The sequence below is a fragment of the Pseudomonas sp. TZ252 genome, assembly GCF_056110345.1.
In genome coordinates, this window is sequence record NZ_CM148566.1 from 3,958,140 (window position 1) to 4,071,170 (window position 113,031).

The window sequence follows — 113,031 nt, forward strand, 5'->3', positions numbered from 1 at the left end:
TGTGCCTGCTTGCGCCACTGGGCGCCGACGTCAGCGCCGCAGCGCGGCGGTTCGCCGTCGATCCGACGCGCAGCCTGGCCATCGACGTGCTGTCGGACCTGGAGCGACACCGCTGCCTGATGGCCTGCCCGGCGACCCGAGCGGAGCTGCAGCAGGCGGCTCGCACCCTGTTCGCACGGGACGGCGTGGGCGTCACGCTGATTCGCGACAGCGCCGGGTTCATCGTCCAGCGCACCCTCGCCTCGATCGTCAATCTCGCCTGCGACATCGCCCAGCAGGGTATCGCTTCGGTGGAGCACATCGACCTGGCGGTGCGCCTCGGTCTCGGCTATCCGCTGGGGCCGCTGGAGTGGGGCGACCGAATGGGTGCCGGGCGCGTGCTGCGCATCCTCGAACGCCTGCATGCGCTCAGCGGCGACCCGCGCTATCGCCCCAGCCCCTGGCTGCGCCGGCGCGCCCAACTGGGCCTTTCCCTGCGCCAGCCGGACAGCCCGTTGGCCTCCTGATCCCTTCGCGGAGAAACACACCATGCTCGATGCCTATATCTACGCCGGCCTGCGTACGCCTTTCGGCCGGCATGCCGGCGCACTCTCGACGGTGCGTCCGGACGACCTGGCCGGCCTGCTGCTGGCGCGTCTCGCGGAAACCTCCGGGTTCGCCGTCGACGACCTGGAGGATGTGATCCTCGGTTGCACCAACCAGGCCGGCGAAGACAGCCGCAACCTGGCGCGCAACGCGCTGCTCGCAGCCGGCCTGCCGGCGCGGCTGCCCGGACAGACGGTCAACCGCTTGTGTGCCAGCGGACTGTCGGCGGTGATCGACGCGGCGCGCGCGATCAGTTGCGGTGAGGGCCGGCTGTACCTGGCCGGCGGCGCCGAAAGCATGTCCCGGGCGCCGTTCGTCATGGCCAAGGCGGAGAGCGCCTTCAGCCGCACGCTGGAGGTCTTCGACAGCACCATCGGCGCGCGCTTCGCCAACCCCAGGCTGGTCGAGCGCTATGGCAACGACAGCATGCCGGAGACCGGCGACAACGTGGCCCGCGCCTTCGGCATCGCCCGCGAAGACGCCGACCGTTTCGCCGCTTCTTCCCAGGCGCGCTACCAGGCTGCGCTGGAGGAGGGCTTTTTCCTCGGCGAGATCCTTCCGGTGGAGGTGCGCGCCGGACGCAAGGGCGAGACGCGGCTGGTGGAGCGCGACGAGCATCCGCGACCGCAGGCCGACCTGGCGGCCCTGGCACGCTTGCCGGCGTTGTTCGCCGGTGGGGTAGTGACCGCCGGTAATGCGTCGGGGATCAACGACGGGGCGGCGGTAGTGCTGCTGGGCGATCGCGCGATCGGCGAGCGCGAGGGCATCCGGCCGCTGGCGCGGATCCTCGCCAGCGCCAGCGTCGGCGTGGAGCCCCGGTTGATGGGCATCGGCCCGCAGCAGGCGATCCTCCGCGCGCTGCAACGCGCCGGCATCGACCTGGACGAGGTCGGCCTGATCGAGATCAACGAAGCCTTCGCGCCGCAGGTCCTGGCCTGCCTGAAGTTGCTCGGCCTGGACTACGAGGACCCGCGGGTCAATCCCCATGGCGGCGCCATTGCCCTCGGCCATCCGCTCGGCGCCTCCGGTGCGCGCCTGGTGCTCACCGCCGCCCGCGGGCTGCAACGCATCGAGCGGCGCTACGCGGTGGTCAGCCTGTGCGTCGGGCTCGGCCAGGGCGTGGCGATGGTGATCGAGCGCTGCCGATGAGACACCGTTCCCCCTAGAAAAAGAGGCGCCCAGGCGCCCGTTCGGAGTGCGTATGAACAACAACAAGAAATGCGCGTTTTTCCTGCTGCCGATCCTTGCCGGCGATAGCGTTCCCGCCTTGGCCGAGGGCTTCCTCGAAGACTCGCGGGCCAGCCTGGCCTTGCGCAACTTCTACATGAACCGCGACTTCCGCGATGGCGCGGGGCGTGCGAAAAGCGAGGAGTGGGCCCAGGGCTTTCTCTTCGACTACCGCTCGGGCTATACCGAGGGCACCCTCGGCGTGGGTCTCGACCTGCTGGGCAAGCTCGGCGTCCGGCTCGATTCCGGCGCGGGGCGTAGCGGCACCGGCCTGCTTCCGCTTCGCGACGATGGCAGCGCGGCGGGCGACTACGCGCGGCTGGACGCGACCGCCAAGCTGCGCCTGTCGCGCAGCGAACTGAAGGTCGGCGGCCTGGTACCGAAGCTACCGACCATCCAGCCCAACTACGGGCGGCTATTCCCCCAGGTGTTCCAGGGCGCGCTGCTGACTTCCGGTGAACTGAGCGGACTGAGCCTGAACCTGGGACGGCTGACCGAGGTCAGCCAGCGCAACGAGGCGGGCACCAGCGACCTGGCGCTGTTCAACCGCAACCGGCGTTTCGCCGGCGCGGCGCAGGCGGACCGTTTCGACCTGGCCGGCCTGGACTACCGTATCGCCCCGGACTGGACCGGCAGCTACCACTATGGCGAACTGGAGCAGGTCTACGCCCAGCATTTCCTCGGTCTCAAGGGGCGCATCGGCATCGCTGCGGACAGCCTGGAGAGCGACTTGCGCCTGGCGCTCAGCCGGGATACCGGCGGCGCTCGCGGCGGGCGCATCGACAACCGTTCCTTCAGCGGGTCGCTCACCTACCGCCTGCGCAACGGCCAGGCCTTCGGCCTGGGCTACCAGCGGATGAGCGGCGACCACGGTTTCCCCTACCTGGAGGGGACCGATCCGTACCTGGTCAATTTCGGCCAGTACAACGACTTCGCCGAGGCTGGCGAATCCTCCTGGCAACTGCGCTACGACTGCGACTTCGCGCCGCTCGGGGTGCCCGGCCTGAGCCTGATGACGCGCTATTTCAGCGGCCACGGCGCGAAACCGAAGGGCGCCGACGGCAGTCGCGAGTGGGAACGCGACAGCGACCTGCGCTACGTGTTGCAGGGCGGTGCGCTGAAGGGACTGGGGCTGGTCTGGCGCAACGCTACCTACCGTTCGGCCTTCAGTCGCGACATCGACGAGAACCGCCTGTACCTGACCTATGAGCTGCCGCTGTTCTGAGCCGCTCAGCCCTTGGCGGCGCTGACCCCTTCGAGGGTGGCGAAGGAGGTGTCCTTGGCGGTGAGCAGGAAGTCGCGCATGAATGGCGCATCGAACATGTCCGTGCGGATGGCGGCGAAGAGCGTGCAGTACAGGCCCTTTTCACCGAGGCGCCGGGCCGTCACGTAGCCGCGCGAGCTGTACTCGTGCAGGGCCCAGTTCGGCAGGCAGCAGACGCCGCGACCGGAGGCCACCAGCTGCATCATCATCACGGTCAGCTCGGCTATGCGCACCTGCGCCGGCTCCACGTCGGCGGGGTCGAGGAAGCGGGTGAAGACGTCGAGACGATCGCGTTCCACCGGATAGGTGATCAGGGTTTCCCGCTCCAGGTCCTCCGGGACGACGTACGGTCGACCAGCCAGGGCATGCTGGTTGGCCACCGCCAGCAGCGCTTCGTAGGTGAACAGTGGCACGTAGGTGATGCCGGGCAACTCGATCGGGTCGGCGGTCACCACCAGGTCGAGGTCGCCGCGGGCCAGGGCCGGCAGCGGCGCGAAGGAGAAGCCCGAGGCCAGGTCCAGTTCGACTTCCGGCCAGGCGTCGCGGAACTGGTCGATGGTCGGCATCAGCCACTGGAAGCAACTGTGGCATTCGATGGCCATGTGCAGGCGTCCGGCGGTACCGCCGGCGAGCCGCGCCAGGTCGCGCTCGGCGGTGCGCAGCTGGGGCAGCAGCGAGTCGGCCAGTTGCAGCAGGCGCAGCCCGGCGCTGGTGAAGCGTACCGGCTTGGTCTTGCGCACGAACAACTGCATGCCCAGGCGCTCTTCCAGTTCCTTGAACTGGTGCGACAGCGCCGACTGGGTAAGGTGCAGGCGCTCGGCGGCTTCCACCAGGCTGTCGGCTTCGCGCAGCGCGTGCAGGGTCTTGAGGTGGCGAAGTTCGAGCATGGCGGCCTCTGTATGAGCAAAACTTGATAGCGGTGCGGATTCGTTGAGTTTGTCTCATACGCCAGGGGCTGTCGACAAGCGATGGCCTCGATCCCGCAGAGCGTGCGATCGTGGAGCGACGGGGAGAAGAGCCCGGCACACGGGACGGCGGCACGGAGCAGCGGCGCAACGCCGCAGAGCCACAACGCCACGACCGCCTGGCGGCATTCATCAAACTGTCACGCTACTGTGGCAGCGCGCTGGACGAAATTTAATCAGAATCGCGCTCCATTGGGGTTTTGCGTTCTGGGTTTTCTTCATGCGTGCTTTCATCTTCCTGGCCGCCTTGTTGTGCAGCCTCTCCTCCTTTGCGGCGGCGCGTTGCGACGCACGCGTACCTACCGAGACGGTCGAACTGGGCGACGTGCGCCTGGCCTACCAGAGCATCGGCCGCGACAGCGATCCGGCCCTGCTGCTGGTGATGGGCCTGGGCGGGCAACTGATCCACTGGCCGGACGAGGTGGTCAGCGCCCTGTGCGAGCAAGGCTTCCGGGTGATCCGCTACGACAACCGCGACGTCGGCCTGTCGGCCTGGAACGTGCCGGTGCCCAGTTCGCGGCTGACCTACGAAGTGGTGCGTTATCGCCTCGGCCTGCCGGTCAGCGCGCCCTATACCCTCACCGACATGGCCGGCGATGCCCTGCATCTGCTCGACGCGCTGGATATTCCCCAGGCCCATGTGCTCGGCGCCAGCATGGGCGGGATGATCGCCCAGCACATCGCCGACATGGCGCCGCAGCGCCTGCTCAGCCTGACCCTGGTGATGACCAGCTCCGGCGCCGAAGGCCTGCCGGCGCCCAGCGAGTCGCTGCTGCGCCTGCTGGCGCGGCGCGAGGCGGCCAGCCGCGAGCAGGCGGTCGAGCAGCAGGCCGACCTGCTGGCGGCGCTGGGCAGCCCGGAAGTGCGCGACGATCGCCAGCAGCTCCTGTTGCAGGCCGCACGTTCCTACGACCGCGCGTTCAACCCGGAAGGCGTGCAGCGGCAATTGCTGGCGATCCTCGCCGAACCCAGCCGGGTGCCGCTGCTGAACCGTCTGCAGGTGCCGACCCTGGTGATCCATGGCACCGCCGATCCGCTGCTGCCGGTGATGCACGGCGTGCACGTGGCGGCGCATATCCGTGGCTCGGAGCTGAAGCTGATCCCCGGTCTCGCCCATCGCTTCCAGGAAGCCTTCAAGGAGCCGTTGCTGGCGGCGGTGGTGCCTTACCTGAAGGCTCATCGGCAGGCCAGCGTCGTCCAGCTCTGAAGCCGCGCTCGCGGTCTCAGGCGTGCAGGCGTACCCAGAGGCCCACCAGCACGCTTGCCGCCACCAGCCAGGCCAGCGCCGCCAGGGCCAGCGAGGTCTCCAGGCGGAAGCGCTCGACCAGCAGGTAGAGCGCGGCGAGATAGACGAAGTAGGGGATGATCGACCACATGCCGAAGACGATGGTGGTCTTCAGGTCGTCCAGCGAACGGCCCTTGCCGACGATGTAGTGGGCAATCAGGGCGAAGGTGGGAAACAGCGGCACCAGGCCGGCGATGTAGTAGTTGCGGGTCTTCGACAGGACGGCGAGGAGCACGACCACGGCGGCGCCGATCAGCGCCTTGAACATCAGGTCCACGGGATTCTCGACTGCGGCGGCGCCACCGGTTTGGTGGCGTCGCGCATTATGCCCGGATCGTCCCGTACCCTTCCATAACGAACGAGGCCCGCAAAAGCGGGCCTCGACGTTTCTGGCTGGCGATCAGGCCGCATGCACCCGCGGGCGATGCGGATGCTCGCTCTGCAGGTACTGGCCGAGGCGCACCTGCTGGCTCGGCGAGAGGAACAGGCCGAGCTTGCTGCGGCGCCAGAGGATGTCCTCGGCGTCCTGGGCCCACTCGTGCTTGCACAGGTAGTCCACTTCGCGAGCATACAGGCCGCCGCCCAGGTGCTCGCCGAGATCGGCTTCGCCATTGACCCCGTCCAGCAGGCGCCATACCCGGGTGCCGTAGGTGCGCGCCCAGCGCAGCGCCAGTTCGCGGTCGAGCCAGGCGTAGCGGTTGGCCAGTTGCTCGGTGAGCGCCTCGACGCTCTGCATCTGCTCGCCGCCCGGCAGCGGTGCCTTGGCGGTCCAGGCCGGGCCGAGATTGGCGAAGAACGGCTGGAGCTGCGTCAGCGCCGATTCGGCCAGCTTGCGGTAGGTGGTCAGCTTGCCGCCGAACACCGAGAGCAGCGGCGGCTCGCCGTTGCCGGCGGAGAGCGACAGGGTGTAGTCGCGGGTGATCGCCGAAGGCTCGTCGGACTCGTCGTCGCACAGCGGACGCACGCCGGCGAAGCTGTGCAGGATGTCGGCGGCCGCGAGTTGCTGCTTGAAATGGGCGTTCACCACTTGCAGCAGGTAGGCGGTTTCCTCTTCGCTGATCGCCACCTTGGCCGGGTCGCCCTGGTACTCGCGATCGGTGGTGCCGATCATGGTGAAACGGTCCAGATAGGGGATGGCGAAGACGATGCGGCGGTCTTCGTTCTGCAGGATGTAGGCGTGCTCGCCTTCGTACAGCTTCGGCACGATGATGTGGCTGCCCTGGATCAGGCGGATACCGTAGGGCGACTTCTGTTTCAGGTCGTCCTGGATGAAGCGCGCCACCCAGGGGCCGGCGGCGTTCACCAGGGCGCGGGCGCGGATCGAATACAGGCTGCCGTCGCTGCGTTCCAGGTGCAGGTGCCAGAGTCCCTTGCTGCGACGGGCGCTGACGCAGCGGGTGCGGGTATGGACGTGGGCGCCGTGCTCGCGGGCGGAGATTGCGTTGAGCACCACCAGGCGCGCATCGTCCACCGCGCAGTCGGAGTACTCGAAGCCACGGCGGATCTCGGCCTTCAGCGGGCTGCTGCCGGTGAAGCGCAGGCCGCGCGAGGCGGGCAGCTTCTCGCGCTTGCCGAGGTGATCGTAGAGGAACAGGCCGGCACGGATCATCCAGGCCGGGCGCAGGTGCGGACGGTGCGGCAGGACGAAGCGCAGCGGCTTGACGATGTGCGGCGCCTTGGCCAGCAAGACCTCGCGCTCGGCCAGGGCTTCGCGGACCAGGCGGAATTCGTAGTGTTCGAGGTAGCGCAGGCCGCCGTGGATCAGCTTGCTGCTGGCCGAGGAGGTGTGCTGGGCCAGGTCATGCTGTTCGCAAAGGAACACGGACAGGCCGCGCCCGGCTGCGTCGGCGGCGATCCCTACACCGTTGATGCCACCGCCGACCACGGCGACATCGTAGACTTCGGCGAGTGGAGCGGAGGGGGGGTGCGCTTGACTCATGTGAAAGGCCCTGAAGTCGAAAGTGAACGTAGTTTTGTTCGAATTCGAAAATAGCTTAGTCGATTGCGCAGTTATTGACCAGCCCGATGCATCAGGCTTTTTCAATTTCGAAGGGTTGCCCGGGCGCTACCGGTTTGCCCGTCCGCGCGGGAACAGCCCCTCTTCCGCATGCGGGAAAGCGGCCGCCGAGGGTCGTGGCGCATGGGCAGGGGGCGGCAGGTGGCTTTTCTGAAACGAACATTCACGGCGCCGAACGGCGCCGTGGCAGGGGAAATGCCTCAGACCAGGTCCAGGTGAACCTTGTGCTGTGCCATCAGGCGGGCGATGGCGGCGGGCGGCGGGCTGTCGCTGATGACCCGGTTGACCAGCGAGATCGGTCCCAGGCGGACCACCGCGTTGCGCCCGAACTTGCTCGAGTCGGCGGCCAGGAACACTTGCCGCGCGTTGTCGATGATCGCCTGGGATACGCGCACTTCCTGGTAGTCGAAGTCGAGCAGGCTGCCATCCTCGTCGATGCCGCTGATGCCGACCAGGGCGAAGTCGACGCGGAACTGCTGGATGAAATCCACCGCGGCCTGGCCGACGATGCCGCCGTCGCTGCGTACGGTGCCGCCGGCGACCAGCACTTCGAAGTCTTCCTTGGCGCTGAGGGTGGCGGCCACGTGCAGGTTGTTGGTGATGATCTTCAGATTGCGGTGGTTGAGCAGGGCGCGGGCGATGGCCTCGGTGGTGGTGCCGATGTTGATGAACAGCGAGGCGTTGTCCGGCACCAGGCTGGCCACGGCTTCGGCGATGCGCTGCTTCTCGTCACGCATCTGGTCGGCGCGCATGGTGTAGGCGGTGTTCTCGATGCTCGAATCGTAGGCCGCACCGCCGTGGTAGCGGCGCAGCAGTCCCTGTTCGGCGAGCTGGTTGATGTCGCGGCGGATGGTCTGCGGGGTGACCGCGAACATCTGCGCCATCTCCTCGATGCTCAGGTAACCGCGCTCGCGGACCTCCTCGATGATGCTTTGCTGTCGGGGGGGCAGGTTCATGGGTTGTTCTCGTGCTGCCGGGCCGGGACCCTGGAAAGTCGCCAAGAATGCCGCACGCGGGGGGCCGTTGTCAGCCGTGCATGAGTCGTAGAGGGCGCCGCGGCGGCACCCGGCCGCCGCGCGCAAACGTTACCCAGGGCATGCCAGAGCGGCGCCCGGGAACACGCCATTCGCCGCATTGCGGCGGACGAATGGCGCCAGCTCGTCACAGTTCGCCGTCGTCCCAGCCGCGAGTGCGCTCCACCGCTTTCTTCCAGCCGGCATAGAGCTTTTCGCGCCGGGGCTCGTCGCACTCCGGCTCGAACACCCGCTCGATCACCGCCTTGCTCTTCAGCTCGTCGAGGCTGCTCCAGAAGCCGCAAGCCAGGCCGGCCAGGTAGGCGGCGCCGAGGGCGGTGGTCTCGCGCATCACCGGACGTTCCACGCGGGTGCCGAGGATGTCGGCCTGGAACTGCATGAGGAAGTTGTTGGCCACCGCCCCGCCGTCGACGCGCAGGGCGCGCAGGCGTTCGCCGGCATCGCGCTGCATGGCGTCGAGCACGTCGCGGGTCTGGTAGGCGATGGATTCCAGGGTAGCGCGGATCAGGTGGTCGGCCTTGACTCCACGGGTCAGGCCGAACACCGCGCCGCGCGCATAGGGGTCCCAATAGGGCGCGCCGAGTCCGGTGAAGGCCGGTACCAGGTAGACGCCGTTGCTGTCCTTGACCTTGGTGGCGAAGTATTCGGAATCGAAGGAGTCGTTGATCACCTTCAGTTCGTCGCGCAACCACTGCACCGTGGAGCCGCCGTTGAACACCGCGCCCTCCAGGGCGTAGCCGACCTCGCCGCGCGGGCCGCAGGCGATGGTGGTGAGCAGGCCATGGGTGGATTTCACCGCCTTGTCGCCGGTGTGCATCAGCAGGAAGCAGCCGGTGCCGTAGGTGTTCTTCGCCTGGCCCGGTTCCACGCACATCTGGCCGAACAGGGCGGCCTGCTGGTCGCCGGCGATCCCGGCGATCGGCAGCTCGCCGCCGCCGACCCCGCCGATCCGGGCGTTGCCGTAGACCTCCGAAGAGTTGCGCACCTCGGGCAGCATCGAGCGGGGAATGTCGAGCACCTCGAGCATCCGTGCGTCCCAGTCGAGGCTGTGGATGTTGAACAGCATGGTCCGCGAGGCATTGGTGTAGTCGGTGACGTGGACCTTGCCTTCGGTGAGCTTCCAGATCAGCCAGGTGTCGATGGTGCCGAACAACAGGTCGCCGTTGCGCGCGCGTTCGCGGGCGCCTTCGACGTTGTCGAGGATCCACTTCAGCTTGGTCCCGGAGAAGTACGGATCGGTGACCAGCCCGGTGGTTTCGCGGATGTAGTCTTCCAGCCCGTCGCGCTTGAGCTGCGCGCAGATCGCCGCGCTGCGCCGGCACTGCCAGACGATGGCGTTGTGGATCGGCCGACCGCTGTGACGGTCCCAGACCACCGTGGTCTCGCGCTGGTTGGTGATACCGATGGCGGCCACCTGGTCGTGCTCGATGCTGGCCTGGGCGAGGGCCTCGACCAGGGTCGAACTCTGCGTGGCCCAGATTTCCATCGGGTCGTGCTCGACCCAGCCGGCCTGCGGATAGAACTGGGCGAACTCGCGCTGGGCCTGGCTGACCACGTTGGCATCGCGGTCGAAGACGATGGCGCGGGAGCTGGTGGTGCCCTGGTCCAGGGCGACGACGTATTTCTTGTTGTGCTTGTCGGTCATGGCTGTGGCCTTGTGGCTATGGCAGGAAAGAGCGGGCGGTCAGGAAGCGCGAACCTTCTCCGGCTCGGCTTCGGCGGGCGCCGCGGCGCTCGGCAGATGGCGCGCGATCAGTACACGATAGCCGCCGGCGCCGAGGCAGGCACCGAGGATCGGGGCGAAGATCGGCACCAGGAAATAGGGAATCTCGCGGCCGCCGGTGAAGGCGATGGGCCCCCAGCCGGCCAGGTAGGTCATCAGCTTGGGGCCGAAGTCGCGCGCCGGGTTCATCGCGAAACCGGTCAGCGGGCCCATGGCGCTACCGATCACGGCGATCAGCAGGCCGATCAGCAGCGGCGCCAACGGACCGCGCGGCAGGCCGTTGCCGTCGTCGGTAAGGGCCATGATCACCGCCATGAGGATGGCCGTGATCACCACTTCGACGAGAAACGCCTGGCCGACCGACAGCGCCGGGTGCGGATAGGTGGAGAACACCGAGGCCAGGGCCAGGCTGTCCTGGCTGCCGCGGACGATGTTCTGCGCCTGTTCGAACTCGATGAACAGGCTGCTGTAGAGGGTGTAGACCAGCGCTGCGGCGCAGAACGCACCGGCCACCTGGGCGGTGATATAGAACGGCAGCTTGCGCCCCTCGAAGCCGGCGAACAGCCATAGCGCGATGCTCACCGCCGGGTTCAGGTGGGCGCCGGAGACGCCGGCGCTGAGGTAGATCGCCATGCTCACGCCGACCCCCCAGATGATGCTGATCTCCCACAGGCCGAAGCTGGCGCCGGCGACCTTCAGGGCCGCGACGCAACCGGTGCCGAAGAAGATGAGGAGGGCAGTGCCGAGGAACTCGGCCAGGCATTGGCCGAACAGGGACGGGGTCGGGGCGGCGGTGGTCATGGGGCCTCTCTTGTCTGTTCTTGTAATTATGGCGGGCAGCCGTGAAAATTGTTCAGTTTCGAAAAAATATATTCACAAAGGAATGCTGTCAAAGCGCGAAGATGAACGTTTGTCCGAAAAACGACCCTCCGGTTTCGTTTTCGCGGCCAATCGAATATCGCTACCGAGGCACGCGGGCCGCGGCATCGGCGCCCGTGCAGCAGGGGCGGCGATGGCTTAAGGTAGGCGCCGGTTTTCAGCCAACGTTCTTCTCCGGGAGTGACCATGACCCCTGCCATCGACCTGCTGAAAAAGGCCCGCGCCGAGCACAAGGTGCTCAGCTACAGCCACGACCCCAAGGCACCTTCCTATGGCCTGGAGGCCGCGGAAAAGCTCGGTCTGGACCCGCAGCGGGTGTTCAAGACGCTGCTCGCCGCCACGGAGAAGGGCGAGCTGCTGGTGGCGGTGGTACCGGTGATCGGCAGTCTCGACCTGAAGGCCCTGGCCCATGCGGCGGGGGCGAAGAAGGCCGACATGGCCGATCCGCAGGCGGCGCAGCGGGCCACCGGCTACCTGGTGGGCGGGATCAGCCCGCTGGGGCAGAAGAAGCGCCTGCGTACCTTCATCGATGAAAGCGCGCGGCAGTACCCGAGCATCCATGTCAGCGCAGGACGGCGCGGGCTGGAAGTGGAGCTGGCGGCCGAGGTGCTGGCCCAGCTGACCCAGGGTTCGTTCGCCGCCATCGGCCGCGAATGAGCCGCTAATCCCGCCGGCCTAGCGGTCGGCATTCGTCTTACTTTTCAATCTGTCAGGTTTTCCATGTCCCACTATCTCCTCGCCATCGACCAGGGCACCACCAGCTCCCGCGCCATCGTGTTCAGTGCCCAGGGCTTGCCGGTGGCGAGCTGCCAGCAGGAATTCAAGCAGTACTTCCCGAAGGACGGCTGGGTGGAGCACGACGGCGAGGAAATCTGGCTGACCACCCTCCAGGTCTGTCGCGACGCGCTCGCCCGCAAGGGCTTGCGCGCGGCCGACATCGCCGCCATCGGCATCACCAACCAGCGCGAGACCACGCTGGTCTGGGACGCCGCCAGCGGCGACCTGATCCACCCGGCCATCGTCTGGCAGGATCGTCGTACCGCCGACTACTGTGCCGAACTCAAGGCCGCCGGCCACGAGGCGAACGTCAGCGCGCGTACCGGGCTGCTGATCGATCCGTATTTCTCCGCCACCAAGCTGCGCTGGATCCTCGACAACGTGCCCGGCGCCCGCCAGCGCGCCGAACGCGGCGAGCTGCGCTTCGGCACCGTCGACTGCTTCCTGCTCTGGCGCCTGACCGGCGGCCGCTCCCATCGCACCGACGCGACCAACGCTTCGCGCACCCTGCTGTTCAACATCCACAGCCAGGACTGGGACGAGGAATTGCTGGCGCTGTTCGAGATCCCGCGCAGCCTGCTGCCGGAGGTGCTCGACTGCGCGGCGGAGTTCGGCGTCAGCGAGCCGTCGCTGCTTGGCGCGGCGATCCCGGTGCTGGGCATGGCCGGCGACCAGCAGGCCGCGCTGATCGGCCAGGCCTGCTTCCAGCCGGGCATGGTGAAGAGCACCTACGGCACCGGCTGCTTCATGATCCAGAACACCGGCGAGCAGCCGGTGACCTCGAAGAACCGCCTGCTTACCACGGTCGGCTACCGCCTGGACGGCAAGGTCAGCTATGCGGTGGAGGGCAGCATCTTCGTCGCCGGCGCCGCAGTGCAATGGCTGCGCGACGGCATCAAGCTGATCGACCACGCCCACGAGAGCGAAGCCCTGGCGATCCAGGCCGGCGACTCCAACGGCGTTTACCTGGTGCCGGCCTTCACCGGCCTCGGCGCGCCCTACTGGGACCCGAAGGCGCGCGGCGCGATCTTCGGCCTGACCCGCGACACCGGAATCAAGGAGATCGTCACCGCCGGGCTGCAATCGGTCTGCTACCAGACCCGCGACCTGCTCGAAGCGATGCGCCAGGACGGCACGCCGCCCAGCGCGCTGCGGGTGGACGGCGGGATGGTGGTGAACAACTGGGTGATGCAATTCCTCACCGACATCCTTGGTGTCACCGTGGAGCGCCCGGAAGTCACCGAGACCACCGCCCTCGGCGTGGCCTACATGGCCGGGCTGAAGGCCGGCTTCTATCGCGACCTGGACGACATCGCCAGCCACTGGCACCTGCAGCGCCGCTTCGCCGCGCACATGGCCGAGGAGCGCCGCGGCGAACTCTACGCCGGCTGGCAGAACGCGGTGCGACGGGTGCGCAGCGAGGCCTGAGCGGCGTTTCGCGGAAAAAGGCGGCGTTTTTGCCGGCGGCTTCACAACGCCGGCAGGTCGCCGCAAACGCCCGCTCGGGCAATGGGTCGAAGGCAGGGCGAAGTCCCACTGTTACGATCGGAAAAGATCGCACTGTATCGCCCATCCCGGAGCCTGCGGCGGCATGCTGTGGCGATCGTTCCCAGGAGGTCTGCCATGCAGCTCGAGTTCCACCAGGTCGACGCGTTTTCTTCCCGCCCGTTCAGTGGCAATCCCGCCGTGGTCTATCGCCTCGATGCCTGGCTGGCGGACGAGCTGATGCAGATGATCGCGACCGAGCACAACCTCTCCGAGACCGCCTTCGTCGTTCGCGAAGGAGAGGCCTGGCGGATCCGCTGGTTCACCCCGAGCGTCGAGGTGGCGCTCTGCGGCCACGCCACACTGGCTGCGGCCCACGTACTGTTCGAGGTCTACGACGAGCCGGGCGAGCGCCTGGAATTCATCTCGCGCTCCGGTGCGCTGCGGGTCAACCGCGAGGACGAGCGGCTGGTCCTGGATTTCCCCGCGCAGTATCCGAGCGAGGTCGGTAGCACCGTCGAGCTGGAGCAGGCCCTGGGCCTGCCGCCGGTGGACGTGCTGGGCTCCACCGACAAGCTGCTGGTGCTGCTCGAGTCCGAAGAGGCGGTGCGCGCCTGTCGCCCCGACTTCGCGGCCCTGGCGCGGCTGCCCTGGCGTGGAGTGATCGTCACCGCGCGGGGCCTGCAGAAGGATTTCGTCTCGCGCTTCTTCGCCCCGGCGATGGGCGTCGATGAAGACCCGGTCACCGGCTCCGCGCATTGCAGCCTGATTCCCTACTGGGCCCAGCGCTTGAACAAACTGTCGCTGACCGCCCAGCAGTGCTCGGCGCGCGGCGGCGAGCTGTGGTGCCGGTTGGAGGGCGAGCGGGTGAGTATCGCCGGGCATGCGGTGCTGGTGGCGAGCGGAAGGATTCGATTGGGCTGAGGGGCGCTTCAGGAGGGGGATGACCTCGTGCATGCCAGACTTCCACATACTGAAGCCCTGATCCGTAGGGTGAATAACCGCTCGCGGTTATCCGCCGCTTATCCGGGGTATCGGCGGATACCGCCTGTGGCGGTATTCGCCCTACAGGCCCTAGAAACGCCGGACAGCTCCCCCGGACATTTCCGCAGGCTCTCTCAGAAGCCCGGGAATTGGATAAAAACCCAGTAGGAGGATGATGGAGGGGCCGGCAAATCCATCCCGCAGGGACAGGACGAACGGCACTGCCCTCTGTTTTTGAGGGCGGAAGGACGCGGGCCGCAGGTGGTGGAACACCTACGACCCGCTAACCACAACCCAGCTTACTAAGGAGCTGACCCATGGCTAAGCCGAATGATACGTCCAACCCCGAGGTAACAGAATCGTCCCCCCGCTTCGTCCCACTGCTACCCACCTCCCAGGCCGACATGTGTCCGCGTAGCGCCACCCTGTACGTGGACACCCATGCACTCCCCACGCACTTGTTCGACAACGCGAAAGTGCGCTTGAGGTCGGCAATCAACATCCTGGCCATGACCCGTTTGCTCGATGAGAAAGAAGAGCCCGGTGGCACCCTGGCCTACATCAACGGTGCGTTGCTGTCGCTGCTCAGCGATGCCTTGTCCGAAATCGAGGCGGGCCACCCGAGCCTGTAGCGCCGCTCCCCGGCGCGACGCCCCCGGCCTGGCCGGGGGCTTTGTTGCATCGCCCATCACAAGACCTTTCGCGCTCGAACGGCGAGGCTCACCGCCCGTCCCGGTCCTCGCGAAACGGCCGCCAATTGCCCGAAGCTTCCGACCCTTTTTTCGGACGATTTCTTACGCCCTTATAAATCAGCAAGTTACGAGACCTCGAAAAAAGAGGGTTTCTGGCAGGAAAAACTCGGTATTTCCTTTTCCTTCAAATGGTTATAGGTTTTCGGGGCTAGTTCACTGCCGTACAGGCAGCTAAGAAATTATCGATTACCCACATTTTCTCCCAGCCCACGTTCACTGCCGTACAGGCAGCTAAGAAATGGGCCGGCGCCTACGCGGCGCATCAGCCGGTGTTCACTGCCGTACAGGCAGCTAAGAAAATGCAGCCAGGGCTTACTCCGCTGCTGCTGGACGTTCACTGCCGTACAGGCAGCTAAGAAATTGAGCTTGTCGTTGTACTCGTCGAGGCTCATGTTCACTGCCGTATAGGCAGCTAAGAAAATACTGACTCAGCCAGGGAAAAGTCACTTGGAGTTCACTGCCGTATAGGCAGCTAAGAAAAGCGTGCCATGGCGGCGGTAAGTCAAACCGTTGTTCACTGCCGTATAGGCAGCTAAGAAACTCAAGAAAGAGCAGAACGGCCAGCCTGCGCCGTTCATTGCCGTGTAGTCCCGTAGGGCGAATGCCGCCATAGGCGGTATCCGCCCTACGGATCGGGTTCCTGGCATCCACGAAGTGAGGCTTGCCCTCCGAGTGGTGGGGCGGCAAACCCGCCCCGTCAGGAGGCCGAGCGGAATCGTTGCGGAGGGGGACGAGTGGCAGGATGCCGCGAGAGCCGCCTCGGTCCACGAAGGACCGTGGCGGCGTGCCGCCGGGAGCAACGATGCAGCGAGGGCACCCCAGCCGAGAAGCGGCTGGGGCCGGATGCCGGGGCGAGTCTTTTGGTTCCTTTTGGACGCTTGCAAAAGGAACTCGCCTGGGAAGGCGAAACAAGAGACCAAGGCAGGCACAGAAAACAGCTTGAGCAGCAAACATGAAGCCCGCTCGAACGTCCCGTAGGGCGAATACCGCCACAGGCGGTATCCGCCGATGCCCTGGAGAGCCGGCGGATAACCGCAAGCGGTTATTCGCCCTACGGATCGGGCTCCTGGCATGCCCTCCGAGGGGCAGGGCGAGTCTTTTGGACGCTTGCAGAAGGAACTCGCCTGGAAAGGCGAAACAAGAGGCCAAGGCAAGCACGACAAGCAGCTTGACCGGCAACCATGACGCCCGCTCAAGCGCTAAGCAGCAGCTTGCCCCTTACTGCCGTGCAGGCAGCGACGGGAGCTGGGGGCCAGTGCACGCATTCACGGCCCGCCAGGCAGTCCCCGTGCACCCGGTGCCGAAACGCCACCTTCGTGCCCTGAGTCATGGCCAATGCTCCACGGCAAGTCGCTACCCCTCAGTACCCATCCGCCACCGGTGCCAGGTAGAGCCCGCCCGCACCGAGGGTAATGCGCAGGTTGCGGATCTCTCCGGCGCGCAGGGTCAGGGTCTGTCCGGCGAGGATGGTCATGCCGTTCCGGCAGGCGTCGCCAGGACCGTTCGGCGCAAGACGCACGTCCACCGCGCCGGGTTGCAGGTTCAGGGCCAGGCTGGCGCCCGGTTGCAGGTTGCCGACCAGTTCGTCGTGGACGTACAGGCCGATATCGCAGGCAGTGCCGGACTCGACCCGCTCGCGGGAAACGTTCAGCACCGCATAGCCGATCGGCGCCGGGTCGGGTTGCGCCCAGCCGCCGCTGGCCGGTTGCGGGTCCGCGGCGAGCGCCGGGAGGGCGCAGGCCAGGGCAGCGGTATGGAGCAGCGGGCGAAGGATGGGGAACATGGCGGGCCTCGGCGGCGGGGGCGTAGGGAAAAGCTTGGCCGAAGCCGGGGCCCGGGACAAGTCGGGACGGGCATCCGCGTGCCCGTCCGTCGCTGGGGTCAGGCGCCGCGTTGCGGCAGCATGGCGCGCAGTACGTCGTCCTTCTGCACGCGGTGGTGCCAGATGGCCGCGGCGGCGTGGCCGAGGATCAGCGCGAAAAGCAGGTACTGGACGGTGACGTGGGTGCCGCCGGCGAACGCCTTGAAGGCTTCCGGCAGGTCGAACGGGCCGATCTGCACCAGCCAGAACAGGTCCAGCGGACGCTTGCCGGCGAGCATGCCGGAGAGCGGCATGACGATCAGCACCGCGTACAGCAGGAAATGCCCGGCCTTGGCGGCCGCGCGCTGCCAGTCCGGGTTCCCCTCCAGGGTATCCGGGACACCCTGGACGCGGCGCAGCGCCAGGCGTGTCAGGGTCAGCAGGAGTACCGCCACGCCCAGCGACTTGTGCAGGGTGAAGACGTTGCCCTTGCCGCCGAGCAGGCCGGCGAAGAAGTCGGCGCCGTAGGGCAGGGCGATGATCAGCAGGACCGCGACGGCGCTGAGCCAGTGCAGGGCGATCTGTGACGGGGAATAGCGGCGGATGGACATGGTTCTACCTCGTGAAGAACAAGGTGAACATGTTAACCATGTGCTTTGTAGGGTTTAAGCCTCTTTACTCCGCCTTTACCCGTTCTTGACGCTTTGTCGGTTACCGGATATTTCGAGGATTGACCTTGACACCATGTCAAGGTCGAAAATCGCCCCATCGATGACCAACAGGAGGCAATACCATGCAAGTCTTCAAGGTTCAGGGCATGACCTGCGGCCACTGCGTACGGGCGATCACCCATGCGGTGCAGGCGAAGGATTCGGCGGCGGACGTCCAGGTGGATCTTGGCGCCGGCGAAGTCCGGGTCGCCAGCCGGCTCGACAGCACCCAGGTACTCGAGGCGATCCGCGAGGAGGGCTACGGCGCCGAGCTGGCCTGACCCCAGTCGCGCACCAGGCCACGGAACATCGGCTCCAGCAGGTGTTCCGCGTCCGTATCCGGATCGAACAGGCGCGGGTCGCGCAACCAGTCGTTGAACAGGCCCAGGATCAGCGCGTGCAAGGCGCGCGAGGCGATCCTCGGGGTCATGCCCGGATGCAGCCGCACACGGCATTCGTCGCGGGCGAACAACTGCTCGCAGAGTTCGATGAACATCTGCACGAAGGCGTTGTTGCGTTCCTGCGCCTCGCGCAGTTCCTCGGTGAATTCGCAACGTTGCATCAGGATGGTCAGGATGCGGCGCTTCTTCTCCTGCGTCAGCAACGATTGCACGGCCTCCAGGCAGAGGTCGTAGAGCGAGCGCAGCGGGTCGCTGCCATCGCAGCCGGACAGGCGCTCGGTGAGTTGCTCCGGCGGCAGGCGTACCTGGTTGAGCATCTCGTTGAACAGGTGGGCCTTGTTCTGGAAGTGCCAGTAGACGGCGCCACGGGTCACCCCAGCGGCCCTGGCGATCTGTTCCAGGCTGGTATGGGACACGCCCTTTTCCAGGAACAGTTCCTCGGCGGCCAGGAGGATGGCCGTACGGGTTTTTTCAGAATCTTCCTTTGTGCGTCGCATGCTGTGCTGGGTAGTCGAATCGGTCTCGGCAACGGGGCGGGGAGTGTACCGATTTTAGCCGCGCTCGGGCGGACTCGAAGTATTTCGACACCACCTTTGTCTAATGCTGCTCATTCATGAGTCGTGGATTCCGCGGTTCCACGGTCTCCGGCCATGATCGGCGGGCGTCTTCGGTGTTATGCTGCGCGCTGCTTTTTCGGCGACTCCCCGGCTGTCCGTAGCATCTTCCCGCCAGTACCGGCCTTCAGGCCTGGAGCCGCCCGCCCTCACAGACGATTCAATGATAGGCGTCGTCGTCCCGCTTGCCGGGAGCCGCGCAGGGAAGTGCCTTGCCTGCCACCGACGCGCCCCGTGCCGAGCGATCCATGAACCTGCGCATCCTGCTGATACTGGGAGCCCTGAGCGCCTTCGGGCCACTGGCCATCGATTTCTACCTGCCGAGCTTCCCGACCCTGGCCAAGGCCTTCGCCACCGACGTCGAGCACGTCCAGCTGAGCCTGGCCGCCTACTTCGCCGGCCTGTCCATCGGCCAGTTGCTCTATGGCCCGGTGGCCGACCGCTATGGCCGGCGCCTGCCGCTGCTGGTGGGGGTGAGTATCTTCACCCTGGCCTCGGCCGCCTGCGCCCTGGCGCCGAGCCTGGAGTGGCTGATCGCCGCGCGCTTCGTCCAGGCCCTCGGCGGCTGCGCCGGGATGGTCATCTCGCGGGCAGTGGTGCGTGACCTGTGCGATCCGATCGGCGCCGCCAAGGCGTTTTCCCAGTTGATGCTGGTGATGGGCCTGGCGCCGATCCTCGCCCCCGTGGCCGGCGGCCTGCTGCTGGACTGGCAGGGCTGGCAATCGATCTTCGTCTGCCTGACCCTGTTCGCCGCCCTGGCCGGCCTCGGCGTGGCGTTGTGGCTGCCGGAAACCATCCCGGCCGACGGCGAGCGACCGCCGCTGTCCGGCGCGCTGGGGCAGTACCGGCGGCTGTTCGCCGACCGCCTGTTTCTCGCCTATGGCCTTTCCGGCGGGGTGGCGATGGCCGGGATGTTCGCCTACATCGCCGGTTCGCCCTACGTGTTCATCCAGCTCTACGGGATTCCCGCCGAGCACTATGGCTGGCTGTTCGGCAGCAATGCCGCGGGCTTCATCGTCATGGCACAGGTCAACGCGCGGCTGCTGCGCTATCGCGGGCCGGCGTACTGGCTGCGGCGGATCATCTGGGGCTACCTGGTGTGCGGCCTGGCCCTGCTGGGCATCGCTTCGCTGCAACCGGCCACGCTGTGGCCGCTGCTGGTTCCGCTGTTCGGATGCGTGGCCAGCCTCGGCTGCATCATTCCCAACGCTTCCGCCTGCGCCATGGCCGGACAGGGACAGCACGCCGGCAGCGCCTCGGCGCTGATGGGCAGCCTGCAGTTCAGCGTGGCGGCGGGCGCTTCGGCGCTGGTCGGCGTGCTCCACGACGGCACGGCGATCCCCATGACTCTGGTGATCGCCGTCTGCGGCGCGGTCGCGACCCTGCTCGCCTGGCAGACCGGGCGCCTGGAGCGCCAGGCCGCCTGAGCGCGGATCAGGCCGTTCGCTGTTTCAGTTCGGGCAGCACATGGGGCGCGCGCAGGCGCGCCTCGAGGCGGTCGACGAAACGCCGGGCCTCGCTTTCGCTACGGAAGTTGACGGCCTGCTGGTCGAGGCAGACTTGCCAGCATTGGCCTTTCGGGGTTTGCGACGGGCGGACGAGGATGTTCATGGCGATTCATCCATCGGGGCTGGAAAGGGAGCTTCAGTCTAGTCCTGTCGGCCCGGAAAACACTGACCGGGATCAGTTTGCCGACAACTGGTCGCCGCTTCGTTTACAGCCCCGCCGCAGAGCGCTTCAGGCTCCTCCCTCGCCCTGCCTTACCCGCTGCCGGTAGGCGCTCGGCGACAAACCCATGACCTTGCTGAACAGGCGCGAGAAGTAGTAGCTGTCGTCGTAGCCGACCGCCTGGCCGACCCGGGCCACGCTCTGGTCGCTGCTGTCCAGCAACTGGCAGGCGTACTCGATCTTCAGGTGCAGGAAGTGCTGGATAGGCGTACGGCCGGTGATCGCCTTGTAGCGACTGACGAAATGGAACTTCGACAGGTTGCAGAAGGCCGCCAGGCGTTCCAGTTCGAGGCGCGCATGCAGGTGTTCGCGCATGTAGGCGTGCAGCCCGTCGAGGTCCAGGCTGCCCTCGCGCAGCGGGCGCAGCAGCGGTAGCTGGCAGAGCAGGCTGCGCAGGCGGCTGGCGGCGAGCAGGAAGTGCTGGAAGCGGTAGCCGCTGTGGCGCACCTCCAGCAGTTGCTCGAAGCCGCCGAGCAGGGCGTGTTGCAGGCCCCAATGGCGCAGCGGGGTGTCGCGGTAGCCGGCGCTGTGTTGCAGCCAGGTGGCGCTGTCGCCGCGCAGGTGGGTCCAAAAGATGGTCCAGGGTTGGCGGTCGTCGGCGGCGTAGTCGTGGGCCATGCCCGGCGGCAGCCAGAGCAGGTCGCCGCTGCCGACCCGGTATTCGCGCCAGGCGTCGCCCTCACGCACGCGCAACAGGCCCTGGCCTTCGCTGCAATAGATCAGCAGGTGCTCGTCATGGCGCTCGCGGCTCATGCGGTGGTCGCGGGCGCGCCGGTAGTGGCCCAGGGAGGTGGGGTAGAGGTCGCGGCTGAGCGGGTGGACCGCCAGTTTCTCCAGCAGCGCCGCCGGGATCGGCAAGCGCAGGCTGTCGGCCGGCAGGGGCCAGTCGGAGGTGTGCGACATGTCGGTAGCCGGCTCCGCAATATAGTCCATGAACAACACAATTTAGTCGATCTCGCGACCTTCCGCCCAGTGATAGCTTCTTGGCCGAAGCGAGGTCCGAATCGACCTCGTACCAGTCCGCCACAACAATAAAAGCCGGCCTGGCCGGTGCAGGAGGGTTCATGTCAGTCCCAGTCCGCCACCTCATCGCGGGAGCCTTCGTCGAAGGTCTCGGCGCCCAGCGCATCCCGGTCAGCAATCCCCTCGACAACAGCACCCTGGCGGAGATCGCCTGCGCCAGCGCGGAGCAGATCGAGCAGGCGGTGGCCAGTGCCCGCGAAACCTTCGCCAGTTGGAAGGAAACCCCGGTTTCCGAGCGCGCGCGGGTGATGCTGCGTTACCAGGCGTTGCTCAAGGAACACCACGACGAACTGGCGAAGATCGTCTCCAGCGAGCTGGGCAAGACTTTCGAGGACGCCAAGGGCGACGTCTGGCGCGGTATCGAGGTGGTCGAGCACGCCTGCAACGTGCCCTCGCTGCTGATGGGCGAGACGGTGGAGAACGTCGCCCGCAACATCGACACCTACAGCATCACCCAGCCGCTGGGCGTGTGCGTTGGCATCACCCCGTTCAACTTCCCGGCGATGATCCCGCTGTGGATGTTCCCGCTGGCCATCGCCTGCGGCAACGCCTTCATCCTCAAGCCTTCCGAGCAGGTGCCGCTGACCAGCGTGCGGCTCGCCGAGCTGTTCCTCGAGGCCGGTGCGCCGAAGGGCGTGCTGCAGGTGGTGCATGGCGGCAAGGAACAGGTCGACCAGTTGCTCAAGCACCCGCAGGTGAAGGCGGTGTCCTTCGTCGGCTCGGTCGCCGTCGGCCAGTACGTCTACCACACCGGCACCGCGCACAATAAGCGCGTGCAGAGCTTCGCCGGGGCGAAGAACCACATGGTGATCATGCCCGACGCGGACAAGGCACAGGTCATCAGCAACCTGGTCGGTGCCTCGGTGGGCGCGGCCGGGCAGCGCTGCATGGCGATCTCGGTGGCGGTGCTGGTGGGGGCCGCCCGCGAGTGGATTCCGGAAATCCGCGACGCGCTGGCCAAGGTCCGCCCCGGCCCATGGGACGACAGCGGCGCCAGCTACGGCCCGGTGATCAACCCGCAGGCCAAGGCGCGCATCGAGCGCCTGATCGGCCAGGGCGTGGAGGAGGGCGCGCAACTGCTGCTGGATGGCCGCGGCTACAAGGTCGAGGGATACCCGGACGGCAACTGGGTCGGCCCGACGCTGTTCGCCGGGGTGCGCCCGGACATGGCGATCTACCGCGAAGAGGTGTTCGGCCCGGTGCTCTGCCTGGCCGAGGTCGACAGCCTGGAGCAGGCGATCCGCCTGATCAACGAAAGCCCCTACGGCAACGGCACCTCGATCTTCACCAGCTCCGGCGCCGCGGCGCGGACCTTCCAGCACCACATCGAGGTCGGCCAGGTGGGCATCAACATCCCGATCCCGGTACCGCTGCCGTTCTTCTCCTTCACCGGTTGGAAGGGCTCGTTCTACGGCGACCTGCACGCCTACGGCAAGCAGGGCGTGCGCTTCTACACCGAGACCAAGACCGTGACCGCGCGCTGGTTCGACAGCGATAGCGTGGCCGGGACCAACTTCTCGATCCAGATGCGCTGAAAGGGAGACGGACCGATGACCGACATCGCATTCCTCGGCCTGGGCAACATGGGTGGGCCGATGGCCGCCAACCTGCTCAAGGCTGGCCACCGGGTGAATGTCTTCGACTTGCAGCCCAAGGCCGTGCTGAGCCTGGTCGAGCAGGGCGCGCAGGGCGCCGATAGCGCCTTGCAGTGCTGCGAAGGCGCCGAAGTGGTGATCAGCATGCTGCCGGCCGGGCAGCACGTGGAAAGCCTGTATCTCGGCGACGACGGCCTGCTCGCGCGGGTCGCCGCCAAGCCCCTGCTGATCGACTGCTCGACCATCGCCCCGGAGACCGCGCGCAAGGTCGCCGAGGCCGCCGCGGCGAAGGGCCTGACCCTGCTCGACGCGCCGGTTTCCGGCGGCGTCGGCGGCGCCCGCGCCGGAACCCTGAGCTTCATCGTCGGCGGCCCCGCCGAAGGCTTCGCGCGGGCCCGGCCGATCCTCGAGAACATGGGCCGGAACATCTTCCACGCCGGCGATCACGGCGCCGGCCAGGTGGCGAAGATCTGCAACAACATGCTCCTCGGCATCCTCATGGCCGGCACCGCCGAGGCCCTGGCGCTGGGGGTGAAGAACGGCCTCGACCCGGCGGTGCTGTCCGAGGTGATGAAGCAGAGTTCCGGTGGCAACTGGGCGCTGAACCTCTACAACCCCTGGCCCGGGGTGATGCCGCAGGCGCCGGCGAGCAACGGCTATGCCGGCGGTTTCCAGGTGCGCCTGATGAACAAGGACCTCGGCCTGGCGCTGGCCAACGCCCAGGCGGTGCAGGCCTCGACGCCGCTCGGCGCGCTGGCGCGCAACCTGTTCAGCCTGCACGCCCAGGCCGATGCCGAGCACGAGGGGCTGGACTTCTCCAGCATCCAGAAGCTCTACCGCGGCAAGGACTGACCTCTACGACCAAAGGTTGATGGCGGGTGCCCGGCGCCCGCCCATACTCCAAGGCTCACTCACTGCTTCATCCCTAATAAGAACAATCAGAGGGCTGGAACATGACGTACCTGCAGCAGCACGCCCGCTCGATCGCCGAGCCGGCCGCGTTCTGGGCCGAACAGGCCCGTTCCCTGGCCTGGTACCAGGCGCCCGCGAACATCCTCGAAAGCCTGCCCGACGGCACCCATCGCTGGTTCGCCGATGGCCGTCTGAACAGCGCCTACCTGGCCCTCGACCGGCAGATCGAGGAGGGGCGCGGCGAACAGACCGCGCTGATCTACGACTCGCCGGTGACCGGTACCCAGGACCGCTACAGCTACCTGCGGCTGCGCGACGAAGTGGCGCGCCTGGCCGGCGCCCTGCGGGCCCTCGGGGTCGGCAAGGGCGACCGGGTGATCATCTACATGCCGATGGTGCCGCAGGCGGCCATGGCGATGCTCGCCTGCGCGCGCCTGGGCGCGGTGCATTCGGTGGTGTTCGGTGGCTTCGCTCCCTACGAGCTGGCCCTGCGCATCGACGACGCCACGCCGAAGCTGGTGCTCACCGCTTCCTGCGGGCTGGAGTTCGATCGGGTGATCGAATACAAGCCGCTGGTGGACAAGGCCCTCGAACTGGCGATCCACCAGCCTGCCCACGTCATGGTCTGGCAACGCCCGCAGGCGCCCGCGCGCCTGCACCCGGGCCGCGACCTGGACTGGCAGGACTGCCTCGCCGCCGCCGAGCCGGCCGATCCGCTGCCGGTGGCCAGCGGCGATCCGCTGTACATCATGTACACCTCGGGCACCACCGGTAAGCCCAAGGGTATCGTCCGCGACAACGGTGGCCACGCGGTCGCGGTGCGCTACGCGGTCCGCACTATCTACGGCATGCAGGCCGGCGACGTCTGGTGGGGGATCTCCGACGTCGGCTGGGTGGTCGGCCACTCGCTGATCGTCTACGGCCCGCTGATGTGCGGCTGTACCACGGTGTTCTACGAAGGCAAGCCGGTGCGCACGCCGGACGCCGGCGCCTACTGGCGGGTGATCGAAGAGCACAGGGTGAACAGCCTGTTCTGCGCGCCGACGGCGATCCGCGCGATCCGCAAGGAAGACCCGCATGGCGAACGGGTGAAGCGCTACGACCTGGGTTCGCTGCGCCACCTGTTCCTGGCCGGCGAGAAGCTCGACAGCAGCACCCAGCACTGGCTGGAGGAGCACACCGGGCGGCCGGTCCACGACCATTGGTGGCAGACCGAGACCGGCTGGCCGGTGACCGCGCCCTGCATCGGGATCGCCGGCCACGACCTGCGGGCCGGCTCGACCAACCGCGCGGTGCCCGGCTACCACGTGCAGGTGCTGGACGACGAAGGCCGGCCGCTGGGTGCGAACCGCCAGGGCGCGATCGTCATCGCCCTGCCGTTGCCGCCGGGCTGCGCGCAGACCCTCTGGGGCGACCACCCGCGCTACCTGCAGGCCTACCTGGGCAACTATCCCGGCTACTACCACACCGGCGACGGCGGTTATCTCGACGAGGACGGCTTCGTCTACATCATGGGGCGCACCGACGACGTGATAAACGTTTCCGGGCATCGCCTCTCCACCGGCGAGATGGAGGAACGCGTGGCGCAGCACCAGGCGGTTGCCGAGTGCGCGGTGATCGGCGTGCGGGACGAACTCAAGGGCCACGTGCCGCTGGGCCTGGTGGTGCTCAAGGACGATGCCGGGATCGCCGCCGAGCAACTGCAGCGCGAGCTGGTGGCGCTGGTCCGCGAACAGATCGGCGCGCTGGCCTGCTTCCAGCGGGTGGTGGTGGTCAAGCGGCTGCCGAAGACCCGCTCCGGGAAGATCCTCCGCGCGGTGCTGCGCAAGATCGCCGATGGCGAGGACTACGCGGCGCCATCGACCATCGACGACCCGACGATCCTTGGCGAGATCGAGGCTGCGCTGAGGGTGCGCAAGGCGGGATAGCAAAGGCCAGGGGCACGGCGGTAGGGTGGAAAACGCCGCGCCCCGTGGTCCTGCCGTTCAGAACCCTTCGAGAACGATCTTGCCCTTGGCCCGGCCGCTCTCCAGCAGCGCGTGGGCGCGGCGCAGGTTGGCCGCGTCGATGCGGCCGAAATGCTCGCCGACGGTGGTCTTCAACACGCCTTCGTCGATCAGCCCGGCGACCCGCTCCAGCAGCCGGTGCTGCTCGATCATGTCGTCGGTCTGGAACATCGAGCGGGTGTACATGAACTCCCAGTGCAGCGACAGGCTCTTCTGCTTCAGCTTGCCGATGTCCAGCGACGCCGGGTCGTCGATCAGCGCCAGGCGGCCTTGCGGGCGCAGCGCGGCGACGATCTGTTCGAGGTGCTGGTCGGTGTGGGTCAGGCTGGCGACGTGGCTGACCTCGGCGACACCGATCCGCTTCAGCTCTTCGGCCAGCGGCTTGCCGTGGTCGATCACATGGTGCGCGCCGAGGTCGCGGACCCAGGCCTGGGTCTCTGCGCGCGAAGCGGTGCCGATCACGTTCAGGCCGGTCAGTTGCCGGGCCAGTTGGACCAGGATCGAACCGACCCCGCCGGCGGCACCGACCACCAGCAGGCTCTGGCCCTGGTCGGCCTTGCCTTCGGCGATCTGCAAGCGCTCGAAGAGCAGTTCCCAGGCAGTGATGGTGGACAGCGGCAGGGCCGCGGCCTGGGCGAAGTCGAGGCTTTTCGGCAGGTGCCCGGCAATGCGCTCGTCGACCCGATGCAGCTCGCTGTTGCTACCGGGGCGGGTGATGTCCCCGGCGTACCAGACCCGATCGCCAGGACGGAACAGGCTGACCTCGCTGCCGACCGCGCGCACCACGCCCGCCGCGTCCCAGCCCAGCACCTTGGCCTGGCCGGCTTCCGGCTGGGCGCGCTGGCGGACCTTGGTATCCACCGGGTTGACCGAGATGGCGCGGACCTCCACCAGCAGGTCGCGCGGGCCCGGCGTGGGCTCGGGCAGTTCGAGGTCGAGCAGGGCGTCGGGATGGTCGATGGGCAGGGATTGGTAGTAACCGACAGCTTTCATGGGAACTCCGGGAAACGGGCCTCAGGCGAGGCGATAGAGTTGGTCGATCTTCACGTTCTGCAGCAGGGCTTCGTTGCCGCGGCTGAAGCGCAGGAAGTGTTCGGTGTTCTGGTGCCGCTCCAGGGCGGCGTCGTCGCGCCACTGCTCGATCATGTAGAACAGGTGGGAGTCGTGGCGGTCCTGGTGCAGGTCGTACTGCAGGCAACCAGCCTCGGCGCGCGACGGGGCGACCAGGGCGCGCAATTCGCGTTCCAGGGCCTCGGCGTGGCCGGGGGCGGCGGTGATGGTGGCGATCAGGGTGAGGGGTGTGCTCATGGTGGGTTCCTTCGATGGGGCGGAGTCAGGATGGGCTATTTCAAATCGCTGAAAAACAGGCTATCAGGGAAGACTCTTTCAAAGGAATCTTGAAAATGCTGCGTTACGACGACCTCCAGGTGTTCGTCCACACCAGCGACAGCGGCTCGTTGTCCGCCGCCGCGCGCCAGTTGGAGATTTCCCCGGCGGTGGCCAGCGCGGCGCTGAAGCGCCTGGAAAGCGAGCTGGAGGTACGCCTGTTCGCCCGCTCCACCCGCAGCCTGCGCCTGACTCCCGAGGGCGACGCGTTCCTCCTGCATGCCCGCGCCTCGTTGCGCAGCCTGGAGGAGGGGCGCCGGTTGCTGCAGGGCGGCAAGGACCAGATCGCCGGGGTACTGCAGCTTTCCGCGCCCTCCGACTTCGGCCGCAACCTGCTGCTGCCATGGCTCGACGAGTTCCAGGCGCGCTATCCGCAACTGAGCCTGCGCCTGCTGCTCGGCGACCGGGTGACCGATCTCTACCGGCAACCGGTGGACGTGGCGATCCGCTACGGCGCACCGGCCGACTCCAGCCTGGTCGCCCTGCCGCTGGCGCCGGACAACCGGCGAGTGCTCTGCGCCGCGCCGGGCTACCTGGCGGAGCGCGGCGAGCCGCGCCAGCCGGACGACCTGCGCGAGCACAATTGCCTGCTCTACCAACTCGGCGGCCGGGTACACGACCGCTGGGCGTTCCAGCGGGGCCGCCGCAGCCTGACCCTGACGGTCGCCGGCGACCGGGTCTGCGACGACGCCGACGTGGTGCGGCGCTGGGCCCTGGCCGGCAAGGGGCTGGTCTACAAGTCCTGGCTGGACGTGGCCGAGGACGTGCGCGCCGGGCGCCTGCGCCTGCTGCTGCCGGAGTGGCAGGGCGAGGCGACGCCGATGAACCTCTTGTGTACCCACCGCGCCCAGTTGACCCGCCCGGTGACCCTCTTGCGCGCGTTCGTGCGCGAGCGTTGCGACGCATTGCTGGCGGAGGCTCCATGGACGAGGAACTGAACCGGGCGGCGAGCCTGGCCATCGAGCTGGCGGACGTGGACAGCGCCGCGCGCTTGCACGAGGGGAAACCGCAGAATTCGGAAAAATCCTACGCTAAGGTTTCTGTGAGCCTGAGAATATGCTCTTCAATGAGTCAGCCTGGGGCGCAAGCCGAAACCGCCGAAAACTCTGCAAGCCAATTAAATGGACTCGTCAGGGCTAGAGTCAGTAGCGTCCAGAAAAATAAGGAAAGTCTCTCAAAAAACAAGCCCCGTCGGAACGGGGCTTGTTGGTGGCTAATTAGCCAGCCTTGAAGCCAGGGAGGCCGTTGGCGGCACGCCACTCTTTGACTTCTTTCACTATGCCTTCGGGCGTTTCAAAGCCAGGTTTCGGATGGAAAATTACACCACTCTTTCGTGGGTGAGAAGTAACTTCCTCGAAGTGCTTGACCAGTTTATCCATTCTCTTTTCTAGCTCACTACCCTTTAGTCCTGATTTGTTCTTGAAGAACTCTTCAATGATCTCCAGGAACTCACTTTCAGTATAATCGGCAAGGTTATTTTTAATATCCATTATTATTTCTCCTTACGTTTAAATTTCAGTTCTTTATGAATTTCGCTGTGGCGTTTCGGAGTGACGATAACAAGATTGTCTGTATTGTAAAGAGCGCCGCCGCTTTCCAGAGGGACTACATGGTGAATCTCAAACTTTTCTTTGCTACCCAGATGCTCCTCTGGCACAGCATAAGGAGCAAGGCCCTGACTGACAAAGTACCTATTACTGGGGGAGAGGTTTTCGAGAACTGATGGGTCTTTGCTAACGGCCATCCAAAACTGCTCCCGAAAGTCTCGCCAACTCTTGAATTCCTTGCCGCGCAACTGATCGGCGATTTGGCTCGGAATCGGTACTCCGTTACCCTGTGAGGCGCCGGCCAGCCAGTTCCCAGTGACCGGCTGGCCATTACCGGTAGCAACGCCGGGCTCATCCCGCGGATCCCGATAAACAATATAGAGTGGCGGAATACCGCTGTCTTCCGGGTAGACGTAGATCCCGTCGTTGAACTCCCGTTGTTCGAGTTCTGGATAGGACTCGATCTGCGGTTCCTTCGGAATCAGCAGTGTGCCGGGCATGATCAGCGGGCCATGGGGCACTGCGGGTGTCGAAGACGACGGATCGATCTGGCCAGGTGGAGTATCCGGGGTGACTAGGATGGTGCCGCCGCCAGGGCCGGTAGTCGTGTATTTGTAGGTCCCCGAGGCGGAGTCCAGAGTCAGCGCCCTGACGGGGACCGCCGCACTACCCGGCTCGGTGGGTACGGCGATGATTTGAATCGACCCATCGACATTGAGGGTTTTCAGCCGGTAAGGTAGGTCCACCGTTCCTTTGGCGGCGGCAATGGCTTGCCAGTCAACCGCCAGGGGCGGAGACAGTTCCGCAACCGGAATGGCAAAGGAGGCCTGCCGTTCACCATTGTTCAGTTTCGGCCAGAAGGAACTGACCGCCATAGTGGCGATGACAGCGGCTACCTGACCCAACATTGCACCAGGGGGCTTGCGAGCCACCGAAAGCAAATCCACTGCGGTCTTGAGAGTCCTGGAAACGCTGGCGGCACCACCCCCTGCCGGGGCCAGAGGTTTGGGCGCTACCGGTACGCCGACGCCTGGAAAACTAGGGAAGGTGGGGAAGTCGGGAAAAGTAGGAACCAACGCGCCAAGATCCCTCCTTGGCTGGTCGGGAATTTTCGGGTCACGCCGGTCAGGGATTGAAACACTGCTGACATCGACCGGGCGCGCCGTGATGCCTCCTTGTCCAGTACCCGTATCAACATCCCGACCGGAACCGCCCGTTGCTCCAGTTTCTCCTCCAGAGGTCACACGGGTTCCGGTATGGGTGAGTGCGTCATCGACCCGAGAGCCGGCATCGACTGCGGGAGGTGTAGTGACGGTGGGGTTGCTGATTTTGTCCTGTTCTTCCAGACGCTTGTAGATTTCCTCGATGCGCTTGGCTTCACTTTCCGATACGACAATGGCCTGAAGCCGCGCATTGATTTCGTCTTGACGCTTTTTCTCCGCCTCTGCGACTCGCTTGGCCTCTGCTTCGGCCAAGCGTTGCAGTTCGGCTTGTTGCTGAGCCTCGGCCTGGCGACGAGCCTCTTCGGCCTGCCGTCGGGCTTCAGCTTGACGTTGCTCTTGCGCTAAGCGCTCCGCTTCCGTCTGCCGGGCGGCCTCTGCGGCGCGCTGTGCGTCCTCCAGCCGCTGAAGCCGGGTCAGTTCGGCGACCTTGCCATCCAGGGCGGAGGAGCGGCTATTGAGGACGCTGATTTCCGCTTCGATCAAGCGGATCTTTTGTGCGGCTGAATAAGACTTCGACCAGTTGTCGAAACTAAAATCTTTATCTTCGCGGCGGCCGTAGATTTCATTCATTACATTGACATAATTGACCGTGAGAGGGTCATAGCCAAAGAATGCATTTGCAATGGTTCGTGCGTCAGCCAGTTCCTTCTGTTTGGACGCAAGCAGTTCCAGCGCCGCGGCCTTTTCAGCAGTGGCCATCTGCAAGGGTGTCGCCCCGGTAGGATTTAATTTTTCCTTTTTCTGGCTAGCAAGATACGCCAGTTCGCCATCGACAATCGATCCCACATTGGCCAAGGCAGTGTTCGTGGATTTTTTGATCTCTTCCTGTACACCACGAATCATGATCGCAGCGGGGACTTGAGACCTTTCATATTGGTATCGCTTGATAAGATCCTTGATTTTCGCCCCTTCAGGAAGATCAAATTTATTTATGCCGGGACGGGCGATATAGGTAAGGTATGGGATAGGGGTGGGTGGCGGAGGTGTGTAGAAAGAGTACTGACCAGTAGCGGTTGCTACTGTGGTCATGCTTCCAAGGTCAAAAACGTCGCTCATGATATTTTCCTTAAGAATCCCCGTAAAGAGAACTTGCTTTTACTACCTGCCTGGTAGGCAATTGGGATTCTTCGGGTTTGCTGCGGAGCATTAAAGATAGTGACCATGAATAAGCTTTAATGCACGAGCGATACACGAAAATAAACTACAATATCTCCTCTTGCTGTCGCAGTAGCCGTGTATTCGCTTTCATCGTTACCGAGTTAGCTTGGCGCTGCCGCATCCTAAGTTCTCGCGATGTCAAATTGGGCTACGCCCTAACTGGGCGTCAGAGCGGCTGGGCAATGTCAGGGTAGGGTTTATCCATGCATTTTCTGACGCCTCGCCTGCTACCTCTAGGGCCTCACTGGCAGGCTGCACGCTTAGCGTACGATCTTGTCTTTGCTAGCTATCGTCCCCCACGAGCGCCTGTGCGAGGCCCTGGCGCTGCAGCAATGGTAAGGGCGCAACTGGGATGTTTAACTCCTGCGCGACGCTTGATCAGTCCCAGCCGAACAGCTCGGCGGCGTTGCGGCTGCTGCTCGCCGCCAGTTCCTCGGCGTCGACCCCGCGCAGCTCGGCGAGGGCGCGGCAGATGTCCGGCAGGTGCTCCGGACTGTTGCGCTGGCCGGGATGCATCGATGGCGCCATGTCCGGCGCATCGGTTTCCAGCACGATGGCCTCGGCCGGCAGCTCCGCCGCCACTTTGCGCAGGCGGTTGGCCTGCGGCCAGGTCGGCGCGCCGCCGAGGCCGAGGCGGAAGCCGAGCTTGAGGTACTCGCGGGCTTCCTCGCGGCTGCCGGCGAAGGCATGGATGATGCCACGGCGCTCCAGGCGGATGCGCTTGAGGGTGGCGATGGTCGCCGCGTGGGCGCGGCGCACGTGGATCAGCGCCGGCAGGCGGAATTCCGCGGCCAGCCGCAGTTGGGCCTCGAACAGCGCCTGCTGGGCGTCGCGGTCGAGGTGTTCCAGGTAGTAGTCCAGGCCGATCTCGCCGACCGCGCAGAGCTTCGTCTCGCCGCGCAGGCGTTGCAGCCACTGGCGCAGGTCGTCCAGGTGCTGCGGGCGGTGCCGCGCCAGGTAGACGGGGTGCAGGCCGAGCGCCGCGTACAGGCCATCCTCGGCCTGCGCCAGGTCCCAGACCCGTTGCCAGTTCTCGCGGTAGACGCCGAGCACCACCTGGCGCTCGACCCCCAGCGCGCGGCTGCGTTGCAGCAGCGCGGCGCGGTCGGCGTCGAAGTCCGGGAAGTCGAGGTGGTTGTGGGTGTCGACCAGGCGCATGGCGGCCGGCTCAGTCGCGCAGCTTGAGTTGCCGGGGGACGGCGTACAGGCCCGGCCGGTAGTTGTTCTCCTCGACCGCGCGGAGCGCCAGTTCGAGGGCGTTGGCGGCGATCAGCGCGTGCTGCTGGTAGATCGAGTTGACCTTCAGCGGCACGAAGTCGAGCAACTGGGTGTCGCCGAAGGTCGCCACCCGCAAGCCTTCGGGCCAACCGTCGGCGCGCGCCTGGAACACATCGAAGACGCCTTCGAGGAGTACATAGGCAGTGGTCACCAGGGCGTCGGGCAGGTAGCCCAGGCGCTCGAGCAATTGCTCCATCAGGCGGCGTCCGCACTCGCGGCTGAACACCTCGGCATGCTCGACGATGACCTCGCCGCGGAAGTCCTTCAGCGCCTGGCGGAAGCCGGCGGCGCGGTCGTGGCTGATGATCAGGTCCGCCCGCGCGCCGAGCAGGGCGATATGGCGCGGCGCCGGTTGCAACAGGGTTTCGGTGAGGCGGCGCGCGGCGTCCTGGTCGTCGCTGATCACCGAGGCGAAGCGCTGCGGGTCGAGCTGGCGGTCGATGGCCACCACCGGCAGGCCTTCGGCGACCAGCCGGGCATGGGTATCATCCCCGGCCGGCAGGCAACTGGCGACGATCAGCGCGTCGCAGCGGCGCGCGCGGAACAGGTTGACCACCTGGCGCTCGGTCTCCGGCTCGTCGTCGGAGCAGGCGATCAGCAACTGGTAGCCGCGCGCCCGGGCGCCTTGTTCGAGTTGCTTGGCGAGGCGGGCGTAGCTGGGGTTTTCCAGGTCCGGGAGGATGAAGCCGAGGGTGCGGGTCTGCCCGCGGCGCAGGCCGGCGGCCTGCTGGTCCGGCTGGTAGCCGTGTTCCTCGACCACGGCAAGCACGCGCTCGACGGTGGCGGCGCTGATGCGCCGCTGGGCGGCCTTGCCATTGATGACGTAGCTGGCGGTGGTCACCGAGACCCCGGCCAGGCGGGCGATATCACTGAGTTTCAAACCGATCTCTACTGGAGGCGACGACAAGTTGGGCTTCAAGGATCAATCATTATCGGGTAACGTGCCAATTTAATTAAGTGAATCGATTCAGCAAAAGATTCCGGCGAAGCCGGCGCCCCCTGCCCCAGGCTGCCTCGCGCAGCCCGAACGCGGCGCCGCCTACGCTATGGCAGGTCAATGACAACAAGCGGATCACCGCCCCAGGCTGTACGGAAGGCTCCCGCGAGCCGCTTTCCGCTACCGCCGGCACATCCCGCGCCCGCGCCTCGGCGCGGCGGGACGATCCGGACGTGAGACGGGGAGCCGTTCGCTCCTGAGGAGGTTTCCATGCTCGAACTCGATACCCGGCAGATCCGCATGGGCCAGCGCGCCGCGGACAAGGCCGAAGCCCTGCGCCTGCTCGGCGCGGCGCTGGTCGCCGACGGCCTGGCCGCGCCCGGCTATGCCGAGGGCCTGAAGGCGCGCGAGGCACAAGGCTCCACCTACCTCGGCCAGGGCATCGCCATACCCCATGGGACCCCGGATACCCGCGAGCTGGTCTTCAGCACCGGTGTGCGCCTGCTGCAATTCCCCGAGGGAGTGGACTGGGGCGATGGCCAGCAGGTCTACCTGGCCATCGGCATCGCGGCGAAGTCCGACGAACACCTGCAGCTCCTGCAATTGCTCACCCGTGCCCTCGGCGAGGCCGACCTGGGACCGGCGCTGAGCGCGGCCGCCAGCGCCGAGGAAGTCCTCGGCCTGTTGCAGGGCGCGCCGCAGGAACTGGCGCTGGACGCACAACTGGTCGGCCTCGGCCAGAACGCCGAGGACCTCGACGAACTGGCCTGGCTCGGCGCGCGCCTGTTGAAGAAGGCCGGCTGCGTGGAGAACGGCTTCGCCGCCGTGCTCCAGCAGACCGAACCGTTGCCGCTGGGCGACGGGCTGTGCTGGTTGCACAGCGAACAATTGGTGAAGCGCCCCGGGCTGGCCTTCGTCACTCCGGCGCAACCGTTGCAGCACCAGGGGCAACTGGTCACCGGGCTGTTCTGCCTGGCCAGCCTGGGCGAAGCGCACCAGGCGCTGCTCGAACGCCTGTGCGACCTGTTGCTGGAAGGGCGTGGCGCCGAGCTGGTGCGCGCCACCAGCAGCCGCAGCGTACTCGCGGCGCTCGGTGGCGAGCTGCCGCCGGACTGGCCCAGCGCGCGAGCGGTCCTGGCCAACCCGCATGGCCTGCATGCCCGCCCGGCGCAGGCGCTGGCGCAGCTGGCCAAGGGCTTCGCCGGCGAGATCCGGGTACGCCTGGCCGACAGCGAGGCGGCCCCCGTCTCGGCGAAGAGCCTGAGCAAGCTGCTCGCCCTCGGCGCGCGACGCGGCCAGACGCTGGAGTTCAGCGCCGAGCCGGCGATCGCCGAGGACGCGCTGCCAGCCTTGCTGGCCGCGGTGCGCGAGGGGCTCGGCGAGGAGGTCGAAGCGCTGGCGGAGGAGGCCTTGCCCGATGCCGTCGGCGAGGCGGAAGAGGATGCCCGGCCGGCGCCGCTGCGCGCCGGCGAGCGCCTGCAGGCAATCGCCGCGTCGCCGGGCATCGCCAGTGGTCCGGCGCATGTCCAGGTGGCGCAGCGCTTCGAGTTCCAGCCGCGCGGCGAGTCGCCGGCCCATGAACGCGAGCGCCTGCTGCGGGCCAAGCGGGCGGTGGACGAGGAGATCGTCGGCCTGGTCGAACGCAGCACGGTGAAGGCGATCCGCGAGATTTTCGTCACCCACCGGGAGATGCTCGACGATCCGGAACTGGCCGAGCAGGTGCAACTGCGCCTGAATCGCGGCGAAAGCGCCGAAGCGGCCTGGAGTCGGGTGGTGGAAGACAGCGCGGCGCAACAGGAGGCGCTGCACGACGCGCTGCTCGCCGAGCGCGCCGCCGACCTCCGCGACCTCGGCCGGCGGGTGCTGGCCAGGCTCTGCGGGGTGGAGGCGCCGCGCGAGCCGGAGCAGCCGTACATCCTGGTGATGGACGAGGTCGGCCCCTCCGATGTCGCCCGCCTCGACGCCCAGCGGGTCGCCGGCATCCTCACGGCGCGCGGCGGCGCCACTTCGCACAGCGCGATCATCGCCCGCGCCCTCGGCATTCCGGCATTGGTCGGCGCCGGCGCGGCGGTGCTCGGCCTGGAGCCGGGCACGGCACTGCTGCTGGATGGCGAGCACGGCTGGCTGCAGGTGGCGCCGAGCACCGAACAGTTGCAGCAGGCCGCCGCCGAGCGCGACGCCCGCCAGCAGCGCCAGGCCCGCGCCGACGCGCAGCGGCTGGAGCCTGCGCGGACCCGCGATGGCCACGCGGTGGAAGTCTGCGCCAACCTTGGCGACACCGCCGGCGCCGCGCGCGCGGTGGAGCTGGGCGCCGAGGGCGTTGGCCTGCTGCGCACCGAGTTCGTCTTCATGAACAACGCCCGCGCGCCGGACCTGGCGACCCAGGAAGCGGAATACCGTCGGGTGCTCGACGCCCTCGACGGACGTCCGCTGGTGGCGCGGACCCTGGATGTCGGCGGGGACAAGCCGCTGCCGTACTGGCCGATTCCCCACGAAGAGAATCCCTATCTGGGCCTGCGCGGTATCCGCTTGACCCTGCAGCGACCGCAGATCCTCGAGACCCAGTTGCGCGCGCTGTTCCGCGCCGCCGGGGAGCGGCCGCTGCGGGTGATGTTCCCGATGGTCGGCAGCCTCGACGAATGGCGCCAGGCGCGTGACCTGGCGCTGCGCCTGCGCGAGGAAATCCCGCTGGCCGACCTGCAACTGGGGATCATGGTCGAGGTGCCCTCGGCGGCGTTGCTCGCGCCGGTGCTGGCCCGCGAGGTGGACTTCTTCAGCGTCGGCACCAACGACCTGACCCAGTACACCCTGGCTATCGATCGCGGCCACCCGAGTCTTTCGGCCCAGGCCGACGGTCTGCATCCGGCGGTGCTGCAACTGATCGACATGACCGTCCGCGCCGCCCACGCCGAGGGCAAGTGGGTCGGCGTCTGCGGCGAACTGGCGGCCGACCCGCTGGCGTTGCCGCTGCTGGTCGGCCTGGGAGTGGACGAGCTGAGCGTCTCGGCGCGCAGCATCGCCCTGGTCAAGGCCGGCGTGCGCGAACTGCAGCTGGTCGCTGCGCGCGGCCTGGCCCGCAAAGCCCTGGGCCTGGCGAGCGCCGCCGAGGTCCGGGCCCTGGTGGAAGCGGAGGTGCAGTAATGGCGCGGATCCTGACGATTACCCTGAACCCTGCGCTGGACCTCACCGTGCGCCTGCGCCAGCTGGAACTGGGGGCGGTTAACCGCAGCGAGGCGGTGCTGACCCAGGCCGCCGGCAAGGGTCTGAACGTCGCCCAGGTGCTTGCCGACCTCGGCCATCGGTTGACGGTCAGCGGCTTCCTCGGCGAAGACAACCAGCCGCCGTTCACCGCCATGTTCCAGCGTCGTGGCTTCGCCGATGCGTTCGTCCGGGTGCCGGGCGAAACCCGCAGCAACATCAAGCTGGCCGAGCGCGGCGGGCGCGTCAGCGACCTCAACGGGCCGGGCCCGGAGGCCGACGAGCGAGCCCAGGCGGCGTTGCTCGAACGCCTCGACCGGCTTGCCGGGGAGCACGAGCTGGCGGTGGTCGCCGGCAGCCTGCCGCGCGGGGTCGAGCCGGAATGGCTGGGCGAACTGCTGCGGCGCTTGCGGCGCCTCGGCCTGAAGGTCGCCTTCGACAGCAGTGGCGCGGCCCTGCGCGAAGGTGTGAAGGCTGCGCCGTGGATGATCAAGCCGAACGTCGAGGAACTGGCCGATCTCTGCTCGGCGCCGATGGATGACCTGGTCGCACAGCGCCAGGCGGCCGAACGTCTGCGCCATGACGGGGTAGGCCAGGTGGTGATTTCCCAGGGCGCCGCGGGGGTCAACTGGTTCGCCGCCGAGGGTGCCTGGCAGGCGCGGCCGCCGGCGGTGGAAGTGGCCAGCACGGTGGGCGCCGGCGATTCCCTGCTGGCCGGCATGCTGCACGGCCTGGCCAGCGGCTGGCCGGCCGAGCGGGTGCTGCGTCAGGCCACCGCCATCGCCAGCCTGGCGGTGACCCAGTTCGAGTTCGGCATCGGCGATCCGCAGCGCCTGGCGCGGATCGAAGCGGGCGTCGTGGTACAGCCATTGGTCGAGGAGGCCTGAGATGAAACTAGCGATCGTCACCGCCTGCCCTGGCGGACAGGTCACCAGCGTGCTCGCCGCGCGCCTGCTGCGGGGCGCCGCCGAGCGCCTGGGCTGGGAAACCTGCGTCGAGGCGAATGCCGGGTCGAGGCCCGAGGGCGAACTGAGCGCCGAACAGATCGCCGAAGCCGACTGGGTCCTGCTGGTCGGCGTCGAGCCGCTGGCGGCGGCGCGTTTCGTCGGCAAGCCGGTGTATCGCGCGCGTCCCGCCGAGGCGCTGGCCGATCCGCGCGCCTTCCTCCAGCGGGCCGCCGCCCTGGCGAGCGTGGAGGTCGCCGGGGACGAGGCCGGCCTGGTTGCGCCGGAGGCCGGAGCGGCACCGCGGATCGTCGCGGTGACCGCCTGTCCGACCGGCGTGGCGCACACCTTCATGGCCGCCGAGGCGTTGCAGCTCGCGGCGGGGCAACTGGGCTTCGCGTTGCAGGTCGAGACCCAGGGCTCGGTCGGCGCGCGCAACCCGCTCGACCCGGCGGACATCGCCGCCGCCGACGTGGTCCTGCTGGCCGCCGACATCGACGTGGACACGGCCCGTTTCGCCGGCAAGAAGATCTACCGTTGCGGCACCGGCGTGGCCCTCAAGCAGGCCCGCGCGACGCTCGAGCGGGCGCTGGCGGAAGGGCAGGTCGAGAGCGCGGGCGCAGCCAGCGCGGTGGTCGCCAGGGACGAGAAGCGCGGGGTGTACAAGCACCTGCTGACCGGGGTGTCGTTCATGTTGCCGATGGTGGTCGCGGGCGGCCTGCTGATCGCCCTGTCGCTGGCCTTCGGCATCGATGCCTACAAGCAGCCGGGCAGCCTGGCGGCGGTGCTGAGGACGGTCGGCGACACGGCTTTCGTCCTGATGGTGCCGATGCTCGCCGGCTACATCGCCTATTCCATCGCCGACCGCCCGGGCCTGGCGCCGGGCATGCTCGGCGGCCTGCTCGCCGGGACCCTCGGCGCCGGGTTCATCGGCGGGATAGTCGCCGGCTTCATCGCCGGCTATGCGGCGCGGGCCATCAGCCACGGGCTGAGGCTGCCGGCGAGCCTGGAAGCGCTGAAGCCGATCCTGGTCATCCCGTTGCTGGCCAGCCTGGTCACCGGCCTGCTGATGCTCTACGTGGTCGGCAAGCCGGTGGCCGGGATGCTCGCGGCACTGACCGGGTTCCTCGACGGCATGGGTACCTCCAATGCCATCCTCCTCGGCCTGCTGCTCGGCGGGATGATGTGCGTCGACCTCGGCGGACCGGTCAACAAGGCCGCCTACGCCTTTTCCGTCGGCCTGCTCTCGTCGCACAGCTACGCGCCGATGGCGGCGGTGATGGCGGCGGGCATGGTGCCGCCGATCGGCATGGGCCTGGCGACCCTGCTGGCGCGGCGCAAGTTCGCCGAGAGCGAGCGGCAGGCCGGCAAGGCAGCCTCGGTGCTGGGGCTGTGCTTCATCTCCGAAGGCGCCATCCCGTTCGCCGCCAAGGACCCGTTGCGGGTGATCCCGGCGAGCATCGCCGGCGGCGCGCTGACCGGCGCCCTGTCGATGTACTTCGGCTGCAAGTTGCAGGCGCCTCACGGCGGGTTGTTCGTGATGCTGGTGCCCAACGCGATCAACCACGCCCTGGCGTACCTGCTGGCGATCGTCGCCGGCAGCCTGCTTACCGGGCTGCTCTACGCCGTGCTCAAGCGCGGCGCCGAGCCGGGACTGGCGTTGGGGACCTCGTCCTCGCGGGAGCCGGCGGCTGGCGGATAGCCGCGAGGCGGTCATGCGCCCTACGCCACCTGAGCGACGTGGCAGAGGGTAGGGCGAATAACGCCGCAGGCGTTATCCGCCCCAGCGGTCGATCCGACCTGGGGCGGCCTCAGGCCTGGCGCAACAGGCGCATGCCATCTTCCTGTGCGAGGCTGGCCTCGTTGATCGGCAACGAGCAGGACTGCCCGCGTCCCATCGGGTAGTAGTGGAAGCCGTGGCGGGCCATGCGCTCGGGGTCGTAGAGGTTGCGCCCGTCGAAGATCACCGGGGCCTTCAGGCGCTCCTTGAGCAGCTCGAAATCCGGTGCCTTGAATTGCTGCCACTCGGTGCAGATGACCAGCGCATCGGCGCCTCCCAGGGTCGCCTCGGGGGTGCCCATCAGGCTCAGGCGTTCGTCGTGGCCATAGAGCCGCTGGGTTTCCTGCATGGCTTCGGGATCGTAGGCGCGCACCTGCGCGCCGTGGCGCCAGAGCGCTTCCATCAGTTCGCGGCTGGGCGCGTCGCGCATGTCGTCGGTGTTCGGCTTGAAGGCCAGGCCCCAGAGGGCGAAGGTCTTGCCGCGCAGGTCGCCGTCGTAGAACACCCGGATGCGTTCGAACAGCTTGTGCTTCTGCCGCCGGTTGATCGCTTCCACTGCCTGCAACAGGTCGCTGGAGCAATGCGCCTGCTCGGCGCTGTGGATCAGCGCGCGCATGTCCTTGGGGAAGCAGGAGCCGCCGTAGCCGCAGCCGGGGTAGATGAAGTGGTAGCCGATCCGCGGGTCGGCGCCGATGCCCTGGCGCACCGCCTCGATGTCGGCGCCTAGGTGTTCGGCCAGTTCGGCGATCTGGTTGATGAAGCTGATCTTGGTCGCCAGCATGCCGTTCGCCGCGTACTTGGTCAGCTCGGCGCTGCGCAGGCCCATGAACAGCAAGCGGTCGTGGTTGCGGTTGAACGGCTCGTAGAGTTCGCGCATCACCTGGCGCACCTCTTCGTTGTCGCAGCCGACCACGATGCGGTCCGGGCGCCGGCAGTCGGCGACGGCGGAGCCTTCCTTGAGGAATTCCGGGTTGGAGACGATTTCGAATTCCAGCTTGCGTCCGTCGGCTTCCAGGCGCCGCTCGATGTGCGCGCGCAGGCGGTCGCCGGTGCCTACCGGGACGGTCGATTTCTCCACCACGATGACGGGCTTGCGGCGATGCTCGGCGATGGCATCGGCCACCGCGAAGACCGCGCCGAGATCGGCCGCGCCGTCCTCGCCAGGCGGGGTGCCGACCGCTATGAACTGCACCCGGCCGTGCTCCACGGCCAGGCGCGCATCGCTGCTGAAACGCAGGCGGCCGCTGTCCAGGCCTTCGCGCAGCAAGGCGTCGAGCCCGGGTTCGTAGATGCTGGCGAGGCCCTGCGCGAGGCGTTCGACCTTGTTCCGGTCGATGTCCATGCACAGTACATCGTGGCCCACTTCGGCGAGGACGGCGGCCTGCACCAGTCCTACATAGCCACTGCCGAATACGCTGATCTTCATGGTGCTTTCCTCGACGGATGATGCGCGGGCGCGGCAGCGGTGCGGCGGGCGTTGACGGTCAACACGCCGAGCACCACCAGGCCTACGCCCAGGGTCTTGCTGGTACTGAAGGTTTCATCGAACGCGGGCAGGCTCGCCGCCAGCAGGTAGACCAGCGCGTAGCTGGCGCTCAACAGGCTGTAGGCGCGGCCCAGCGGCAGGTGGCGCAGGGCGGCCAGCCAGCACAGCAGAGAGGCGGCGTAGGCCGCCACCGCCAGGGCTACCGCGAGCAACGCGGCGCGCTCCGGCGTTTGCCCGGCCCAGGCTTCAGGCAGCGGCAGGCGGCTCATGCCCCAGCGCATGCCGAGCTGGGCGGCGCTGGCCAGCAGCATGCTGCCCAGCGCCGCCAGCCAGCCGCGTAGCGCGTTCATGCGCTCCTCCCGAGCAGGGCCACGCCGGCGACGATCAGCAACAGGCCGGCGAGGTGGCGGCGATCCACCGGCTCATCGAAGACGAAGCGTGCCGCCAGGGTGACCAGGACGAAGTTCAGCGCCAGCATCGGATAGGCGCTGCCGACTTCCACCCGTTGCAGGAGCAGCAGCCAGCAGAGCAGGCCGAGCCCGAGGGCGAGCAGCGCCAGCCACGGCCACGGACTGCGCAGGCGCGCCGTCCAGCCGTCGGCGGCGACCAGGCGCCAGTGCTCCACGGTGAGCTTCTGCGCAACCTGGCCGAGGCCGGTCATGAGCAGGGTGGCGAGCAGCAGCGCGGCGCTCATGGGCGCACCTGCGGCAGGATCGCCAGGACCAGGTTGCCGTTCCGGTAGCGTTCGCCGTCGCCCGGCAACAGCGCCAGCTGGTAGCGGTCGCTGGCGCTGTTGATCCGCAGCAGCACGGCAACCGAGCCGTCCTGGCGTGCCTGCCAGAGCCACTGGCGGATGTCTGCCAAGGGCACGCTGCGCTGGCTGTGCTCGGGGTAGGAGAGGCCGTACTTCAGCTCGCCGCGCGTGTCGTAGAGCGTCACGTCGCTACGACGCAGGCGCCAGGCGAGGGCCGAGGCGGCGCCGAGGTCGTTGCTCAGCAGATGGTGGGCGCCGGTCAGTTCGTCGAGGTGTTCGGCGACGAACAGGTCGGGGGTCTTGTTCTGCACCACATGGTTGGGCATCGCTGCCGGCAGCAGCGCGATCAGCACCCAGCTCGCCAGCAGCGGCGCGGCCCAGGCGCGTAGCGGGTAGCGCCACTGGGCGAGGCCGGCGGCGGCCCAGGCGCCGATCACCAGCAGGACCAGGAACAGCTCGAAGGGTTCTTCCTGGTACACCGGCTTGCGCAGTTGCAGGTAGGCCAGGGCCGCCAGCGCGAGGAGCGCCAGGCCCAGGTTGAGCAGCCCGTTGCCGCGCAGCGCGACGCTGTTCCCCAGGCGCAGCCGCTGCACCAGGGCGTGGCCCATGAGCAGTGCCAGCGGCAGCAGGCAGGGCATGATGTAGGTCGGCAGCTTGCCCCGGCTCAGGCTGAAGAACGCCAGCGGCAACAGCAGCCATAGCGCCAGGAAGACCACCGGCGCTTGGCGCCGCTCGTGCCAGGCCTGGCGCAGCGCGCTCGGCAGCAGGCCGCTCCAGGGCAGGCAGGCGATCGCCAGCAACGGCAGGTAGAACCACCACGGGCGAGAGTGCTGGGCGTCTTCGCCGGCGAAGCGGCGGATGTGTTCGTGCCAGAAGAAGAACCGCCAGTAGTCCGCTTCCCGCGCATGCACGGCGAGCGCCCAGGGCAGGCAGACGAGCAGCGCCGCCAGCACCGCCAGCGCGCCGTAGCCAAGCAGCTCGCGCCAGCGCCGCTGCCAGAGCATGTAGGGCAGGGCGACCAGCACCGGCAGCAGCCAGGCGAGGAAGCCCTTGGTCAGGAAGCCCATGCCGCAGGCGAGGCCGAGCAGGGTCCAGCCGAGCAGGCGCGCGCGGCGGCTCCCCGCGTCGAGGGCATGCCACAGCGCCACCAGGCTCAGGTTGACCCAGAAGGTGAATTGCGGGTCGAGGTTGGCATAGCCGGACTGCCCGGCGATCAAGCCGAAGCTGGCGTAGAGCAGCGCGCACGCCAGGCTGGTGCGTGGGTCGCGCCACAGGCGGCGGGCCAGCAGGTAGGCGAGCAGGACGCTGAGGGCGGTGGCGACGACCGAGGCGATGCGCACGCCGAACAGGTTTTCGCCGAAGACCGCCTGGCCGAGGGCGATCATCCAGTAGCCGGCGACCGGCTTCTCGAAGTAGCGCAGGCCGAGGAAGTGCGGCGACACCCAGTCGCCGCCCAGCAGCATCGCCTGGCTGATCTGCGCGTAGCGGGTCTCGTCGGGAATCCACAGGCCATGGTTGCTCAATGGAACCAGGTAGAACAGGCCGAAGGCGATCAGCAGCAGCGAACAGGTCTGGCGGCGGCTCATGGCTGGCGCACTCCCAGCCAGCCCTCGCGGCCGGCCAGGCGACCGCGCACCAGTTCGGCCAGCGGCAGGCTGCGCGGATCGTCCGGCAGCAGTTCGCCCAACGGGCGGAAGCGGATGCCGCGCCGTTCGGCGCGCCGCAGCAGTTCGCGGAACGCCGGGGCGAGGAGCAGCCCCTCGACCTCGGCGTGGATGGTGTAGACGTTGTCGCGGCCAGCGGCGAAGCGTTCCAGGATGAAGTCGTTGTAGGCCTCGCGCGGCAGGCCGGGACCGACCACCTCGTCGAAGGTCGGCAGGTTCACCGGCACCTGCGGGATGCCGGGGCTGCCGTCGGCCAGGCGCGGGCGGAACGCGCCGCGTCCGCGGCAGTCGCTGTTGTAGCGGAAGCCGAAGGGCTGCTTGGCCTCGACCACCCGGCCGTCGGCGCGCCAACCGGCGGCGGCGGAACAACGCACCGGCTGGCCGAGGATGTCCGCCAGGCAATCGCTGCCGCGGCGGATCTGCTCGCCGAGCTGCTGCACGCTCCAGACGCCGGCGTGGGTCTGCCAGGCATGGTGGTCCCAGGCGTGCAGGCCGACCTCGTGGCCGGCGGCCTGGGTCCGCCGCATCAGCGGGCCGAGTTCGCGGCCGATCGGCTTGCCCGGCCAGGCGGTGCCGGCCAGCAGGATGTCCCAGCCATACAGGCTGGCGGCGCGCGAGCGGAGCATCTTCCAGAAGAACGCCGGGCGCGCCAGGCGCCAGAGGTGGCGGCCCATGTTGTCCGGGCCGACGCTGAAGAAGAAGGTCGCCTTCAGCCCGGCTTCGTCGAGCAGCTCGAGCAGCCGCGGCACCCCGTCGCGGGTGCCGCGGAAGGTGTCGACGTCGATGCGCAGGCCGGCCTGGATCACGCCTGTGCCTCGCGCTCGCGGAGCGCTTCGTGGAGGAAGAAGTCGAGGGTCTTGCCGATGGTCTCGCGCAGTTCGATGGTGGGCTGCCAGTCGAGCAGGCGCCGGGCGTTGTCGATGCTCGGCTTGCGGTGGGCCACGTCCTGGTAGCCGTCGCCGTAGAAGCTGCGGCTCTCCACCTCGCGGAAGCCGGCGAAGGGCGGGAACTGCGCGCGCAGCGGGTGGGCCTCGAACTGGCGCAGCAGTTCCTCGCCGAGCTGGCGGATGCTCGCCTCGTTGTCCGGGTTGCCGATGTTGACGATCTGCCCGTCGCAGCGGCCGTCGCGGTTGTCGATGATCCGCGCGAGGGCCTCGATGCCGTCGTCGACGTCGGTGAAGCAGCGCTTCTGCGCGCCGCCGTCGACCAGGCGGATCGGCGTGCCTTCGACCAGGTGCAGGATGAGCTGGGTGATCGCCCGCGAGCTGCCGATCCGCGCCGAATCCAGGCGGTCCAGGCGCGGGCCCATCCAGTTGAACGGACGGAACAGGGTGAAGCGCAGGCCCTGCTGGCCGTAGGCCCAGATCACCCGGTCGAGCAACTGCTTGGACACCGAGTAGATCCAGCGCTGCTTGTTGATCGGCCCGACCACCAGGTTCGAGCGGTCTTCGTCGAAGTCCGGGTCCTGGCACATGCCGTAGACCTCGGAGGTGGAAGGGAACACCACGCGTTTGCCGTATTTCACGCAGTAGCGGACGATCCGCAGGTTTTCCTCGAAGTCCAGTTCGAACACCCGCAGCGGGTTGCGCGTGTACTCGATGGGCGTGGCGATGGCTACCAGCGGCAGGACCACGTCGCATTTCTTCACATGGTATTCGAGCCACTCCGAATGGATGCCGATGTCGCCTTCGACGAAGTGGAAATGCGGGTCGGCCTTGAGCCGTTCGATGGCGTCGGAGCCGATGTCCATGCCGTGGACCTCGTAGCGACCGTCGCGCAGCAGGCGTTCGGACAGGTGGTTGCCGATGAAGCCGTTGACCCCGAGGATCAGCACCCGCGTGCGGCGCTGCGGACTGCATGCCGCGCCACGCAGGCGCGCGCCCTCGACCAGGCCCAGCTCGGTGGCCAGTTGCGTGCCGGCCAGGTACAGGCCGCGCTCGCCGCGCTGGCCGAAGCGCAGCACCAGCGAGTCCTCGCCGCAGGCGATCCGCAGCGGGTCGCAGGACAGTACGCTGCCCGGCTCGCGGCCGTGGTTGCCGGCGACCACCTCGGCGCTCCAGACGATCAGCTTCTGTTCGCCGACCTGGCAGAAGGCGCCAGGGTAGGGCTGGGTCACCGCGCGCACCAGGTCGTACAACTGCCGTGCCGGCCTGTGCCAGTCGAGCAGGCCGTCCGCCGGGGTGCGCCGGCCGAAGTGGCTGGCCTGGCTCTCGTCCTGCTCGACTTCCGGCAGCACGCCGAGGGCGAGCAGCGGCAGGCTGTCGCGCAGCAGGGCGCCGGCGGCCTTGCGCAGCTTGCCGTGCAGGCTCAGGGCGGTGTCCTCGGGGTCGATGGCGACGGCCTGCTGGGCGAGGATCGGCCCGGCGTCGGCGCGCTCGATCATGCGATGCAGGGTCACCCCGGTCTGCGTTTCGCCGTTGACCAGCACCCAGTTCGCCGGGGCGCGTCCGCGGTAGCGCGGCAGCAGCGAACCGTGCAGGTTGTAGGCGCCGCGTGCGGCGCAGGCGAGCAGCTCGGCGCCGAGCAGGCGGCGGTAGTAGAAGGAGAACAGGAAGTCCGGGCGCAGTTGGCGGATACGCTCCAGCCACAGCGGATGGTTCACGTCCTCGGGCGCGTGCAGCGGAATGCCGCGCTCGGCGCAGAGGCGTGCGACCGAGGCGTAGAAGGTGTTTTCCCGTGGGTCGTCGGCATGGGTGAAGACGGCGGCGATCTCGTAGCCGGCATTGAGCAGGGCTTCGATACCGGTGCAACCGATGTCGTGGTAGGCGAAGACGACGGCTTTCGAGGTCATGGCGTGGAAGGCTCGCTGGATGAAGAGGTGAAACCGGCCCGCTGCAGGGCCGAGGGAAGCGCGGAGGGCGTGGCGCGGACCACGCGCTCGATGAAGAAGCGCGGCCGCGCGCGCACGTCGCTGTACATGCGCCCGAGGTACTCGCCGAGCAGGCCCATGCCGAGCAACTGCACGCCGCTGAACATGAACAGCACGGCGAACAGCACGAACAGGCCGTTGCCGGCCCAGGCGGCGCCGAAGGCCAGGCGCAGCACGAGGAGGAACAGGGCGAAGAGGAAGCCGGCCAGGGCCATGCCGCCGCCGACCAGGCTGAGCAGGCGCAGCGGCGTGGTGGTCATGCAGGTGACCAGGTCGAACATCAGGTTGAGCAGGCGCATCGCGCTGTATTTCGATTCGCCGTGGGCGCGCTCGGCGTGGGCGACGCGGATCTCGCAGGTATGCCGGGCGAAGCCGTTGGCCAGGATCGGGATGAAGGTACTGCGTTCGCGGCAGGCCAGCATCGCTTCGACGATGCTGCGCCGGTAGGCGCGCAGCATGCAGCCGTAGTCGTGCATGGCGACCCCGGTGGAGCGCTGCACCGCCAGGTTCACCAGGCGCGAAGGCCAGCGCCGCCAGGCCGAGTCCTGGCGCTCGGCGCGGATGCTGCCGACCACGTCGTAGCCCTGCGCGGCGCGCTCCACCAGGCGCGGGATTTCCTCCGGCGGGTTCTGCAGGTCGGCATCGAGGGTGATCACCAGGTCGCCACGGGACTGTTCGAAGCCGGCGAGGATCGCCGCGTGCTGGCCGTAGTTGCGGTTGAGGATCACCGCCACCACGGCGCTGCCGTCGCGTTCGGCGGCGGCCTGCAAGAGTTCCGCGGAGCGGTCGCGGCTGCCGTCGTCGACCAGCACGATCTCGAAGGCGCGGCCCAGCTCCAGGCAGGCGGCCTCGGTGCGGCGCAGCAGTTCGGGCAGGCTGGCTTCCTCGTTGTAGACCGGGATCACCACCGAGACCAGGTCGATCGGATAGGGCTTCATCGACGTTTCTCCAGGATCTCCTCGATGGCGCGGGCGACGCGCTCGATGTCGTCGTCGCGCATGTCGGGGAACAGCGGGATGGAGCACAGGCGGGCCGAGTTCCACTCGCTGTTGGGCAGGCTCAGGCGCGGCTGGCGCTGGCGGTAGTAGTGGTGCAGGTGACTGGCGATGAAATGGATGCCGCTACCGATGCCGCGCACCTTCAGGGCTTCCATGAAGGCGTCGCGGCCCAGGCCGCAGGCCTCGGCGTCGATGCGCAGGATGAACAGGTGCCAGGCGTGGCGCTGCTTGTGCGCGGGCAGGCCGAGCGGCGCCAGCGGCAGGCCGGCGAGGCGCTCCAGGTAGCGTTCGGCGAGGGCCTGGCGGCGCGCGTTGAGCGCGTCCAGGCGCTTGAGCTGGACCAGCGCGAGGGCGGCGTTGAGGTCGGCCAGGTTGTATTTGAAACCGGGCTCGATCACTTCCGCCTGCGGCTTGCGTCCATGGCTCAGGCGGTCGTAGGCATCGACCCCGAGGCCGTGGAACTTGAGGCGGCGGACCCGTTCGGCGAGGGCACTGTCGTCGCTGACGAACATCGCGCCTTCGGCGCAGGTCAGGTTCTTGATCGCGTGGAAGGAAAAGATCGCCGTGCCGCGGGAGCCTACCGGGCGCCCGCGGTATTCGCTGCCGACCGCGTGGGCGGCGTCCTCGACCAGGGCGATACCGTGGCGCCCGGCGACCGTGCGCAGGCCTTCGAGATCCAGGGTGGAGCCGGCGTAGTGAACCGGCACGATGGCGCGGGTGCGCGGGCCGATGGCGGCTTCCACTGCCTGCGCCGAACACATCAGGGTGTCGCGGTCGACGTCGACGAACACCGGGGTGGCGCCGAGCAGGGTGATGACGTTGGCGGTGGAGACCCAGGTCAGCGACGGCGTGATCACTTCGTCGCCGGGGCCGATGCCCAGCGCCAGCAGGGTGACGTGCAGGGCGCCGGTGGCCGAGGATAGCGCCACCGCGTGGCGGCAGCCGAGGCGTTCGGCGAAGCGCTGTTCGAGCTCCTGGTTCTTCGGCCCGGTGGTGATCCAGCCGGAACGCAGGACCTGCTCCACGGCGGCGATTTCGTCCTCGCCGATGCTTGGCCGGGAGAATGGCAGAAAGTCCAGTGACATGTAATGAAGCCTCGGTACTGGGAGGGCGGTACGAAGAGGTTATTTATATGTCGCTGAATGCTGCCTGAACGTTTGTTAAGACTCGCTTAACAACGGCTGAATGAAGACTGAACGAACTCGAAGAAACTGGAGGATAAAGCCGGAAGCCTCGTTTTCAGGGGCTTGCAGGGTTGGTTGGAATGGATCTCGGGTGTTTTCTGAGTGGCTTTTATTAATAACCCGAGTCCTGTTTCTTTAAGGGTTCATTAATACTCGATGTCCGCTCCCCGTGAATATTCCGGAAACTTCATGGAAACATGGGGAGGGCCAGGGAAAGTCAATCCCGTAGGTTGTCGGAAAAAAACAACCCCCTGGCGGATCGCTCCGCCAGGGGGCCGGGTCGACGCTTCAGCGGCTGCCGGCGACCACTTGCAGGGCCGGTTCGGCGGTGCGCCCGTAGACGTCTTCCAGGCGCTCGATGTCGTCCTCGCCGAGGTAGCTGCCGGACTGCACCTCGATGATCTCCAGCGGGATCTTGCCGGGGTTGGCCAGGCGGTGCACGGAGGCGATCGGGATGTAGGTCGACTGGTTCTCGGTGAGCAGGAAGGTCTTGTCGTCGCAGGTCACCTGGGCGGTCCCGGAAACCACGATCCAGTGCTCGGCGCGGTGGTGGTGCATCTGCAGCGAGAGGCGCGCGCCGGGCTTCACGGTGATGTGCTTGACCTGGAAGCGGCCGCCCATGTCCACCGAGTCGTAGGAGCCCCACGGGCGGTAGACCTCGCAGTGGTTCTGGGTCTCGCTACGGCCCTGGGCGTCGAGGTCCTTGACCACGTGCTTGACGTCCTGCACCCGGTCCTTGTGGGCGATCATCATGGCGTCCTTGGTTTCCACCACCACGATGTCCTCCAGGCCGATCACCGAGACCAGCTTGCCGTTGCCGTGCACCAGGCAGTTGTGGCTGTCGTGGACCAGCACGTCGCCCTTGGTGACGTTGCCGTTGGCGTCCTTGGCGTGCACGTCCCAGATCGACGACCAGCTGCCGACATCGTTCCAGCCGGCGGACAGCGGCACCACGCAGGCGCGTGAGGTCTTCTCCATCACCGCGTAGTCGATGGAGTTGTCCGGGCAGCATTCGAAGGTGGCGGCGTCGATGTTCACCAGGTCGCCGTCGTGCTGGCTGCGCTCCAGGGCCAGCAGGCAGGTGTCGTAGATGTCGGCGTCGTGCTTCTTCAGTTCTTCCAGGTAGCGGCTGGCGCGGAACAGGAACATGCCGCTGTTCCAGTAGTAGCCGCCGGCGGCGACGAACTCGCGGGCGCGGGCTTCGTCGGGCTTCTCGACGAAGCTCTGCACCCGGCTGACGCCTTCCGGCAGTTGCGCATCGGCGCTCGCGCGGATGTAGCCGTAGCCGGTCTCGGGGCGGCTGGCGGGAATGCCGAAGAGCACCATCTCGCCCTTTTCGGCGGCGTTGGTGGCCAGCGCCAGGGCCTGCTGGAAGGCGCGCTGGTCCTCGATCACGTGGTCGGCGGGAAGGATCAGCAGCAGTTCGTCGCGGCCTTCGGCGACCAGTTTCATCGCGGCGATGGCCACCGCCGGCGCCGTGTTGCGGCCGAAGGGTTCGAGGAGGATCGCCTGGCTCGCCAGGTTCTGTGCCTCCAGCTGTTCCTGGACGATGAAGCGGTGCTCCTTGTTGCACACCAGCAGCGGTGCCTGCATGCCGTCGAAGGCCAGGCGCTTGATGGTCTGCTGGAACAGGGTGTCGTCGCCGGTGAGGGCGAGGAACTGCTTGGGGTACTGCTTGCGGGAAAGAGGCCAGAGTCGCGAGCCGCTGCCACCGGAAAGGATTACTGGGATCATGTTGTTTCTCCTTGAAGCGATGCGTCTGTCTAGGGATCCCGCCGCGCGGCGGGATATCTCGTTACCGGGCTCCACGGAGCCCCGGGTGACCTCTCCAGTGCGCTCCTTCTGCGGGAGCGCTGACGGTTGGTGCGCCGGTGTCGGGCCGGTCTTGTTGTGTGGAATGCCGGGAGGGGCGAGCCTCTCCCGGTCGGTCTCAGTCCGCCTTCACCGGGCGCTTGACCCAGACCGGCGCGAGCTTGCCGCCGCTGCCGGTGACGTACAGGCAGACCACCTCGCCGCGGGCCAGGGTGAGCGGCTTCAGGTCGCTGACCTTCTTGCTGCCGTCGAACAGCGCCAGGTTCACCTTCACCGGGTTGATCTCGCGGTCGCCGTGGCTTTGCGGGCCGACGTCCTTGACCACGTCGGTCTTGCCGTCGGCGGTCTTCAGGGTCAGCTTCGAGCCGCTGAGGTTCTGCACCCGTACCAGCGCCTTCTGCTTGTTCTTGAACGGCGGCTCGGCCACCAGCTGCGGCTTGCCGCCGGGCTGGCTGACCAGGGTGTAGTAGCTGTCCGGGTCGAGCTTGACCGGCAGGCTCTGCTGGCCGACCTGGGCGGTGTAGCTGCCGGGGGGGAGGAACTTGAAGTCGCTGGAGCCGAGCGGCGCGACGTCGTTCAGGCTGGTGCTGCCGACCGACACGTCGAGTTCGCTGTTGCCGGCGTTGTAGGCGCGGACGAAGGCCGAGCCCTTGGGTGCCTGGGGCCCGTACAGGGCGCCCTCGTCGGCCTGCGCGGCGAATGCGGCGACGCCGAGGGAAAGTGCGCAGGCCAGGCGGGTCCAGGTGTGGCGGCGGGTCATCGGGTTCATGGGTATTCCTCCGTTGCTTCTTCTTCAGCGGGGCGCTCGGCCCCGTGGGTAAACAGCCTTAGCTGTGTTCGTTCAATCGTTGCGGCTGGCGGCCAGGCGCTCATCGCGGCCGCCGCTGGCCTTCAGCTGGGCGACCCAGTCGGCGTCGAACTGGCTGAGGTCGCTGGCCATCGGCAGGTAGCGCTCGGGAAACTCCCAGACCAGCAGTTGCGGCGGGTCCTTGCGGAAGCCTTCGTCCTGCAGCAGTTCCAGCATCGGTTCGAGGGGGCCCTTGCCTTCCTTCGCGTAATTGATCAGGTCGGCGGACAGCGCCTGTTTCAGCGCGCCCTCGAAGTTCCACCTGGGGTTGGCGCTGTAGCTGGTGCCGACCAGCGCCAGGCGCGGTTGCTGGCTATCGCCGAAGAGGTCGTCGCCCGCGCCGGACTGCTGGCCGCCCGGCAGTGCCGGCGCGGCTTCGGTGGTGCGTTGCTGCAACTGCTCCGGACGCGGCAGCAGTTCGTCGAACAGCGGGTCGAGCGGCAGGAAGCTGAGCAGGTCGCCCTTGTGCGTGCGTTCTTCGCCGACGCGGGTGACGAAGTTCTGCGCCGGCACATCCAGCAGGTGCGTCTCGCGGATCTCCGCGCCGAGGCGCTGGGCCACGGTTTCCGCGCCGAGCGGCGACCAGTGGGTGTCGGTGCGCAGGAACACCGCGCCGTTGTCCTTGGCCTGGCGCAGGCTGCCGAGCAGGTCGGGACTGTCGATGCCGGCGGCGCGGGCGCGGGCCAGGAAGTCCTGGTAGAGGCTGTCGTGCAGCGCGGCCGGCTGCTCGCGGCCGATGTGCTCGGGATACAGGCGGGCCTTGGCCGGGATCACCGCGAGCACCAGCTTGACGCCGCGTCGGTTCAGCTCCCGCTGCACGCCGCGTACCAGTGCCCAGTTGTCTTCCAGTTGCTGGCCGCTCGGTGCCGGCTTGAACTCTTCGTCGGTGAACAGCCAGCCGTCCTTGCCGATCACCACGCCGGGGCGGCCTTCGTGGAACAGCGTGTAGTCGAGTGCGGCCCAGAGGTTGGTGCCCAGGCGCTTGATCGGGAATTCCTTGTCGTAGTGGGCTTCGAAGGCGTGCGCCAGCTTGCCGTTGAGCAGTGGCGTATCGGCCGCGGCGGAGAAGCCCGGCACGCTCTTCAGCGACCATCCGGCGAGCCCCAGCAGCAGCCCGCCGAAGGCGGCGATATAGGCGTATTGCAGGGGGCGGGAAATGCTCTGTGTCATGGCGTGGGCCTCGCTCAGAACTGGAAGTAGAGGAATGGCGAGTAGCTCTGCGCGGAGAGCTTCAGCACCGAGGCGGCGAACAGCAGGAGCAGCGCCAGGCGGGTGGCCAGGACGGGCAACTGGCTGAGCCAGCTCGGCTGGTAGACCAGCGCGCCGCTCGGCGAGTAGGCGATCGCCGCCGGGTCGCCGGCGGCCTCGCGCGGGGCGCGCGGCTGGGCACTGGCCGGGCCGTCGGCGGCCACTTCGTCGCTGTTCGCCGCGGCCTTGGGCGCCTTGGTCTGCAATGGCTGGTTGTAGAACTGGCGCAGGCCGAAGAACGCCAGCACCAGGTAGGCCAGGACCAGGGTGCCGACCTGCAGGCCGGTGAGGCTGGCGCGGTTCAGTTCGGAGAGCTGCCAGGTGCCGAAGCTGAACATGGCTTCGTACATGCGCCAGGCGACCTGCAGGTTCTCGGCGCGGAAGATCACCCAGCCGATCACCACCAGGAGGAAGGTGAACGCCCACTTCAAAGGGTTGAGCACGCGCGGCGCGGCGTTCACTCCGAGGGCCCGCTCGATCGCCAGCCACATGCCGTGCCAGGCGCCCCAGATGATGTAGGTGAAGTTGGCGCCGTGCCACAGGCCGCCGAGGAGCATGGTCAGGAACAGGTTGCGGTAGGTCTGGAAGGTGCTGCCGCGGTTGCCGCCCAGGCTGATGTAGAGGTAGTCGCGCAGCCAGGTCGACAGGCTGATGTGCCAGCGCCGCCAGAACTCGGTGATCGACTGGCTGATGTAAGGCTGGTTGAAGTTCTCCATGAAGCGGAAGCCCATCATCAGGCCGAGGCCGATGGCCATGTCGCTGTAGCCGGAGAAGTCGAAGTAGAGCTGCGCGGTGTAGGCCAGGGCGCCGAGCCAGGCGTCGCCGGTGGTCGGGTTCTGCAGGGCGAAGCAGTGGTCGGCGAGGGCGGCCAGGGTGTCGGCGATGAACACCTTCTTGACGAAGCCCTGCATGAAGCGGGTGCAGCCTTCGGCGAACTTGTCGACGGTGTGGGTGCGGTGGTTGAACTGGTCGACCAGGTCCTTGAAGCGCAGCACCGGGCCGGCGATCAGGTGCGGGAAGATCGCGACGAAGGCGGCGAAGTCGATCAGGTTGTGGGTCGCCGGGGTATCGCCGCGGTAGACGTCGATGATGTAGCTGATCGACTCGAAGGTGTAGAAGGAGATGCCGATCGGCAGCAGGATGTGGGTCAGCACGAACGGCTGCATGCCGAACGAGGTGATGATCTCGTTGAGGCTGTCGACGCCGAAGTTGGCGTACTTGAAGTACCCGAGCACGCAGAGGTCGACCACCACGCCGAGGATCAGCCAGCGTTGCGCGGCCCTGGTGCGTACGCCGGCGGCGCCGATGCGCAGGCCGATCCAGTAGTTGAAGACGGTGACCCCGGCGAACAGCAGGAGGAAGTCCACCCGCCACCAGGCGTAGAACACGTAGCTGGCGATCAGCAGCAGCAGGTTCCGGTAACGTTCGCCGCTCAGGTAGTACAGGCCGAGAAAGACCGGCAGGAACAGGAACAGGAACACGTTTGAAGAAAAGACCATGCCGTCTCTCTCTCTAGAGCGTCAACCATTCAGGTCGGCCCTGCCTTTCCGCGCCCTGGAGCGCTCGAGGAAAGGCGGGACGACCCGCCGTTTTCCTCCCCGTGGTGTTGCCTAAGGTGTTGCGCCCGCCCGCGTCTGTCGCGCATGGGTCGGGGTGTGGCGCCTGGTGGGACGCCTGGTCGGCGAGCGGGGTAGAGGGGCGCGTGGCCCCCGGCCTGTGCGCCCGCTTCCCGCCACGCCCTCAACTTCCCCCTTCGCGGCTGAACACCCGCGTCACTTCGCCGCCGAGGCGGAAACTGTTGAACGGCTCGCGGTCCTTCTTCGCCTCGAGCATCTTCGGCTCGCAGCGGTAGAGGGCGCAGTAGGGCTCCAGCCAGGCGTACTTGTTGTCGACCTTGAGGTCGGTCATGTCCTGGTCCTCGCCGGTCTTCTCCTCGAAGGTTTCCTCGTCGTCGACTCCCTTCATCACCCGCTCGGCCAGGCGCTGCAGGGCGCCGTGGTTCTCCTGGCGCAGGTCGACGCCGTTGACCTGGGCGAACGCGGCGATCATCGCCAGCGGTGGCAGCGCATAGTTGTGGTAGGCGAGGGCGCGCTGGCGGCGCTTGAGTTCGTTGGGCAGGAAGCCCTGCTCGTCGACCTGGTTGGCGGCGACCTTGAACTCGCTCACCGCCCAGTCGAAGAGGTCTCGGCGGTTGGTCACCACCGCGGTGGACATCACCGACCAGGCCGCCCAGTAGGAATGGTTGTTGATCTTCTTCAGCGGCAGGCCGCTCCAGTCGCGGACTACCTGGGTGCCGAGCCGGGCGAACCAGTCCTCGATTTCCCGGCTCTGCTCGGCGTGGGCCGCGAGCGGCCGCGAGCTGGAGAACTTCAGGCGCATGTAGGCGCCGGAGAGGCTGCCCAGCGCCCATTTGCGCATGGACTTGCCGGTGTGGTTGAAGTCGTCGCTCTGCAGGGCGCCGGCGCGGGCCCAGGCGCTCATCCAGTTCAGTGCGCAGGCCAGGTCGCCGTCGCGGCCGCTGCGCATGTACTGGGTGACCAGCTTGGTAGCGCCGCGCTCCATGTCGGTGATGTCCTTGATCTGCGAGCGGAAGGTCTTCTCCGCCTTGACGTTGAGGGTCGCCCGCGCCGAATCGGAGCCTTCGTACTTGCTGGTGAAGACCAGGCTGCCGGTATACGGCGGCGGCACCGCGGGGCAGCTGCCGGCGCTGCCCTTGCGCTCGCCGACCGCCGCGTAGTAGCCGGGCGGGGGTACCAGGTCGGCGGCCTGGCTGACCTGGCTGGCGAGCAATGCCGCGGCGAGGGCACCGGGCAGGGCGATACGGATCAGGTGGGACGTTTTCATCGTTTACCTCCCGGCCACCGACTGGCTGGCCTTGGCGGGCGCCGCCTGGCAGATGCTGGCCTGGACCTCCAGGCCCTGGGGCATGTCCTCCGGCGCTTCGATTTCCAGGGAAAGGAACTGCTGGTCGGCCCAGTCGCTGTCGTTGCGCAGCTGGAAGACGTAGCGGCCGCCGGTATCGACGGCTTTCGACTGCTCGATCTTCAACTGCTCGCGGCGGCCGTTCATGTACCAGATGGTGTTCTTCAACTCGTGTACCGAAGGGTCGCTGTAGGTCACGTCGGCGACGTAGCTGCCGCTACGGATCGGTAGCGCGGCGCTGTTCAGCAGCACCTCGTTGCGGCCCTGGCGCAGCTTGATCTTGCGGCTGAGTACGGTCTTCCGGCCGGAGCAGCCGTTGTCCACCAGCGGCATGGCCTGGCGGTAGAAGCTCTTCTGCGCCATGTCGTAGTGGGTGGCGAATTCCCAGATGAGGATCTTCGGCGGGTTCTTGTGGAATTCCTCGCTGGTCATGTACGCCAGCAGCGAACTGTCGAAGCCGCCGCCGGACACCGCGTTGTTGAGGATGTCGGCGCCGCTGAACTCCTCCAGGAAGCCGGCGAAGTTGTAGGCCGGGCCGCTGTTGGAGGTGCCGACCAGGGCGATCTGCGGGTTGCCGCCGTCGCCGAACAGGTCGCCGCTGTCGCTGGCGCCCACCGGCTCGGTCTCGAAGCGGTCGACGTACTGGGTGGCGTAGCTGTTGCCGCAGAGTTGCGCGGCGGCCTTGTGGAAGGTGCCGAGCTTGGACAGCAGGCCGACGCGCTTGCTTTCGAACTGCTTCTTCGGGATCTCCTCGAAGCCGGGCACCTGCTTCAGCGTCTCGGCCACGATCTTCGCGCTGCGCCGGGCGCCATGGGGAGTCCAGTGGTGGTCGCCCTTGAAGTAGTAGGCGTGCTCCTCCTTCTCGTCGAACAGCGGCGAGAAGTCCGGGGTCCAGATGCCGGCCTGGCGGAAGCGGGCGATGGTCGCCAGGTAGTTCTTCTTCGCCAGCTCGTAGTCGAAGCCGGCCTTTTCCGCCGGGCTGAGCTTCTCACGGTTCACCAGGCCGCGGGTCGGCTGGTAGACCACCACCAACTCGATGCCCTTGCGCTTGAGTTCGTCGCGCAGTGCGCGGAGTTCGCGCCAGCCTTCGGCGCTGGTGCCGAAGTCGGTACGCAGGTCGTAGGTGGTGCGGAACAGCCAGTCGTCCTGGGCCTGCACCAGGTGGGTGAAGAAGCCCAGGTACTTGGTGTTGTAGCGCGAGTCGTCGGCGGCGGCCGGGCACAGGTTGCCGGCCGGCAGCGCCTGGTAGCTCGGCGCCGCGCCGGGGTCGGCGGCCAGGGCTGCCTGGGCCAGGCAGAGGCCGGCGGCCAGGGCGCTCAGGCGGAACAGTCGGGAAGTGCGGGTTTTCATGCGTCTGGGTCCTCAGTCCTGGAGTTCGGCCTGGCTTTCCACGGGGTCGATCAGCACCGCCTTGTCCTGGCGCACCAGCAGGTCGAGGATCTGGTCCTGCTTCTCGCCGAGAACGCCGGGCAGGCTGATGCCGGAGGATTTGGTCGGGGCGAGCATCGCCACCCGGTACAGTTCGAGGCTCAGCGGCGAATCCACCGAGAGCGGGCCGGAGCCGTTGCCGGCGAGCTTGCCGCCGACCACGATCAGCGAGACCTTGGTGTCGAATGGGTCGAGGGCGATGTTGCGGTCGGTGTTGGTGAGGTCCTTGATGTGGCCGTACACGCCGATCAGCTGGTTGCCCGCCGCGAGGTTCTCGTAGAGGCGGATGTTCACGCTGTTGCGCACGCGGATGCCGTGGCGGCGGTTGGCCAGGACCTGGTTGCCCCAGAGCAGGTTGTCGCCGCTCTCGTAGAGGGTGATGCCGTCGGAATGGTTGCGATAGACCTCGTTGTAGGCCACCAGGTTGCCCTCGCTGTTACGGTCGAGGACGATCCCGGAAAGCTTGTTCTCGTAGCTGCGGTTGTTGAAGATGAAGCTGTCGTTGACTTCCCGCGAGACGATGATGCCGTGCTTCTTCCTGGTCCCGTGGACGGTGTTGTCGGCGATGATCAGGCGGTGCGAACGGTCGTGCGGGTCGATGCCGTAGACGATGTTGTCGCGGTAGGTGTTGCCCTTCACCACCAGGTCGTCGGCCTCGTAGCAATAGAAGCCGTACCAGCTGTCGACGATGGTCGAGTCGATCACCCAGCCCTTGGGGCGCGGGCGCTTCATCTGCTTGTCCATGCCCGGGCTGTACTGCGAGATGGAGATGCCGTAGGCCTTGGAGGCGTTATAGCCGAAGCTGGTGAAGGTGCTGTTGCTCAGGTACACCTCGGCGCCGCCCCAGGAGATCAGGAACGGACGGAACTCGTTGGGCGTCTTGAACCAGGCCGGCTCCTTCTTCGATTCGCTCCAGCCGGTGACCTTGCTGTCGCGGACGAACAGCATGCCGTCGTTGACCAGGAACGCGCCGCGCTCCTGGGACAGGCGCAGTTCCTTGACCTGCTTGTCGATGTCGAGGGTCGCGCCCTGGCTGACCACGATCGGCAGGCGGGCGACGAACACCCCCGGCTCGACCTGTTCCAGCGCGCTGGCGGGAAGCTTGCCGGCGAGCTGGGCGAGGTTCACGTAGCCGCCTTCGATGAAGATCGCCTGGGGCATCTGGCGCTGGCGCTTGACCCATTCGGCGAGGCGGTTGCTGCCACCGGTGAACTCCTTCAGCGGCTGCTGCTGGACCATGCGCTGCACGCTGGCGCGGCCACCCGGCTTGCGCACGATCTTGGCTTCCACCGCGGCGGCGGTGTAGCCGGAGAGGTCGGGCAGTTTCGGCGGGTCCAGGTGCAACGGTTCGGCCGGCGCGGTGGTCACCGTGTAGTTGCCGGTTTCCTTCAGGCCCTGGGTCAGGCCCGGCTCGTTGCCGGCCTGCGCCGGGACCGGCTGCGGTTTCTCCACCGGCTGCGCCGCCCACGCCTGGCCGTGCAGCAGCACCGCGCCGAGCACTGCCGCGGCCAGCGGGCGCAGGCGCGGGAGCCGGCGGCGGGGGATCGAAAGGGAAATGTCGGGCATGTCCGGTTTCCTCGCGGGGCTCAGAAGCGCCAGATGAAGTCGACGAAGGCGCGGTGCATGGTCGAGTCGGTGCCCGGCCCGTAGGCGTCGCCCGGCTTGAACAGGCCGCCGCGGAAGCGGATCAGCGCCGAGGGCTCGTCGACGTACTGGCTCATCGAGGCCGGCAGCAGGCCTTGCTTGAAGTACTTGGTCACCACCAGGTCGAGTTCCTGGCCGATGTCCTTCTCGCCCGGTTGCAGGGCGGCGTTGATGCCGCTGGTACCGATGTCGGAGTCGTCGTCGACGCGCCAGAACTTGTGGTAGACCAGGCTCGCGTCGTAGTCCTCGCGCAGTTGCCAGGAGCCGAACAGGGTGGCTGCCTGGAGGTTGCTCAGTTCGCCGCGGAAGGCTTCGCCGAAGCGGTGCACGCGCGAGCGGGTGCCGGTGAAGTTGGAGCGATTGCTCTCCAGCCCGGTCTGCTGGAACTGCTCCTCGCCGTCCTTGCCACCGCCGCTGCCGCGGGCGTAGCCGACGCCGGCCTTCCATTGCTCGTCGATGTTCCAGCGCAGGCCGAGGTCGACGCCGAAGGCATTGACGTCGCCGCTCTGCTTGCCGGTGGCGATGCGCCGGTCGTCGACCGTGGTGGTGGTCAGGTTGTCGCGGTCGCCGGTCAGCCAGGTGGCGCTGGCCCAGTAGTTCAGCGGCATGCTCGAACGATAGTTGTAGGCATCGCCGGTAGCCTCGATGCCGAGCCAGGTGAGCTGGCCGGTATAGGTCTTGTCGAGGTTGTCGACTTCCTCGCCGGGGCGGCGCAGGTGGCCGCTGTCGTCGGCGTGGTGGATGCGCACGCCGATGCGGTGGTGCGGCGCCCACTGGGTGGAGATGTCGCCGAACACATGGGTGCGGTCCTTGTCCTCCGGAGCCAGTTCGTCGAGGTCGGTGCGGTATTCGCTGAAACGCTGGGCGACCCCGGCATGGGCGTTGAGCAGGGTGGTCTCGAAGCTCCAGTTCAGCGCCTCGATGTTGGTGTCCTGCCACTGGCCGCTGTCTTCCCGCAGGCGCTGGCGGCCGAAGCGCAGGTGCTCGCCGGGGTAGGCGGTGAGGCCGGCGTAGTCGACCCAGAATTCGCGTGCGGCGAGGTAGCTCTTGTCCGGCTCGCGACCGTCGTTGCGGCTGTTGTTGCCGTCGTCGGTGTCCGATTGCAGGGTGTCGGTCTCGATGGTGTCGGTGGCGGCCACCGCCTGGCCCATGAAGTAGGCGCTCCAGTCGCCCCACTGGCCGAAGGCCCAGGGCCGCAGGTCGATACCGATGTCGTTGAGGGTGCCGCCGGGAGCGGTGCCGAGGTCGCGATCGTTTTCCGATTCGCCGGTGATCTTCACGTCCAGGCCGAAGTTCTTCGGTGCCTCGCCGCTGTTGGCGGCGAACGCCGGCGCGCCGAGCAGCAGGGCGATGGCCAGGGACAGGGCGCGCGGCGCGAAGGACGGCCGCGGGTTGACGGAACGGGAGCTGTTCATAGGCTTTCTGGCTCTTCTTCGTTGAGCGGCGAGTCCTGGCTCTGCAGCAGGCTGACGGTGGCCTGCCAGTTGTTGCCGCGGCTCTGTTGTTCGCGCTTGAGCAATTGCTGCGCCTGGCTGCGTTCGGCCGGCGGCAGTTGCGCTTCGATCTGCCCGAGCAGGTCGCTGGCCTGCGGTACCTGCTGCTGCACGGCGAGCTGGCCGAAGACGTAGGCGTTGACCCGGTTCGGCTGGATGCCGCGGCCCTGCGACCAGAGCTGGGCCAGGGCCATGTCGGCGCTGGCCTGGCCGGCGCGGGCGGCGAGGATCAGGTGGTCGACGGCCTTCTGCGGATAGACCTTGCCGAGGAAGCCGCGGCGGTAGATCTGCCCCAGGTAGTAGTTGGCCTGGGGTTCGCTGGCGGCGGCCTTGAGCAGGTGCCGCTCGGCCTTGCGCGGGTCCTGCGGCGCCCACTTGCCGTCGTAGTAGAGGCGCCCGAGGAGCAGTTCGGCGCGTGGCTGGGCGGCGTCCTGGGCGTTCTTCAGGTAGCCGAGCATCTTTTCCAGGTCGCCCTGGTCGGGATAGTCGTAGAGCAGCTTGGCCAGGCTGACCCAGGCCGCGGGGTAGCTCGGCGCGATCTCTTCCAGCAGCGCCTGGGCGGTCTGCGGGTCGGGCTGGCCGAGTTCGCCGTCGGCGAGCACCCCGGCCACCGAGTCGACCCGCTCTCCGGGCACCCGGCCGGCCTTGTAGGCGGCGCGCAGCTGTTCGAGCAGGGCCTTCTGCTTTTCCGCGTTGCCCTGCACCTGGTAGACCGTGGCCAGTTCGTACCAGCACACGTCCATGCGCCGCAGCCAGCGCTGGCAGACCTGCTCGATCTCGCCCAGGTGCTGGGCGTAGGTGCCCTGGGTGCGGTAGAGGATGATCTGCGCCAGGTCGGCCTGCGGCAGTCCGCGCGCGCGCCACTGGTCGATGCGCTGCTGCGGGTCGATTTCCGGCCAGGACTGCGGGTACTGCAGGTAGAGCACGATGAGCGGCACCAGGGCACTGTCCTCGCCCTGTTCGAAGGCCTGGCTGAGCAGGCGCTCGGCCTCGCGGTGCTCGGCGTCGCTGGCGCCGGGCTTGGCCGCCAGCCACTTGCCAAGGCGCGCGCGGGCCCGCGGCGAGGTCTGTGCGGCTTCGCGGTAGAGCTTTTCGGCCTTGGCCTGCTGGGCGCTGTCGCCGCTGGCGACCTGCATGTCGGCGAGGCCGACCTGGGCGTCGGCGTAACCCATCGCGGCCAGGGCCTGGTAGTTGCTCTGGGCGGTGGCGAGGTCGCCGCGCTCCAGGGCCTCCTGGGCCAGGCGCTGGTCGGGCAGCCCGGCGCAGCCGGCGGCCAGGGCGATGGCCGAGGCCAGCAGCAGGTGCCGGGACGCCAGGGGCAGGGGAGGGAGGATGGGCATCTTCATGGTCGGGTACCGGTCAGCGAGCGGTGGCCAGGGTCACGGCCTTGTTCAGCAGGGTGCGGCCGGGCAGGCCGCCGATGCTGACCTCGGCCGGGCGGCCGGCGTACTGGGCGTCGAGCGGCTGGTCGGGCTGGATCTGCACGCGGATTTCCGAGGACAGGTCGCCGTCCACCGGCGCGGTGTTGACGATGCGGCCGCTGCGGTTGACGCCGTCGCCGGCGACCTGGAAGTTCACCCGGGTGCCCGGCGCCAGCTCGGCGGCGTTGCGGTAGGGGAAGCGCGCCTCGATGCTGGCCACGCTGTCGCGCGGGGCGAGGGTGAAGATCACCTGGCCCTTGTTGGCGTATTGCCCGTCGGCTACCAGTTGCTGGACCACGCGGCAGTCGCAGGGGCTGGTCAGGGTCCCTTTCATCTGGTGGCCGAAGAGCTTCTCGATGTTGCCCGGGTTGAGCTGCTCCTCGGTCAGGTTGCCCTTGAGCATGTCCAGCAGGTTGGCCGAGAAGGTGGCGATCGGCGCGCCTTTGGCGACTTCCGCGTTGGGCCCGAGAAGGCTCTGCACGGTGCCCTCGCGGGGCATGGTGATCTGCTGGTTGGGGACGCTGACCACGCCGGAATCGGCATGGGTGACGAAGTACAGGTTGTACATCTGGTTGAGGATGAAGGCGAAGGCGCCGACTCCGACGACGAAGATCGCGGTGCTCAGGGTCACCGCCCGGACCCGGCCGAAGAAGCCCATCCCGCCGTTGCCGCCGCCCTGCTTGCGGGCCTTGGTGAAGTTCTCGCGCTGGAGGGTATTGAGCATGTCGCCGACGCCGATCACCTCGCCGGCCAGGTAGGAGGTGATCAGGTAGCGCAGGGCCGCCACCTCGCGCGGCTTGAGGTTCTGGAACTCGCAGCCGACGCGGCGGCTGGCGGGGTCCACCGAGCGCACCTGGAACTCCACTTCGAGGGAAAAGCTGATGCTGTCGACCTGGAACAGCAGCTTGCCCTTGTACAGGTCGCCAGGCTGGATCGGCGCGCCGCTCGCGGTGAAGGCGAAGCCGCCGGCGGAGAGATCCAGCAGGCGTGCGTCGACGCCTTCGCGGTTGGCGCCGATGTAGCGGATGCGCGCCGGCAGCTTGACCCGGGCGAACTGGCGCTGGGCTTCGGATTCGTGCACGACGTTGACGTTGACGGCTGTATTCATGGTGTCGGGTCCTGTTCGGTCCAATCTGGGTCGATTTGCGCGCGGGCCGCGGCCCTGGCGTTGTCCGTAGTCGATTCGGTGGTCATACGATGGTCAGCAGCACGGCGACGAAGATGCTGGCGGCAGAGAAGGTCATGGCCCGCGACGACCAGGCGTTGAACCAGCGCTGGAAGCTGGCCAGGCCGCGCTCCAGCTTGGTCGGCTGGCGGGTCCAGGACTGCCGGTCGAGGCGGAAGAACACGTAGATCTTCACCAGCGCGCCGACGATCTGGTTGTAATAGAGGATCAGCGGATAGGCCGGGCCGATGCGGTGCCCGGAGAGCGAGAGGAGCAGGGTCAGCACCAGGCGGGTGAGGCCGATCCAGAGCAGGTACACCAGCAGGAAGGCGATGCTGTACTTGAGGCTGGCGAGGATCGCCACCACCAGGCCGAGCAGGCTGGTCCACATCGAGACGCGCTGGTCGAACAGCACCAGCATGGTGAACCAGCCCAGGCGCCGCGCGCCGAGCTTGAGCGCGCGCGAGTTCTGCCGCAGGTTGTTGCCGTACCAGCGGTACATCAGCTTGCGACTGGCCTTGATGAAGCTCTTCTCCGGCGGGTGCTCGACCGTGTTGATCGCCGCGTCGGGCACGTAGAAGGTGTCGTAGCCCAGGCGCATCAGGCTGAACCAGCTGGACTTGTCGTCGCCGGTGAGGAACTTGAAGCGACCCAGGCGCCAGTGCTCCAGGTGGTCGTTCTCGACGTCGGTGATGAACTCGGGGTTGGTCACCACCCGGGCGCGGAACACCGACATCCGTCCGGTCATGGTCAGCACGCGCTTGGACAGGGCCATCGAGCACATGTTGATGTGGCGCTGGGCGAAGCGCAGCTTGTGCCACTCGCTCATCACGTAGCCGCCCTGCACTTCGCAGAATTCATTGGTGGTGAGGCCGCCGACGTTGGGGAAGAGCTTGAACCAGGGCACGGTCTTCTTCACCACGCCGTGGTCGAGCACGGTGTCGCCGTCGATCACCGCGACCACCGCGTCGTCGTCCGGCAGGTGCCGGGAAATCGCGCGGAAGCCATAGGCCAGGCCGTCGCGCTTGCCGGTGCCGGGAATCCGCACGAAGTCGAGGCTGACCCGGTCCGGCGGGTTCATCTTCTCCCACAGAGAACGGACCAGGACCTCGTCGGACATCTCGACGATGGAGCAGACCACGGTGGTCGGGTAGCCGCTGTCGATGGCTTCGCGGATCACCGAGCGATAGACCATGGCAGTGGTCAGGGCGTCGATGCGGAAACTGGTGACCATCAGGAACACGTGCGACGGGTCGGCCGCGCTGCCCAACTGGCGCACGCGCCGGCGGTAGTACGGGTAGACCACGTGGAGGAACAGCATGCCGCGCAGGAAGTGCACGCCGCCCATGGAGTAGCGCCAGATGCCGACGGCGCCGATAAGCAGGATGAAATCCTTGGAGTCGGCGTCGAACACGGTCTTCGGCACTGCCAGCGCGAGCACCATCAGCAGGCTGAGGAACACCAGCCAGCCGGTGGCTTCGGCGAGGCCACGTTTGTAAGTTTCCATCATCAGTTCCATCGGGCTGGGGACCTTGGCCTCGACGCCGGCGTGCGCTTGTTGTTGTTATGGCGCACGCCGCGGAGACGGCCTTCGGTCCGAGGGCGATAAAGAGGTTCTTTACCGGCTCACGGGGCCAGGGGGGCGGCCCGCTACCAGCAGATGCCCTCGGCCTGGGCAGTGGTGGTGTGCGGCATGAAGCCCACCAGGTCGACCAGCTTCTTGCCGCTCGGGGTCTTGTTCACCAGGTCGACGAACAGCTCGTCGCCATTGCCCAGCACCAGCACATCGGAACTCGCCACCACTTCGTCGAGGTCGGAGACCAGCAGTGAGGAGACGTGCGGGATCTTCGACTCGATGTATTCCTTGTTGGCCCCGTGGACACGCGCGTATTCGACGTTGCGGTCGAAGATGCGCAACTCGTAGCCCTTGCCGATGAGCATCTCGGCCAGCTCCACCAGCGGGCTTTCGCGCAAATCGTCGGTGCCGGCCTTGAACGACAGGCCGAGCAGGCCGACCTTGCGGGTGTCGTGGCTGGTGATGAGATCGAAGGCCTTCTGCACCTGGTTGGAGTTGCTGCGCATCAACGAACCGAGCATCGGGTGCTCGACGTCCAGCTGGCTGGCGCGATAGGTGAGGGCGCGTACATCCTTGGGCAGGCAGGAGCCGCCGAAGGCGAAGCCGGGACGCATGTAGTAGCGCGACAGGTTGAGCTTGTGGTCCTGGCAGATCACGTCCATCACCTCGCGGCCGTCGACGCCGACCGCCTTGGCGATGTTGCCGATCTCGTTGGCGAAGGTGACCTTGGCGGCGTGCCAGACGTTGCAGGTGTACTTGATCATCTCGGCGACCTCGACGGTCTTGCGGATGATCGGCGCGTCCAGCTCGCGGTAGATTTCCTCGAGAAGGTCGCCGGTCTGCTTGTCCAGTTCGCCGATCACGGTCATCGGCGGGAAGTCGTAGTCCTTGATCGCGGTGCTCTCGCGGAGGAATTCGGGGTTGGTGCCGACGCCGAAGTCGACCCCGGCCTTCTTGCCCGAGCAGTCCTCGATCAGCGGGATCACCACGTTGTTGACGGTGCCCGGCAGTACGGTGCTGCGCACCACCACGGTGTGGCGTTCGGACTTCTCGCGGATGGCGAAGCCGATCTCGCGGCAGACGGTCTCGATGTAGCCCAGGTCCAGGTCGCCGTTCTTCTTGCTCGGCGTGCCGACGCAGATGAACGATACGTCGGAGTCCAGCACGGCCTTCTTGAAGTCGGTGGTGCCCGACAGCCGTCCGGTCTGCCGGCCTTGCTGCAACAACGCTTCCAGGCCCGGTTCGACGATGGGCGACTTGCCCTGGTTGATCAGGTCGATCTTGGTGTTGGAGACATCCACACCAATGACTTCATGACCGCGTGCCGACAGGCAGCCAGCACATACTGCACCGACATAGCCCAAACCAAAGATGCTGATTCGCATCGCATTCACCTCGATTGTTTGTCGCGCCGTTAATGAGGTGGCCGTATGGCCACTTCCCTATCTGGCGAGCCGTTACTACGAGCCCCGATCCAGAGCCCTTGATCCGCCTTCAGGCAGTTTCGAATAGAGTGCTTAGTTGTTCGGCACTCTAATAGGGCAAGTTATAAGTTCATGCCCTTTAATGTTTCAGGTGGGTTTCAATAACGGTGCATAACCCGACCTTGGATGCTTCGTTTTAGTTCGGTCCATAGAATTCAAGTTTCTAAAGGCCTTTAATTTCAACAGGTTGAGTTTGTCCCTCGGAGCGGAGTCCGATTATTCGAGACGGTTTCAAGTTGCTCTGCCCATAACTATCGATAGGCATCGCGGTGATAGGATGTTTTCTCTGCGAGGGAAGTTCCGGCCGTTTGTCCCGCTCGCGAAATATTTGGAAATATCCGTTTGATATCACTTGATACCAACTTGATGGCCTTTCCGTTAAATGCCTGCCAATGGCCACTAGTTGCAGAATGCATGGCGGCTGAAAGTTCCGCGTCACCGGAATGAAACAGAAGCCGCTTTTACCGCCTTAAGCAAACCTTAAGGATTCCTTAATCTTCGACCCATGCACTTTGCAATCGTAATTTGCATGTAATGGCGGGAGGCTGGTAATGGCCAATGGATTACGCCGGAGATGGCATTTCCGCCTTGAATTGGGGAAAAGTCTGTGGGCTGGGCGTGAAAAAATGTGATGCAGTTCCGAATGACTTGCAGACGAACGGTTGAGTAGGCCTATTCGCCACAAGGGCTTTTCCGGGGAGAAAGGCGACGCAGCAGGGGTGTCGGAGGGACGAACGGTAGCGCCAGGAGGCGTCGGCGTGCCGAAAGAGGAGCGGCCCGCCAGGACGGCGGGCCGGGGAGATCAGTCTTGCGGGGCGTCCCTGAGGAATACCAGCTGATCCGGGCCGGATTGCTCGGCGCTGAAGTAATAGCCGTGGGCATTGAAGTCCTTCAGCCCGGCCGGGTCGCGCAGGCGCTCGCGGATCACGTAGCGAGCCATCATGCCGCGAGCCTTCTTGGCGTAGAAGCTGATGATCTTGTACTGGCCGTTCTTCAGGTCCTTGAACTCGGTGTCGATGACCCGCGCTTGCAGCGCCTTGCGCTTCACCGCGCCGAAGTACTCGTTGGAGGCCAGGTTGAGCAGCACGTCGTCGCCCTGGGCGGCCAGCGCTTCGTTCAGCCACTGGCTGATACGCTCGCCCCAGAAGGCGTAGAGATCCTTGCCACGGGCGTTGGCCAGGCGGGTGCCCATTTCCAGTCGATAGGGCTGCATGAGGTCGAGCGGGCGCAGCACGCCGTAGAGACCGGAGAGCATGCGCAGGTGATCCTGGGCGAAGGCGAAATCGTCCTCGCCGAAGTCTTCCGCGTTGAGGCCGGTGTAGACATCGCCCTTGAAGGCGAGCAACGCCTGCTTGGCGTTCTCCAGGGTGAACTCCGGATGCCAGCTGGCGTAGCGAGCGGCATTCAGGCCGGCGAGCTTGTCGGAAAGCTTCATCAGTTCGCTGATCTGCAGTGGCGTGAGCTGGCGCAGTTGCTGGATCAGTTCCTGGGCGTGGTCCAGGTATTGCGGCTGGGTGAAGCGGTGGGTGACCGGCGGGGTCTCGTAGTCCAGGGTCTTGGCGGGGGAAATCACCATCAGCATCGTTCAGGCTCCTCGAATCGTCGGGCGATTGTAGGGGCTGGAGACGTCCGGCTCCACCTATGCGGTCGATAGGGAAAGGCGCCGCCGACCGAACGGCGCCGAGGTATCAGGCCTGGACGGGAGCGAGGTGCGCGGCGACGCTGCCCCGGGCGGCGAACACCACCAGGTGGTCGGCGGCGACGCGGATACCGACGTCATCGCCCGGCTGGTGGTCGGCATGGCTGGGGAAGATCGATTCCAGCTGGGTACCGGTGGGCAATTGCAGGCGGTACAGGGTGGCGGCGCCGAGGAAGGTCTTGCCGACGATCCGCGCCTTCAGCTCGCCCTGCGGCGCGTGCACCAGGTCGTCCGGGCGCAGCAGGACGTCTACCGCGCTGCCGGAAGGCAGGCTGTAGGCGCGATTGCCGCGGATCACGCCGAGTTCGGTCTGCACCGTATCGGGGCTGAGCAACTGGCCGCGAATGAAGTAGCCCTGGCCGACGAAGCTGGCGACGAAGGGCGTCAGCGGCTCGTGGTAGAGGTTGTAGGGAGTGTCCCACTGTTCCAGGTGACCTTCCTTGAACACGCCGATGTGGTCGCAGACGGCGAAGGCTTCTTCCTGGTCGTGGGTCACCAGGATCGCGCTGGTGCCGCGTGCCTTGAGGATCTCGCGAACCTCCTGGCTGAGGCTGCGGCGCAGTTCCACGTCGAGGTTGGAGAAGGGTTCGTCGAGCAGCAGCAACAGCGGTTCGGGCGCCAGCGCGCGGGCCAGGGCCACCCGTTGTTGCTGGCCGCCGGAGAGTTCGTGGGGGTGGCGCGCGGCGAGGTGGTCGAGCTTGACCAGCTCCAGAAGCTCGCGCACCAGGCGTTCGCGTTGTGGATGCTTGCGGATGCCGAAGCCGACATTGTCGGCCACGCTGAGATGGGGGAACAGCGCGTAGTCCTGGAACACCATGCCGATCCGGCGTTTCTCCGGCGCCAGGGTGAAGCCGGGACGCGAGATGACTTCGCCGCCCAGCTCGATCTGCCCGGCCAGCACCGGTTCGAAGCCGGCGATGGCGCGCAGGGTGGTGGTCTTGCCGCATCCCGAAGGACCCAGCAGGCAGCCGATGTCTCCGGCATTGAGGTGCAGGTCGAGGTCCTGCACCACTTTCTGCGAGGCGTAGCCGCAGGCGAGATCTTTCAGGTTCAGCAGCAGGTCGTGGCTCATGGGCTCAGGCGTAATGGGCGTGTTCGATCAGCAATTCGAGGAGGGCCTTCTGCGCGTGCAGACGGTTCTCTGCCTGGTCCCAGGCTACCGAGCGCGGGTCGTCCAGCAACTCTTCGCTGATTTCCTCGCCGCGGTGGGCCGGCAGGCAGTGCATGAATAGTACATCGTCGGCGGCCCCATCGAGCAACGCGGCGTTCACCTGGTAGGGACGGAACAGGGCGATGCGCGCGGCGGCTTCGTCTTCCTGGCCCATCGAGGCCCACACGTCGGTGCTCACCAGGTGCGCGCCGGCCACCGCCTCGCGCGGGTCGCGGACGACGCGCAGGCGGTCGCCGGCAAGGGCGACGAACTCGGCCTTCGGCTCGTAGCCCTCGGGGCAGGCCACGCGCAGCTGGAAGTCGAACTTCAGCGCCGCTTCTATATAGCTGTTGCACATGTTGTTGCCGTCGCCGATCCAGGCCACGGTCTTGCCCTGGATGCTGCCGCGGTGCTCGTGGAAGGTCTGCATGTCGGCGAGCAACTGGCAGGGGTGCAGGTCGTCGGACAGGCCGTTGATCACCGGCACCTTCGAGTGCGCGGCGAATTCCGTCAGGGTGGCGTGGGCGAAGGTGCGGATCATCACGCCGTCGAGCATCCGCGACATGACCCGGGCGCTGTCGCCGATCGGCTCGCCGCGGCCGAGCTGGGTGTCGCGCGGGGAGAGGAAGATCGCCTGGCCGCCGAGCTGGATCATCCCGGCTTCGAAGGACAGGCGGGTACGGGTCGAAGCCTTCTCGAAGACCATGCCCAGGACCCGGCTCTTCAGCGGCTCGTAGAGCACGCCTCGGTTGCGCAGGTCCTTCAGCTCGCTGCCGCGGCGGATCAGACCGATCAGCTCTTCGGGGCTGTAATCCATAAACGAGAGAAAGTGCCGTACGCTCATCGCTGACTACCTTTTATTTTTACTGCTGGCCGAGGCACTGGCCGGCTTTCGCGAGAGAAAACGGGACTGGACCTGCGGCGGGACCGCAACGTGCGGGAAAATAGGGGAAGGCGCGATCTTATAAGGAAATGTCGCGGAAACACAAGGAGGGGCTTGGAAGGCGCGGGTTACGGGGTTTTTCCCGGGTCTTCGCCGTTGTCCCGCCGCCAAAGTCCCGCCTCGTCGATCTATCGGTTGGGCGGGGCGACGCTTTATGCTGTGCGCGCCCGAATGCCTTCATGGAGGAGGCGGGTTTCGGACCAGGGAGGTCGAACATGCACACGGGAGAAACACTCGCCGCCGCGCCGCCGGCACGGCCATTGCGCCAATCGCGGCTGGGCGGCCTGTCGCTGTTCCTCGCCCTGGCCGGGGTCGCCATCGCGCTGGCGGTGATGGCGCTCGGCGAGCGGATCGACCTCAGCGACGAGAACCATCTGCTCGGCCTGTTCGCCGCCTTGCTGGCGGTCTTCGCGGTATCGACCTGCGGCCTGGTGCTGGGCCTGGCCGGCCTGCTCAGGCGCAGCCGCAAGCGTCACCTGGCCCTGGCCGGCATCGTCCTCAACCTGTCGTGCCTGCTCTGGGGCTGGCATGCGCTGAGCACGGCGGCGGCCGCGATCCTGATGGTCCTGGGGCAAACCGGGTTGTCGTTCCTCAGCGCCCTGGCGGTGCTGTTCGGCATGTTCTTCTTCCGCCAGGCCTGACCCGTTCAGCGACTGTGCGCAGGCAGCCTGGGCGCCCGCCGTTCGGCCGCTCGTTCATCGGATTGCCGGATTGCGGCCATTCGTCGCGGATTTGCAGGGGGAGGGGGCTCAGCCGGGGAAGGAGGGTGCGAGAGGAGCAAAAGGTGAGCCCCGGAGGTGCGGATCTCCGGGGCTCGTGCGGCACGGTGGTGCGGGCACCGGGTCGCGATCAGCGCTGGAAGGGATAGTACAGCGCTGGATGGACAGTATAGCGCTATGCATTTCGCATGAATCCTTTAGTTAGGTCTTTTTCTCATATTTGCAGCGGTTTCGTGACCGAGGGCAATGAAGTGGCTTTTTCCCCTTGCCGCCCGCCGGAACCCATCCAACGGCTGGCATGCCCTCGTAACCGAAGTCAGAAACGCCAGTCGACGGCCAGTCCGACGCCATGGTCCTTCTCGCGGCTGCCCAGCAGGCCGTTGTAGCCCAGCCGCACGCTCACTTCGCGATTCACCGCGAGGCTGGCGTCGACGCCGAGCAGCGCGGCGTCGCGGGACAGGGCCACGCTTTCCACGCTGAATGGCTGGCTGCCGCTGGCGAACGCCAGGTGCCGTTGCGGGGTGGTGTCGCTCAGGTTGTGGCGCCAGCCGAGGGTGCCGGAGAGCGCCAGGCGGCGTCCGGCATCCAGCTCGAAATGCCGTTTCGCGCGCAGGCCCAGGGTGGTGAAGGCGGCGTCCAGGTTGTCGTCGCCACCCTCCAGGGCCGCGGCGCTACCGCGTTCGCGGAAGTCATCGCTGGCGACGTGCACGTAGGCCAGCCCGGCGAAGGGTTCCAGCTCCAGGCTGCGCCAACCCAGCGCGTAGGCGGCCTCGGCGAACAACTGGCTGCTCTGTGCGTCGAGCTTGGCCTTCTGCTTGCCGGCCACGGCGCCGTATTGCAGGTCGCGCTTGACCTCGGCGCGGTGCCAGGCGTGCGCTGCGCCGAGGCTCAGGCGCCATTGCTGCAATTGCCGGCCGAGGTAGGCGCCGAGGTGGTAGCTGTCGATGCTGGCGGAGGATTGCAGGCTGCTGTCCATGTTCAGCGAGCTGTTGCTGTAGCCGGCCACCAGGCCGAGGCGCGTGTCGCTGGCGACCTGGCTGTCGACGCCGAGCAGGAAGCCGCCGACCGAATGCCGGTAGCCTTCGCTACCGTGGCTGCCATCGGCGCTCTTGCCCCAGGAGCCGAGCGCCTTGAACCAGCCTTCGGGAGCCTCCCCGCCGGCCTCGCCGTCGCTGGCCTGGCGCAGGCGTTCGCCGACGCTGTCGCGCAGATAGCGGCTGTCGTTGAGCAACAGGCCGGCGAGCGCCGGGTAGATTTCCCCGGACAATTGCTGGAAGGCCCGTTGGGCGGTTGCGGCGTTTTCCGACAGGAGCAGGCTTTCGTAGACCGGGTTGCCGGCGCCGAGCGTTTCCACGGCCCCAGCGACCGCCGCCTGGTTGGGCGTCTGCGCGACGCTGGCGAGGGTCGTGCCGTTGCGTCCGATATCCAGGCGGATGGCGTTGGCCGCGTAGTCCAGGGTGCCGCCGAGGAACAGGTAGTTCGGCAATACCGCGTCGAAGCGCCCTTCGATGCCGCCGGCGGCGTCGAGGATGTCGTAGCGGCGGCCGACCAGGCTCTCGACCTGGGACTGGCTGAGCAGGTCGGGGCTGTTTTCCATGGCCAGGGTGACGTTGCCGCCCGCGATGCTCGCCTTGCCGCTGGCGACGATCCGGTCGCTGGCGCTTTCCGAAAGCTCCACCGCGTAGGTCGAGCCGGATTCGAAGCGCAGGTCCCCGGCGACCTCCAGGGTGCCGATGGAGTTGCCCGCGGCCACCGTGCCGCCGGAGCGCGCCAGCAGGCCGCCGATCCTGCCGCTGCCGCCGAGGGTGCCGCCGGCATTGACTTCGACGGCGGACAGCAGCGAACCGTCGACGCTGAGCAGCCCGCCATCGACCAGGGTCGGCCCGCGATAGGTGCTGTCGCCGCTCAGGACCAGGCTGCCGGCACCGGCCTTGACCAGGCTGCCCTGGTACTGGCGCTGGGCGGCGGCCTGGTCGCGGGCCATGCCGATGGCATAGTCGGTGCGCTCCTGCTGGCTGGCACCGGCCGGCAAGCCGTTTTCCCAGCCCTTGTCCTTCAGCGTCCGCTGCCAGGCCGCGTGCTCGGCGGCGTCCTCGGCCTGGCGCTGGAGCAGGGCGCTATCGGAAATCGGGTTGCTCCATTCGTCGCGCAGGCCGGCCGGGAGGTTGGCCTCGAAGCGGCCGAGCAATTGTCCAGGCCCATGCATCGCCCGACCGAGATCCGGCACGCCCCAGCCGACGGTGTCGGTGGGGGCGCCGGTCGGCGTGCCGTCGAGCTGGGTGGCGGTGGTCAGCAGAACCTGCAGCGCCTGCTCGTTGTTCAGGTACGGATAGCGCTGCATGACCAGGGCCAGCGCGCCGGTGGCGTGGGGCGCGGCCATCGAGGTACCGGACTTGTTGGCGTAGCCGCCGCCGGGCATGGTGCTGTTGATCAGGCGGCCGGGCGTGGTGATGCACCAGTACTTGGCGATGCCGCAGCGGTTGTAGCGCTGGCCGTTCTGTTGGTCGAGGCCGGACACGGCCAGCCAGTGGCCTTCCAGGTCCGGCTGGAAGTAGGGCAGGGCGGAGCGCACGCTGGCGTTGGCGTAGCCGCTGTTGCCGGCGCTGAAGACGTTGATCACGCCCTGGCGGGAGACGCCGGCGGCGGCGTCCAGCCAGGTGGAGCGCCCGTAGTGCTGGGCATAGGCGGCGTGCAGGCCGTCGAGGGTCTCGTAGCTGACGTCCTTGGGCTGGCTGCCCCAACTGTTGTTGATCGCCCGCACCCCGGCGTCGGCCAGCGCCTGGTAGGCGGCCTTGAAATAGTTCGGGTCGGGCGTCGGGCCGAACAGGAAGCTGTCGTTCTGGTTGGTGTTGGCGACATATACCTGTGCCGCGTAGGCCACCCCGTGCATGCCGACGCCGTCGCGCGAGGCGCCGAGGGTGCCGCCGACGTGGGTACCGTGGGAGTCGTTGTTGCCGTTCATCGCGCCGCTGACGCTGAACGGCGTGCCGTCGACATAGGTGCCGCTGGCCGTCACCGGCTGGTAGCGCGAGGCGGGAGTATCCGGATGGCTCGGGTCGAAACCGGAGTCCATCTCGCCGATCTTCACGCCCTGGCCGTCGATGCCGGCGGCATAGGCCTGGTCGGCCCGCATCCGTTCCAGGCCCCAGTCCTGCTGGTATTCGGCGGAGCGCCAACTGGCCGGATCGCCGGGCCGACCGGCTTCGACATAGGCGGCCGTGGCCGGCTGTGCGATCCAGGCGCCCAGCAGCAGGGCGGCTGACAACGAGGTGGGGCGAGGGCGGAAGGAGTGGTCGTCGGTCATGCGGTCTCCACGCTTTATTGGTCTTGTCGGACAGGGGTGGACTCGAAGAGACAAGGTTTAGCACCGGCTTTCGCCGCGCCGGAATTCCCAGGTGGATAGTTGACAGCCGGACAAACGGCACGCCTCCCCTCTACCGCGCCCATCGGCCAGCCTGATGCCTGGCGATTCAGCCGACTGACGCTGCTGGCGCGGCGGCGGAAGGCGCCGCATAGTGCCGATTCGACGACTAGACCGGTCGTCTGGTCCTCGCGTACGCGCCGGGCCGCGACGGCCGGCGACGACAATGAAGAGGCGAGCCATGAGCAAGACCCTCCACTACCGTGCGTGCCATCTCTGCGAGGCCATCTGCGGGCTCGCCATCGAGACCGAGAGCGACGAGGGCGGCGTGCCGCGGATCCGCTCGATCAAGGGCGACCCGCAGGACAGCTTCAGCCGCGGCCATGTCTGTCCCAAGGCGGTGGCCCTGCAGGACATCCAGGACGACCCCGACCGCCTGCGCCAGCCGTTGCGCCGGGTCGGCAGCGAGTGGCAGCCGATCGGCTGGGACGAGGCCTTCGCGCTGGTGGCCAGCCGCCTCGGCGAGATCCGCGAGCGCCATGGCAACGATGCGGTGGCGGTCTACCAGGGCAATCCGAGCGTGCACAACTACGGCCTGATGACCCATAGCAACTACTTCCTCGGCCTGCTGAAAACGCGCAACCGCTTCTCCGCGACTTCCGTCGACCAGTTGCCGCATCACCTGGTCAGCCAGCAGATGTACGGCCATGGTTTGTTGATCCCGATCCCCGACATCGACCACACCGACTTCATGCTGGTGCTCGGCGGCAACCCGCTGGCGTCCAACGGCAGCATCATGACCGTGCCGGACGTGGAGAAGCGCCTGAAGGCGCTGAAGGCACGCGGCGGCCGGTTGGTGGTGGTCGATCCCCGGCGCAGCGAGACCGCGGCTATCGCCGACCGGCACCTGTTCATTCGTCCCGGCCAGGATGCGGCGCTGTTGCTCGGGATACTCAACACCCTGTTCGAGGAGAACCTCGGTCGCCCCACGCCGCTGCCGGTCGACTGGCTGGAGCGGGTGCGCGAGGCGGTCGCGGCCTTCGACGCCGAGTCCATGAGCGCGCGCTGTGGCGTGCCGGCCGAAAGCATTCGCCAACTGGCGCGGGATTTCGCCGCCGCCGAACGGGCGGTCTGCTATGGCCGGATGGGCGTTTCCACCCAGGCCTTCGGCACGCTCTGCCAGTGGCTGGTGCAACTGATCAACCTGGTCACCGGCAACCTCGACCGGGTCGGTGGCGCGCTGTGCACCTCGCCGGCCCTGGACCTGGTGGCGAGTACCTCGGGTGGCCACTTCGGCCGTTGGCGCAGCCGCGTCTCGGGGCTGCCGGAATATGGCGGCGAACTGCCGGTGGCGGCATTGGCGGAAGAAATCCTCGGTGAAGGCGAGGGGCAGGTGCGCGCGCTGGTCACGGTAGCCGGCAACCCGGTGCTGTCCACGCCCAACGGGAGGCGGCTCGAACAGGCCCTGGACGGCCTGGAGTTCATGCTCAGCATCGACCTCTACATCAACGAGACGACCCGCTACGCCGATCTCATCCTGCCGCCCACCGCGCCGCTGGAGCACGATCACTACGACACCACCTTCAACGTCTTCGCCGTGCGTAACGTGACCCGTTTCAACGAGGCCGTGCTGCCGCGTCCCGAGGGTGCGCTGCACGACTGGGAGATCTTCGTCGGCCTGGCGCGGGCCTTCGCCGCGCGCAACGGCCTGGAGCTGAAACCGACCCTGGAGCCGCAGCAGATGATCGACCTCGGCCTGCGCGCTGGCGCCTACGGCGACCGTTCCGAGCACAGGCTGAGCCTGGCCACTCTGCGCGAACATCCCCACGGCATCGACCTTGGGCCGCTGCGGCCGAACCTGGCGCCGCGCCTGAAGACCGCCGACCAGCGCATCCAGGCCGCGCCGCCGCTGTTCGTCGACGACCTGCAACGCTTCGCCGCACAGCCGCTGCCTGCGTCCGACCAGTTGCTGCTGATCGGACGACGCCACGTGCGCAGCAACAATTCCTGGATGCACAACTACCATCGCCTGGTGAAGGGCAAGCCGCGTCACCAGTTGCTGATGCACCCGCGGGACCTGGAGGGTCGCGGCCTGGTCGACGGGCAACGGGTGCGGGTGCGCTCGCGGGTCGGCAGCGTGGAGGTGGAGGTGGCGGCGAGCAGCGAGATGATGCCCGGGGTGGTCAGCCTGCCGCACGGCTGGGGCCACGCGCGGCCCGGCGTGCAACTGGCGATCGCCCGCGCCCAGGCCGGCGTCAGCGCCAACGACCTGACCGACGAGCGTCATCTCGACCTGCTGTCGGGTAACGCCGCGCTCAACGGCCTGCCGGTGGAGGTGGAAGCGGCCTGAGCGGGTCGACGGAACGCGAGAGTAAAGCCGAGCGTCGCGCTAGGCTTTCCGATACAATACCGGTCATTATTTGCCGAGTTACCGTGTCGAAACGTTCCTGTTGAGGTAAGCCATGGACATCATCGAAACCATTAAAGAGCAGATCGCCAACAACCCCATCCTGCTGTACATGAAGGGTTCGCCGAACGCCCCGCAGTGCGGTTTCTCCTCGCGCGCGGCCCAGGTGCTGATGGCCTGTGGCGAGAAGTTCGCCTACGTCGACATCCTGCAGAACCCGGAAATCCGCGCCAACCTGCCGAAGTACGCGAACTGGCCGACCTTCCCGCAGCTGTGGGTCAATGGCGAACTGGTCGGCGGCAGCGACATCCTCGCCGAGATGTTCGAGAAGGGCGAACTGCAGACCCTGGTCAAGGACGCGGCGGCCAAAGCCAACGCCTGATCCGCGCATCCGACGAAGAGCCCCGCCTTGTGCGGGGTTTCTTTTTTGTCCGGAGAAACCAGCAAGGAAACCGGGAGCCTCCATGTCGGAAGTCAATCCTCGCCAGGGTCGCCTGGCTTGCATCTATTTCTTCGCCATGGCCGGGCTGGTCATCGGCAACCTGATGGGACGCATCCCGGCGCTCAAGGAGCAGACCCAGCTGGACGAGCGCGCGCTCGGCCAGGCCCTGCTCGGCGTCGGGGTCGGCGCGCTCACGGCGTTCCCGTTGAGCGGTTTCCTGGTCCAGCGCATCGGCAGCCGCAGCGTAGTGATCGGCGGTTGCCTGATCATGCTGCTGGTGTTTCCGCTGCTCGGCCTGAGCCAGGGCTGGTGGCAACTGGCGTTGGCCTTCTACGTGCTGGGCGTGAGCTTCGCCGGGATGGACGTGGCGATGAACATCCAGGCGGTGGATGTCGAGCGCCTGCTCGGCAAGCCCTGCATGTCCATGCTGCATGGCATGTACAGCCTCGGTTGCCTGGTCGGTGCGTTGAGCGCCGCGGCCCTGGCCGGACTGACGCCGTTCTGGCACTTCCTCATTCTCTCCGCACTCGGCCTGCTGAGCCTGCCATTCTTCGTACGCGCGTTGCTTCCGCCGGACCCGAGCAAGGCGGGCGCGCGCAAGGGCGGCGGCTTCACCTTGCCGCCGCGGGCCTTGCTCGGCCTGGGCCTGCTGATTCTCTGTGCGTTCGTTTCCGAGGGCGGCGTGGCTGACTGGAGCGCGCTGTTCCTGCACAGCGTTCTGGATGCTTCCGAGCGGGTGGCGGCGCTGGGCTTCGCGGCGTTTTCCGCGGCGATGGTGGTGGGGCGCCTGTTCGGCGACCGCCTGCGCGGACGCATCGACGATGCGCCATTGCTGCGCGGCCTGGGTTCGCTGGCCACGCTGGGCATGCTGGTAGCGCTGTTCAGCCCCTGGCCGGCGCTGAGCATCGCCGGTTTCGGGGTGGTTGGCCTGGGACTGTCGGTGATGGTGCCGATCGTGATCAGCGCTGCTGGCAACCAGCCGGGCATCGATCCGGTGATCGGGGTCGCCGCCGTCTCTACCGTGGGGTATGGCGGACTGCTGATGGGACCGCCGCTGATCGGCCTGCTGGCCCACGAGATCGGCCTGCGCTGGGCATTGCTGGTACTGGTCGGTCTTTGCCTGTTGCTGGCCCTGCGCGCCGATCTGGTCCGGCGCAGGCCGCGCAGCGCCTGAGGCTTTCTGGCGGCAAGAAAAAAGCGCCGGCGGGGCAGGCCGCCGGCGCTTCGTCGTGGTTCCCGATCAGTCGTCTTCGTGCATGTGCGACTGCAGGTAGTTCTCCAGGCCGACTTTCTGGATCAGGCCCAGCTGGGTTTCCAAGTAGTCGATGTGCTCTTCTTCCGACTCCAGGATGTCCTTCAGCAGGTCGCGGCTGACGTAGTCGTGCACCTGCTCGCAATGCACGATGGCTTCGCGCAGGTCCTTGGTCGCCTTCAGCTCCAGGTTCAGGTCGCACTGCAGCATTTCCTGGGTGTTCTCGCCGATCAGCAGCTTGCCGAGGTCCTGCAGGTTGGGCAGGCCTTCGAGGAAGAGGATGCGCTCGATGAGCTTGTCGGCATGCTTCATCTCGTCGATCGACTCGTGGTACTCGTGGGCGCCGAGGCGCTTCAGGCCCCAGTCGTTCCACATGCGCGAGTGGAGGAAGTACTGGTTGATCGCGATCAGCTCGTTGCCGAGGATCTTGTTGAGGTGCTGGATGACTTTCTTGTCGCCTTTCATGCCGAATCCTGCCGTCGTAGTGGGTGTGATTCGCCAAGTTTGGCCGCGACGAAGCAGGGTGTCAAACCTAAGTTATTGAAATATAAGGGAAAAAGAATATGAATACGAATGTTTTCTTTCCGCGTTCTGCCGCTAAGTCATTGAATTGAAGGCATAAAAAAACCGGGCGCCAGGCCCGGTTCTTCTGAAAGAGGGATAAAAAATATTTTTCAGGCAGCGACGAACGCCGTAGTCCCGAACGCCGGTACCGGCTGGGCACTCTGCAGGTCGTTGAGGGTTTCGCGTACCACCTGCTTGGCCAGGCATGCGCACTTGCCGCACTGGGTACCGACGCCGGTGGCTTCGCGAACTTCACGATAGCTGCAGCAGCCTTCGTAGATGGCATCGCGGATCTGGTTGTCGGTAACACCTTGGCAGAGGCAGACGTACATGGCGATCTGGCTACTGGGAAGTTGAGTTGGAAAAGATACTAATAATAATGAGAATGATTGTCAAAGTTCCCTGGAGCGTTTTAGTCGGGTTTTTTTCGCCCCCCGACAAATGGCTTTGTCGGACAAAGACTTAGCGCCGGCTGGGGCGGGGTGTATGATGGTTGTTTCCCGGGGAACGGCGCCCCTGCCATCGAGGCTTCACGAGGAGCCGGCAGGCTGCGGTGCCGTCCTTCAACCTTCCGCTTAAAGGAGACATGGAATGAGCGTACTCGTAGGTAAGAAAGCGCCTGACTTCAACGTTGCCGCGGTACTGGGCAATGGCGAGATCGTCGAGAGCTTCACCCTGTCCGAGGCCATCAAGGGCAAGTACGGCCTGGTGTTCTTCTATCCGCTGGACTTCACCTTCGTCTGCCCGTCCGAGCTGATCGCCCTGGACCACCGCATCCCGGAATTCCAGGCGCGCAACGTCGAGGTGATCGGCGTTTCCATCGACTCCCACTTCACCCACAACGCCTGGCGCAACACCCCGGTGGACAAGGGCGGCATCGGTGCCGTCAAGTACACCCTGGCGGCCGACACCAAGCACGAGATCGCCAAGGCCTATGACGTCGAGTCCGACGGTGGCGTGGCCTTCCGTGGCGCGTTCCTGATCGACAAGGAAGGCGTAGTGCGCTCGCAGATCGTCAACGACCTGCCGCTGGGCCGCAACATGGACGAGCTGCTGCGTCTGGTCGATGCCCTGCAGTTCCATGAGGAGCACGGCGAAGTCTGCCCGGCCAACTGGCAGAAGGGCGACAAGGGCATGACCGCATCGCCCGAAGGCGTGGCCAAGTACCTGGCCGAGAACGCCAGCAAGCTGTAAGAAGAGCCTGCTTCGCGCGTTGGAAAAAGCCCCGCTTCGGCGGGGCTTTTTCATGGGTTCGCGGGGGCCGGCAGCCCCATCCAGGTCACGCGCCTCGCTCCGAAGAGGGGGAGATTGCCTGACCGGTCGCGTAGGACGGATAACGTCCTGGCGTTATCCGCCTAGGTGGGCCGAGGCTCAGTCGTCGTCATCCATCCAGCCGCCCATTTCCTTCCAGCGGTTGACGATGCCGCAGAACAGCTCGGCGGTCTTCTCGGTGTCGTAGCGTGCCGAGTGCGCCTCGCGGTTGTCGAACTCCATGCCGGCGGCCTGGCAGGCCTTGGCCAGGACCGTCTGGCCGTAGGCGAGGCCAGCCAGGGTGGCGGTGTCGAAGCTGGAGAAGGGATGGAACGGATTGCGCTTGATCCCGGTACGCGCCACGGCGGCATTGAGGAAACCGAGGTCGAAGCTGCTGTTGTGGCCGACCAGGATCGCCCGCTTGCAGCCATTGGCCTTCAGCGCCTTGCGGATGCCGCGGAAGATCTCGGTGAGTGCCGCTTCCTCCTGCACCGCCATGCGCAGCGGGTGGTCAAGCTTGATGCCGGTGAATTCCAGCGCGGCCGGCTCGATGTTGGCGCCTTCGAAGGGCTCGATGCGGAAGAAGTAGGTGTGTTCCGGGAACAGGAAGCCTTTCTCGTCCATGCCGACAGTGGTCGCGGCGATTTCCAGCAGCGCGTCGGTGGCCGAGTTGAAGCCGCCGGTCTCGACGTCCACCACTACCGGCAGGTAGCCGCGGAAGCGGCGCGCCATCGGATGGCGCGGGCCGCTGGGGAGGTTGCCGTCGAATTCGTCGTCGAAGTTGTCTTCGCTCATGCCCCGGCCTCCAGCAGTTTCCAGCGGAGTGTCTCGCCGGCGCGCAGCGGCACCACGTCGAAGTCGCCGAAGGGGAGGCTGGCGGGCGCCTGCCATTCCTCGCGGACCAGGGTGATCCGGTCGGTGTTGCGCGGCAGGCCATAGAAGTCCGGGCCGTGCAGGCTGGCGAAGCCTTCCAGCTTGTCCAGCGCATTGCGCTGTTCGAAGGCCTCGGCATACAGCTCGATGGCGGCGTAGGCGCTGTAGCAGCCGGCGCAACCGCAGGCGGCTTCCTTGGCGTGGCGGGCGTGCGGCGCCGAGTCGGTGCCGAGGAAGAATTTCGGATTGCCGCTCACCGCGGCGTCCAGCAGGGCTTCCTGGTGGGTGTTGCGCTTGAGGATCGGCAGGCAATAGAAGTGCGGACGGATACCGCCGACCAGCATGTGGTTGCGGTTGTACAGCAGGTGATGGGCGGTAATGGTCGCGCCGACGTTGGCCGGGGCTTCCCGGACGAACTGGGCGGCGTCGCCGGTGGTGATGTGCTCGAAGACCACCTTCAGGGTCGGGAAGCGCTCGACCACCCGGCGCAGGTGCTCGTCGATGAACTGCTTCTCACGATCGAATACGTCGACCTCGGCGCGGGTCACCTCGCCATGCACCAGCAGCGGCATGCCGACCTCGGCCATCGCCTCGAGCGCTTCGAAGATATTGTCGATGCGGGTCACGCCAGAATCCGAGTTGGTGGTGGCGCCTGCCGGATAGAGCTTGGCGGCATGCACGAAGCCGCTGGCCTTGGCGGTACGGATTTCCTCGGCGCTGGTGCGGTCGGTGAGGTACAGCACCATCAGCGGCTCGAAGCGGCTGGCGGCGGGGCGGGCGGCGAGGATGCGCTGCCGGTAGGCGTCGGCTTCGGCGGCGTTGCGCACCGGCGGCACCAGGTTCGGCATGACGATGGCGCGGCCGAAGGTGCGGGCGGCGTCGCCGACGGTATTGGCCAGCGCGGCACCGTCACGCAGGTGAATGTGCCAGTCGTCGGGGCGCAGGAGGGTGAGACGGTCGGACATGGGGCTTCCAGGACGGGATTTCGTGGGGGGAAATGCTACCGGAAAAGGGGGGGCGGGGCACTCGCTATCAAGTTTTGTCCGGGCCGTCCGATACATCCTTCGTATTTGGACGCTTTCCCGGAGCCCGCCGTCGTGCAGCCGCGCCTTCTTCTATTGCCTTTCCTGCTCAGCAGCCTGCCGGCGCTGGCGGTGACCTTCCAGACGCGGCTGGAGAGCGTCGAGTGGAAGGTCGAAGGCGACCAGTTCGAATGCCGCCTGTCGCAGCCGGTGGCGAATTTCGGAGTCGGCGAGTTCGTCCGGCGTGCCGGCGAGCAGGCGACCTTCCGCCTGAAGCCCGAGGCCCAGTGGCTGGGGCGCGGGTCGGCGACCCTGCTGGCTGCCGCGCCGCCCTGGCGACCGGGGCAGGGCGACATCAACCTTGGCCAGGTCAGCATCGGTAGCGGCGAGGTGCCGTTCAACAGCAGCCAGCAACAGGCCGGTCGGTTGCTCACCGGCCTGCTCGAGGGGCGCAGCCCGCTGGTCCGCCATCGCACCTGGCAGGGCGATCGCCTGGAGGTGCGCCTGCTGCCGGCGCGCTTCGCCAGCGTCTACAGCCAGTACCAGGCCTGCATCGCCAAGCTGCTGCCGGTGAACTTCGACCAGGTCAAGCTGGCCCAGGTCGGCTTCCCCGACGGCGGCACGGCGCTGAACGACGTGGCGCGAGCCAAGCTGGACATCATCCTGCAACTGCTCAAGGCCGATCCGAGCATCAACCGGATCGAACTCGACGGGCACTCCGACAACAGCGGCAACCGCCTGACCAACCGCGACCTGTCGCGCCGCCGCGCGCTGGCGGTGCAGGAGTACCTGAAGAGCAACGGGGTGCCGGAAAGCCAGATCAACGTGCGCTTCTACGGCGAGCGCTACCCGCTGGTGGCCAACAACAGCGCCGCCAACCGTGCGCGCAACCGCCGGGTCACCGTGCACCTGTCGCGCGAGGCGGTGGTCGAGCCGGCGACGGAAGCGCCGAAGGCCGAGGACAAGCCGGCGCCGCCCGCGGCAGAACCTGCCGCACCGAAGCCTCCGGCCGCCTCGCTTCAGGGAAAACCCACGGTTTGAGTCGCGCAAACGATAGAATCTGTCGCTTTTGCGTCTAAAGCTGTCGCCCCTCTGTAATTTCCCGAATGCCCTGCGTAGAATTGTCGCTTTTCGTGACGACCCCCGTGGAGTGATGGCATGGCGGATGTGAAGAAGGTAGTCCTGGCGTATTCCGGCGGCCTGGATACCTCGGTAATTCTGAAGTGGTTGCAAGATACCTATAACTGCGAAGTGGTGACCTTCACCGCCGACCTCGGCCAGGGCGAGGAAGTCGAACCGGCTCGCGCCAAGGCCCGCGCGATGGGCGTCAAGGAAATCTACATCGACGACCTGCGCGAAGAATTCGTCCGCGACTTCGTCTACCCGATGTTCCGCGCCAACACCGTCTACGAAGGCGAGTACCTGCTGGGCACCTCCATCGCTCGTCCGCTGATCGCCAAGCGCCTGATCGAGATCGCCAACGAGACCGGCGCCGACGCCATCTCCCACGGCGCCACCGGCAAGGGCAACGACCAGGTCCGCTTCGAGCTGGGCGCCTACGCGCTGAAGCCCGGCGTCAAGGTGATCGCGCCCTGGCGCGAGTGGGACCTGCTGTCCCGCGAGAAGCTGATGGACTATGCCGAGAAGCACGGCATCCCGATCGAGCGCCACGGCAAGAAGAAGTCGCCGTACTCGATGGACGCCAACCTCCTGCATATCTCCTACGAAGGCGGCGTGCTGGAAGATACCTGGACCGAGCACGAAGAAGACATGTGGAAGTGGACCGCTTCCCCGGAAAACGCGCCGGACACCCCGACCTACATCGAGCTGACCTACCGCAAGGGCGACATCGTCGCCATCGACGGCAAGGACATGACCCCGGCCGAGGTGCTCACCGAGCTGAACCGCGTCGGCGGGATCAACGGCATCGGCCGCCTCGACATCGTCGAGAACCGCTATGTCGGCATGAAGTCCCGTGGCTGCTACGAGACCCCCGGCGGCACCATCATGCTCAAGGCCCACCGCGCCATCGAGTCGATCACCCTGGACCGCGAAGTGGCCCACCTGAAAGACGAGCTGATGCCCAAGTACGCCAGCCTGATCTACACCGGCTACTGGTGGAGCCCGGAGCGCCTGATGCTGCAGCAGATGATCGACGCCTCGCAGGTCAACGTGAACGGCGTAGTGCGCCTGAAGCTGTACAAGGGCAACGTCGTGGTGGTGGGCCGCAAGTCCGACGACTCGCTGTTCGACGCCAACATCGCGACCTTCGAGGAAGACGGCGGCGCCTACAACCAGGCCGATGCCGCGGGCTTCATCAAGCTCAACGCGCTGCGCATGCGCATCGCCGCGAACAAGGGCCGCACGCTGTCCTGACCGACGCGCGCTGCCTGCGATGGAACGAAGAACCCCGGCCATGAGCCGGGGTTCTTCGTTCCTGATTGCTGAAAGCGATAGCCGGGGCCGTTCAGGAAGACTTCTGGATCAGTTCGATCTTGTAGCCGTCCGGGTCGGTCACGAAGGCGATCACGGTGGTACCGTGCTTCATCGGCCCGGCTTCGCGGGTGACCTGGCCGCCGTTGTTGCGGATGTCGTCGCAGGCCTGGTAGGCGTCGTCGACCTCGATGGCGATATGGCCGTAGCCGGTGCCGATCTCGTAGGCATCCACGCCCCAGTTGTGGGTAAGCTCGATCACCGCGGAATCCGCCTCGTTGCCATAGCCGACGAAGGCGAGGGTGAACTGGCCGTCGGGATAGTCGTTCTTCCTGAGCAGGGTCATGCCTAGCACCCGGGTATAGAAATCGATCGAGCGATCGATGTTTCCGACCCGGATCATGGTATGGAGAATGCGCATTTTCATTGCCTCGAGCTTCACGGTCAAAGGCGGATTTTACCATGTGGCCGGCAACCGGCTGCGAGATCGGGATCGTCCCCGTCCCGGCGACCGGCCCTTTGCCGGACTTCCCTTCCTACGGGGCGTTTCGCCTCTTCCCTGGGCCGGCCGTCGATAGCCGGTCGGCCTGCCTCCGCCACCCTCCCGAGCTGCCCGCTGCGTCTCCGAGCGTGCCAGGCGTCCCGCCCCCGGTGACCGGCCGAAAGCTCGCTGCGCCTTCGCCATGAGGTCGGAAAAAAGGGGGGTTGACCTTGCCAAGGTGTCAAGGTCGATAACCGGCCACGGAAGCGGTTTCGTCCAGCCAGGCCACGCAGGCTCAGACCAGGAAGGCACAACAATGAATCTCAGACACTTCATCCGCATCACCGCGACGCTAGGTGTCGCGGCCCTTATCGCTGGCTGCGGGGAATCGGCGCCGCCGGGGGCGGCGAGCGCCCCGCCAAGCGTTCCCGTCGCCGAGGTGGTGGTTCGCCCGGTGACACCCTACGCCGAGTTCACCGGCTCGCTGACCGCTGTCGAGCAGGTAGAACTGCGGCCGCGCGTCGCCGGCTACATCCAGGACGTTACGGTGCCGGAAGGCCGCCTGGTAGAGAAGGGCCAGCAACTGTTCCTCATCGACCCGCGCGTGTTCAAGGCGGCGCAGGATGCCGCCAGGGCACGCCTGCGCGAGGCCGAGGCCGCGGCGTTGCTGGCGCGCACCGAACACGAGCGAGCCGAGCTGCTGTATGCGCGGAAGGTCGTCGCCCGGGAGCGGCTCGACAGCGCCATCGCCTCGCGCAATGCCAGCAAGGCCCAGGTCGATGCGGCCAGGGCCGCCCTCGACGCGGCGCAACTGGATCTCGGCTTCACGCGGGTGACGGCACCGATCGGCGGGCGTGTCGGGCATATCCAGGTCACCGAGGGCAACTACGTCACCAATGGCGTCACCGCGCTGACCAGCATCGTTTCGGTCGATCCGCTGTACGTGTACTTCGATGTCGACGAGCGCACCTACCTGCAGGCCCTGGCGCCGACCCGCGGCAGGGAAGGCGAGCAGGCCCCCAGGGTCAAGGTGGCGCTGCTCACCGACGAGTCCTATGGACGAAGCAGTCGCCTCGATTTCCTCGCCAATGCCGCCGACCGCGGGACCGGCACGGTCCGGGTTCGGGCGGTGGTCGACAACCCGGACGGGCAACTGACGCCGGGGCTGTTCGCCAAGGTCAGGCTGGAGACCGGCAAGCCTCGCGCGCAGGTGCTGGTCGCCGACCATTCCATCGGCACCGACCAGGGCAGGCGCTATGTGCTGGTCGTCGACGAAGGCAACAAGACCCAGTACCGGCCGGTGGAGCTCGGCCCGATGGTCGACGGCCTGCGGGTCGTCCGCCAGGGCCTGCAGCCGGGCGAGCGCATCGTCGTCAAGGGCCTGGTCCGGCCGGACATGCAGATCACACCGCGCCTTGCGGAAATCGATGGCACGCCCGTCGACCTGTCGAAGACCGTGGGGGCCGCACAATGACATTCCCACGCTTCTTCATCGATAGGCCGATCTTCGCCATCGTTCTTTCGGTGCTGATGATGATCGGAGGCATCGTTTCGTTCTTCCAGTTGCCGCTGAGCGAATACCCGGCGGTGACGCCGCCGACCGTGCAGGTGACTACCGCCTATCCCGGCGCCAACCCCGACGTGATCGCGCAGACGGTGGCGACACCGCTGGAGCAGGCGATCACCGGGGTCGAGGGGATGCTGTACATGTCCTCGCAGTCGGCCACCGACGGGCGAATGATCCTGACTATCACCTTCGACCAGCACATCGATCCCGACATGGCCCAGATCCAGGTGCAGAACCGGGTCTCGCGGGTGCTCTCGCGCCTGCCCGACGAGGTGCAGCGGCAGGGCGTGGTCACCCAGAAGACCTCGCCGGACATCCTCATGGTGGTGCACCTGCTGTCGCCGGAGCAACGCTACGACCCGCTGTACATCTCGAACTACGCCTACCTCCAGGTGCGCGACGAACTGCTGCGCCTGCCGGGGATCAGCGATGTGGTGGTGTGGGGCGCCGGCGAGTACAGCATGCGCCTGTGGCTCGACCCCGACCTGATCGCCGCGCGCGGGCTGACGGCGGGCGAAGTGATCGCCGCGGTACGCGAACAGAACGTCCAGGTGGCGGCCGGCGCCGTCGGCCAGGCGCCGGACTCCACCGCGGCCTTCCAGGTCACGGTGAATACCCTCGGGCGGCTGAGCGACGAAGAGCAGTTCGGCGACATCATCGTCCGCACCGGCGCCGACGGCCAGGTGACGCGCCTGCGCGACGTCGCGCGGATCGAGATGGGCGGCGATGCCTATGCGCTGCGCAGCCTGCTGGACGGCGAGCCGGCGGTGGCCTTGCAGATCATCCAGAGCCCCGGAGCCAACGCGCTGGATACCGCCGAGGCGGTGCGTGCCACCGTGGCGAGGCTCGAAGGCAACTTCCCGGCCGGCCTGAGCGCGCGCATCGCCTACGACCCGACGGTGTTCGTCCGCGCTTCGTTGCAGACCGTGGCCACCACCCTGCTGGAGGCGATCCTGCTGGTCGTGGTGGTGGTGGTGCTGTTCCTGCGTAGCTGGCGTGCTTCGCTGATTCCGCTGATGGCCGTGCCGGTCTCGCTGGTCGGCACCTTCGCCGTCATGCACCTGATGGGTTTCTCGCTGAATACCCTGTCGTTGTTCGGCCTGGTGTTGTCGATCGGCATCGTCGTCGATGACGCCATCGTGGTGGTGGAAAACGTCGAGCGCCACATCGAGAACGGCGAGCCGCCGCTCCAGGCCGCGCGGCGTGCGATGGACGAGGTCACCGGGCCGATCATGGCGATCACCTCGGTGCTGGCGGCGGTGTTCATCCCCACGGCCTTTCTCAGTGGCCTGCAGGGCGAGTTCTATCGTCAGTTCGCCCTGACCATCGCCATCTCCACCATCCTGTCGGCGCTCAACTCGCTGACCCTCAGCCCGGCCCTGGCGGGCCTGCTGTTGCGTCCGCGGCCGGCCGGAGGTGCGGTGGCGGGGCGCTTCCAGCGACTGCTCCAGGCCCTCGGCCGACCGTTGCGAAATGCCCCCGAGGCCTACGGCAACGCGGTGCGCAAGGTGGTGCGGGTGAGCGGCCTGGCCCTGGTGGTGTATGGGGGCCTGCTTGGCCTGACCTGGGTCGGTTTCCAGGCGGTGCCACCGGGCTTCGTGCCAATGCAGGACAAGTACTATCTGGTCGGCATCGCCCAGTTGCCGAACGGAGCGTCGCTGGAGCGTACCGATGCGGTGGTCAGGCAGATGTCCCGGATCGGCCTCGAGGAGCCGGGGGTGGAGAGCGTCGTGGCCTTCCCGGGCCTGTCGGTGAACGGTTTCGTCAACGTGCCGAACGCCGCGGTCATGTTCTTCATGCTCGATCCGTTCGAATCGCGCACCTCCGCCGATCTCGGCGCGCTGGCCATCGCCGGGCGCCTGCAAGCCAGGTTCGCCAGCATTCCCGACGGCTTCCTCGGGGTCTTCCCGCCGCCGCCGGTACCGGGGCTGGGAACCATCGGCGGCTTCAAGATGCAGGTCGAGGATCGCGGCGGCGCCGGGCTGGAAGCCCTGGCCAGGCAGACCCAGGTGCTGATGATGAAGGCCACTGAGTCCGGCCAGCTCGGGGGCTTGATGACCAGCTTCGATATCAATGCCCCGCAGCTCGAGGTGGTGGTCGACCGCACCAAGGTGAAGAGCCAGGGCGTTCGCCTGGCCGATGTGTTCGAGGCATTGCAGGTCTACCTCGGCTCGCTGTACATCAACGACTTCAACCGCTTCGGTCGCACCTACAAGGTCACTGCCCAGGCCGATGCGCCGCACCGCATGCAGGCCGAAGCCATCGGGCGCCTGCAGGTACGCAATGCCGCCGGGGCGATGTTGCCGCTGTCCTCGTTCGTCACCGTGACGCCCAGCTCCGGTCCCGACCGGGTGATCCACTACAACGGCTATCCGTCGGCGGATATCAGCGGCGGCGCGCTTCCCGGCGTCAGTTCGGGACAGGCGGTGGCGTTGATGGAGCGCCTGGCCGGCGAAGTGCTGCCCGAGGGCATGACCTTCGAATGGACCGACCTGACCTACCAGCAGAAGCTGGCCGGCAACAGCGCGCTGTTCATCTTCCCGCTGTGCGTGCTGCTGGCCTACCTGATCCTCGCCGCGCAGTACAACAGCTGGCTGTTGCCGCTGGCGGTCCTGCTGATCGTGCCGATGTGCCTGCTCAGCGCGATCGCCGGGGTGTGGCTGGTGGGCGGCGACAACAACGTGTTCGTCCAGATCGGGCTGGTGGTGCTGGTCGGCCTGGCGGCGAAGAACGCGATCCTGATCGTCGAGTTCGCCCGCACGCTGGAGGCCGAGGGCGCCCGTGCGCTGGAGGCGGTGGTCGAGGCTTGCCGCCTGCGCCTGCGGCCGATCCTGATGACCTCGCTGGCGTTCATCGCCGGCGTGGTGCCGTTGGTCATGGCCAGCGGCGCCGGAGCGGAAATGCGCCAGGCGATGGGCGTCGCGGTATTCGCCGGGATGCTCGGGGTGACGCTGTTCGGCCTGTTCCTCACGCCGGTGTTCTACGTACTGGTACGGGCACTGGCGGCGCGCCTGGAGCGACGCGCCGGCGGCAGCCTGGCGCATCTGGAGGGAGGCCGTCCATGAAGCCATACCTGCGGTCTTCGTTGAGCGCGCTGATCCTGCTGGGCGGCTGTGCCGCGGTGGGGCCCGACTATGCGCCGCCGAGCGCGTCCGCACCGGCCAGCTTCGGCGCGATGCCGGCGGGTATCGATGGCGGTGGCGTGGAGATCGAGTGGTGGCGCGGGTTCGACGAGCCAGCCCTGGAGTCTCTGATCCAGCGGGCGCTCGCGGCGAACCTCGACATCGCCCTTGCCGGCGCGCGCCTGGACGAAGCGAAGGCGCTGCTGCGCGAGAACCGCGAAGAGTTCCTGCCGCGCGGCGGCCCGGCGTTCGATTACCAGGCCCGGCGGCGCGGCGAGGTGGAAACACCGGCCGGCCAGCAGCGCGACATCGAGACCTATCGCGGCGCGCTGGATGCTTCCTGGGAAATCGACCTGTTCGGCCGGGTGCGGCGCTCGGTGGAGGCCGCCGAGGCGCAGGCGGGCTCGCGCGAGGCCCTGCTGCGCAACGTGCAGGCGAGCGTCGCGGCTACGGTTGCCATGACCTGGTTCCAGCTACAGGGCATCGAGGCCGAACTTGCGGTGGTCCATGACATCGCCGGCAACCAGCGCGACAGCCTGGAGATGGTCGAACGCCTGGTCAGCGCCGGCTCCGCCCACGAGTTCGACCGGTTGCGCGCCGAAGCGTTATTGCACAACGTCGAGGCGGCCGTGCCCGACCTCGAACGGCGCCGCGCCGCCACCCGCAATGCGCTGGCCGTTCTCCTCGCGGAAGCCCCGCAGGCCTTCAGCCCGCCGGTCGCCCGTGCCTCCGGGGAAAGGCTGACGCTCCGCACCCTCGGGGTCGGCGACCCGGCGGGACTGCTGGCGCGTCGCGCCGACATCGCCGCGGCCGAACGCAACCTGGCGGCCGCGACCGCACGTATCGGCGTCGAGACCGCGGGGCTGTATCCGCAGGTCGAGGTACGCGGCTCGATTGGCCTGGTCGCCGGCAATCTCGATGCTTTGGACGAGAGTGGTACGTCCTTCAACGTCCTGAACCCGGTGATTCGCTGGGCGTTACTCGACCGCGGTCGCGTGCGGGCGCGGATCGCCGCCAGCGAGGCCCGTGCGCAGGAGGCATTGATCCTCTACGACCGGACGGTGCTGCGCGCCCTGCAGGAGACCGATGATGCCTTCAACGGCTATGGCGCTGCCGCTGACAGGCTCCGCCTGCGCCTGCTCGAGGCGACGGCCAATCGCGAGGCGGCGCGCCTGGCCCGGGAACGCTTCGTCCAGGGGGACGGCGAGTACCTGGACGTGCTCGAGGCGGAACGCTCGGACTACCTCAGCCGGCGCGCATTGAGCATCGCGCGCACCGAGCAGCGCCTTGCCGTCGTGGGTATCTACAAGGCGCTGGGTGGTGGCTGGGAAGCCTGCGCGGGGGCGCGGCGCTGTGGCGTGGCTACCGACGATACCTCTCCAGGCGTGGCACGGCAGCGCGACAGTCGCTCCTGATCAGCCGCCGGCGGTTTCCGGCCGCCGGCCTTCGCTCGACTGCCTAGGTCGAGGGCCGTGCGGCGCGTCCTCCGGTTATTTGGCGAACCCCGGGAATACGGATTGCCTGGCGCGGATCGCTCGTCCCTGTCCGCCTTATCGATAAGTCGGTTCCGAACTCTTTTTCGGTAGTTCATTCAGATGGATGAATGAAGAGGGCAGATGGAAAGTATCTGCTCGGGACTTCAATGTTCAGAAGAGTGGGGAAGTATTACTTCCTCATTGTTCTTCAGGTACGTTCCGGCTGCCCGCCGTTTCTTATTGAACGAAGTCACTCCTGTGCCTCTGCGCTCGCGCCGCACGGAGACGTCGAATACATATCGTCGAGAGGTTCTTCAGTGGTGAGTGGAGCTGGCTGATGCGGTGTCTCGATTGCCTGGCGGAGTTGTTCTATATGTTCGTTCTTGGCTTTGTCCGTTGTTTGAAGTTTGCGGAATAACTTCTGGAACTATTCATATGAATTTTTGAAAGTTTGGTTTACCTGAGAGATTTATGAGTTGACCTTGTCACGATGGCAGGACTCATGGTTCGCAGGAGTCAACAAACCAGGAGGTTGCGATGTTTTCTTTCCATATTCCGAACATGACCTGCGGCGGTTGTGCCAAGACTGTCACCCGTATCCTGCACGGCGTCGATCCCCAGGCGCGCGTAGAGACCGATCCCCCTCGGCGCGAGGCTAGGGTCGAGAGCACTCTGGACAAGCACGCATTCCTCGAGGCGTTGAGCGAGGCCGGTTATCCGGAGGGCCGTTGAGTGTATGGGCATGACGCAGGCGTAGGGTCGGATAGTAGCGTTTCGCCCAGTGCCGGCAATAGGAAAATGATTTTCATTGAAGTCTGCGCGCCATATGCCATCAATGGCGCTTGGCTATTGTGGAAAGAACGCTTTGGAATTTGTAAATCAATATTTCAGTCGGCCGCGAGGTGACAGTTATGTGAACGGAAAGAGGCGCTGACAGGAAACCCTAAAAGTTATTCTCCGATGGATTCGCAGGCCTTTAGCTCGGGGTTTTTCGCAGCGCATCCAGTGTTATCGAAGAGCACCTTTCGGCGAACTCCGTTGTCCGCCGAGAAGGCCGCTGCATTGCTTGACCTTGCCACCGTGGCAAGCTTTACGGTCGCCCCGCACAACAACAAAAACAAGGGTGATCCAAATGACTTCAAATCCGTTACAGCAATGCTGCAGTTCTTCCTCCGATATGAATATCCGTTCCCAGCGGACAATGTCGGAACCTGCCCGAAATGCATCGGCTCTCCTGGCTGAAGCCTTGAAACCCGGTGCCTCCCTGGACCAGATCATGCTCGCGCTCGAGGCGATTCTCGCGGTCACGGCCAAAGGCCTGGGCGGCGATGCTTCGGCTTACGCGCAGTACCAGGCGTTGCTCCTGGAACTGCACGTAGGCAGCGATCCGCATACGGAGCCGACCCGCCGCTGGATGGCGAGCCAGGTCTACCTGGTCGAGGATCGTTTCGCTCCCGAGCCGGCCGGTTTCAGCGCCGTCCCGGTGGAGGAGTTCCGCAAGAAGGTCGACGCCGAGATCGAGGCGCGCAGCCGGGTGCGCCATCCCATGTCGGTCCACCTGTTCCAGGGCACGCCGCCGGTCGAGGACGTGCGCTTCTTCCTGGAACACCATTGGGTCCGTTCCTACAACTTCTACAGCCTCCTGGCGGAGCTGGCCTTCCGCTTCGAAAACATCGAGGACGCCTCGGTGTTCTATCGCAACCTCTACGGCGAGGCCGGGGCGGAGACGCCGGAGCGCTCGCACCCCGCGTTGCTGTCCCACCTGATGACCTACTTCGACATTCCGCTGCGCATCGATTTCCCGGCGCTGCATCCGCTGGAGAAGGCCTACCTCAACAACCGTATCCGTTGCGTGCGGCACACCGATGTCGCCTGGGGCCTTGCGCTCCTGTACGCGGTCGAGTCGGTGAGCTGCGTCAACCACCGGCGCATCTACGAACTCCTGCAGCGCCTGGGCGTGCCCGAGCAACCCAGCGAGTTCCATCGCCTGCACGGCACCCAGGACGAGATCGATACCGAGGAGATGTGGGCGCTGATCGCCAAGTTCGCGCCGAGCGAAGACTTCCAGCGCAAGTTCATGCAGTCGCTGGCGCGCCACTTCGAAATCAACCGGGCCTACTTCGACCTGCTCTGGGAGCAGATGCAGGCGAATTCCCTGGCCATGGCCTGATGCCTATCCAGAACAAGAACAAGGAGTACAGGATGAATACCCGCAATTTTTCCCTGCCGCAGTTGCAGAACCTGCCCATCGAAGAAGCACGCATCGTTGCCGATGCGCTGGCCGTCCACGCTACTTCCCGCCAGATCGATAGCGCCGCGAGCAAGCTGGCCGCGCTGGCCGAGGCAGGGCTCAAGGGCGACCGCCAGGCCTATGCCGCGTACCAGCAGTTGCTCTACGTCCTTTCGTTGAGCGACGACGTGGCGACCGCCCAGACCCGGCGCTGGCTGGCCCGGGCGATCTATCGCGTCGAAGAGCGTTTCATGCCCGCCGCCGATCTTTCCAGGGCGTTGTCCGAGGAGGATTTCCAAAAGCGTCTCGAACAGGAAATCGCCGCGCAGTCCCGCGAGCGGCACCCGATGTCGCAGTACGTGTTCTCCGGCTCGGCCTCCCGCGCGCAGCTCCAGGTGTTCCTCCGTCACCAGTGGTTCCGCACCTTCCGCCTGTACCGCGATGCGGCCGACCTGTTGGTCAACCTGACCGATGTGGACGAGGCCGCGGCGCTTGCGCGCTACCTCTATGGCGAGTTGGGCGAGGAAGACGAAAAGGGTTCGCATCCGCGCCTGCTGGCCAAGCTGCTCGAGGCCATCGGCCTGGAGGCGGACTTCCAGGCCGTGTCGACGATGCCCGAGGAAATCGCCTACCTGAACAATCGCGCCCGTGCCTTCCGGCATGCCGAGGTCGGTTGGGGGCTGGCGGTGTTCTACATCACCGAACTGGTCGTGCCGGGGAACCACGAAAAGCTCTATCGGGCCCTGCTCCAGGCCGGCCTGAGCGAGGACCAGGCGGAGTACTACAAGGTCCACATCAGCCTCGTACCGCCGCGGGCCAAGCGCGAATGGCAACTCATCGCGCGGCGGATTCCGGACGTGCAGTTCCAGAATGCGTTCCTGACCTCGCTATCGCAGCACTTCCGTGTGGAAAGGGCCTATTACGACGCGATCTGGGAAGAGATGCAGAGCGTCAAGTGACTTCCACCGGGACAAAGCGAGCACTCGAAAATGCCAAGTCACATTACGGAATCCCGTATACACGGGGGCGCCTACTCGTCCCCGGCATTCGCCGCGATCTTTTCCGATACCAACCAGGTGCGGAGGTGGCTGGATGTCGAGCGAGCCTTGGCGGCGACCCAGGCCGAGATGGGCATCATCCCCCACGAGGCGGCGCGGGAGATCGACCGCGCCGCCCAGGTGGAGCGCTTCGACCTCACCCAACTGGGCCGCGAAAGCCTGGAGACAGGGCACCTGCTGGTGCCTACCATCCGCGCCCTGGCGAGGTTGTGCGAGGGTAGCTGGGGGGAGTACGTGCACTATGGCGTGACCACCCAGGACATCCTCGACACCGGGCTGATGCTGCAGGTCAAGGAAGCCTGGGGCCATACGCTCGGGCTCCTGCACTCGATCCGTGGCCATCTGCTGGCGCTCGCCCTGCGCCACCAGCACACGCCGATGGTTGCACGCACCCACGGGCAGCAGGCGCTGCCCACGACCTTCGGCTACAAGGTCGCCGTCTGGGTGGATGAAATCGACCGTCACCTGGCGCGCTTCGACGAGGCGCGCGAACGCGTCCTGGTCGGCAACCTGACCGGTGCCGTGGGAACCCTGGCGTCGTTCGGCGCCCAGGGCTTCGAGCTACAGCGGCGAACCCTGGCCAGGCTTGGTCTCGGCGCGCCGTCGACCAGTTGGCACAGCGCCCGGGACCGGGTGCTGGAGGTTGCCGGGTTGCTGGTCCAGGTGTCGGTGACGCTGGGCCGGGTGGCGAACGAGATCTACCACCTGCAGCGCAGCGAAATCGATGAGGTACGCGAGGGCAGCCGGCCGGGACAGGTGGGCAGCAGCACCATGCCGCACAAGCGGAACCCGTCGTCGGTCGACCTGGTCAGCGCGCTGTCGCGGCTGGTGCGGGCACAGATGGTGGCGCTCACCGATGCCGCGTTCCAGTTGCACGAGCGCGACGGCACCGCCTGGCGCATCGAGTGGGCGGCGTTGCCGGAGCTGTTCGTCTACGCCGGCGCCTTGCTGACCCGCATGGAGGCGGTGCTGGCCGAGGGGCTCGAGGTGCGCGAGGAACGCATGCGCGCCAACCTCGACCTGCTGGGTGGGCTGATCCTGTCGGAGCGGGTCATGCTCGCGCTGGCGGGGCAGTTCGGCAAGCAGACCGCCCACGAACTGCTCCATGAGATAACCCAGGCCTCCCAGCGGCAGGGCGTTCCGTTCCGCGAGGCGCTGCTCGGGCAGCCAAGGTTGCGCGGCTGTTTCAGCGCCGAGGCGCTCGAAGAACTGCTCGACCCCGTCGGCTACGTCGGCCTCGCCGCCGAGATGGTCGACCTGGTCGCCGGCAAACCACGAACCGGCGCGTCGGGCGACAGGCCCGAAGGCGCCGCCTCTTCCCAAGGAAATCCCGGTCAGTCCCAGTACGTGATGGAGGATAGGTGATGGATGCTGAATCGCTGGAAATGCTTGCCCGTTCCTCGTGCACCGCGCATCCGCAGAGCTTCGGCGGCGCACCGGCCGAGTCGTCCTGCAAGCACGAACACAGTCACATCGTTGACTCTAAAACCCATGGCGGCGGCTACGCCGGCCCGGTGAGCCGCCGGATCTTCTGTAGCCACTGCCGCCTGCAACGCTGGCTCGACGTGGAGGCGGCGCTGGCGCTGGCGCAGGCCGATGTCGGCGTCATTCCGCCCGAGGCGGCGCTGGAGATCGCGAAGGCCGCCAGGCTTTCGGCCGTCGACCTGCAGCAGATCGCCGAGGGTGTGGCCAGCACCGGGCACTCGCTGATGCCCCTGCTGGGCGCGCTGCAAAGGAACTGCAGCCCCAGCGCGCGCGAGTACGTGCATTTCGGCGCGACCACGCAGGATATCCAGGACACCGCGCAGTCCCTGGAAATGCGCGATGTGCTGGATGAAACGGAGCGGGCGCTGGACATCCTCCTGGACCGGCTCTCGGTGCTGGCGAGCGGGACCCGCAATGCGCTGATGGTCGCCAGGACCCACTCGATCCCGGCGTTGCCGACCACCTTCGGGCTGAAGGTGGCCGGCTGGATCGACGAGTTGCTGCGTCACCGCGAACGCCTGGGCGAGGCGCGCAAGCGGATCCTGGTGGTGCAACTGTTCGGCGGCGTGGGCACGATGGCCGCCTTCGGCGACGAGGCCATGCTCCTGCTCGAAAGCTTCGCGCGGCGGCTGTCGCTGGACGTGCCGCTGGCGGGTTGGCACGTGTCCCGCGACCGGGTTACCGAGTTCGTCAGCACCCTGGCCATGGTCACCGCGTCCCTGGCGCGGATCGCCGACGAGATCCGCACCCTGAACCGCTGGGAGATCGGCGAGCTGGAGGTGGGCTGGACGCAGCAGCAGATCGGTAGCAGCACCATGCCCCACAAGCGCAATCCGGAAGGCTGCGAGCAGGTCGTGGTGCTGGCCCGGCTGGCCAAGGCCCAGGTCCTGCTCGCGTTGGACGCCATGATCCTCGAGCACGAGCGGGACTACCGCGGCACGCGCCTGGAATGGTGTGCGGTGGCGGACGTTTCCCACTATGCGCTGATGGCGCTGTCGCTGCTGACCGACACCATCGACGGGCTCACGGTCCACGACGAGACCATGGCGCGGACGGCGAATGCATACAGCGATGCGATCTGTACCGAGGCGTTCGTCTTCGAGATGGCCAAGCAACTGGGCAAGAGCAGCGCTTACGAAATCATCTTCGAGATCACCCAGGCCTGCCAGCGCAAGCGGATTCCGATGCGCCAGGCGCTCGAGTCGGATCCGCGGGTGGGCGCCGTCATGCCGAAGGAAACCCTGGCCAGGCTGTTCGAGCCGCGGACCCATCTCGGCATGGCCGGGACCATCGTCGACAAGGTGCTGGACAAGGTCGCCAGCCACCACTGAATCACCCGCCGCCAGAGGCGGCGGTACTGCACATCAACGGAGAACAAGAATGACAAAGGCTAACGAGATCGAAACCGCGAAGGTCAAGCAGTTTTCAGCACGGATCATGGAGGACTACGGCAATACCCTGCGCGGCGCGATGCTCTACATCGGCGACCGCCTGGGGCTGTTCAAGGCGCTCGCCCATGGCCAATGGGTGACCCTGGAAGAGCTGGCGCAGCAGACCGGCTACACCACCCGCTACCTGCGCGAATGGCTGGGCAGCATGGTCACCGGCAACTACCTGGCCTACGATCCGCAGAGCAGGAGCTATCGGTTGCCGGCCGAGTTCGTCCCGGTGCTCGCCGACGAGGACTCGCCTTATTTCGCCGGCGGGATCATCCAGTTGAGCGTGCCCTTCGTGAGCATGGCGCCGAAGATCATCGAGGCCTTCCGCTGCGGCGGCGGTTGCCCCGAGGAATCCTTCCCGCTGGAAACCTGGGAAGGCATGGAGCGCATGACCATGCCCTGGTACAAGCACTTCCTCGTGCAGCACTGGATTCCTTCGCTGGATGGCGTCAAGGAAAAGCTCCAGGCGGGTGGCAGCGTGCTCGATTTCGGCTGCGGCAGCGGGCTGGCCGCGATCATGATGGCCAAGGCGTTCCCCGAAGCCCAGGTCTATGGCTGTGACTTCCACGCGCCGTCCATCGAACGCGCGCGGGCGAACGCCGAGGCCGCGGGGGTCGGCGACCGGGTGCGCTTCGAGGTCAGCGATTCCGATGCGCTGGCGGGCAAGAAGTTCGACTTCGTCACGACCTTCGTGGTCATCCACGACGCGACCGACCCGCAGCAGATGATGAAGGACCTGCGCGAGTCGACCGCCGACGATGGGACCTACCTGATGGTGGAACTCAACCTGTCGCAGGAACTGCACGAGAACATGAACCTGTTCGGTCGCGTGATGTACCCGCAGAGCACGCTGTATTGCATGACCTGTTCGCTGTCCCACGGCGGCGAGGGCCTCGGCGCCTTCATGGGCGAGGACCGCGCGCGGCAGATGGCCGAGGCCGCCGGCTTCAGTCGCTTCCGCAAGGTGCCTTCGGAGTGGCCGCCGCTGCCGGCGCTGTTCGAACTGCGACCCTGACGGCGTTATCCGGGACGGCCGGGACGGCGACCGTCGGATAGCGGTTGCCGTGGCCGCCGCCCGGCGCGTGCCGGCTGGGCATGGCGGTCTCGGCTCGATCGCACCGGTGTTCAGGCCCGCTTCGGCGGGCTTTTCATGGCCCCCGGAAAAACGAAGCCCCGCCAATTGCGGGGCTTGCTTGCGGTGTGGGCGGCGCTCTCACAGGTCGAAGTCGTAGTCCGACAACTGGCGCTGCAGGCGGCGTTCTTCCAGCAGGTTGTCGATGATGCGACGCTTGGTCAGGTTGGTCTTGGCCACCTCGACGCTGGTTTCCTCGCCGTCATCCTCTTCAACGCCGGCTTCGTCGTCGATCTCGAGTTCTTCTTTGGCTTTTGCCATGACATTCACTCCAACTTATGGGGTGGTAATGGCGCACCTTATAGCGACAAAGCCGTGGCTGGTAAAAAAGATTTTTTCAATCGTAAAGATAGGATTTCGAATAGTTGATCAATCGTCTGAAGTCTTGTGCTTGTATTCGCACAGGTCCTCGATCCGGCAGCTTCCGCATTGCGGCTTGCGCGCCTTGCAGACGTAGCGGCCATGCAGGATCAGCCAGTGGTGGGCATCGAGCAGGTACTCGCGCGGCACGAACTTCAGCAGTTTCTTCTCCACCTCCAGAACGTTCTTTCCCGGTGCTATGCCGGTGCGGTTGGCGACGCGGAAGATATGCGTGTCCACCGCCATGGCCAGTTGCCGGAAGGCGGTGTTGAGCACCACGTTGGCGGTCTTGCGGCCAACCCCGGGCAGGGCTTCGAGGTCCTCGCGGTTGTCGGGGACCTGGCCGCCGTGCTTTTCGATGAGGATGCGGCAGGTTTCGATGACGTTCTTCGCCTTGCTGTTGTAGAGGCCGATGGTCTTGATGTACTCCGACAGCCCCTCGACGCCGAGGGCGTGGATCGCCTCGGGGGTGTTGGCCACCGGATAGAGGCGGGCGGTAGCCTTGTTCACCCCGACGTCGGTGGCCTGGGCGGAGAGGATCACCGCGATGAGCAGTTCGAAGGGGGTGGTGTAGGCCAGTTCGGTCCTTGGCTCGGGGTTGTCTTCGTGCAGTCGGCGGAAGATCTCCGCGCGCTTGGCGGCATTCATTCAATCACTCCGGTGACGCGGACGCGCTGGCGCTGGGTGGCGGGTACGTCGCCCGCCTGCACCTTGGCGCGTTCCGCCAGGCTTTCATCGATACGGTTCTTCAGGGCGATCAGCAGGCCGAGCATGATGAACGCGCCCGGCGGCAGGATCGCCAGCAGGAAGCCCTGGTACTGCGGGAACGGCTGGATCTTCCAGTCCGCCGCCGCCGGGCCGAACAGCAAGTGCATGTCGGCCAGCAGGGTACCCTGGCCGAGCAGCTCGCGCAGGCCGCCGAGGACCAGCAGGACCAGGGCGAAGCCGAGGCCCATCAGCAGTCCGTCGAAGCTGGCGCGCAGCACGCCGTTCTTCGCCGCGAAGGCCTCGGCGCGACCGAGGATCACGCAGTTGGTGGTGATCAGCGGGATGAAGATGCCGAGGACCTGGTACAGCTCGTAGGTCCAGGCCTGCATCAGCAGTTCGATGCAGGTGGTCAGCACGGCGATGATCATGACGAACGCCGGTAGCCGGATCGCCTCGCTCACCGCGCCGCGCACCAACGATACCGCGGCATTGGAGCAGGCCAGCACGAGCATGGTGGCCAGGCCCAGGCCGAGGGCGTTGACCGTCGAGTTGCTGGTGCCCAGCAGCGGGCACAGGCCGAGCAACTGGACCAGGCCCGGGTTGTTGCGCCACAGGCCGTTGCGGGCGATCTCGCGGAAATCTTGTTCACTCATGTCCGGCAGCCTCTTCGGGGGCGAGCAGGCGTTCGCGGTTGGCGTCGAAGTAGCGCAGCGCCTTGTGCACGGCGCGGACCACGGCGCGCGGGGTGACGGTGGCGCCGGCGAACTGGTCGAACGTACCGCCGTCCTTCTTCACCGCCCAGCCGGCGTCCGCCGGATCGCCCAGGCTCTTGCCGTCGAAACCGTGCACCCAGGGACTCTTGGCCAGTTCGATGCGGTCGCCGAGGCCGGGGGTTTCCTTGTGCGCGACGACCCGCACGCCGAGCAGCCGGCCCTGGGCGGTGACCCCGACCAGTAGCTGGATGGCGCCGCTGTAGCCATCCGGCGCGCTGGCCTGGAGGATGACTGCGCTGGCCTGGCCGTGCAGGCGGGCGACATAGGCCGGACGCGGCGCATCCAGGCCGAGCAGCTTCGGCGCGAAGGTTGGCACCTGGCTGTCCAGCGGATGGTTGTCGTAGCTGCCCGGCGGCAGCAGTTCCAGCAGGGCGCGGCCGCGCGCCTCGCGCTGGGCTTCGGCGATGCGCGCTTCTGTGAATTGCTGCACCAGGGCCACCAGGCCCACCCCGACCAGGGCGAAGAGCCCGAGCAGGAGGGCGTTGCGCAGCATCGAACGGCGAGTCGCGGCGTCCATCAGTCGCCTGCCTTGAAGCCGCGCTCGGCCTTGCGATGGCCGTAGGTGCGCGGCCGGGTGTAGTAGTCGATGGTCGGCGCCGCCAGGTTCATCAGCAGCACGGCGAACGCCACGCCATCGGGATAGCCGCCCCAGGTGCGGATGACGTAGGTGAGGACGCCGACGCCGAGGCCGAAGACCAGCCGCCCGCGATTGCTGGTGGCGCCGGACACCGGGTCGGTGACGATGAAGAAGGCGCCGAGCATGGTCGCCCCGCTGAACAGATGGAACAGTGGCGAGCCATGGGAATCGGAGCCGGAACCATTCCAGAACAGCAGGCTCATGGCGAACAGGCCGGCGAGCATGCCCAGCGGCGCGTGCCAGGTGAACAGCCGGCGCCAGAGCAGGAACAGGCCGCCGAGGAGGAACGCCAGGTTGACCCACTCGCTGCCGGCGCTACCGAGGTGGCCGAAGGCCGGGTTGCCGGCGAACAGCTCATCGACGGTCAGGCTGCGGTCGGTCTTCAGCACGTCGAGGGCGGTGGCGTGGGCCCAGGCGTCCGGCCGGGTAGCGAGGCCGAGGAATTCGCGGAGGCTGTCGGGCAGGCCGAGGGCGCTGTCCGGCGAGGGCCAGCGGGTCATTTCCAGGGGAAACGAGACCAGCGCCACGACGTAGCCGAGCATCGCCGGGTTGAACGGGTTCTGTCCGAGGCCGCCGTACAGGTGCTTGCCGAATACCAGGGCGAAGAAGGTCGCCACCAGGGTCAGCCACCAGGGGGCGTAGGGCGGCAGGGCGACTGCCAGCAACAGGGCGGTGACCAGCGCGCTGCCGTCCTTGAGGAACACCCCCGGCGGACGTTTGCGCAGGGCCAGCATGGCGGCTTCGCAGGCCAGCGCGACGAGGCTGGCCCAGGCCAGGTTGAGCAGGGTGCCCGGGCCGTACAGCCAGGTCAGCGTCAGCAGGCCGGGGACGCAGGCGCCGAGCACCAGGCGCATGATCGCCGGGGTACGGTTGGAGCCGCGGGCGTGGGGCGAGGTGGGGCGGGGCAGGGCCATGGTCACTCCGTGCCGTGTTCGGTCAGGGCGCGCTCGGCGGCGCTCAGGCGCGCGCGGGCGGCGGCGAGTGCGGCGGCGTCGGCGTTCGCCAGGCGTTCGAGCTTCTTCAGGGCGGCGCGGGCGTAGGCCAGCTCGGTCTTCAGCTCGCGGGTGCGCGGGTCGACCGGGCGCTTGTCGATCCGCACCAGCTCCGGCGCCGGCTTGCCGCAGGCGTCCTCGGCGGCATGCAGGTCGCGCTCGGCGGCTTGCAGCTCGCCGCGCAGGCGTTCCAGCTCGCTGTCCATCACCCCGGCCTGCTCGGCCTTCTTCAAGGCCGCGCGCTTGCCGACCAGGGCGATCTTCGCCCGCTTCAGCGCCGCCTGGCCGTCGTCGCCGGGCGCCGCGGGCTTCGGCGCGTGACGCTCGAGGCGGGCCAGGGTGGCTTCGCAACGCTCGACCTCGGCGCGCAGTTCGTCGAGGGTCGCCCGCTGCTCGGCGCCGGGCGCTTCGCCGAAGGCCTTTTCCGAGCGCTTGAGCTGGGCGCGGGCCATGGCGGCCTGGGCCTTGGCCTTCTTCAGTTCGGCTTCGTCGTCGAGCGCGGCAGGCGGTGCGCTGGGTAGGTCGCGCGGCAGGCTGGCTTCGGCATCGGCCAGGGCCTTGTCGGCGGCCTCGGCGGCGGCGCGCAGTTCCGCGACCAGGCCATGCTGTTCCGGGGTGTCGTGGCTGAGCAACTGTTTCTCGGCCTTCTTCAGGGCCACCCGCGCCATGCTCGCTTCGATCTTCAGCCGTTTCAGCCGTTCGCTGCCGCTACCGGCCTGCTTGCGCGCCCTGGCCCGCTCGATCGCCGCCTGCACCGGGTCGACCGCCGTGGCGGGGGCGGCTTCCTCGCGCTCGGCCTGGGCGGCGCGCGCCAGCGCGGCCTTCTCCGCGCGTTGGGCGCGTTCTGCGGCCCGGCGCTCCTCGTCGCGGCGCAGGCGAGCCTGGCGTTGCTCGAAACGCTCACGGGATTGTTCGGCCTTCAGCAGCTTCTGCCGCTGCTCGCGGATCTCCGCCTTGGACGCGCGGTAGTACTGCACCAGGGGAATGCTCGACGGGCAGACGTAGGCGCAGGCGCCGCATTCGATGCAATCGAACAGGTTGTGGGCGAGCAATTGCTCGTGCTCGTCGCCCAGGGCGAAGAAATGCAGTTGTTGTGGCAGCAGGCTGACGGGGCAGACCTGGGCGCAGTCGCCGCAGCGGATACAGGGCATGGCCGGCACTGGTTCCGGCAGCTCCGTGGCATCGCCGGCGAGCAGGCAGTTGCAGGTCTTGATCAGCGGCACCGAGAGATCGGGCAGGGCGAAGCCCATCATCGGCCCGCCCATCAGCACGCGTTCCAGGCGTCCCTCGGCGAGGCCGGCGAACGCCAGCAACTCGTGTACCGGCGTACCGATCAGCGCCTCGACGTTCATCGGCCGCTCCAGGGCGCCGCCGGCGAGGGTAGTGATCCGCGAGATCAGCGGCCGACCGAGGACGACGGCATCGTGCACGGCGGCCAGGGTGCCGACGTTCTGGCACAGGATGCCGATGTCCGCCGGCAGGCCGTCCGCCGGGACTTCCCTGCCGGTGAGCAACTGGATCAGCTGGCGCTCGCCGCCCGAGGGATAGCGGGTCGGCAGGGCGACGATGCGATAGGGCCGTTCACCGAGGGCGGCGCCGAGGGCGGCGATGGCTTCCGGTTTGTCGTCCTCGATGCCGACCAGCACCTCTTCGGGGCACAGGATCTGCACCAGGATATCGATGCCGCCCAGCACCTGCGTGGCGCGCTCGCGCATGAGCAGGTCGTCGGCGCTGATGTAGGGCTCGCATTCGGCGCCGTTCACCACCAGCGTATGGATCTTGTCCGCCGGGCGCGCGGCGAGCTTGGCCGCGGTGGGGAAGCCGGCGCCGCCGAGACCGCCGATGCCGGCCGCGCGGATGCGTTCGAGCAACGCCAGCGGACTTTCGGCGCGGAAGTCCGGGCAGGGATGCAGCTCGGTCCAGCGCTCCAGGCCGTCGCTGGCGATGACGATGGCCGGCGCGGGAAGACCGGAGGCATGCGGATAGGGGTGTGCGCCGATCGCCACCACGGTACCCGAGGTCGGGGCATGCAGCGCGGCGCTGACGGTGCCGTCCGGGAGGGCGATGGTCTGGCCCTTGAGTACGGCCTGGCCGACTTCCACGCAAGGTCGCGCCGGCGCGCCGATGTGCTGGCCGAGCGGCACGATGTAGCGCTGCGCCAGCGGCGCCTGCTGGATCGGCAGGGCGGTGGAGCGCTCCTTGTTGGCCGGCAGGCAGAGGCCGCCGGGGAAGGCGTGCAGGGCGCTCATGCCGCTCGCTCCCGGTCGCTGGCGATCAGTCGCGGCGACGGCTGCGGCCATTTCCAGTGGCGCACGTCGTCCGGTATCTCGCGCATCTCGATGCAGTCCACCGGACAGGGCTCCAGGCACAGGTCGCAACCGGTGCATTCGTCGGCGATCACCGTGTGCATCAACCGTGCGGCGCCGACGATGGCGTCCACCGGGCAGGCCTGGATGCACTTGGTGCAGCCGATGCATTCGGCCTCGCGGATGTAGGCTACCCGCGGCGGGGTTTCCTCGGCGGCGTCGAGCGGCTCGGGCTCCAGGTCGAGCAGGTCGGCGAGGGCGCGGATGGTCGCTTCGCCGCCCGGCGGGCACTTGTTGATCTTGTCGCCGGCGGCGATCGCCTCGGCGTAGGGCTTGCAGCCGGGGTAGCCACACTGGCCGCACTGGGTCTGCGGCAACAGGGCGTTGACCTGCTCGGCGACCGGATCGCCCTGGACGCGGAAGCGCACCGCCGCATAGCCGAGCAGCGCACCGCCGGCCAGGCAGATCGGCAGCAGCGCGCCGATCGCCAGGAACACGCCGTTCATGGCCGGACCAACCCGCTGAAGCCCATGAACGCCAGCGACATCAGGCCGGCGGTGATCATGCCGATGGCCGCGCCGCGGAACGGCGCCGGCACGTCGGCGATGGCGATGCGCTCGCGCAGGGCGGCGAACAGCACCAGCACCAGGGAAAAGCCCAGCCCGGCGCCGAAGCCCTGGGTAGTGGCCTGGAGGAAGCCGTATTCAGCCTTGTTGGCGTTGAGCAGGGCGACGCCGAGGACGATGCAATTGGTGGTGATCAGCGGCAGGAAGATGCCGAGCACCCGGTACAGCAGCGGGCTGGTCTTCTTCACCAGCATCTCGGTGAACTGCACCACCACCGCGATCACCAGGATGAAGCCGATGGTGCGCAGGTACTCCAGGTCCAGCGGGCGCAGCACGTAGCGTTGCAGGATATGGCTGCACATCGCCGCCAGGGTCAGGACGAAGGTGGTGGCGAGGGACAGGCCGATGGCCGTCTCGATCTTCCGCGACACGCCCATGAACGGGCACAGGCCGAGGAACTGCACCAGGACAAAGTTGTTGACCAGGATGGCGCTGACCAGGATCAGGGCGAGTTCAGTCATACGCGAAGCATTCGTTGCAGGGCCGGGGCCGTCGGGGGAAATCCCCTATTATCGGGTGGGATTGCCCTGCAAGGCTAGCGCAAACACGTACGAAAGACCGGGAGACGGACTGCCGTTGCGTCTCCCGGGGTCGCGCTCACTGCAACCTGGCCCGCTCCAGCAGCGCCCAGGCCAGGGCGAAGGTCGGTTCGCCATCCTCGCTCTGCTCGCTGGCGCTGACCACGATCCACCGCGCGCCCGCCGGCTTGGCTGCCCACAGGCGGTATTCGCTGCCGGCGGAGCCGCCGTCGTCTTCCTCTACCTTGTAGCGCGCCTCGCCGTCGCCCAGGCGCCTGCTCGCCAGGTCGGGCGGGGGCGGCGCGTCCTGGCGCTGGACCTCCAGTTGGCGTGGGTTGCGCAGCTTGCCGCCTTCGTCGAAGCGGAAGCCCTCGGCGCTGCGCCGCGCGTCGAAGCCGACGGGGCGCTCCACCACCAGGCCGTTCGGGTGGGTCAGGGTCTTGTCGAAGTCCACCCCGGACTCCGCGGTGCAGGCCAGCAGGGCGAGGCTGGCGAGAATCAGGGCGACTGTCTTCATGGGAACCTCATTCCAGGGTCGAGGAAGGTGGCGTAGGCATCGTCGACGAACATCGGCCAGCCCGGCGACAGGTTGTCGTCCCAGGGCCGCGAGGTGTATTCCGAGGCCAGCGCGCGGACATTGTCCCGCGGCCAGTTGCGCGGATTGCCGGCGTAGGCGCGGAGATCGATGGAGGGAAATGCGCCGCGGGTCTTCGGCAACTTGCGCAGGTCCTGTTGCGACGCGAGGTTGGCGACGTAGCGGATGTAACGGGCGGTGGCGAAGATGTTGAATTCGTCGGAAGCCAGCAGGGTGGCGACCGCCTTGCGCGACAGACCGCGGCGCACCGGCTGGCCGAGCAGGTCGGTGAACAGCTCGTACTTGATCGCGGTGGAGACCACCACCTGGCCGAGGCCGATGGAGGTGTTGGCGCTCTTGATGCTGACTGCCGCCTGATAGTCCTTGGCGTCTTCGTCGCGGGTCTGGTCACGCTGCTCGGCGAGGATGATCGCGCCGATCAGTTGCGGCGTCAGGTCGTATTTGCGCGCGGCCGCGGACATGACCTTGGCCCGCGACGGCGGGTTGCCCGGATAGGCGTCGGGGAACAGCGTGCTGATCGGCTGGCCGACCAGCGTCTGTGCCTGGTTCAGCTTGTCTTGCGGCGAAAGCTGGCTCAGGTAGGCGCCCAGGTCGCCGAGCGGGTTGCTGTACTTGGTGACGGTCGCCGGGTCCTTGTTGAGCAGCTTGAGCTGGTCGCCGAAGGCAATGGACGGCAGGTCGGTCGGATTGACGCCGGTGGCGCCGACCCCGCTGAACGGACCCTGGATCGCCTGGCTGGCCACCCCGGTGGCGCCGGCCGCGGCGAAGCCCAGGCGACCGGCGGCGTCGGCGAGGTCGGCGCAGATGTCGAAGAAAGTGATGGTGGGGAAGTAGATCCAGTTGTCGGTCTGGGTGCCCAGGGGATTGTTGATCAGGCTGCGGATCAAGGCATTGCGTGCCTGGTAGCGCTGCATGGTGGTGCGCCCGGCGATGCTGGCGATCAGCGAGCGCGCCAGTTCCGGCGGGCCCACCCGCTGGAACAGCTTGATCAGCGAGCCGCTCTTGTCGAGTGCGGCGATGGTCGCATCGGGCACGTTGTCGTTGCGGATCGCGGCGATCACCCGGCGGGCTTCCTGGCGGGTCACCTGCCAGTCGTCCCAGCTATAGGAAATCAGTGACTCGATCAGGTCGCTGGTGGCGGTCATCGGTCTTCCTCCTTGTGAGTTGCCAGGCCCGTCAGGCGGTCCTGGGCGAAAGAGCGGACCCTCCCGGTCCGCCCGTATGCCTGGGCTCAGCGCGCCTCGTTCTTGCCGGGCCGCCGCAGCCAGCGCCACAGGCCGCGCAGCAACAGGCCCAGCGGCAGCAGCACGACGAGGAACGGCAGGCTGTAGGCGAAGAACTTCATCGCGGCGATGGTGCCATCGACAAGGTCGTCGAGCAGTTGCCCGGCGGCCGTGGCGAGCTGGCCGAGGCGGCTGTCCGGCTGCGCCTCGCTGCTGAAGCTCAGGGTCAGCAGGTTGGTAGCGATGCGCCGCTGCTGCTGGGCGCCGGCCTGGGCGTTGTCGGCCAGTTGGGCTTCCACCGCGGCGATTTCCTTGGCCAGGGCCAGCAGGTCGCCGACGCTCATGTCCTTGCGCCCCTGGTATTGCTGCAGGGTCTGGTACTCGCGTTGCAGGCGCTCGCGTTGCTGGCGGGTGTCGGCGACCGCCTGGGCCAGGTCCTCGGCGCGGGTCTGCCGGCTTTCCAGCGTGCCGCCCTGGGCAGCGGCCGCGACCAGCTTCTCCACGCCGTCCGGGACGATGCGCACGGTGAGTTCGGCGTAATGGCCGATACCGCCGCGTTGTTCGATGGCGAGCACGTCGCACTGGCCGAAGCGCTCGCTGTTGCAGGCGTCGCGGCTGGCGGCGAGTTGCGCGTCGATACGCGCGGCGGGAAGGCGGATGCCGACGCGGTGTTCGTAGGCGAGGGCGGTGCCGGGTTTGCCCGTCTCGCCCTGGAAACCGGCATTGCCGGAGACGCTTTCGGCGTGTTCGGCGGAGCATCCGTAGAGCGCCGCCAGCAGGACGCCGGCGGCAAGCTTCCATGCGTTCATTCTATCGAGCCCTCCGTGGCTTCGTGGTCTGCGTTACTTGACGCGCTGGCCCGGCTTGGCGCCGCTGTCCGGACTCAGCAGGTAGATCTCCTCGCCACCCGGGCCGGCGGCCAGGACCATGCCCTCGGACACCCCGAACTTCATCTTGCGCGGCGCCAGGTTGGCCACATAGAGCGTCAGGCGGCCTTCCAGGGCACTCGGGTCGGGATATGCGCTCTTGATCCCGGAGAACACGTTACGCTTCGCGTCGCCGATGTCCAGCGACAGGCGCAGCAGCTTGTCGGCGCCTTCGACGAATTCGCACTTCTCGATCAGGGCGATGCGCAGGTCGACCGCGGCGAAAGCGTCGAAGTCGATCTCCGCGGCGATGGGTTCCTTGACCAGCTCGCCGTTGCCGGCGGGTTGGGATGCGGCGGCGAGGTCTTCCTTGGAGGCTTCGATCATGGCTTCTACTTTCGCGGGCTCGATACGGGTCATCAGGGGCTGGAACGGGTTCAACTGGTGGTTGGCCAGCAGGGTCTGGTGGTCGGCCCAGGTCAGCGGGGCGACGTTGAGGAAGGCTTCGGCGGCGGCGGCCAGCTTCGGCAGCACCGGCTTGAGGAAGATCACCAACTGGCGGAACAGGTTGATGCCCAGGCCGCAGACGGCCTGGACCTTGTCCTGCTGGCCTTCCTGCTTGGCCAGCGCCCAGGGCGCCTGTTCGGCGATCCAGGCGTTGGCGCGGTCGGCGAGGGCCATGATCTCGCGCATGGCGCGATTGAAGTCGCGGGCCTCATAGGCCTCGGCGATGCCCGGTGCGGCCTCGCGGAAGGCGGCGAGCAGCTCCGGCGCCGGATCGGCGCCGACCAGCACGCCGGCGTTGCCCTTGTGGATGAAGCCGGCGCAGCGGCTGGCGATGTTGACGACCTTGCCGACCAGGTCGGAGTTGACCTTCTGCACGAAGTCCTCGAGGTTCAGGTCGAGGTCCTCGACGCCGCGGCCGAGCTTGGACGCGTAGTAGTAGCGCAGGTATTCCGGGTCCAGGTGGTCGAGGTAGGTGCGCGCCTTGACGAAGGTGCCGCGCGACTTGGACATCTTCTGGCCGTTCACGGTCAGGTAGCCGTGCACGTTCAGCGCGGTCGGCTTGCGGTAGCCGGCGCCTTCGAGCATGGCCGGCCAGAACAGCGCGTGGAAGTTGACGATGTCCTTGCCGATGAAGTGGTACAGCTCGGCGCCGGAGTCCTTGCCCCAGAACGCGTCGAAGTCCAGCTCGGGACGCCGCGCGCAGAGGTTCTTGAAGCTGGCCATGTAGCCGATCGGCGCGTCCAGCCAGACGTAGAAGTACTTGCCGGGAGCGTCGGGAATCTCGAAGCCGAAGTACGGCGCGTCACGCGAGATGTCCCACTGCTGGAGGCCGCTGTCCAGCCATTCGGCGAGCTTGTTGGCCACCGACTCCTGAAGGGCGCCGCTGCGGGTCCATTGCTTGAGCATGGCCTCGAAGTCCGGCAGTTTGAAGAAGTAGTGCAGCGATTCCTTGAGCACCGGGGTGGCGCCGGAGATCGCCGATTTCGGGTCCTTCAGTTCGGTCGGGGCGTAGGTCGCGCCGCAGGCCTCGCAGTTGTCGCCGTACTGGTCGGCGGTGCCGCACTTCGGGCAGGAGCCCTTGATGAAGCGGTCGGCGAGGAACATCTGCTTTTCCGGGTCGAAGTACTGGGTCACCGGGCGGGTGTCGATGTGCCCGGCGTCGCGCAGTTTCAGGTAGATCGCGCTGGACAGCTCGCGGTTCTCTTCCGAGTGGGTCGAGTGGTAGTTGTCGAAGTCCACCAGGAAGTCGGCGAAGTCGCCCATGTGCTCGGCGCGCACGGCGTCGATCAGTTGCTCGGAGGTGATGCCCTCGCGCTCGGCGCGGAGCATGATCGCCGAACCGTGGGCGTCGTCGGCGCAGACGTAGACGGCCTGGTTGCCACGCATCTTCTGGAAGCGCACCCACATGTCCGTCTGGATGTACTCCAGCATGTGTCCCAGGTGAATGGAACCGTTGGCGTAGGGGAGGGCGCTGGTAACGAGGATCTTGCGTGGTTCGGACATGGGTTCGGCTTATCGGCTGAGAGCTAAACGGATCGGTCACTATAAAGAAGCGGCGGTTTTTTTTCATCCGCGCGCCACTCGGGTAGGATGACCGGCATCGATTCCCCGCTTAACCCTCAGGAAATCCCCCATGTCCGCTATCACTCGCCAAACGGTGGAAGCCACCCTCCGCCAGTACCAGGACCCCTATCTGAACCAGGACCCCGTCAGCGCCGGCTGCCTGCGCGAGGTGGAGATCCAGGGCGACCGCGTGCGGGTGCGCCTGGAACTGGGGTACGCCGCCGGGCTGTTCAGAAACGGCCTGGCGCAAACCCTGCAAATGGCCCTGGAGGCGCTCGACGGCGTCGCTCGCGCCGAGGTCCGGGTCGACTGCGTGATCCAGCCGCACAAGGCACAGCCGCAGGTCGAGGTGATGGGCAACGTGAAGAACATCGTCGCGGTGGCTTCCGGCAAGGGCGGCGTCGGCAAGTCCACCACCGCCGCCAACCTGGCCCTGGCCTTGGCCCGCGAGGGTGCGCGGGTGGGCATCCTCGACGCGGACATCTACGGACCCAGCCAGGGCATCATGTTCGGCCTGCCGGAAGGCACCCGGCCGAAGGTCCGCGAGCAGAAGTGGTTCGAGCCCCTGGAGGCGCACGGGGTGCAGGTGATGTCGATGGCCTTCCTCACCGACGACAGCACGCCGGTGGTCTGGCGCGGGCCGATGGTCTCCGGTGCCCTGATCCAACTGATCACCCAGACCGCCTGGGACAACCTCGACTACCTGGTGGTGGACATGCCGCCGGGCACCGGCGACATCCAGCTGACCCTGGCGCAGAAGGTGCCGGTGGCCGGCGCGGTGATCGTCACCACCCCGCAGGACCTGGCGCTGCTCGACGCGAAGAAGGGCGTGGAGATGTTCCGCAAGGTGAACATCCCGGTGCTCGGCGTGGTGGAGAACATGGCGGTGCATATCTGCTCCAACTGCGGCCATGCCGAGCACCTGTTCGGCGAGGGCGGCGGCGAGAAGCTGGCGGCGCAGTTCGGCGTCGAGCTGCTGGCGTCCATGCCGCTGTCGATCGCCATCCGCACCCAGGCCGACAGCGGCCGGCCGACGGTGATCGCCGATCCGGAAAGCCAACTGGCGATGCTCTACCAGGAAATCGCCCGCCATGTCGGCGCGCGCATCGTTCTCAGCGAGCGGGCCAGCGTCGGCCTGCCGAACATCAGCATCAGCGACGACTGAGGCGCTCGGGCAGCCGTCGGCGACGGCTGCCTTTGCCCTGGGGCGGCGGCCCCGGTAAGATTCGCGATCATTTTTCGCAGCTTTCGACAGGACACCCTCCATGACCATCAAATCGGACAAGTGGATTCGCCGCATGGCTCAGGAGCACGGCATGATCGAGCCGTTCGTCGAGCGCCAGGTGCGCGGCGCGGACGACAGCCGGGTGATTTCCTACGGGGTGTCCAGCTACGGCTACGACGTGCGCTGCGCCGCCGAGTTCAAGGTGTTCACCAACATCCATTCGGCGGTGGTCGATCCGAAGAACTTCGACGAGAAAAGCTTCGTCGACATCAACAGCGACGTCTGCATCATCCCGCCGAACTCCTTCGCTCTGGCGCGCACCGTCGAGTACTTCCGCATCCCGCGCGACGTCCTGACCATCTGCCTGGGCAAGAGCACCTACGCGCGTTGCGGCATCATCGTCAACGTCACCCCGCTGGAGCCGGAGTGGGAAGGCCATGTGACCCTCGAGTTCTCCAATACCACCAACCTGCCGGCGAAGATCTACGCCAACGAAGGCGTGGCGCAGATGCTCTTCCTGCAATCCGACGAGGCCTGCGAAGTGTCCTATAAGGACCGTGGCGGCAAATACCAGGGCCAGCGCGGCGTGACCCTGCCAAAAGCCTGACGCCAGAGCGTTTCGACACCGGAAACCGGGCCTGGCGCCCGGTTTTTTCATGCCTTTTCCGCCAACCCCTCGCTGTTCCCCGCCGGCCGCTCTGGCACGCCTTATCGCGGGCGGGCAGGGGCTTATGCGCAGGCGGCCGCCCGTCCTGTGAAATCTGGCAGTTACCGTTAGCTTTCGAATTGGCTAAAAAGTGTTCATCGGCTACGCGTGAACACGGACGCCAATCGTTTGCGCAGGCCGATCTGCAAGACCCACACAAGCCCCTCGCCTGAAGGGGTACGCATCCGCCGTGGCTGGTCCGCGCGGATGGCCGCTGAGTTACTTGTCTGCCGTTCGAACAATAAGAACGAACTCTACGTAATGCCGGGATACCCGTGGCAGCGATAGCTGTTTGCCTGTTCGAAAATTTTTGGGAGGTGTGAAATGCGGCGCGAAAGTCTGTTGGTATCGGTTTGCAAGGGCCTGCGGGTACATGTCGAGCGCGTTGGGCAGGATCCCGGGCGCAGCACGGTGATGCTGGTCAACGGCGCGATGGCGACCACCGCCTCGTTCGCCCGGACCTGCAAGTGCCTGGCCGAACATTTCAACGTGGTGCTGTTCGACCTGCCCTTCGCCGGGCAGTCGCGTCAGCACAACCCGCAGCGCGGGTTGATCACCAAGGACGACGAGGTGGAAATCCTCCTGGCGCTGATCGAGCGCTTCGAGGTCAATCACCTGGTCTCCGCGTCCTGGGGCGGCATCTCCACGCTGCTGGCGCTGTCGCGCAATCCGCGCGGCATCCGCAGCTCGGTGGTGATGGCATTCGCCCCTGGACTGAACCAGGCGATGCTCGACTACGTCGGGCGGGCGCAGGCGCTGATCGAGCTGGACGACAAGTCGGCGATCGGCCATCTGCTCAACGAGACCGTCGGCAAATACCTGCCGCCGCGCCTGAAAGCCAGCAACCATCAGCACATGGCTTCGCTGGCCACCGGCGAATACGAACAGGCGCGCTTTCACATCGACCAGGTGCTGGCGCTCAACGATCGGGGCTACCTGGCTTGCCTGGAGCGGATCCAGAGCCACGTGCATTTCATCAACGGCAGCTGGGACGAATACACCACCGCCGAGGACGCCCGCCAGTTCCGCGACTACCTGCCGCACTGCAGTTTCTCGCGGGTGGAGGGCACCGGGCATTTCCTCGACCTGGAGTCCAAGCTGGCCGCGGTACGCGTGCACCGCGCCCTGCTCGAGCACCTGCTGAAGCAACCGGAGCCGCAGCGGGCGGAACGCGCGGCGGGATTCCACGAGATGGCCATCGGCTACGCCTGAACCCTTGACCTGCGAAGACCCGGCCTGGCCGGGCTTTGCGGTTGCATAACGCACGGAGTAGCCCCATGCACGCCATCCTCATCGCCATCGGCTCGGCCGGCGACGTATTTCCCTTCATCGGCTTGGCCCGGACCCTGAAATTGCGCGGGCACCGCGTGAGCCTCTGCACCATCCCGGTGTTTCGCGACGCGGTGGAGCAGCACGGCATCGCGTTCGTCCCGCTGAGCGACGAACTGACCTACCGCCGGACCATGGGCGATCCGCGCCTGTGGGACCCCAAGACGTCCTTCGGCGTGCTCTGGCAAGCCATCGCCGGGATGATCGAGCCGGTCTACGAGTACGTCTCGGCGCAGCGCCATGACGACATCGTGGTGGTCGGCTCGCTCTGGGCGCTGGGCGCACGCATCGCTCACGAGAAGTACGGGATTCCCTACCTGTCCGCGCAGGTCTCGCCATCGACCTTGTTGTCGGCGCACCTGCCGCCGGTACACCCCAAGTTCAACGTGCCCGAGCAGATGCCGCTGGCGATGCGCAAGCTGCTCTGGCGCTGCATCGAGCGCTTCAAGCTGGATCGCACCTGCGCGCCGGAGATCAACGCGGTGCGCCGCAAGGTCGGCCTGGAGACGCCGGTGAAGCGCATCTTCACCCAATGGATGCATTCACCGCAGGGCGTGGTCTGCCTGTTCCCGGCCTGGTTCGCGCCGCCCCAGCAGGATTGGCCGCAACCCCTGCACATGACCGGCTTCCCGCTGTTCGACGGCAGTATCCCGGGGACCCCGCTCGACGACGAACTGCAACGCTTTCTCGATCAGGGCAGCCGGCCGCTGGTGTTCACCCAGGGCTCGACCGAACACCTGCAGGGCGACTTCTACGCCATGGCCCTGCGCGCGCTGGAA

The 113,031-nt window shown here is 66.9% G+C and carries 97 protein-coding genes and 1 CRISPR repeat array (2 of these 98 running past the window's edge); of the genes, 39 read left to right on the forward strand and 58 right to left on the reverse strand.

Features of this window, described 5'->3' with window-relative positions; translation table 11 throughout:
• The 3 genes in view from ACYAF3_RS18320 to ACYAF3_RS18330 are tightly spaced (at most 52 nt apart) and all read left to right on the forward strand, a layout consistent with a single transcriptional unit that may run on beyond the window.
• On the forward strand, window positions 1-506 hold the final stretch of the coding sequence (locus ACYAF3_RS18320; protein ID WP_024928430.1) for a 3-hydroxyacyl-CoA dehydrogenase. 1,027 nt of this gene lie to the left of the window's left edge; the window shows 506 of its 1,533 coding nt (coding positions 1,028-1,533); its start codon lies off the left edge, out of view; its stop codon occupies window positions 504-506.
• Window positions 507-528: 22 nt separating this feature from the next.
• Window positions 529-1,734, forward strand: coding sequence for a 3-oxoadipyl-CoA thiolase (locus tag ACYAF3_RS18325; RefSeq protein ID WP_003109714.1), 1,206 nt, complete (start codon window positions 529-531; stop codon window positions 1,732-1,734).
• Window positions 1,735-1,786: 52 nt separating this feature from the next.
• Entirely contained in the window at window positions 1,787-3,037 is a 1,251-nt protein-coding gene (locus ACYAF3_RS18330; RefSeq protein ID WP_003098463.1) for an OprD family porin, read from the forward strand.
• A 5-nt stretch (window positions 3,038-3,042) separates the two neighbouring features.
• On the opposite strand, the gene metR is transcribed toward ACYAF3_RS18330, so the two are convergent.
• Window positions 3,043-3,963, reverse strand: coding sequence for a transcriptional regulator MetR (metR, locus tag ACYAF3_RS18335; protein ID WP_003109716.1), 921 nt, complete (start codon window positions 3,961-3,963; stop codon window positions 3,043-3,045).
• Between the two features lie 298 nt (window positions 3,964-4,261).
• On the opposite strand from metR, the gene ACYAF3_RS18340 reads away from it, so the two are divergent.
• Complete coding sequence (locus ACYAF3_RS18340; protein WP_003098462.1) at window positions 4,262-5,248, forward strand: alpha/beta fold hydrolase; 987 nt, start codon at window positions 4,262-4,264, stop codon at window positions 5,246-5,248.
• A gap of 16 nt (window positions 5,249-5,264) precedes the next feature.
• Here ACYAF3_RS18340 and ACYAF3_RS18345 read toward each other — a convergent pair whose 3' ends face one another.
• The 5 genes from ACYAF3_RS18345 to glpF all read right to left on the reverse strand — a co-directional run bounded on the left by ACYAF3_RS18345 (window position 5,265) and on the right by glpF (window position 10,901).
• On the reverse strand, window positions 5,265-5,594 hold the full coding sequence (locus ACYAF3_RS18345; protein WP_003119370.1) for a GlpM family protein: 330 nt from the start codon (window positions 5,592-5,594) through the stop codon (window positions 5,265-5,267).
• Window positions 5,595-5,726: 132 nt separating this feature from the next.
• Window positions 5,727-7,265, reverse strand: a complete 1,539-nt coding sequence (gene glpD, locus ACYAF3_RS18350; protein WP_058177831.1) for a glycerol-3-phosphate dehydrogenase — start codon at window positions 7,263-7,265, stop codon at window positions 5,727-5,729.
• Between the two features lie 278 nt (window positions 7,266-7,543).
• Complete coding sequence (locus ACYAF3_RS18355; protein ID WP_003092173.1) at window positions 7,544-8,299, reverse strand: DeoR/GlpR family transcriptional regulator; 756 nt, start codon at window positions 8,297-8,299, stop codon at window positions 7,544-7,546.
• Window positions 8,300-8,504: 205 nt separating this feature from the next.
• Window positions 8,505-10,022 (reverse strand): glycerol kinase GlpK, encoded by a 1,518-nt coding sequence (gene glpK / locus ACYAF3_RS18360; protein ID WP_003092168.1) that lies wholly within the window; start codon window positions 10,020-10,022, stop codon window positions 8,505-8,507.
• A 39-nt stretch (window positions 10,023-10,061) separates the two neighbouring features.
• A complete protein-coding gene (gene glpF, locus ACYAF3_RS18365; RefSeq protein WP_003092166.1) occupies window positions 10,062-10,901 on the reverse strand; it encodes a glycerol uptake facilitator protein GlpF in 840 nt (279 codons plus the stop codon).
• A gap of 264 nt (window positions 10,902-11,165) precedes the next feature.
• Between glpF and ybaK the strand changes: the two genes are divergently transcribed.
• From ybaK to ACYAF3_RS18385, 4 genes are all read left to right on the forward strand, one after another.
• The gene (ybaK, locus tag ACYAF3_RS18370) at window positions 11,166-11,636 is read left to right on the forward strand and encodes a Cys-tRNA(Pro) deacylase (RefSeq protein ID WP_003092163.1); all 471 of its coding nucleotides are present in this window, start codon (window positions 11,166-11,168) and stop codon (window positions 11,634-11,636) included.
• 63 nt (window positions 11,637-11,699) lie between these two features.
• On the forward strand, window positions 11,700-13,184 hold the full coding sequence (glpK, locus tag ACYAF3_RS18375; RefSeq protein ID WP_003092161.1) for a glycerol kinase GlpK: 1,485 nt from the start codon (window positions 11,700-11,702) through the stop codon (window positions 13,182-13,184).
• Window positions 13,185-13,379: 195 nt separating this feature from the next.
• Window positions 13,380-14,165: a PhzF family phenazine biosynthesis protein gene (locus tag ACYAF3_RS18380; protein WP_003159513.1), complete on the forward strand. Its 786-nt coding sequence runs from the start codon at window positions 13,380-13,382 to the stop codon at window positions 14,163-14,165.
• Between the two features lie 377 nt (window positions 14,166-14,542).
• On the forward strand, window positions 14,543-14,857 hold the full coding sequence (locus ACYAF3_RS18385; protein WP_003113065.1) for a hypothetical protein: 315 nt from the start codon (window positions 14,543-14,545) through the stop codon (window positions 14,855-14,857).
• Between the two features lie 271 nt (window positions 14,858-15,128).
• Window positions 15,129-15,517: a CRISPR direct-repeat array (repeat unit 28 nt; unit sequence GTTCACTGCCGTACAGGCAGCTAAGAAA).
• 820 nt (window positions 15,518-16,337) lie between these two features.
• Here the strand turns inward: ACYAF3_RS18385 and ACYAF3_RS18390 are convergent.
• Together ACYAF3_RS18390 and ACYAF3_RS18395 are read right to left on the reverse strand one after the other, a co-directional pair.
• Window positions 16,338-16,760: a hypothetical protein gene (locus tag ACYAF3_RS18390; protein WP_003143305.1), complete on the reverse strand. Its 423-nt coding sequence runs from the start codon at window positions 16,758-16,760 to the stop codon at window positions 16,338-16,340.
• 98 nt (window positions 16,761-16,858) lie between these two features.
• A complete protein-coding gene (locus ACYAF3_RS18395; protein ID WP_003092155.1) occupies window positions 16,859-17,389 on the reverse strand; it encodes a cytochrome b in 531 nt (176 codons plus the stop codon).
• A gap of 182 nt (window positions 17,390-17,571) precedes the next feature.
• Between ACYAF3_RS18395 and ACYAF3_RS18400 the strand changes: the two genes are divergently transcribed.
• Window positions 17,572-17,769, forward strand: coding sequence for a heavy-metal-associated domain-containing protein (locus tag ACYAF3_RS18400; RefSeq protein WP_003092153.1), 198 nt, complete (start codon window positions 17,572-17,574; stop codon window positions 17,767-17,769).
• On the opposite strand, the gene nalD is transcribed toward ACYAF3_RS18400, so the two are convergent.
• Window positions 17,748-18,386 (reverse strand): efflux system transcriptional repressor NalD, encoded by a 639-nt coding sequence (nalD, locus tag ACYAF3_RS18405; protein ID WP_003092152.1) that lies wholly within the window; start codon window positions 18,384-18,386, stop codon window positions 17,748-17,750. The two genes, ACYAF3_RS18400 and nalD, sit on opposite strands and share 22 nt — an antisense overlap.
• A 365-nt stretch (window positions 18,387-18,751) precedes the next feature.
• On the opposite strand from nalD, the gene ACYAF3_RS18410 reads away from it, so the two are divergent.
• A complete protein-coding gene (locus tag ACYAF3_RS18410; protein WP_128669410.1) occupies window positions 18,752-19,930 on the forward strand; it encodes a multidrug effflux MFS transporter in 1,179 nt (392 codons plus the stop codon).
• Window positions 19,931-19,937: 7 nt separating this feature from the next.
• On the opposite strand, the gene ACYAF3_RS18415 is transcribed toward ACYAF3_RS18410, so the two are convergent.
• Both ACYAF3_RS18415 and mmsR read right to left on the reverse strand, forming a co-directional pair.
• Window positions 19,938-20,114 (reverse strand): hypothetical protein, encoded by a 177-nt coding sequence (locus ACYAF3_RS18415; protein WP_003104346.1) that lies wholly within the window; start codon window positions 20,112-20,114, stop codon window positions 19,938-19,940.
• A gap of 126 nt (window positions 20,115-20,240) precedes the next feature.
• The gene (mmsR, locus tag ACYAF3_RS18420; RefSeq protein WP_004345397.1) at window positions 20,241-21,164 is read right to left on the reverse strand and encodes an MmsAB operon transcriptional regulator MmsR; all 924 of its coding nucleotides are present in this window, start codon (window positions 21,162-21,164) and stop codon (window positions 20,241-20,243) included.
• A gap of 131 nt (window positions 21,165-21,295) precedes the next feature.
• On the opposite strand from mmsR, the gene mmsA reads away from it, so the two are divergent.
• The 3 genes from mmsA to ACYAF3_RS18435 all read left to right on the forward strand — a co-directional run bounded on the left by mmsA (window position 21,296) and on the right by ACYAF3_RS18435 (window position 25,689).
• Window positions 21,296-22,789 carry a CoA-acylating methylmalonate-semialdehyde dehydrogenase gene (mmsA, locus tag ACYAF3_RS18425; RefSeq protein WP_003092142.1) on the forward strand — a complete coding sequence of 498 codons (1,494 nt, stop codon included), beginning with the start codon at window positions 21,296-21,298 and terminating at the stop codon, window positions 22,787-22,789.
• Between the two features lie 15 nt (window positions 22,790-22,804).
• Window positions 22,805-23,701, forward strand: a complete 897-nt coding sequence (gene mmsB, locus ACYAF3_RS18430) for a 3-hydroxyisobutyrate dehydrogenase (protein ID WP_003453595.1) — start codon at window positions 22,805-22,807, stop codon at window positions 23,699-23,701.
• A 101-nt stretch (window positions 23,702-23,802) separates the two neighbouring features.
• Window positions 23,803-25,689 carry a propionyl-CoA synthetase gene (locus ACYAF3_RS18435; protein ID WP_003104354.1) on the forward strand — a complete coding sequence of 629 codons (1,887 nt, stop codon included), beginning with the start codon at window positions 23,803-23,805 and terminating at the stop codon, window positions 25,687-25,689.
• Between the two features lie 57 nt (window positions 25,690-25,746).
• On the opposite strand, the gene ACYAF3_RS18440 is transcribed toward ACYAF3_RS18435, so the two are convergent.
• Both ACYAF3_RS18440 and ACYAF3_RS18445 read right to left on the reverse strand, forming a co-directional pair.
• Window positions 25,747-26,760, reverse strand: a complete 1,014-nt coding sequence (locus tag ACYAF3_RS18440) for a zinc-binding alcohol dehydrogenase family protein (RefSeq protein ID WP_128669412.1) — start codon at window positions 26,758-26,760, stop codon at window positions 25,747-25,749.
• Window positions 26,761-26,781: 21 nt separating this feature from the next.
• Complete coding sequence (locus tag ACYAF3_RS18445) at window positions 26,782-27,075, reverse strand: putative quinol monooxygenase (protein ID WP_003104358.1); 294 nt, start codon at window positions 27,073-27,075, stop codon at window positions 26,782-26,784.
• 95 nt (window positions 27,076-27,170) lie between these two features.
• Between ACYAF3_RS18445 and ACYAF3_RS18450 the strand changes: the two genes are divergently transcribed.
• Together ACYAF3_RS18450 and ACYAF3_RS18455 are read left to right on the forward strand one after the other, a co-directional pair.
• The gene (locus ACYAF3_RS18450) at window positions 27,171-28,091 is read left to right on the forward strand and encodes a LysR family transcriptional regulator (RefSeq protein ID WP_003092132.1); all 921 of its coding nucleotides are present in this window, start codon (window positions 27,171-27,173) and stop codon (window positions 28,089-28,091) included.
• The gene (locus tag ACYAF3_RS18455) at window positions 28,076-28,384 is read left to right on the forward strand and encodes a hypothetical protein (RefSeq protein WP_020750605.1); all 309 of its coding nucleotides are present in this window, start codon (window positions 28,076-28,078) and stop codon (window positions 28,382-28,384) included. Before ACYAF3_RS18450 ends, ACYAF3_RS18455 begins: the two co-directional genes overlap by 16 nt.
• On the opposite strand, the gene ACYAF3_RS18460 is transcribed toward ACYAF3_RS18455, so the two are convergent.
• From ACYAF3_RS18460 to cra, 4 genes are all read right to left on the reverse strand, one after another.
• A complete protein-coding gene (locus ACYAF3_RS18460) occupies window positions 28,371-28,643 on the reverse strand; it encodes a bacteriocin immunity protein (protein ID WP_003104361.1) in 273 nt (90 codons plus the stop codon). The two genes, ACYAF3_RS18455 and ACYAF3_RS18460, sit on opposite strands and share 14 nt — an antisense overlap.
• Window positions 28,644-28,645: 2 nt before the next feature.
• Window positions 28,646-30,979, reverse strand: a complete 2,334-nt coding sequence (locus tag ACYAF3_RS18465; protein WP_185838811.1) for an S-type pyocin domain-containing protein — start codon at window positions 30,977-30,979, stop codon at window positions 28,646-28,648.
• Between the two features lie 480 nt (window positions 30,980-31,459).
• Entirely contained in the window at window positions 31,460-32,239 is a 780-nt protein-coding gene (locus tag ACYAF3_RS18470) for a TatD family hydrolase (protein ID WP_003104370.1), read from the reverse strand.
• Between the two features lie 10 nt (window positions 32,240-32,249).
• Window positions 32,250-33,239: a catabolite repressor/activator gene (gene cra / locus ACYAF3_RS18475; RefSeq protein ID WP_004345378.1), complete on the reverse strand. Its 990-nt coding sequence runs from the start codon at window positions 33,237-33,239 to the stop codon at window positions 32,250-32,252.
• A gap of 327 nt (window positions 33,240-33,566) precedes the next feature.
• Between cra and ptsP the strand changes: the two genes are divergently transcribed.
• Genes ptsP through ACYAF3_RS18490 form a run of 3 tightly spaced genes read left to right on the forward strand, consistent with a single transcriptional unit; the run spans window position 33,567 to window position 39,140 of the window.
• Window positions 33,567-36,437 (forward strand): phosphoenolpyruvate--protein phosphotransferase, encoded by a 2,871-nt coding sequence (gene ptsP / locus ACYAF3_RS18480; protein ID WP_003119534.1) that lies wholly within the window; start codon window positions 33,567-33,569, stop codon window positions 36,435-36,437.
• Window positions 36,437-37,381, forward strand: a complete 945-nt coding sequence (gene pfkB / locus ACYAF3_RS18485; protein ID WP_003112874.1) for a 1-phosphofructokinase — start codon at window positions 36,437-36,439, stop codon at window positions 37,379-37,381. The genes ptsP and pfkB overlap by 1 nt, the downstream gene beginning before the upstream one ends.
• 1 nt (window position 37,382) lies before the next feature.
• Complete coding sequence (locus tag ACYAF3_RS18490; protein WP_003107161.1) at window positions 37,383-39,140, forward strand: PTS fructose-like transporter subunit IIB; 1,758 nt, start codon at window positions 37,383-37,385, stop codon at window positions 39,138-39,140.
• 109 nt (window positions 39,141-39,249) lie between these two features.
• On the opposite strand, the gene ACYAF3_RS18495 is transcribed toward ACYAF3_RS18490, so the two are convergent.
• The 23 genes from ACYAF3_RS18495 to argF form a co-directional block, all read right to left on the reverse strand.
• Window positions 39,250-40,644, reverse strand: coding sequence for a UDP-glucose 6-dehydrogenase (locus ACYAF3_RS18495; RefSeq protein ID WP_017148374.1), 1,395 nt, complete (start codon window positions 40,642-40,644; stop codon window positions 39,250-39,252).
• Window positions 40,641-41,054, reverse strand: a complete 414-nt coding sequence (gene arnF, locus ACYAF3_RS18500) for a 4-amino-4-deoxy-L-arabinose-phosphoundecaprenol flippase subunit ArnF (protein ID WP_003124269.1) — start codon at window positions 41,052-41,054, stop codon at window positions 40,641-40,643. Before arnF ends, ACYAF3_RS18495 begins: the two co-directional genes overlap by 4 nt.
• The gene (locus ACYAF3_RS18505) at window positions 41,051-41,398 is read right to left on the reverse strand and encodes an EamA family transporter (RefSeq protein ID WP_003112876.1); all 348 of its coding nucleotides are present in this window, start codon (window positions 41,396-41,398) and stop codon (window positions 41,051-41,053) included. The genes arnF and ACYAF3_RS18505 overlap by 4 nt, the downstream gene beginning before the upstream one ends.
• Entirely contained in the window at window positions 41,395-43,044 is a 1,650-nt protein-coding gene (gene arnT, locus ACYAF3_RS18510; RefSeq protein ID WP_128669413.1) for a lipid IV(A) 4-amino-4-deoxy-L-arabinosyltransferase, read from the reverse strand. The genes ACYAF3_RS18505 and arnT overlap by 4 nt, the downstream gene beginning before the upstream one ends.
• The gene (gene arnD, locus ACYAF3_RS18515) at window positions 43,041-43,928 is read right to left on the reverse strand and encodes a 4-deoxy-4-formamido-L-arabinose-phosphoundecaprenol deformylase (protein WP_003112878.1); all 888 of its coding nucleotides are present in this window, start codon (window positions 43,926-43,928) and stop codon (window positions 43,041-43,043) included. The genes arnT and arnD overlap by 4 nt, the downstream gene beginning before the upstream one ends.
• The gene (gene arnA / locus ACYAF3_RS18520; protein ID WP_033942624.1) at window positions 43,925-45,913 is read right to left on the reverse strand and encodes a bifunctional UDP-4-amino-4-deoxy-L-arabinose formyltransferase/UDP-glucuronic acid oxidase ArnA; all 1,989 of its coding nucleotides are present in this window, start codon (window positions 45,911-45,913) and stop codon (window positions 43,925-43,927) included. The genes arnD and arnA overlap by 4 nt, the downstream gene beginning before the upstream one ends.
• Window positions 45,910-46,929 carry an undecaprenyl-phosphate 4-deoxy-4-formamido-L-arabinose transferase gene (gene arnC, locus ACYAF3_RS18525; RefSeq protein WP_003112880.1) on the reverse strand — a complete coding sequence of 340 codons (1,020 nt, stop codon included), beginning with the start codon at window positions 46,927-46,929 and terminating at the stop codon, window positions 45,910-45,912. The genes arnA and arnC overlap by 4 nt, the downstream gene beginning before the upstream one ends.
• A complete protein-coding gene (arnB, locus tag ACYAF3_RS18530; RefSeq protein WP_003117513.1) occupies window positions 46,926-48,074 on the reverse strand; it encodes a UDP-4-amino-4-deoxy-L-arabinose aminotransferase in 1,149 nt (382 codons plus the stop codon). Before arnB ends, arnC begins: the two co-directional genes overlap by 4 nt.
• Before the next feature lie 387 nt (window positions 48,075-48,461).
• On the reverse strand, window positions 48,462-49,907 hold the full coding sequence (locus ACYAF3_RS18535; RefSeq protein ID WP_003092113.1) for a mannose-1-phosphate guanylyltransferase/mannose-6-phosphate isomerase: 1,446 nt from the start codon (window positions 49,905-49,907) through the stop codon (window positions 48,462-48,464).
• A gap of 196 nt (window positions 49,908-50,103) precedes the next feature.
• On the reverse strand, window positions 50,104-50,754 hold the full coding sequence (gene algF / locus ACYAF3_RS18540; protein ID WP_034011825.1) for an alginate O-acetyltransferase AlgF: 651 nt from the start codon (window positions 50,752-50,754) through the stop codon (window positions 50,104-50,106).
• A gap of 72 nt (window positions 50,755-50,826) precedes the next feature.
• Window positions 50,827-52,002, reverse strand: a complete 1,176-nt coding sequence (gene algJ / locus ACYAF3_RS18545; RefSeq protein ID WP_003092111.1) for an alginate O-acetyltransferase — start codon at window positions 52,000-52,002, stop codon at window positions 50,827-50,829.
• A gap of 14 nt (window positions 52,003-52,016) precedes the next feature.
• Window positions 52,017-53,579, reverse strand: a complete 1,563-nt coding sequence (locus ACYAF3_RS18550) for an MBOAT family O-acyltransferase (protein ID WP_003110467.1) — start codon at window positions 53,577-53,579, stop codon at window positions 52,017-52,019.
• A gap of 241 nt (window positions 53,580-53,820) precedes the next feature.
• Window positions 53,821-54,924, reverse strand: coding sequence for an alginate biosynthesis protein AlgL (gene algL / locus ACYAF3_RS18555; protein WP_003092108.1), 1,104 nt, complete (start codon window positions 54,922-54,924; stop codon window positions 53,821-53,823).
• 3 nt (window positions 54,925-54,927) lie between these two features.
• Complete coding sequence (gene algX, locus ACYAF3_RS18560) at window positions 54,928-56,352, reverse strand: alginate biosynthesis protein AlgX (RefSeq protein WP_023099318.1); 1,425 nt, start codon at window positions 56,350-56,352, stop codon at window positions 54,928-54,930.
• Window positions 56,353-56,364: 12 nt separating this feature from the next.
• Window positions 56,365-57,996, reverse strand: a complete 1,632-nt coding sequence (algG, locus tag ACYAF3_RS18565) for a mannuronan 5-epimerase AlgG (RefSeq protein ID WP_003110465.1) — start codon at window positions 57,994-57,996, stop codon at window positions 56,365-56,367.
• 20 nt (window positions 57,997-58,016) lie between these two features.
• Window positions 58,017-59,489: an outer membrane porin AlgE gene (gene algE / locus ACYAF3_RS18570; RefSeq protein WP_003092105.1), complete on the reverse strand. Its 1,473-nt coding sequence runs from the start codon at window positions 59,487-59,489 to the stop codon at window positions 58,017-58,019.
• Window positions 59,486-60,913: an alginate biosynthesis TPR repeat lipoprotein AlgK gene (gene algK, locus ACYAF3_RS18575; RefSeq protein ID WP_003158304.1), complete on the reverse strand. Its 1,428-nt coding sequence runs from the start codon at window positions 60,911-60,913 to the stop codon at window positions 59,486-59,488. The genes algE and algK overlap by 4 nt, the downstream gene beginning before the upstream one ends.
• 13 nt (window positions 60,914-60,926) lie before the next feature.
• Entirely contained in the window at window positions 60,927-62,096 is a 1,170-nt protein-coding gene (alg44, locus tag ACYAF3_RS18580) for an alginate biosynthesis protein Alg44 (RefSeq protein WP_003092101.1), read from the reverse strand.
• A gap of 82 nt (window positions 62,097-62,178) precedes the next feature.
• Window positions 62,179-63,663 (reverse strand): mannuronan synthase, encoded by a 1,485-nt coding sequence (gene alg8, locus ACYAF3_RS18585; protein ID WP_003119545.1) that lies wholly within the window; start codon window positions 63,661-63,663, stop codon window positions 62,179-62,181.
• 140 nt (window positions 63,664-63,803) lie between these two features.
• Complete coding sequence (algD, locus tag ACYAF3_RS18590) at window positions 63,804-65,114, reverse strand: GDP-mannose 6-dehydrogenase (protein ID WP_061363098.1); 1,311 nt, start codon at window positions 65,112-65,114, stop codon at window positions 63,804-63,806.
• Between the two features lie 901 nt (window positions 65,115-66,015).
• Window positions 66,016-66,795: a peroxide stress protein YaaA gene (yaaA, locus tag ACYAF3_RS18595; RefSeq protein WP_031633816.1), complete on the reverse strand. Its 780-nt coding sequence runs from the start codon at window positions 66,793-66,795 to the stop codon at window positions 66,016-66,018.
• Between the two features lie 106 nt (window positions 66,796-66,901).
• Window positions 66,902-67,984, reverse strand: a complete 1,083-nt coding sequence (locus ACYAF3_RS18600; RefSeq protein WP_003092092.1) for an ABC transporter ATP-binding protein — start codon at window positions 67,982-67,984, stop codon at window positions 66,902-66,904.
• A gap of 4 nt (window positions 67,985-67,988) precedes the next feature.
• Window positions 67,989-68,906: an ornithine carbamoyltransferase gene (gene argF / locus ACYAF3_RS18605; protein ID WP_003092090.1), complete on the reverse strand. Its 918-nt coding sequence runs from the start codon at window positions 68,904-68,906 to the stop codon at window positions 67,989-67,991.
• A 314-nt stretch (window positions 68,907-69,220) separates the two neighbouring features.
• Here argF and ACYAF3_RS18610 point away from each other — a divergent pair, with 314 nt between their 5' ends.
• Window positions 69,221-69,646, forward strand: coding sequence for a hypothetical protein (locus tag ACYAF3_RS18610; RefSeq protein ID WP_185838812.1), 426 nt, complete (start codon window positions 69,221-69,223; stop codon window positions 69,644-69,646).
• 394 nt (window positions 69,647-70,040) lie between these two features.
• Here ACYAF3_RS18610 and eprS read toward each other — a convergent pair whose 3' ends face one another.
• On the reverse strand, window positions 70,041-73,028 hold the full coding sequence (gene eprS / locus ACYAF3_RS18615; protein WP_004345350.1) for an autotransporter serine peptidase EprS: 2,988 nt from the start codon (window positions 73,026-73,028) through the stop codon (window positions 70,041-70,043).
• Between the two features lie 298 nt (window positions 73,029-73,326).
• Here eprS and ACYAF3_RS18620 point away from each other — a divergent pair, with 298 nt between their 5' ends.
• From ACYAF3_RS18620 to ACYAF3_RS18630, 3 genes are all read left to right on the forward strand, one after another.
• On the forward strand, window positions 73,327-75,435 hold the full coding sequence (locus ACYAF3_RS18620; RefSeq protein WP_116349777.1) for a molybdopterin oxidoreductase family protein: 2,109 nt from the start codon (window positions 73,327-73,329) through the stop codon (window positions 75,433-75,435).
• Between the two features lie 112 nt (window positions 75,436-75,547).
• On the forward strand, window positions 75,548-75,874 hold the full coding sequence (gene grxD / locus ACYAF3_RS18625) for a Grx4 family monothiol glutaredoxin (protein WP_003092082.1): 327 nt from the start codon (window positions 75,548-75,550) through the stop codon (window positions 75,872-75,874).
• A gap of 82 nt (window positions 75,875-75,956) precedes the next feature.
• Window positions 75,957-77,108, forward strand: a complete 1,152-nt coding sequence (locus tag ACYAF3_RS18630; protein ID WP_015649282.1) for an MFS transporter — start codon at window positions 75,957-75,959, stop codon at window positions 77,106-77,108.
• Window positions 77,109-77,174: 66 nt separating this feature from the next.
• On the opposite strand, the gene bfrB is transcribed toward ACYAF3_RS18630, so the two are convergent.
• Entirely contained in the window at window positions 77,175-77,651 is a 477-nt protein-coding gene (bfrB, locus tag ACYAF3_RS18635; protein WP_003092078.1) for a bacterioferritin BfrB, read from the reverse strand.
• Between the two features lie 209 nt (window positions 77,652-77,860).
• The gene (locus tag ACYAF3_RS18640) at window positions 77,861-78,082 is read right to left on the reverse strand and encodes a bacterioferritin-associated ferredoxin (protein ID WP_003092075.1); all 222 of its coding nucleotides are present in this window, start codon (window positions 78,080-78,082) and stop codon (window positions 77,861-77,863) included.
• 259 nt (window positions 78,083-78,341) lie between these two features.
• On the opposite strand from ACYAF3_RS18640, the gene ACYAF3_RS18645 reads away from it, so the two are divergent.
• Window positions 78,342-78,944 (forward strand): peroxiredoxin, encoded by a 603-nt coding sequence (locus ACYAF3_RS18645; protein WP_088003480.1) that lies wholly within the window; start codon window positions 78,342-78,344, stop codon window positions 78,942-78,944.
• A 177-nt stretch (window positions 78,945-79,121) separates the two neighbouring features.
• Here the strand turns inward: ACYAF3_RS18645 and rnt are convergent, their stop codons facing one another.
• Together rnt and pyrC are read right to left on the reverse strand one after the other, a co-directional pair.
• Complete coding sequence (gene rnt, locus ACYAF3_RS18650) at window positions 79,122-79,796, reverse strand: ribonuclease T (RefSeq protein ID WP_003117519.1); 675 nt, start codon at window positions 79,794-79,796, stop codon at window positions 79,122-79,124.
• The gene (gene pyrC / locus ACYAF3_RS18655) at window positions 79,793-80,839 is read right to left on the reverse strand and encodes a dihydroorotase (RefSeq protein ID WP_003092068.1); all 1,047 of its coding nucleotides are present in this window, start codon (window positions 80,837-80,839) and stop codon (window positions 79,793-79,795) included. The genes rnt and pyrC overlap by 4 nt, the downstream gene beginning before the upstream one ends.
• A gap of 132 nt (window positions 80,840-80,971) precedes the next feature.
• Here pyrC and motY point away from each other — a divergent pair, with 132 nt between their 5' ends.
• Window positions 80,972-81,937 carry a flagellar protein MotY gene (gene motY / locus ACYAF3_RS18660; RefSeq protein ID WP_003104269.1) on the forward strand — a complete coding sequence of 322 codons (966 nt, stop codon included), beginning with the start codon at window positions 80,972-80,974 and terminating at the stop codon, window positions 81,935-81,937.
• Window positions 81,938-82,054: 117 nt separating this feature from the next.
• Window positions 82,055-83,272, forward strand: coding sequence for an argininosuccinate synthase (locus tag ACYAF3_RS18665; RefSeq protein ID WP_003092065.1), 1,218 nt, complete (start codon window positions 82,055-82,057; stop codon window positions 83,270-83,272).
• A gap of 91 nt (window positions 83,273-83,363) precedes the next feature.
• On the opposite strand, the gene gloA is transcribed toward ACYAF3_RS18665, so the two are convergent.
• Complete coding sequence (gloA, locus tag ACYAF3_RS18670) at window positions 83,364-83,750, reverse strand: lactoylglutathione lyase (protein ID WP_003110007.1); 387 nt, start codon at window positions 83,748-83,750, stop codon at window positions 83,364-83,366.
• A gap of 376 nt (window positions 83,751-84,126) precedes the next feature.
• Between gloA and mexP the strand changes: the two genes are divergently transcribed.
• From mexP to ACYAF3_RS18720, 10 genes are all read left to right on the forward strand, one after another.
• Complete coding sequence (gene mexP, locus ACYAF3_RS18675) at window positions 84,127-85,284, forward strand: multidrug efflux RND transporter periplasmic adaptor subunit MexP (protein WP_003119548.1); 1,158 nt, start codon at window positions 84,127-84,129, stop codon at window positions 85,282-85,284.
• A complete protein-coding gene (gene mexQ, locus ACYAF3_RS18680; RefSeq protein ID WP_009876892.1) occupies window positions 85,281-88,442 on the forward strand; it encodes a multidrug efflux RND transporter permease subunit MexQ in 3,162 nt (1,053 codons plus the stop codon). Before mexP ends, mexQ begins: the two co-directional genes overlap by 4 nt.
• Window positions 88,439-89,914, forward strand: a complete 1,476-nt coding sequence (opmE, locus tag ACYAF3_RS18685; RefSeq protein WP_003162728.1) for a multidrug efflux transporter outer membrane subunit OpmE — start codon at window positions 88,439-88,441, stop codon at window positions 89,912-89,914. The genes mexQ and opmE overlap by 4 nt, the downstream gene beginning before the upstream one ends.
• 597 nt (window positions 89,915-90,511) lie before the next feature.
• On the forward strand, window positions 90,512-90,706 hold the full coding sequence (locus ACYAF3_RS18690) for a heavy-metal-associated domain-containing protein (RefSeq protein WP_003092060.1): 195 nt from the start codon (window positions 90,512-90,514) through the stop codon (window positions 90,704-90,706).
• Window positions 90,707-90,934: 228 nt separating this feature from the next.
• A complete protein-coding gene (locus ACYAF3_RS18695; protein WP_161789441.1) occupies window positions 90,935-91,216 on the forward strand; it encodes a hypothetical protein in 282 nt (93 codons plus the stop codon).
• Window positions 91,107-92,144 (forward strand): HOASN domain-containing protein, encoded by a 1,038-nt coding sequence (locus tag ACYAF3_RS18700; protein ID WP_031634469.1) that lies wholly within the window; start codon window positions 91,107-91,109, stop codon window positions 92,142-92,144. The genes ACYAF3_RS18695 and ACYAF3_RS18700 overlap by 110 nt, the downstream gene beginning before the upstream one ends.
• Before the next feature lie 32 nt (window positions 92,145-92,176).
• Window positions 92,177-93,163, forward strand: coding sequence for an HOASN domain-containing protein (locus ACYAF3_RS18705; RefSeq protein ID WP_003112894.1), 987 nt, complete (start codon window positions 92,177-92,179; stop codon window positions 93,161-93,163).
• Between the two features lie 30 nt (window positions 93,164-93,193).
• Entirely contained in the window at window positions 93,194-94,627 is a 1,434-nt protein-coding gene (purB, locus tag ACYAF3_RS18710; protein WP_012613755.1) for an adenylosuccinate lyase, read from the forward strand.
• A complete protein-coding gene (locus ACYAF3_RS18715) occupies window positions 94,627-96,078 on the forward strand; it encodes a class-II fumarase/aspartase family protein (protein WP_012613756.1) in 1,452 nt (483 codons plus the stop codon). Before purB ends, ACYAF3_RS18715 begins: the two co-directional genes overlap by 1 nt.
• 49 nt (window positions 96,079-96,127) lie before the next feature.
• A complete protein-coding gene (locus ACYAF3_RS18720; protein ID WP_003092054.1) occupies window positions 96,128-97,201 on the forward strand; it encodes a class I SAM-dependent methyltransferase in 1,074 nt (357 codons plus the stop codon).
• A gap of 198 nt (window positions 97,202-97,399) precedes the next feature.
• On the opposite strand, the gene ACYAF3_RS18725 is transcribed toward ACYAF3_RS18720, so the two are convergent.
• From ACYAF3_RS18725 to metG, 12 genes are all read right to left on the reverse strand, one after another.
• Window positions 97,400-97,579: a PA3496 family putative envelope integrity protein gene (locus tag ACYAF3_RS18725; RefSeq protein WP_003092052.1), complete on the reverse strand. Its 180-nt coding sequence runs from the start codon at window positions 97,577-97,579 to the stop codon at window positions 97,400-97,402.
• A gap of 108 nt (window positions 97,580-97,687) precedes the next feature.
• Complete coding sequence (gene nth / locus ACYAF3_RS18730) at window positions 97,688-98,326, reverse strand: endonuclease III (RefSeq protein WP_003092050.1); 639 nt, start codon at window positions 98,324-98,326, stop codon at window positions 97,688-97,690.
• Entirely contained in the window at window positions 98,323-99,039 is a 717-nt protein-coding gene (locus ACYAF3_RS18735) for an electron transport complex subunit E (protein ID WP_003107418.1), read from the reverse strand. The genes nth and ACYAF3_RS18735 overlap by 4 nt, the downstream gene beginning before the upstream one ends.
• Window positions 99,032-99,676 carry an electron transport complex subunit RsxG gene (gene rsxG, locus ACYAF3_RS18740; RefSeq protein WP_003092047.1) on the reverse strand — a complete coding sequence of 215 codons (645 nt, stop codon included), beginning with the start codon at window positions 99,674-99,676 and terminating at the stop codon, window positions 99,032-99,034. The genes ACYAF3_RS18735 and rsxG overlap by 8 nt, the downstream gene beginning before the upstream one ends.
• The gene (locus ACYAF3_RS18745; RefSeq protein ID WP_003117527.1) at window positions 99,676-100,710 is read right to left on the reverse strand and encodes an RnfABCDGE type electron transport complex subunit D; all 1,035 of its coding nucleotides are present in this window, start codon (window positions 100,708-100,710) and stop codon (window positions 99,676-99,678) included. The genes rsxG and ACYAF3_RS18745 overlap by 1 nt, the downstream gene beginning before the upstream one ends.
• Window positions 100,711-100,712: 2 nt before the next feature.
• Window positions 100,713-103,037 (reverse strand): electron transport complex subunit RsxC, encoded by a 2,325-nt coding sequence (rsxC, locus tag ACYAF3_RS18750; protein ID WP_033987131.1) that lies wholly within the window; start codon window positions 103,035-103,037, stop codon window positions 100,713-100,715.
• Window positions 103,034-103,600: an electron transport complex subunit RsxB gene (rsxB, locus tag ACYAF3_RS18755; RefSeq protein WP_003103780.1), complete on the reverse strand. Its 567-nt coding sequence runs from the start codon at window positions 103,598-103,600 to the stop codon at window positions 103,034-103,036. The genes rsxC and rsxB overlap by 4 nt, the downstream gene beginning before the upstream one ends.
• A complete protein-coding gene (rsxA, locus tag ACYAF3_RS18760) occupies window positions 103,597-104,181 on the reverse strand; it encodes an electron transport complex subunit RsxA (RefSeq protein WP_003092041.1) in 585 nt (194 codons plus the stop codon). Before rsxA ends, rsxB begins: the two co-directional genes overlap by 4 nt.
• Before the next feature lie 136 nt (window positions 104,182-104,317).
• Entirely contained in the window at window positions 104,318-104,755 is a 438-nt protein-coding gene (tsi3, locus tag ACYAF3_RS18765; RefSeq protein ID WP_003113900.1) for a T6SS effector muramidase immunity protein Tsi3, read from the reverse strand.
• Complete coding sequence (gene tse3, locus ACYAF3_RS18770; RefSeq protein WP_003092026.1) at window positions 104,752-105,978, reverse strand: type VI secretion system effector muramidase Tse3; 1,227 nt, start codon at window positions 105,976-105,978, stop codon at window positions 104,752-104,754. Before tse3 ends, tsi3 begins: the two co-directional genes overlap by 4 nt.
• Window positions 105,979-106,064: 86 nt before the next feature.
• A complete protein-coding gene (locus ACYAF3_RS18775; protein WP_003103776.1) occupies window positions 106,065-106,865 on the reverse strand; it encodes a DUF4349 domain-containing protein in 801 nt (266 codons plus the stop codon).
• Between the two features lie 33 nt (window positions 106,866-106,898).
• Entirely contained in the window at window positions 106,899-108,932 is a 2,034-nt protein-coding gene (gene metG / locus ACYAF3_RS18780; RefSeq protein WP_017001839.1) for a methionine--tRNA ligase, read from the reverse strand.
• Between the two features lie 130 nt (window positions 108,933-109,062).
• Between metG and apbC the strand changes: the two genes are divergently transcribed.
• The 4 genes from apbC to ACYAF3_RS18800 all read left to right on the forward strand — a co-directional run.
• On the forward strand, window positions 109,063-110,157 hold the full coding sequence (gene apbC / locus ACYAF3_RS18785; protein ID WP_003092020.1) for an iron-sulfur cluster carrier protein ApbC: 1,095 nt from the start codon (window positions 109,063-109,065) through the stop codon (window positions 110,155-110,157).
• Window positions 110,158-110,257: 100 nt separating this feature from the next.
• Window positions 110,258-110,824, forward strand: a complete 567-nt coding sequence (dcd, locus tag ACYAF3_RS18790; protein ID WP_003092017.1) for a dCTP deaminase — start codon at window positions 110,258-110,260, stop codon at window positions 110,822-110,824.
• Window positions 110,825-111,247: 423 nt separating this feature from the next.
• Entirely contained in the window at window positions 111,248-112,135 is an 888-nt protein-coding gene (gene rhlA / locus ACYAF3_RS18795; protein WP_003092013.1) for a 3-(3-hydroxydecanoyloxy)decanoate synthase, read from the forward strand.
• Window positions 112,136-112,200: 65 nt separating this feature from the next.
• Window positions 112,201-113,031: the 5' portion of a glycosyltransferase gene (locus ACYAF3_RS18800; protein WP_003092007.1), read on the forward strand. Its footprint extends 450 nt past the window's final position; 831 of the gene's 1,281 nt are visible here — the first part of the coding sequence; its start codon is at window positions 112,201-112,203; its stop codon lies off the right edge, out of view.

Coding starts and splice junctions, on each gene's coding strand:
- ACYAF3_RS18325 (WP_003109714.1), top strand. CDS start 529: ATGCTCGATGCCTATATCTACGCCGGCCTGCGTACGCCTTTCGGCCGG.
- ACYAF3_RS18330 (WP_003098463.1), top strand. CDS start 1,787: ATGAACAACAACAAGAAATGCGCGTTTTTCCTGCTGCCGATCCTTGCC.
- metR (WP_003109716.1), bottom strand. CDS start 3,963: ATGCTCGAACTTCGCCACCTCAAGACCCTGCACGCGCTGCGCGAAGCC.
- ACYAF3_RS18340 (WP_003098462.1), top strand. CDS start 4,262: ATGCGTGCTTTCATCTTCCTGGCCGCCTTGTTGTGCAGCCTCTCCTCC.
- ACYAF3_RS18345 (WP_003119370.1), bottom strand. CDS start 5,594: ATGTTCAAGGCGCTGATCGGCGCCGCCGTGGTCGTGCTCCTCGCCGTC.
- glpD (WP_058177831.1), bottom strand. CDS start 7,265: ATGAGTCAAGCGCACCCCCCCTCCGCTCCACTCGCCGAAGTCTACGAT.
- ACYAF3_RS18355 (WP_003092173.1), bottom strand. CDS start 8,299: ATGAACCTGCCCCCCCGACAGCAAAGCATCATCGAGGAGGTCCGCGAG.
- glpK (WP_003092168.1), bottom strand. CDS start 10,022: ATGACCGACAAGCACAACAAGAAATACGTCGTCGCCCTGGACCAGGGC.
- glpF (WP_003092166.1), bottom strand. CDS start 10,901: ATGACCACCGCCGCCCCGACCCCGTCCCTGTTCGGCCAATGCCTGGCC.
- ybaK (WP_003092163.1), top strand. CDS start 11,166: ATGACCCCTGCCATCGACCTGCTGAAAAAGGCCCGCGCCGAGCACAAG.
- glpK (WP_003092161.1), top strand. CDS start 11,700: ATGTCCCACTATCTCCTCGCCATCGACCAGGGCACCACCAGCTCCCGC.
- ACYAF3_RS18380 (WP_003159513.1), top strand. CDS start 13,380: ATGCAGCTCGAGTTCCACCAGGTCGACGCGTTTTCTTCCCGCCCGTTC.
- ACYAF3_RS18385 (WP_003113065.1), top strand. CDS start 14,543: ATGGCTAAGCCGAATGATACGTCCAACCCCGAGGTAACAGAATCGTCC.
- ACYAF3_RS18390 (WP_003143305.1), bottom strand. CDS start 16,760: ATGTTCCCCATCCTTCGCCCGCTGCTCCATACCGCTGCCCTGGCCTGC.
- ACYAF3_RS18395 (WP_003092155.1), bottom strand. CDS start 17,389: ATGTCCATCCGCCGCTATTCCCCGTCACAGATCGCCCTGCACTGGCTC.
- ACYAF3_RS18400 (WP_003092153.1), top strand. CDS start 17,572: ATGCAAGTCTTCAAGGTTCAGGGCATGACCTGCGGCCACTGCGTACGG.
- nalD (WP_003092152.1), bottom strand. CDS start 18,386: ATGCGACGCACAAAGGAAGATTCTGAAAAAACCCGTACGGCCATCCTC.
- ACYAF3_RS18410 (WP_128669410.1), top strand. CDS start 18,752: ATGAACCTGCGCATCCTGCTGATACTGGGAGCCCTGAGCGCCTTCGGG.
- ACYAF3_RS18415 (WP_003104346.1), bottom strand. CDS start 20,114: ATGAACATCCTCGTCCGCCCGTCGCAAACCCCGAAAGGCCAATGCTGG.
- mmsR (WP_004345397.1), bottom strand. CDS start 21,164: ATGGACTATATTGCGGAGCCGGCTACCGACATGTCGCACACCTCCGAC.
- mmsA (WP_003092142.1), top strand. CDS start 21,296: ATGTCAGTCCCAGTCCGCCACCTCATCGCGGGAGCCTTCGTCGAAGGT.
- mmsB (WP_003453595.1), top strand. CDS start 22,805: ATGACCGACATCGCATTCCTCGGCCTGGGCAACATGGGTGGGCCGATG.
- ACYAF3_RS18435 (WP_003104354.1), top strand. CDS start 23,803: ATGACGTACCTGCAGCAGCACGCCCGCTCGATCGCCGAGCCGGCCGCG.
- ACYAF3_RS18440 (WP_128669412.1), bottom strand. CDS start 26,760: ATGAAAGCTGTCGGTTACTACCAATCCCTGCCCATCGACCATCCCGAC.
- ACYAF3_RS18445 (WP_003104358.1), bottom strand. CDS start 27,075: ATGAGCACACCCCTCACCCTGATCGCCACCATCACCGCCGCCCCCGGC.
- ACYAF3_RS18450 (WP_003092132.1), top strand. CDS start 27,171: ATGCTGCGTTACGACGACCTCCAGGTGTTCGTCCACACCAGCGACAGC.
- ACYAF3_RS18455 (WP_020750605.1), top strand. CDS start 28,076: ATGGACGAGGAACTGAACCGGGCGGCGAGCCTGGCCATCGAGCTGGCG.
- ACYAF3_RS18460 (WP_003104361.1), bottom strand. CDS start 28,643: ATGGATATTAAAAATAACCTTGCCGATTATACTGAAAGTGAGTTCCTG.
- ACYAF3_RS18465 (WP_185838811.1), bottom strand. CDS start 30,979: ATGAGCGACGTTTTTGACCTTGGAAGCATGACCACAGTAGCAACCGCT.
- ACYAF3_RS18470 (WP_003104370.1), bottom strand. CDS start 32,239: ATGCGCCTGGTCGACACCCACAACCACCTCGACTTCCCGGACTTCGAC.
- ptsP (WP_003119534.1), top strand. CDS start 33,567: ATGCTCGAACTCGATACCCGGCAGATCCGCATGGGCCAGCGCGCCGCG.
- pfkB (WP_003112874.1), top strand. CDS start 36,437: ATGGCGCGGATCCTGACGATTACCCTGAACCCTGCGCTGGACCTCACC.
- ACYAF3_RS18490 (WP_003107161.1), top strand. CDS start 37,383: ATGAAACTAGCGATCGTCACCGCCTGCCCTGGCGGACAGGTCACCAGC.
- ACYAF3_RS18495 (WP_017148374.1), bottom strand. CDS start 40,644: ATGAAGATCAGCGTATTCGGCAGTGGCTATGTAGGACTGGTGCAGGCC.
- arnF (WP_003124269.1), bottom strand. CDS start 41,054: ATGAACGCGCTACGCGGCTGGCTGGCGGCGCTGGGCAGCATGCTGCTG.
- ACYAF3_RS18505 (WP_003112876.1), bottom strand. CDS start 41,398: ATGAGCGCCGCGCTGCTGCTCGCCACCCTGCTCATGACCGGCCTCGGC.
- arnT (WP_128669413.1), bottom strand. CDS start 43,044: ATGAGCCGCCGCCAGACCTGTTCGCTGCTGCTGATCGCCTTCGGCCTG.
- arnA (WP_033942624.1), bottom strand. CDS start 45,913: ATGACCTCGAAAGCCGTCGTCTTCGCCTACCACGACATCGGTTGCACC.
- arnC (WP_003112880.1), bottom strand. CDS start 46,929: ATGAAGCCCTATCCGATCGACCTGGTCTCGGTGGTGATCCCGGTCTAC.
- arnB (WP_003117513.1), bottom strand. CDS start 48,074: ATGTCACTGGACTTTCTGCCATTCTCCCGGCCAAGCATCGGCGAGGAC.
- ACYAF3_RS18535 (WP_003092113.1), bottom strand. CDS start 49,907: ATGATCCCAGTAATCCTTTCCGGTGGCAGCGGCTCGCGACTCTGGCCT.
- algF (WP_034011825.1), bottom strand. CDS start 50,754: ATGAACCCGATGACCCGCCGCCACACCTGGACCCGCCTGGCCTGCGCA.
- algJ (WP_003092111.1), bottom strand. CDS start 52,002: ATGACACAGAGCATTTCCCGCCCCCTGCAATACGCCTATATCGCCGCC.
- ACYAF3_RS18550 (WP_003110467.1), bottom strand. CDS start 53,579: ATGGTCTTTTCTTCAAACGTGTTCCTGTTCCTGTTCCTGCCGGTCTTT.
- algL (WP_003092108.1), bottom strand. CDS start 54,924: ATGAAAACGTCCCACCTGATCCGTATCGCCCTGCCCGGTGCCCTCGCC.
- algX (WP_023099318.1), bottom strand. CDS start 56,352: ATGAAAACCCGCACTTCCCGACTGTTCCGCCTGAGCGCCCTGGCCGCC.
- algG (WP_003110465.1), bottom strand. CDS start 57,996: ATGCCCGACATTTCCCTTTCGATCCCCCGCCGCCGGCTCCCGCGCCTG.
- algE (WP_003092105.1), bottom strand. CDS start 59,489: ATGAACAGCTCCCGTTCCGTCAACCCGCGGCCGTCCTTCGCGCCGCGC.
- algK (WP_003158304.1), bottom strand. CDS start 60,913: ATGAAGATGCCCATCCTCCCTCCCCTGCCCCTGGCGTCCCGGCACCTG.
- alg44 (WP_003092101.1), bottom strand. CDS start 62,096: ATGAATACAGCCGTCAACGTCAACGTCGTGCACGAATCCGAAGCCCAG.
- alg8 (WP_003119545.1), bottom strand. CDS start 63,663: ATGATGGAAACTTACAAACGTGGCCTCGCCGAAGCCACCGGCTGGCTG.
- algD (WP_061363098.1), bottom strand. CDS start 65,114: ATGCGAATCAGCATCTTTGGTTTGGGCTATGTCGGTGCAGTATGTGCT.
- yaaA (WP_031633816.1), bottom strand. CDS start 66,795: ATGCTGATGGTGATTTCCCCCGCCAAGACCCTGGACTACGAGACCCCG.
- ACYAF3_RS18600 (WP_003092092.1), bottom strand. CDS start 67,984: ATGAGCCACGACCTGCTGCTGAACCTGAAAGATCTCGCCTGCGGCTAC.
- argF (WP_003092090.1), bottom strand. CDS start 68,906: ATGAGCGTACGGCACTTTCTCTCGTTTATGGATTACAGCCCCGAAGAG.
- ACYAF3_RS18610 (WP_185838812.1), top strand. CDS start 69,221: ATGCACACGGGAGAAACACTCGCCGCCGCGCCGCCGGCACGGCCATTG.
- eprS (WP_004345350.1), bottom strand. CDS start 73,028: ATGACCGACGACCACTCCTTCCGCCCTCGCCCCACCTCGTTGTCAGCC.
- ACYAF3_RS18620 (WP_116349777.1), top strand. CDS start 73,327: ATGAGCAAGACCCTCCACTACCGTGCGTGCCATCTCTGCGAGGCCATC.
- grxD (WP_003092082.1), top strand. CDS start 75,548: ATGGACATCATCGAAACCATTAAAGAGCAGATCGCCAACAACCCCATC.
- ACYAF3_RS18630 (WP_015649282.1), top strand. CDS start 75,957: ATGTCGGAAGTCAATCCTCGCCAGGGTCGCCTGGCTTGCATCTATTTC.
- bfrB (WP_003092078.1), bottom strand. CDS start 77,651: ATGAAAGGCGACAAGAAAGTCATCCAGCACCTCAACAAGATCCTCGGC.
- ACYAF3_RS18640 (WP_003092075.1), bottom strand. CDS start 78,082: ATGTACGTCTGCCTCTGCCAAGGTGTTACCGACAACCAGATCCGCGAT.
- ACYAF3_RS18645 (WP_088003480.1), top strand. CDS start 78,342: ATGAGCGTACTCGTAGGTAAGAAAGCGCCTGACTTCAACGTTGCCGCG.
- rnt (WP_003117519.1), bottom strand. CDS start 79,796: ATGAGCGAAGACAACTTCGACGACGAATTCGACGGCAACCTCCCCAGC.
- pyrC (WP_003092068.1), bottom strand. CDS start 80,839: ATGTCCGACCGTCTCACCCTCCTGCGCCCCGACGACTGGCACATTCAC.
- ACYAF3_RS18665 (WP_003092065.1), top strand. CDS start 82,055: ATGGCGGATGTGAAGAAGGTAGTCCTGGCGTATTCCGGCGGCCTGGAT.
- gloA (WP_003110007.1), bottom strand. CDS start 83,750: ATGCGCATTCTCCATACCATGATCCGGGTCGGAAACATCGATCGCTCG.
- mexP (WP_003119548.1), top strand. CDS start 84,127: ATGAATCTCAGACACTTCATCCGCATCACCGCGACGCTAGGTGTCGCG.
- mexQ (WP_009876892.1), top strand. CDS start 85,281: ATGACATTCCCACGCTTCTTCATCGATAGGCCGATCTTCGCCATCGTT.
- opmE (WP_003162728.1), top strand. CDS start 88,439: ATGAAGCCATACCTGCGGTCTTCGTTGAGCGCGCTGATCCTGCTGGGC.
- ACYAF3_RS18690 (WP_003092060.1), top strand. CDS start 90,512: ATGTTTTCTTTCCATATTCCGAACATGACCTGCGGCGGTTGTGCCAAG.
- ACYAF3_RS18695 (WP_161789441.1), top strand. CDS start 90,935: ATGGATTCGCAGGCCTTTAGCTCGGGGTTTTTCGCAGCGCATCCAGTG.
- ACYAF3_RS18700 (WP_031634469.1), top strand. CDS start 91,107: ATGACTTCAAATCCGTTACAGCAATGCTGCAGTTCTTCCTCCGATATG.
- ACYAF3_RS18705 (WP_003112894.1), top strand. CDS start 92,177: ATGAATACCCGCAATTTTTCCCTGCCGCAGTTGCAGAACCTGCCCATC.
- purB (WP_012613755.1), top strand. CDS start 93,194: ATGCCAAGTCACATTACGGAATCCCGTATACACGGGGGCGCCTACTCG.
- ACYAF3_RS18715 (WP_012613756.1), top strand. CDS start 94,627: ATGGATGCTGAATCGCTGGAAATGCTTGCCCGTTCCTCGTGCACCGCG.
- ACYAF3_RS18720 (WP_003092054.1), top strand. CDS start 96,128: ATGACAAAGGCTAACGAGATCGAAACCGCGAAGGTCAAGCAGTTTTCA.
- ACYAF3_RS18725 (WP_003092052.1), bottom strand. CDS start 97,579: ATGGCAAAAGCCAAAGAAGAACTCGAGATCGACGACGAAGCCGGCGTT.
- nth (WP_003092050.1), bottom strand. CDS start 98,326: ATGAATGCCGCCAAGCGCGCGGAGATCTTCCGCCGACTGCACGAAGAC.
- ACYAF3_RS18735 (WP_003107418.1), bottom strand. CDS start 99,039: ATGAGTGAACAAGATTTCCGCGAGATCGCCCGCAACGGCCTGTGGCGC.
- rsxG (WP_003092047.1), bottom strand. CDS start 99,676: ATGGACGCCGCGACTCGCCGTTCGATGCTGCGCAACGCCCTCCTGCTC.
- ACYAF3_RS18745 (WP_003117527.1), bottom strand. CDS start 100,710: ATGGCCCTGCCCCGCCCCACCTCGCCCCACGCCCGCGGCTCCAACCGT.
- rsxC (WP_033987131.1), bottom strand. CDS start 103,037: ATGAGCGCCCTGCACGCCTTCCCCGGCGGCCTCTGCCTGCCGGCCAAC.
- rsxB (WP_003103780.1), bottom strand. CDS start 103,600: ATGAACGGCGTGTTCCTGGCGATCGGCGCGCTGCTGCCGATCTGCCTG.
- rsxA (WP_003092041.1), bottom strand. CDS start 104,181: ATGACTGAACTCGCCCTGATCCTGGTCAGCGCCATCCTGGTCAACAAC.
- tsi3 (WP_003113900.1), bottom strand. CDS start 104,755: ATGAAGACAGTCGCCCTGATTCTCGCCAGCCTCGCCCTGCTGGCCTGC.
- tse3 (WP_003092026.1), bottom strand. CDS start 105,978: ATGACCGCCACCAGCGACCTGATCGAGTCACTGATTTCCTATAGCTGG.
- ACYAF3_RS18775 (WP_003103776.1), bottom strand. CDS start 106,865: ATGAACGCATGGAAGCTTGCCGCCGGCGTCCTGCTGGCGGCGCTCTAC.
- metG (WP_017001839.1), bottom strand. CDS start 108,932: ATGTCCGAACCACGCAAGATCCTCGTTACCAGCGCCCTCCCCTACGCC.
- apbC (WP_003092020.1), top strand. CDS start 109,063: ATGTCCGCTATCACTCGCCAAACGGTGGAAGCCACCCTCCGCCAGTAC.
- dcd (WP_003092017.1), top strand. CDS start 110,258: ATGACCATCAAATCGGACAAGTGGATTCGCCGCATGGCTCAGGAGCAC.
- rhlA (WP_003092013.1), top strand. CDS start 111,248: ATGCGGCGCGAAAGTCTGTTGGTATCGGTTTGCAAGGGCCTGCGGGTA.